The following is a 110509-nucleotide window of genomic DNA, read 5'->3' on the forward strand; positions in this document are numbered from 1 at the left end:
GCCGGCATTACGCAGTCGGCCGCTTGCGGCAGATCTCCCTCTTGCCTGGACCGCTCGAAGCGTTCGCGCAGCGCCGCCTCGCCGTCTGCACGGGCTTCAACCAGAGCGCGCCGGACCGGCTCGGCGTCGTCCGAGCCTGCCAGATCGCCAAGGACGCCAGGACATCCGGTGTGGTCCGGGCAGCGGCTTTGGGCGAAAAGCGAGGAATGGATTGTCGCCGCGTCGCGAGCCGGTGAAGCGAGCGTGATTGGCACGGAGGCGATTGACGCCTGAAAGGAGGCCGGACAGCCGCCCTTGCGGTTCGGCCTTTTTCGCCGGCTTGCTTGTGCCGTCTTTTCAGCCCCAGGCCTTGGCAAGCACGAACAGCGTGATGATGCACAGCTGCGCCAGCGGGTAGAGGCTGGCGCGGTCAAACAGGCGGGCGGCGGCGCGCGGCTCGTGGGTGCGGGCAAGATGCAGGCCGGGCAGGAGCAGCAGGTAGACCGCGGCGGCCAGTGTAGCGGCGAGGTAGGGCCAGCCCAGGGGCAGGGGCGACATCATGGGCAGGGCCAGGCTCAGGGCGGTAGTGGCCAGCAGGGCCAGGAGCACGGCGGCGCCGGCGGTGCGCGGGCCGAAGACAAGGGGGATGGTTTGGGCACCGACGCGGCGGTCTTCTTCGACGTCGTTCCAGTCGGCAGGGATGTTCTGGCCGCCGATTTCCCAGCACATGAGCCAGGCGAGCATGAGGGCGAGCAGGCCGGGGTCGGGCCGGGGCACCACGACCAGCACGGCGGCTATCGGCCCCAGCGCCTTGACGATGCCGCTCACGAACACGCGCCACCAGCCGACCTTGAGCAGTTTGCAGTAGATCGTCTCCAGCACCGGGGCGACAAGCACGATGGGCACGAGCCAGGGGTTGAGCCACCAGGCTCCGGCCAGCGCCACCAGATACCAGAGCACGAACCAGAGGGCGGCGGCGGCAAAGCCGAGCTTGCCCTGGGCGATGGGGTAGCGCAGGGCGGAGGCTTCGACCGAGTAGCCGGGATTGATGCCGCTGCCGGCGAATTTCTCGCGGTCGGTCTTGACGCCGACCAGGTCATTGAGCGCGTAGATGGCGGTGTAACCGGCCACGGCGGTGAGCAAGGCCACGCCCAGCACGGCCAGGGGCGGGAAGGCGCCCAGCCAGAGCAGGGCGGCAAAACCCGGCATGGCGATGTCCAGGATGCCGTGGGTGGAGCGCGAGAGGGCGAGGAATTTGCGCATGGGTTCAAGCTAGCTTGATGCAGCTCATCATGTAGTTGACGTCTTCCTTGCCCGGCGCGACGCGAAAGCGCCCGGACAGCGGGTGGTACATGAGGCTGGCGCTGCGCAGGTGCTTCAGACCGGCCTGGCCGGCCCAGTTGCGCAGCTCCTGAGGGCGGATGAGTTTGGCGTAGTCGTGCGTGCCGCGCGGCAGGATGCGCAGGATGTATTCGCCGCCGACGATGGCAAACAGCCAGGCCTTGAAGTTGCGGTTGATGGTCGAGAAGATGGCGTGCCCGCCGGGTTTGAGCAGCCGGGCGCAGGCCTGGACGATGGCGGCGGGGTCGGGCACGTGTTCGAGCATTTCCAGGCAGGTGACGACGTCGTAGCTGCAGGGTTCCTGCTGCGCCAGCGTTTCCACGGTCTGCAGGCGGTAGTCGATGGACAGGCCCGCCCGGGCGGCGTGCTGGCGCGCTACCTGCAGGGTGAGTTCGGACTGGTCCAGTCCGACGACGTCTGCACCGGCCTTGGCCAGGGTTTCGGTCAGGATGCCGCCGCCGCAGCCCACGTCCACCACGCGCTTGCCGCGCACGTCCACGTGCTCGAAGGTGAAGCGGCTGCGCAGCGGGTTGATGACGTGCAGCATGCCCATCTTGCCCTTGGGGTCCCACCAGAGCTGGGCGATGCGGTCGAATTTGTCGACCTCCTGGCGGTCAACGTTGGAGGGTTGGTTCGTCGTCATGCAGCAGTCTTTCCTGCAGGTCGGTGGCTGCGCGCTCGAGCTCGGCGCGCGCGATGTCGTGCACGAAGGTGCACTGGCCTATGGCGCTGGGCAGGGGCACGCGCTGCAGGCCGTTGCGGTGTTGCACGCGGTCTTGCAGGGCCTGCCACATCAGCTCGACTTCAAGCACAGCGGTATCGAGCGGGATGGCGAGCTGCTGCACCAGCGCGAAGATGCGCTGCAGCGCGGCTTCGGGCAGCAGGCCGCGGCGGGTGGCGATGAGGCTGGAGAGCAGGCAGTCGAGCAGCACCGCTTCGCCGTGCAGCAGGCGCTGGGGATGGCGTGCTTCCAGCCCGTAGCTGAAGGTGTGGCCGAAGTCGACCTTGCGCGAGAGTTCTTCTTCGTACAGGTTGGGGGCAAGCTCTGCCAGCATGCCGGTGATGGCGCGGTCCAGGAGGGCGTCGCCCTCGGGCGTGGCGAAGGCGTTTTGCAGGCTGCGCGCGCCGTGGGTTTCGAGCTGGGTGAACAGGGCGGCGTCGGTGACGATGGCGAGCTTGATGATTTCGCACAGGCCGTTGGTCAGGTGCCGCCGGGGCAGGGTGCGCAGAAAGGCAGGTTCCAGCAGCACCGCCAGCGGCGGCTCGAAGCTGCCCAGGCGGTTTTTGCTGGCGCCGAAGTTGATGCCGTTCTTGATGCCCAGGGCGGCGTCGATGTAGCCCATGAGGGTGGTGGGCAGCTTGATGTGCGGAATGCCGCGCCGGTAGCTGGCGGCAAGGTAGGCGGCGACGTCGGTGAGCACGCCGCCGCCGATGGCGATCAGGGGTTCGTCGCGGCGGTGGATGGGGAAGGCGTCGAGCGCGCGGGCGAGGTCTTGCAGCGCGTCGATGTTCTTGTGCTCTTCACCGCCGGGGAAGATGGCGTAGTGGGCTTCGATGCCGTGCGCGGCAAACCAGGCGCGGATCTGGCTGCCGTGCAGTTGCCAGACGCGGGCGTCCAGCACCACGAAGCGCCGCCCGCCGGGGCGGCCATAGCCGAGCAGCGTGGTGTTGCTGGGGGCGAACAGGCCGGGGGTCTTGACCACGTCGTAGGCGATGGGGCGCTGGCTGCGCACCTGCCAGACGGCGCTGTCGGGCACGGGGGCGGGGCTCATGCGGCGTCCAGCCAGGTGGCGCGTTGGGCGAGGATTTCCTGCGCGAGCTGCTGCGCGGCCTGCAGGTCGTGGTCTTGCCAGTGGCCGCATTGCGCGATGTTGGCGTAGGGCACGGCGGCTGCGCTTTGCATCTCCTGCAGGATGCGCTGCAGCGTGGTGCAGAGCACTTCGGGGCGGCCTTCGTTGACGAAGCCAAGGTAAAAGCCCGTGCGGCAGCCCATGATGCCGACCGAGAGGAAGTGGCGCGGCAGCAGCCGGCTGAAGCCTTCGAGCAGGAAGTGCTCCATGGAGTGCAGTTCGCTGCTGCCCAGGAAGGCGTTGCGGTTGGGCAGACGCACGCGCAAATCGACGGCGTAGATCATGTCGCCGCCGGGGGTGGGCAGGGCGCTGCGCAGCTTGACGGCGGGGGCTTTCAGGCGGCGGTGGTCCAGCTCGCCGGTGAGGTCGGCGGGCCACAGGCTGGTGTGCGGGTGCACGGCGGGGCTGGACATGGCTCAGGCCAGCAGCGGAGTCAGGTGGCGGTGGCTGGCGTGCAGCGCGGCCTGCCAGTCGTCCACATGGTGGTAGAGCTCGATGGCGCCCCAGCCGTCAAAACCGTGGTCGGTCAGGGCCTTGAAGCTGGCGGCAAAGTCCAGCGTGCCTTCGCCGGGAACTTCATGAAAGTGCACGATGCCGGTGCGTGTGTGGGCGACCATGCGCTCGATGAGCGGCTGGCCTTGGGCGCCGCGCAGCCAGGCGATGGCGGGGCGGGCGCGTTCGAGCACGTCGTAGCTCAGGCCGGGCACCGAGATCAGGTAGGTGAAGATTTCATCGTCCAGCGGGCCGCGTGCGGTGGGTAGGCTGGCGTAGTCCACGGTGTGCAGCGGGGCGCTGGTGCCGGCCTGGCGCAGCAGCTCGGCGATGCGCCGCTGGCGCGCGGGGGTGGGCTGGCCATCGGCAAAGTGGATGGCGTGGGCCGGGTCCAGCAGCAGGAAGTCGGCCGTGTCGGGGAAATGCACCAGGGTGCTGGCGTGGGCCAGATCGAAGCGCAGCAGCTCGCTGTCGTGGCGGATCTGCAGGTTCCAGCCCTGGCGCGCGTCGGAGATGTGCAGGTAGCGCGCGTGGGGAGCGGCGTCGGCCAGCGCCTCAATGTAATTGGCCTCGGAGCAGTAGGCGTGGCAGATGTCGATGTGCAGCTTGAATTTGGGCGAATCGACCGCCTGCATCAGCGCCAGGCCTTGGGCCAGGGTTTCGATGTGCATGCCCGGTTCGGGCTCGATCAAGAGGGTGATGTCCTCTTCGGCGTGGATGGCGCTCAGGCATTCACGAATCGATTCGACCAGCAGTTCGGTGGGGTTGATTTCGGGGTGGGCCGCGTGGTCGTCGCGCACGAAGCCGCTGCCGAAGGTGACGAGCTTGACGCCGAGCATGCGCGCGACGTGGATGCCACGCCGCACGAGGTCGATGCGGCGCTTGCGCGCGGCGTATTCCAGCGCCATGAGCGATGGCTCGTGCGGGCGCTGCGGATCGAAGAAGTGCGAGGCAGTGGCGATGCAGGCGGGCTGCACGCGCAGGCGCGCGAAATGCTGGCGCACGGCGAGCAGGTCGTGGTCGCCGAGCTCAAAGGGGTTGAACTGGCGGCGATGGAAAGAGACTTCCACGCCCTCGTAGCCCGCGGCATCGACGGCGTCGAGCGCGGCGAAAAAGTCCAGATTGGTCAGCCCGAAAGTGCTGTATGCGAGTTGTATCTTGCCCATGCGTGGCCGGCTGCGTCGGTGGCGGGATGGCAACCGGCGACTCTGCCATGCGGGTGCGGCGCGGTGCTTGCCAAAAGGCAAGAAAGCGGGCGCGGGCTCAGGCGCTCAGGTGGTAGTCGCGCAGCGCGGGCTCGTCCAGCACCAGGATTTCGCGGCCGTTGACGCGGATCAGGCCGCGCTCGCTCAGGTCGTGCAGGATGCGCGAAAAATGCGCGGGCGTGAGGTTCAGGCGCGAGGCGATGGTGCGCTTGCTCACGTCCAGCGTGAAGGGCAGGCCGGCGCTGGCAGTCGATTCGCGCAGCAGATAGCCGATGAGCCGCTGCGGCCCCGAATGCGTGGTGAAGGCGCCGAAGTCGGCAATCGCCATGTACAGCTGCTCGCTCAGGCGCGCGATCATGCGCTGGGCGACCTGGTTGTTGCCGGCGACCAGCCCGCGCAGCACGGCCTGCGGCACCTGCAGCACCAGGGTGTCGGCCAGGGCGGTGGCGGTGACGATGTGCTCGCGCCCGCTGAACAGCGCGGCTTCGCCGAAGCTGGCGCCGGCCGCCAGCAGGCGCACCGTGCGCTCGCTGCCGGATGCGGCGTTGTACACCAGCTGCACCGAGCCATAGATCACGAAGTACATGCCGCTGCAGCGCTCGCCCCGGCGCACGATGGTCTCGGCGGGCGCGAGGCTGTGGCGCTGCGTGGCAGCGGCCAGTTGTGCAAGCTCGGGTTCGCTCAGGCCGGCAAACAGCGGCAGTTGCGACAGCAGCGCGCGCATGCGCTGGGCGGGGTCGCCGGCGCCGGCGTCGCCGCTGCGCGGGGCGGCGGGCGCTGGGGCTGCGGGCGCGGGACGCGGGGCAGGTGGTGGGCTCATGGCGGGACTGCGGGGGCTGACGGCCCGGGGCGCGGGTGCCGGCGGGCAGGCGGTATTTTCACCCGCGGCGCAGCGGGCCGGGCGCAGGCGCGCGCCTCGCGCTCAGGCGCCGGCCGCGTACTTGCCCAGCTCCCACTTGGCGATGGCGTTGCGGTGCACCTCGTCGGGGCCGTCGGCAAAGCGCAGGGTGCGCGCGTTGGCGTAGGCGTAGGCCAGCGGGAAGTCGTCGCACACGCCGGCGCCGCCATGGGCCTGGATGGCCCAGTCGATCACCTGGCAGGCCATGTTGGGCGCGACGACCTTGATCATCGCGATCTCGGTGCGCGCGGCCTTGTTGCCCACGGTGTCCATCATCCAGGCGGCCTTGAGTGTGAGCAGGCGCGCCATGTCGATCTTGCAGCGTGCCTCGGCGATGCGCTCCTGCGTCACGGTCTGCGCGGCAATCGGTTTGCCGAAGGCCACGCGGGTGCTGGTGCGCTGGCACATGAGTTCCAGCGCGCGTTCGGCCTGGCCGATCAGGCGCATGCAGTGGTGGATGCGCCCCGGCCCCAGGCGGCCCTGCGCGATCTCGAAGCCGCGGCCTTCGCCCAGCAGCACGTTGGCGGCGGGCACGCGCACGTTGTCGAAGATGACCTCGGCGTGGCCGTGCGGCGCGTCGTCATAGCCGAAGACGTTGAGGTTGCGCAAGATGGTGATGCCCGGGGTGTCGGCGGGCACGACGATCATGCTCTGCTGGGCGTGGCGCGGCGCGTCGGGGTCGGTCTTGCCCATGGTGATGAAGACCTTGCAGCGCGGGTCGTTGGCGCCGCTGGTCCACCACTTGCGCCCGTTGATGACGTAGTCGTCGCCGTCGCGCTGCATGCGCGTGGTGATGTTGGTGGCGTCGCTGCTGGCGACTTCGGGCTCGGTCATCGCAAAGGCCGAGCGGATGCGCCCCTGCAGCAGCGGCTTGAGCCATTCGCTCTTGATCGCCTCGCTGCCGTAGCGCGCGATGGTTTCCATGTTGCCGGTGTCGGGCGCCGAGCAGTTGAACACCTCGCTGGCCCAGAGCACGCGGCCCATGGTTTCCGCGAGCGGCGCGTATTCCTGGTTGGTCAGGCCCGCGCCGTGGTAGCCCGAGGCTTCGGCGGTGTCGACCGGCAGGAACAGGTTCCACAGCCCCGCCGCCTGGGCCTTGGGTTTGAGGTCCTCGATGGTCTTGAGCGGCGTCCAGCGCTTGCCCGCGGTGGTGTTGCGCGCAAGCTCGGCCGCGTGCTGTTTTTCGGCCGGGTAGATGTGCTCGTCCATGAACCGCGCGAGGCGCGCCTGCAGGTCCAGGGTCTTGGCGGAGTAGTTGAAGTCCATGTCGGTCCTTGCACTTGAGGGGTGGCGGGTGGCCGGGCTCAACCGCGGCGCGCGAACGACCAGGCGAGCTCGGCCATGGGCCGCGCCTGCGCGCCCGCAGCCTGGGCCTGGCTGCTGGCCGCCGTGCCGGCCTGCACGCGCTTGGCGATGCCTTGCAGGATGGCGGCGATGCGAAACATGTTGTAGGCGAGGTAGAAGTTCCAGTCGGCGTGCAGGCCGTCGGTGTCCCGCACGCCAGTGCGCTCGCAGTAGCGCTGGATGTAGGCGCGCTCCTGCGGTATGCCGAGCGCAGCCAGGTCCAGGCCGGCGATGCCGCGACTGAGCGCCGCAGGGATGTGCCAGCTCATGCAGTGGTAGGCAAAGTCGGCCAGGGGATGGCCCAGGGTGGACAGCTCCCAGTCCAGCACGGCGATCACGCGCGGCTCTGTGGGATGGAACATCAGGTTGTCCAGCCGGTAGTCGCCATGCACGATGGCCACGCGGCTCTCGTCGCGCGCGCTCTCGGGCATGTGCGCGGGCAACCAGTCCATGAGGCGGTCCATCTCGGTGATCGGCTCGGTGACAGAGGCGCGGTACTGCTTGCTCCAGCGCCCTATCTGGCGCTCGAAGTAGTTGCCCGGGCGCCCGTAGTCGGCCAGGCCGAGCGTGGCAAAGTCCACGCGGTGCAGCGCGGCGATGACGCGGTTCATCTCGTCGTAGACGGCGCCGCGCTCGGCGGGCGCCATGCCGGGCAGGGATTGGTCCCAGAGCACGCGCCCCTGCATGTGCTCCATCAGGTAGAAGGCGCGGCCTATGACGGACTCGTCCTCGCACAGCGCGAGCATGCGCGGCACCGGCACGTCGGTGGCGGCAAGCGCCTGCATCACGCGGTATTCGCGCTCGATGGCGTGGGCCGAGGGCAGCAGCTGCGCCACGGGCGCGGGCTTGGAGCGCATCACGTAGCGCGCGCCCGGGGTGCTCAGCAGGTAGGTGGGGTTGGACTGGCCGCCCTTGAACAAGGCCGCCTGCACCGGGCCGGCAAATTCCGGTACGTGCGCCGCGGCCCAGTCGGCCAGGGCCTGCTCGTCGAAGGCGTGCTTGCCGGTGACCGGGCGCGTGCCGATGAACTGGTCGTAGTTGGACACGGGGACCTCTCAAAAAGCCTAGCTGTTTGCGCTTGTCGACAAAGGGTTTGCAAGTGTTTTTACATTGAAACCGTTGCAGTACGAGCGCAAGCAGCTATGTTTTTTGTTAGCGCCTAGCCTGTGCTTTCGGTGATGCGCATCAGCGCCTGGCGGTCGCGCAGCACCAGGCCGCCGGGCTCGATGCGGATCGCGCCCTCGCGCTCCATGGATTTGAGCTCCTGGTTCACCCGCTGGCGCGAGGCGCCCAGCAGCTGGGCGAGCTCCTCCTGCGCCAGGTGCAGGCCTATGCGCACCTCGTCCTCGCACGACAGGCTGGTGGTGCCATAGCTGCGCGCCAGATGCAGCAGCTGCTTGGCCAGGCGCGCGCGCAGCGGCAGGGTGTTGAGGTCTTCTACCAGGCCGAAGAGCTGGCGTATGCGCCGCGCCTGCAGGCGCAAGAGCGCCTCGTAGAGCTCGGAGTGCTGCGCCAGGATCTTGCGAAAATCCGCGCGCGCCACGCAGACGATGGTGGTTTCGCCATGCGCATAGGCGTCGTGCGTGCGCTGGTCGCCGTCGAGGATGGACACGTCGCCAAACCAGATGCCCGGCTCCACGTAAGTGAGCGTGATCTGCTTGCCCGACAGCGAGGTGGAGCTCACGCGCACCGCACCCTTGGCGCAGGCGATCCACTCCTCGGGGAACTCGCCGCGGGCGGTGATCAAGGCGCCATCCTTGTAGCGTTTGACGTAGGTGCATCGAAGAATGTCGTGCCGCAGCGAGGGCGACAAGGAGGAAAACCAGCGACCGGAATTGATCGCCGCCCGTTCTTCGATCGTAAGGATGGGCTCATCCATGGTCTGTCTTTTGAGCGACTGCGCCGCTGGCGCCGCCCGGTAATGCCAAACCCCCGATGATGCACCAGAGCCCCGCCGCCCGGGCGGGAGCGCCGTCAGCGGCGCGCGCCGGCGGCGCCGGGCCCGCCTTCGTGCATGGCGCTGGCGCCGGTATCGAGGCTGCGCACGTCGGCCACTGGCTCGCGGCCAAACGCCGGATGGCGCAGCCAGGCGAGCACGCGCGCCGCGCTGGCGCTGGCGCTGCTGAGCTCTTGCCGGGCGTTCAACTGCGCAAAGCGCGGCTGGTCGGGGAAGCGGTCCGGGTCGGCGCTGCGCAGCTGCAGCTGCATGTCGGTGTCGATCACGCCGGGCGCGAGCGAGCACACGCGCGCACCCCGGGGCCGCGCCGCCTCTTCCAGCGCCAGGCAGCGGCTGAAGTGGTCCATGCCGGCCTTGGCCGCGCAATAGGCGGCCTGCGCGGCCATGGGGCGGCGCCCCAGGCCCGAGGAGATGTTGAGCACCTTGCGCGCCCCGGGCCAGTCGGCGGTGGCGCCCAGGAAACTTGCGCTCAGCAGCATGGGCGCTTCCAGCCCCACGCGCAGCGCGTTGGCGATGCTGGCCTGGGCGGGGGCCTGCGCGCATTCGCGCAGCGGCGCAATCTGCGCCAGCGCCCCGGCGTTGTTGATCAGCGTGGCGCTGGCGTGGCGCTCGGGCGGCTGCTGCGCCAGCCACTGAGAGAGCTGCTGCGCGGCGGCGCGTGCGTCACTCAGGTCGTGCTGCCACTGCGTGAGCTGCGCCCCCGGCGGCGCGTGCAGGTCGGGCGCGGCGCTGCGCGCGATCAGCACCAGGCAATTCCCCGGTTGCAGCAGCTCGCGTGCCAGCGCCAGGCCCAGGCCGCGCGAGGCGCCGGTGAGGATGTAGAGGTGGGAAGCGGACATGGCGGCAAGTGGGCAGAAAGAAGGGGCCAAACGGCGCGCAGGGCGCCAGCGCTGTCAGAACGGCAGCGGGCAGGCAAGTTCCAGCCACTGCCCGGTGCGCGGATGAGCGAGCGCCAGACGCCAGGCGTGCAGCAGCAGGCGCGGGGCGTCGGCATCCTGCCCCGGCTGGCCGTAGAGCCGGTCGCCGACGATGGGGTGGCCAATGTGCGCCAGGTGCAGGCGCAGCTGGTGGGTGCGCCCGCTGAGCGGCTGCAGCAGCAAGCGGCTGCGCGCGCCGCCGGCTTCGCACGCCAGCATGCGCCACAGCGTCTGGCTGGGCTTGCCGCCGGCGTGATCGACCTTTTGCAGCGGGCGGCGCGGCCAGTCGGGCGCAAGCGGCAGGTCGATCACGCTCCAGCCTGGCTCTTGCGCGCGCGGGTGCGCGAGCGGCGCAGCGCGCGGGCACCCGTGCACCAGCGCCTGGTAGTACTTGTGCACCGCCTGCGCCGCGAAGGCCGCGCCCAGGCGGCGCTGGGCCTCGGGGTGGCGCGCCATCAGCACCAGGCCGGAGGTGGCCTGGTCCAGCCGGTGCACGACCAGCGCGCCGGGCCAGTGCCGCTGGGCGCGCGTGCTGAGCGCGTCCTGCTTGTGCGGCCCGCGCCCGGGCACGCACAGCAAGCCGGCGGGCTTGGCCAGCGCCAGCAAGTCCTCGTCGGCATACAGGCAAAGCGGCGCCGGGGCAGGCAGGGGCGGCGCGTTCGCCCCGGATGCGCAGGCAGGGGCGGCGGCGGGGTCGATGTCGGCGGCAGGGGCGGCGTTCATGGCGCGCCGCGCACCAGCCGGTCCACGGTGTCGCACAGCTCGTGCACGTCGTTGGGCTTGTGTATCAGCGCGCGCGCGCCCTCCAGCAGCGCGCTTTGCTCGATCTCGGCGGTGATGTAGCCCGAGGCCAGCGCTACCGGCAGGTCGGCGCGGATTTTGCGCACCTCGCGCAGCAATTGCACGCCGGAGAAACCGGGCATGTTGTAGTCGGTGACCAGGAGGTCAAAGCGGGCGGGCTCCTGCGCCAGTGCGCGCAGCGCGGTGCGCGGGTCGGTGAAGCCGGCCACTTCATAGGAGCGCCGCCCGAGCAGCCGGCGCACAAGGAAGACCAGCGCCTCGTCGTCGTCCACGTACATCACGCAGGGGCGTTTGCGCGTGCTCGCCGGCCTGTCGTCGGCCAGCACCATGAGCGGCATGGGGGCGCTTTCGGCCTCCACTTGCGCGGCGTCGGCCAGTGGAAAGAACAGCGTGAACAGGCAGCCGCGGCTGGGCGCGCTTTGCACGTCGATGGCGCCGCCGTGGGTGCGCATCACGCCGTGCACCACGGGCAGGCCCAGGCCCGTGCCCTGGCCCACGGGCTTGGTGGTGAAGAAGGGCTCGAAGATGCGCGCGCGCGTGGCCGCGTCCATGCCGGGGCCGTCGTCGCTCACCTGCAGCGCCACGTAGGTGGCGGGCGCAAGTTTCAAGCGCTCGCGCAGCGCCGCGTTGGGCCGCAGGCACTGCGCCTGCATCATCACGCGCCCGGGCCGCGTGCCCACGGCCTGGATGGCGTTGGTGCACAGGTTCAGCAAGGCCTGCTCGACCTGGGTGGCGTCGGCCAGAATCGGCGGCAATTGCGCTGCGCTTTGCACTTGCAGATGGATATGCGCGGGCAGGGTCACGCGCAGCAGGCGCTCGGTCTCGCGCATCAGCTCGGCCAGTTGCACCGCGCCGCGCGGCGGTGCCTCGTTGCGGCTGAAGGCGAGGATCTGGCGCACCAGATCGCGCGCGCGCCGCGCCGCCTTGTCGATCTCGTGCAGGCTTTCCAGCACGCGCGGGTCGGTGCCCGGGGCCTGCGCATCGGCCTTGGCCAGCTCCACGTTGCCCAGAATGGCGTGCAAGATGTTGTTGAAGTCGTGCGCAATGCCGCCGGCCATGGTGCCCACGGCCTGCATCTTCTGCGATTCGCGCAGCTGCACCTCGAGTTCCTGGCGGCGCTCTTCGGCGCGCTTGCGCGCCGTAAGGTCGCGCGCGAACACGGTGGTGGTGACGCTGCCCTCGTGGTGCTCGAAGGTGACGCTGACCTCTACCGCCAGCTCGCGCCCGGTGGCGCTGCGCGCCTGCATCTCGCCGAGCGCCGCCTGCGTGGTCAGCTGCGCATAGCCGGGGGCACGCGCCAGCTCGGGCAGAAAGCGCGACAGCGGACTGCCCAGCGCGTCGCGCGTGGGGCACTGGAACAGCGCGGCCGCGGTCGGGTTGAAGACGGTGATGCGCTGGTGCTGGTCCACGCAGATGATTGCGTCCAGCGCCGAGTTGATCACCGCTTCCAGGCGCCGCTCGCTCGCGTGCAACTGCTCGTTTCTCTGCTGCAGCGTGTGCCGCTCGGCCAGCAGCGGGCCCTGGTCTATGACCGCGCAGAGGAACTGGCGCAGCGGCTCGCCACTGCCCTGCAGGGTTTCGATGTAGGCGATGTGCAGGTCGCCGGTGATGCGCCGCTCGCCGCCGATCTGAAACACTACCTCGGAGGCGTCGCTGCGCCCCTGCGCGCGCGCCAATGCAAAGGCGCGGTGCACGCGGTCGGCGTCGGCGTCGCTCACGAAGGGCATGAGCGAGGTCAGCGGCCGGTCGAGCTCGGTGGGCTGGAAAGAGCGGTGCGCCATGGCGTTGGCCTGCACCACCATGTCGTGCTCGTCGAGCACCATGAGCGACAGCGGCACGCTGGAAAACAGCGCCTCGAAGCGCTCGGAGGCGCTCTCGGCCGCCGCCTGGCTGTAGCGCAGCTCCTTGTTTTGCGCCTCCAGTTCGGCCTGGTAGCCGCGCAGCTCGGCCACCAGGTCGGCAAAGGCCTGGCCCTGGGCGGACGCCCGGCCGGTGGCCGGTGCAGCGGGCACAGGCGCCGGCTGCGGCGCCGGCGCGGGCGTGCCCTTGCCTGGCGGCGCTGCCTCGCCGCGAAACAGAAAGGACAAATCCGGCTCGGTCATGGCGGTGGTGCGCGTGCTGCGCGGGCGCGCCTCAGCGGCGCACGCCCAGCAGTTCGATCTCGAAGGTCAGCGTGGCATTGGGCGGTATCACCCCGCCCGCACCGCGCGCGCCATAGGCAATCTCCGGCGGGCAGGTGAGCCTGGCCTTGCCGCCCACCTTCATGCGCTGCACCCCTTCGGTCCAGCAGGGGATGACGCGGTTCAGCGGGAACTCGGTCGGCTGGCCGCGCTGGTAGGAGCTGTCGAACTCCTTGCCATCGGCCAACTGCCCCTTGTAGTGCACCTTCACCGTGTCGCTGGCCTTGGGCGCCTCGCCCGTGCCTTCGTGCAGCGACTGGAAGATCAGGCCGCTTTGGGTGGTGACGGGGTCGACGGGCGCGCCGCTTTGTGCCTGGGCGGACAAGGCAAGGAGAGCGCAAGAAAGCAACAAAAACGGAGTGCGCATGGCGTGGTGCAGCCTGGAAAAGCCCAAAGCCGCAATGTTAGGGCAACGCCGCTTGGAGCTGCCCGGCCAAGACGCTGTGCGACGCACCGACCGCCACCATTGTTCCCCCACGCCCCTGACAACCTGGCCAGGGTGTCAGGGGCAGCGGCACTCAGGTCAGCTCTGCCACCGGCGGGCAACTGCAAAACAGATTGCGGTCTCCATAGACGTTGTCCACGCGGCCCACCGGCGCCCAGTATTTGAGCTTGCGCAGGCTGGCCACGGGGTAGGCAGCGAGTTCGCGCGGGTAGGGGTGCTTCCATTCCTGCGCCAGCAGGGCTTCGGCGGTGTGCGGGGCGTTCTTGAGCGGGTTGTCGTCCTGCGGCCAGGCGCCGTTTTCGATCTGGCGGATTTCACCCCGGATGGCGATCATCGCGGCGATGAAGCGCTCCAGTTCGGCCAGGTCTTCGCTTTCGGTCGGCTCGACCATCAACGTGTTGGCCACCGGGAAGGACAGCGTGGGCGCATGAAAGCCGTAGTCGATCAGGCGCTTGGCCACGTCCTCGGCCATCACGCCGCTGCTGTCCTTGAGCTGGCGCAGATCGAGAATGCATTCGTGCGCGACATGGCCGTTGGCGGAGGCGTAGAGCGTGGGGTAGTGGTCTGCCAGGCGCTTGCTGATGTAGTTGGCGCTGAGGATGGCCACCTCGGTCGCGGCGGTGAGCCCGTCGGCGCCCATCATGCGGATGTACATCCAGCTGATGGGCAGCACGGCGGCATTGCCCAGCGGCGCGGCCGACACCGCGCCGACGCGCAGGCCTTGCGCCATGCCCTCGCCCGCAGCGGCTGCAGGCATGGAGCCGCTGGCCTGGGCCGTGGCGTGGCCGGGCAGGAAGGGCACGAGGTCTTCGACCACGCAGACCGGGCCCACGCCGGGGCCGCCCCCGCCGTGGGGAATGCAGAAGGTCTTGTGCAGGTTCAGGTGGCTCACGTCGCCGCCGAATTCGCCGGGCGCCGCAACGCCGACCAGGGCGTTCATGTTGGCGCCATCGACATACACGCGGCCCCCATGGCGGTGCACGATCTCGCACAGCTCCTTGACCTGGGTTTCGAACACGCCGTGGGTGCTGGGGTAGGTGATCATCACGCAGGCGAGCTCGTCACTGTGCTTTTCGCACTGGGCCTTGAGGTCGGCCATGTCCACGTTGCCGTTGTCGTCGCACTGGGTCACCACTACCTGCATGCCGGCCATCTGCGCGCTGGCCGGGTTGGTGCCGTGGGCGCTGCTCGGAATCAGGCAGACCGTGCGCTGGGATTGGCCGCGCGACTCGTGCCAGGCCCTGATGGCCAGCAGCCCGGCGTATTCGCCCTGGCTGCCGGCATTGGGCTGCAGGCTCACGCCCGCGTAGCCGGTGGCCTGGCACAGCCAGTCGCGCAGCAACCGGTCGAGTTCGGCGTAGCCCGCAAGCTGGTCGGCCGGAGCGAAGGGGTGGATCTGCGCGAATTCCGGCCAGGTGATGGGGATCATCTCGCTGGTGGCGTTGAGCTTCATGGTGCAAGAGCCCAGCGGAATCATGCTGCGGTCCAGCGCCAGGTCCTTGTCCGAGAGCTGGCGGATGTAGCGCAGCATCGCGGTTTCGCTGTGGTGCGTGTTGAACACCGGGTGCGTGAGGAAGGGGCTCTCGCGGCGCAGCTCGGCCGGAATCAGCGCGGGCGCCTGCTGCTCCAGCGCGGCAAAGTCGGGCAGGGTCCGGCCTTCGCCCGCGAAGATGCGCCAGAGCAGCTCGACGTCGGCGCGCGTGCTGGTTTCGTCCAGCGAGATGCACAGGTAAACGTCCCAGGCTTTTCTGAGGTTTGCGCCCATCCGTATTGCGCGAGCAGCTATTGAATCGGTAGCGTCGTCGGTTTTCAGGCTGATGGTGTCGAAGGCGCTTGCGTGGTGCCCGTGGCTGAAGCCCAGTTGCGCAAGGCCCGCCTTGAGGATGGCGCTCAGGCGCGCGGTGCGCTCGGCGATGCGCTTGAGGCCCTCGGGGCCGTGGTAGACCGCGTACATGCTGGCGACGACCGCGGGCAGCACCTGGGCGGTGCAGATGTTGGAGGTGGCCTTTTCGCGGCGGATGTGCTGCTCGCGCGTTTGCAGCGCCAGGCGGTAGGCGGGCGCGCCGTGCACGTCGACGCTCACGCCCACAAGGCGCCCGGGCAGGCTGCGCTTGAAGCTGTCCTTGCAGGCCATGTAGCCTGCGTGCGGGCCGCCCGCGCCCATGGGCATGCCAAAGCGCTGGGTGCTGCCGATGACGATGTCCGCGTCCATCTCGCCGGGGGACTTGAGCAGGGTGAGCGCAAGCAGATCGGCCGCGACGATGGCGGCCGCGCCCTTGGCGTGGATCTTGGCGATCTCTTCGCTCCAGTCCATCAGCCAGCCGCTGCTGGCCGGGTACTGGATCAGCACCGCGAAGTAGTCGTCGGCCGCGATCGCCGCATCCCAGCTTGCGGCCGAATCGGCGAGCTTGAGCCGCAGGCCCAGGGGCGCGGCGCGTGTGCGCAGTACCTCTATGGTCTGCGGATGCGCGTCGCCCATCACCACGATGGCGTCGCCCTTGGCGCGCACCGAGCGGCGCGCAAGCGTCATCGCCTCGGCCGCGGCCGTGGCCTCGTCGAGCATGGAGGCGTTGGCGATGTCCATGCCGGTGAGGTCGGTCACCATGGTCTGGAAGTTGACCAGCGCCTCCATGCGGCCCTGGCTGATCTCGGCCTGATAGGGCGTGTAAGCGGTGTACCAGGCGGGGTTTTCCAGCACGTTGCGCAGGATCACGCCCGGTGTGTGCGTGCCGTAATAGCCCTGGCCGATGAAGCTCTTCATCACCCGGTTCTTGCCGGCGATGGTTTTGAGCTCGGCCAGCGCCTGCGCTTCGGTGCAGGCGGGCGGCAGCTGCATGCTGCTGGCGCGCGCGATGGAGCGCGGCACGATGGAGTCGACCAGCGCGCGGCGCGAGGCGACGCCCACGACCGAGAGCATGTGCGCCTCGTCGGCTGCGGTGATCCCGATGTGGCGGGCGTGGAACTCGCTGGCGTTCTCCAGCGCGGACAAGGGCAGGGCGGACATGGGAAGGTTCAGGTCAAATATGCTTGGAACCCACGCCAGTCAAGCGCGGGCAACTATCGTTTGAATAGCGCGGCGGCAGAGGGCTTGGCTCATGGGCGGCCCTCGCCTGCGCGCGCCTGCGCCCGGCGCAATGCCCGGCGCTGCGCCGCGCATCAGGACTTGGTGAATTCCTGGTAGGCGGCCTCGTCCAGCAGGGAGTCGAGTTCGTCGGCCTGGCTCAGCTTGACCTTGAAGAACCAGCCCGCGCCCGTGGGGTCGGTGTTGGCCAGCGAAGGGTTTTCGCGCAGCTGCTCGTTGACTTCCACGATCTCGCCGGACACCGGCATGTAGATGTCGGACGCGGCCTTGACCGATTCGACCACGCCCGCCACGTCACCGGCGGCGTAGCTCTTGCCCACTTCGGGCAGCTCCACGAAGACCACGTCGCCCAGCGCGTCCTGCGCATGCGCGGTGATGCCGACGATGGCGGCCGCGGCGTTGGAGTAATCGACCCATTCATGGTCCTTGGAATACTTGATGCTCATGGGGTGCTCCGTTGCTAGAGGATGAAAAAGCGCGATTGTGACTATCCGCGGTGGTAGCGCGGCGCAAGGAAAGGGGTGGCAGCCACTTGCATGGGCACGGGCTTGCCGCGCACCAGCGCGTCCACGCGCGTGCCCACGGCGGCAAACTGCGGCGGCACATAGCCCAGGGCGATGGGTTTGCCCAGCGACGGCGCCAGCAGCCCGCTGGTGATCGTGCCTATCGCGGCGCCGCCCACTTCGTGCAGGGGCGTGTGCTCGCGCACCGGCACGCGCTCCAGTGCGACCAGGCCTACGCGCTTGCGCGTGAGGGTGGAGGGGTCGGCAATCTGCGCCAGCACCTTGTCCGCGCCCGGAAAGCCGCCCGCGCGCTCGCCGCCGCTGCGGCGCACCTTCTGGATGGCCCAGTTCAGGCCCGCTTCGGGCGGGGTGGTGCTGGCGTCGATGTCGTTGCCATACAGGCACAGGCCGGCTTCCAGACGCAGGGAGTTGCGCGCGCCAAGGCCGACGGGCTTGACTTCGGGCTGCGCCAGCAGCGCGCGGGCCAGGGCCTCGGCCTTGTCGCCGGGCAGCGAGATTTCAAAACCGTCCTCGCCGGTGTAGCCGCTGCGCGTGATGAAGAGCGGCGTGCCTTGCCAGTCGGTGTGGATGCCGCTCATGAACACGAGCTGCTCTGCGGCCGGCACCAGGCGCGCGAGCGCCGCGCCGGCCTGCGGGCCTTGCAGGGCCAGCAGGCCGTGCTCGGGCAGGGTTTCGATGGTGCAGCGCGCGCCGATTTTTTCGCGCAGGTGGGCGATGTCACCGAGCTTGCAGGCGCCGTTGACGATCAGGAAGAAGACGTCTTCGGCTTCGCGAAAGAACATCAGGTCGTCGATGATGCCGCCGGCGTCGTTGAGCAGCAGGCCATAGCGCTGCTTGCCCACGGCAAGGCCGGCGACGTCCACGGGCATGAGGCTCTCGAGCGCGCTGGCGGCCTGCGGCCCCTTGATCCTGAGCTGGCCCATGTGCGAGACGTCGAACAGCCCGGCGTGTTCGCGCGTGTGCAAGTGCTCGGCCATCAGGCCGGCGGGGTATTGCACCGGCATGCTGTATCCGGCAAAGGGCACCATGCGTGCACCCAGTTCCTGGTGCAGGCCGGCCAGCGGTGTGGTGAGCAGGGGGGTATCGGACAAGCGCGGACTCCTTGATGGAAACGGCACGCCACACCACGGGGTGTGGGCATGCCCGGCTGTCCGCTTTACCTGAGAGATTCACGCGGATGATGCCGCGCTTGCTCCTTCGGTGGAGGCGCGCAGCAGGTCACCGCGTGCCCCTCTCTCCAGCAGGGATGCGCCCCGCAGGCGGGGCACTTGCCAGTCCTTTTGCCTGAGCGTTTGGGCACTGGGCCTCGCGCCTTCGGCGGCGCCGCACCGTGCGGGTGGCAGCGCTCTCTCCTGACGGGGGGCGATTCTACGTGGCTTTTGGCGCTGCCTGCGCCGGCGCGAACCAAGGCGACAGCGCCCGGCGCCGGGCGCGGCGCGTTTGCCGCAAAATGCCCTGTTTGGCCAGCGGTGCGCGCCCGGCACGGGCGCCGGGCCGCAAGAGAGAGCACGATGAACAAGCAAACCGCCGCGGCCGAGCCCCAGGGCTTGAGCTACCCCTGCGGCGACGCGCCCGGCCTGGGCGAAGTCAGCGAAGTGGCCGATGGCGTGTACTGGATACGCATGCCGCTGCCGTATTCGCTCAACCACATCAATCTGTGGGCGCTGCGCGACGGCGCGGGCTGGGCGCTGGTCGATACCGGCATCTGGTCCACGGTGACGCTGGACGCCTGGCGCGCGCTGTTTGCCGGCGCGCTCAGCGGCCCGATCACGCGCGTGTTCATCACGCACATGCACCCGGACCACATCGGCATGGCCGGCTGGCTCACGCGCAAGTTCGGCTGCCGCCTGTGGATCAGCCGCCTGGAATACCTGAGCTGCCGCGCGCTGGTGGCCGACACCGGGCGCGAGGCGCCCGAGGACGCGATCGACTTCTACCGCCGCGCCGGCTGGGACGACGAGGCGATAGAGACCTACAAGACGCGCTTTGGCGGCTTTGGCAAGACGATTTACACCATGCCCGACAGCTTTCGGCGCCTCGCCGATGGCGATGAGATCGACATCGGCGGCTACCGCTGGCGCGTGGTCGTGGGGCGCGGGCATTCGCCCGAGCACGCCTGCCTGTACTGCCCCGAGCGCAAGCTGCTGATCTCGGGCGACCAGGTGCTGGCGGGCATCTCGTCCAACGTCTCGGTCTATCCGACCGAGCCCGACGCCGACCCGCTGGGCGAGTGGCTGGCCTCGCTGGACAAGCTGCGGCGCGAGGTCGCCGACGACGTGCTGGTGCTGCCCGCGCACAATCGGCCTTTTCGCGGCCTGCACGAGCGCCTGGCGCAACTGGCGCGCAGCCATCAGGAGTCGCTCGCGCGGCTCAGGCAGGTGCTGGTCGAGCCGCGGCGCGTGGTCGACGTGTTCGGCGCGCTGTTTGCGCGGCCCGTGACCGCAGACCAGATACTCATGGGCCTGGCCACGGGTGAGGCGCTGGCCCACTTGAACTACCTGCTGGTGCGCGGCGAGGTGCAGGCGAGCCAGGGCGAGGACGGCTGCACCTGGTACCAGCGCCGCGCCGCCTGACAAACGCTATCTGGAGGATTGCACATGACCAAGAGCCGACGGCCTTTCGACTGGGGTGACCCCTTTGCGCTGCGCGAGCAGCTCACGCCCGAGGAGCGCGCGGTGCAGGACGCGGCCGCCGCCTATTGCCAGGGCCGCTTGCTTGCGCGGGTGCAGCAGGCCTTCCGCCACGAGCAAACCGACGCCGCCATCTTCCGCGAGATGGGCGAGCTGGGGCTGCTGGGCGCCACCATCCCCGAGCAATACGGCGGCGCGGGCCTGGGCTATGTCAGCTACGGCCTGATTGCGCGCGAGGTCGAGCGCGTGGATTCGGGCTACCGCTCGATGATGAGCGTGCAATCCTCGCTGGTGATGGTGCCGATCAACGCGTTCGGCAGCGAGGAGGCGAAGCAGAAGTATTTGCCCAGACTGGCCAGCGGCGAGCTGATAGGGTGCTTCGGCCTGACCGAGCCCAACCACGGCTCGGACCCCGGCAGCATGGCAACGCGCGCCAGAAAGGTCGATGGCGGCTATCGACTCACGGGCTCCAAGATGTGGATCACCAACAGCCCGATCGCCGACGTGTTCGTCGTCTGGGCCAAGGACGACGAGGGCGCGATACGCGGCTTCGTGCTGGAAAAGGGCGCCAAGGGCCTGAGCGCTCCGGCGATCCACGGCAAGGTGGGCCTCAGAGCGAGCATCACCGGCGAGATCGTGATGGACGAGGTCTTCTGCCCCGAAGAAAACGCCTTTCCCGAGGTGCGCGGCCTGAAAGGGCCCTTCACCTGCCTGAACAGCGCGCGCTTTGGCATTGCCTGGGGGGCGCTGGGCGCGGCCGAGGATTGCTACGCCCGCGCGCGCCAGTACGTGATCGAGCGCCAGCAGTTCGGCAAACCGCTCGCGGCCAACCAGCTCATCCAGAAGAAGCTCGCTGACATGCTGACCGAGATCACCCTGGGCCTGCAGGCCTGCCTGCGCCTGGGACGCCTGAAGGAAGAGGGCGAGCCGGCGGTGGAGCTGACCTCGATCGTCAAGCGCAACTCCTGCGGCAAGGCGCTCGATATCGCCCGCCTGGCGCGCGACATGATGGGCGGCAACGGCATCAGCGACGAGTTCGGCGTGGCGCGGCATCTGGTGAACCTGGAGGTGGTCAACACCTACGAGGGCACGCACGACATCCACGCGCTGATCCTCGGGCGCGCGATCACGGGGATTGCGGCCTTTTGATGGCGGCGCACACCGCCGCGCGCCAGCGCCTGGGCTTTTGGCTGGGCGTGTTCGGCATGGTGCTGTTTTCCGTCACCGTGCCGGCCACGCGCCTGGCCACGGGTTCGGACGCCGACCCGCAGCTCAGCCCCTGGTTCGTCACCGCCGGCAGGGCGGCGCTGGCGGGGCTGCTCTCGCTCGCCTTTCTGCTCTGGACGCGCTCGCCCTGGCCTGCGCGCCATCAGTGGCGCCCGCTGCTGCTGGCGCTGCTGGGCAACGTGCTGCTGTGGCCGCTGCTGGCGGCGCTGGCGCTGCGCAGCGTCACTGCGGTGCATGCGGCGGTGATCGTCGCGGTCATTCCGCTGGCCACGGCGGTGTTTGCCGCCATCGTGCTGCATGAGCGCGAGCGCCTGGGCTTCTGGCTCTGCGCGCTGCTGGGCGTGGCGCTGGTAGTGGTGTTTTCGCTGATTCGCGCGGGTAGCGAAGGCGGTTTCGGCTTTGCCGCGGCCGACATCCTGCTGGCCGGCGCGGTGCTGGCCTCGTCGTTTGGTTATGTCTATGGCGCCCAGGTCACGCCAGAACTCGGCGCCGAGCGGGTGATCTGCTGGATGTGCGCGCTGGCTCTGCCCGCCTCGCTGCCGCTGGCGCTCTGGCTCTGGCCCGAGGGGCCGGCGCTGACGGCAGTGGGCTGGCCGGCCTGGGCGGGCCTGGTCTACGTCGGGGCGGTGTCGATGTGGTCGGGCTTTTTTGCCTGGTTTCGCGGTCTGCAGTGGGGCGGCACCCTGCGCGTGAGCCAGGTGCTGCTGCTGCAGCCCTTCCTGGCCATGGTGTTTGCAGTGCCCTTGCTGGGCGAGAGCATCGATGCGCTGTCGCTGGGCTTTGCGCTGGCGGTGGTTGTCACCGTCTTTCTGGGGCGCAGGTTCTCGGGCGCGGCGCGGCCGGCCCGGATTGAAGCTCAATAAAAAAGGAGCTGCTTGCGCAGGCAGGGCATGGGTTTCAAGGCGTTTTCAACCTGAAGCCCTTGCCTGCAGCGCGCAAGCAGCTCCTGTTTTTGAGGATCAGCCCAGCAGCAGCGCGTCGTCCGCCAGCTCTTCGCCGCGCACCTTGGCAAACATCCTGAGCAGGTCGGGCACGTCCAGGCGCGAGCGCTCTTCGCCCGCGACGTCCAGCACCACCTGGCCCTGGTGCAGCATCACGGTGCGGTCGCCCACGTCCAGCGCCTGGCGCATGGAGTGCGTGACCATCATGGTGGTCAGCTTGTTCTCGCTGACGATGCGCTGCGTGAGTTTGAGCACGAAGTCGGCGGTGCGTGGATCGAGCGCCGCGGTGTGCTCGTCCAGCAGCAGAATGCGCGAGGGCTGCAGCGCCGCCATCAGCAGGCTCACCGCCTGGCGCTGGCCGCCCGAGAGCAGGCCGATGCGGTCGGTGAGGCGGTTTTCCAGCCCCAGGCCGAGAATGGCCAGGCGTTCGCGGAACATCTCGCGCTCGGACTTTTTCACCGCCGAATGCAGCCCGCGCTTGGTGCCGCGCTGCTGGGCCAGGGCCATGTTCTCCTCGATGGTCAGGTCTTCGCAGGTGCCGGCCATCGGGTCCTGGAAGACGCGGGCCACGCGCTGGGCGCGCGTCCACACCGGCTCGTTGGTCACGTCCAGGCCGTCGATCATGATGCTGCCCGAATCCACCGCCAGGCCGCCCGAGATGGCGTTCAAAAAGGTGGACTTGCCCGCGCCGTTGGAGCCGATCACGGCGACGAACTGGCCCGCCGGAATTTCCAACGACATCCCGCGCAGCGCCTTGGTCTCGATCGGCGTGCCGGGGTTGAAGGTGATGAAGAGTTCTTTTGCGCTCAGCATGTCGGCATCCGTCCTCTTCACAGGCTCTTGGGCGCTTCGGGCAGCCGCTTGTGCTGCAGCATGCGCTTGAGGTTGGGCACTACGAGCGCCAGCGTCACCAGCACCGCGGTGACCAGATTCAGGTCTTGCGCCTTCAGGCCGATGAAGTCGCTGTTGAGCGCCGCAGCGATGAAAAAGCGATAGACGATGGCCCCGATGATGGCCGCGAGCGTGGCATACACGAGGCGGCGCGATGGCAGGATGGCTTCGCCGACGATGACCGCGGCCAGGCCGATGACGATGGTGCCTATGCCCATGGAAATGTCGGCGCCGCCCTGCGTCTGCGCGAACAGCGCGCCCGACAGGCCCACGAGGGCGTTGGAAATCGCCATGCCCAGCAGCACCATCGCGCCGGTATTGATGCCCTGCGCGCGGGCCATGCGCGCGTTGGAGCCGGTGGCGCGGATCGCCAGGCCGCGCTCGGTGGAGAAGAACCAGTCGGCGGCAAACTTGGCGATGATGATGATCACCAGCAGGATCATCGGGCGCGACCAGTAGTCCTCCAGCCCCTCGGGCTGCAGCAGCGTGAACATGGTCGGGTCGTTGATCAGCGGAATGTTGGGCCCGCCCATGATGCGCAGATTGACCGAGAACAGCGCAATCATCATCAGGATGGAGGCGAGCAAGTCCATGATGCGCAGGCGCACGTTGAGCCAGCCGGTGATGTAGCCGGCCGCGGCGCCCGCCAGCGTGGCGCCCAGCGTGGCCACATAGGGGCTGTAGCCCGCCTGGATCATCACCGCGCAGACCGCGCCGCCCAGCGGAAAGCTGCCATCCACCGTCAGGTCGGGAAAGCGCAGCAGCCGAAACGAGATATAGACGCCAAGCGCGACCAGGGCAAAGATCAGCCCGATCTCGATGGCGCCGAGAAAGGAAAACAGGGACATGGGGGGCTCACAGACGAAAACGGGCAGAAGCCATGGGGTGCACGGTTTCTGCCCGGGAGGGGTGGCGCAGCAGCTGCGCCCTCACACTTACTTGACGATGGTCGTCGCCGACTTGACGAAGTCTTCGGAGAGCTTCACGCCCTGTTTTTCAGCGGCGCCGGGGTTCACGAACAACTCGAGCTTGGTGCTGACCTCGGGCTTGATGTCGCCGGGCTTCTCGCCCTTGAGGATGCGCGCCACCATGCGGCCGGTCTGCTCGCCCAGGTCGCGGTAGTTCACGCCCAGCGAGGCGATCGCGCCGCGCTTGACGCTGTCGGAGTCGGCGGCGATCAAGGGAATCTTGGCTTCCTGCGCCACCTTCACCAGCGACTCATAGGCCGACACCACGTTGTTGTCGGTGCTGTTGTAGATCGCGTCCACCTTGCCGACCAGGCTGCGCCCGGCGCTGCCCACGTCCACAGAGCGCGGGGCCGAGGCTTCGACCAGCGTCATGCCCATCTTGGGCAGCAGCTCCTTGAGTTCCTTGACGACCACGACGGAGTTGGCTTCACCCGGGTTGTAGACGATGCCCAGGCGCTTGGCGTCGGGCACTACCTTCTTGATCAGCTCGACCTGCTTGTCCATGGCCAGCAGGTCGGACACGCCGGTCACGTTGGTGCCCGAAGCGTCCCAGCTCTGGACCAGCTTGGCGGCCACCGGGTCGGTCACGGCGGAGAACACCACCGGCACGTTCTTGGTCGCGGCCACCACGGCCTGGGCCGAGGGCGTGGCGATGGCGATGATCACGTCGGGCTTGTCACCGATGAACTTGCGCGCGATCTGCGCGGCGGTGCCGGTGTTGCCCTGGGCGCTCTGGTACTGCCACTTCAGGTTCTTGCCTTCTTCGAAACCGGCGGCCTTGAGCGCATCCTTGGCGCCGTCGCGCACCGCATCCAGTGCGGGGTGCTCGACGATGGCGGTGACGGCCACCGACTTTTCCTGTGCGCTGGCTGGGGCAATGGCGGCAAACGCCAAAGTAAGTGCACCCAGGGTCATCCAGGGCAATTGCTTCATGAAGATCTCCTTGTTGGGGAATTTGCTGTGGTCACGCGGCCCGGCAGGGCTTGTCCGCCGGGTCACCGTGGGCGCGAGTGTACGTCAGCGACACCATGAAAAACGCCCCTGTCAGGGGCGCGTAAGGGAATACCCTTGTTTGATCCGTGTCAACTTTACATCGATGCGTAGTTGGGCCCGCCGCCGCCTTCGGGCGCGACCCAGACGATGTTCTGCGTCGGGTCCTTGATGTCGCAGGTTTTGCAGTGCACGCAGTTTTGCGCGTTGATCTGCAGGCGCTGCCCACCCTTGCCGTCGTCGACGAACTCATACACCCCGGCGGGGCAGTAGCGCGCCTCGGGCCCGGCGTATTTGGCCAGGTTGATGTCCACCGGCACCGAGGCGTCCTTGAGCGTCAGGTGCGAGGGCTGGTTTTCCTCGTGGTTGGTGCTGCTCATGAAGACGCTGGAAAGCCGGTCAAAAGTCAGCTTGCCGTCGGGCTTGGGGTAGTCGATGGGCGTGCACTCGCTGGCCGGCTTGAGGTAGGCGTAGTCGGGCTTCTTGCGGTGCAGCGTCCAGGGAAAGTGCCCGCGCAGCACGTACTGCTCGAAGCCGTTCATCAGCGTGCCCACCGACAGGCCCCAGCGGAACCAGTTCTTGAAGTTGCGGTCTTTTTGCAGCTCGGGGTAGAGCCAGCTGTTCTCGAAACCCAGGGTGTAGTTCTTCAGTTCGTCGTGCTGGCGCCCGGCGGTGATCGCGGCAAAGGCCGCGTCCGCCGCGAGCATGCCGGTCTTGATCGCCGAATGGCTGCCCTTGATGCGGCTGACGTTCAGAAAGCCCGCGTTGCAACCAATCAGCGCGCCGCCCGGGAAGACGAACTTGGGCAGCGCATTGATGCCGCTGGCGTTGATGGCGCGCGCGCCGTAGGACAGGCGCTTGCCCGTCACCTCGCCCTTGGCGTTTTCCAGATACCAGCGCACGTTGGGGTGGGTCTTCCAGCGCTGGAATTCCTCGAAGGGGCTGAGGTAGGGATTGCTGTAGTTGAGCCCGGTGACAAAGCCCAGCGCCACGCGGTTGCCGTCCAGGTGGTAGATGAAGCCGCCGCCGTAGGTGCTCGGGTCCATGGGCCAGCCGGCGGTGTGCACCACCAGGCCGGGCTGGTGGCGCTCGGGGTCGATCTCCCAGAGCTCCTTGACGCCCAGGCCCCAGGACTGCGGGTCGCGCCCTTCGTCGAGCTTGTAGCGCGCGATCAGTTGCTTGCCCAGGTGACCGCGCGCGCCCTCGGCAAACACGGTGTACTTGCCCAGCAATTCCATGCCAAGCTGGAAGTGGTCGGTCGGCTCGCCGTCCTTGCCCACGCCCATGTTGCCCGTGGCCACGCCCTTGACGGCGCCGCCCTCGTCGTAGAGCACCTCGGCGGCGGCAAAGCCCGGGAATATCTCCACGCCCAGCGCCTCGGCCTGCGCCGCAAGCCAGCGGGTGACGTCGCCCAGGCTGACGATGTAATTGCCGTGGTTGTTGGCAAAGGGCGGCAGGAACAGGTTGGGGATGCGAAACGAGCCGCCTTGCTCGCCCAGGAAGACGTAGGCGTCCTCGGTCACCGGCTGGTTCAGTGGCGCGCCCTTGGCCTTCCAGTCGGGAATCAGCTCGGTGAGTGCGCGCGGATCGACGATCGCGCCCGAGAGGATGTGCGCGCCCGGCTCGGAGCCCTTTTCCAGCACCACGACCGACACCTCCTTGCCGTGCGCCGCCGCCTGCTGCTTGAGACGGATGGCGGTGGCCAGTCCCCCGGGGCCGGCGCCGACGATGACCACGTCGTATTCCATCGATTCGCGCGGGCCGTAGGTGCTCAGCAGTTCTTCATTGGTCATGGTGGGGTGGTCCTCAAGGAGCAGTTCAGCACTGCCGTATGGTGTTCAGCTTTGCATTGTATGCGCTCAAGGCCTAAAAAAGCACGATCGTTCTATTTTTGATGATGCAGAGCATCCATGGTTTGCGAACCGATTCGCACTCTTCGTACCAAGCTGCAGGCTGGATTCCAAATACGTACAATTGTACAATTGGCTATCATGGATATCGTTGCCGACACCAATATCTTCCTCGCCGTGGTTCTCAATGAGCCAGAGAAAAGGCGATTGGTGAAAATGACTTCTGGCGCCTCGGTCATGGCGCCCGAGATCCTGCCGTATGAAATCGGCAATGCGTTGTCGGCCATGGTCAAGCGCCGTCAATTGACCGCCGCCGACGCCTTGCGCGCCCAAGAGGTGGTCAAACGCATTCCCGTTCGCTTGGTGGCGGTTGACATCCAGCCGGCGCTGCAACTAGCGCTCGATTGGAACATCTACGCCTACGACGCCTATTTTTTGCTGACCGCCCAGCGCCAGGCACTGCCACTGCTGACACTTGACCGTCGCATGAGTGAAGTGGGCAAGGCACTTGGCATCAGGTTATTGGAGTAGCGGCATGAAAGCATTCACATATTCCGAAGCGCGCCAGAACCTGGCCGAGTTGTTGAATCTGGCCAAGGAAGCAGAGGTCGAAATCCGTCGCAAGGACGGAAGCGTTTTTTTGCTGCGTGAAAAACGCCGCGATACGTCCTCTCCCTTTGACGTGCCAGGCGTCAAGACGCTGGTCGCCACGCGCGACATCGTCGAAGCCGTTCGCGAATCCAGAACCCTATAGCGCCGCGCTGCCAAATTTGCAGTGCGGCACGAGTTCGTTTTGGGTGGGTGGGATGGCTCCTCGACCTGGGCTCGAACCAGGGACCTGCGGATTAACAGTCCGTCGCTCTACCGACTGAGCTATCGAGGAATATGCGCTGCGCGGGCGGCTGCGGAAATTCGGTGGCTCCTCGACCTGGGCTCGAACCAGGGACCTGCGGATTAACAGTCCGTCGCTCTACCGACTGAGCTATCGAGGAACAAGAGCGAGATTCTAGCGTGAAAACCGCAGGTCTCCGGTGCCCGGCGTGGTGCCATTCACGCTTCGGGCTCGGGCCAATACCACACCCAGGCCAGGACGCAGACCATGACCAGCAGGCCGCTCAGACGTGCGCCTGCAGGGATGCGCACCGCCAGCACGATGACGGCCCCGGCCACCAGGACGATGCTGGCGCTGACCTTGTCGCGCCAGCGTATGCGCCGGCCCGACGCCCAGTGGCGCAGCATGGGGCCGAAGATGTGCGCACGCCAGAGCCAGCGGTACAGCCCCGGCCAACTGCGGGCCGCGGCCCAGCCGGCCATTACCGTGAACAGCACCGGCGGCAGCCCCGGCAGCACCACCCCGAGCATGGCCAGCAGAACGCAGACAAGCGCCAGCAGCCGCAGCAGCCAGGACAGCGGTGCGGGCGCGGGGGCGGGGAATTCGGGCATCTCTGTCATGGTTTGCCGGGCTCGGGCCGGTGCCAGAGCCAGACCAGCACGCAGGCCATGTTGATCCAGGCAAACCAGCGCGCCCAGGTGGGCGCGTTGACCACGGCCAGGATCAGCGCGGTGCTGCCCATGACCAGGGTGGCACTCCACTTGGCGCGCCGGCTCACGCGCCCGCCGTCGGCCCAGTTGCGCAGCATGGGGCCGAACAGGCGGTGGCGCCACAGCCAGGCATGCAGACGCGGCGAGCTGCGCGCCGCAGCCCAGGCGGCGATCAGGATGAAGACGGTGGTCGGCAGACCCGGCAGGAAGATGCCGACGATGCCGGTGGCCAGGCTCAGCAACGCCAGCGCCAGCAGCAGCCAGCGCAGCGGCGCGGGAAGAGGGGGCGGCAGGTCGGGCAGTGCAGGCGACTGCGACGGGTTTTCACTCACGCCCACGATTGTGCCCACGATGTATGCTGCGCCGCACTATGACCATACACACCATCCTGAAAATGGGCGACCCGCGCCTCTTGCGCGTGGCCCAGCCGGTGCGCGAGTTCGACACCGATGCGCTGCACACCCTGGTGCGCGACCTGATAGAGACCATGCAGGCGGCCAATGGCGCGGGGCTGGCGGCGCCGCAGATCGGAGTCGATCTGCAAGTCGTGGTCTTCGGCAGCGGCCAGCCCAATCCGCGCTACCCCGACCAGCCGCCCTTCCCGCGCACGGTGCTGGTGAACCCGGTGATCACGCCGCTGGGCGAGGAGGAGACGCTCGATTGGGAAGGCTGCCTTTCCGTGCCCGGCCTGCGCGGCAAGGTGCCGCGCTTCACGCGCATCCGCTACAGCGGCTTCGACCCTTTTGGCGAACCCATCGAGCGCGAGGCCGAGGGCTTTCACGCCCGCGTGGTGCAGCATGAATGCGACCATCTGATCGGCAAGCTCTACCCCATGCGCATGCGCGACCTGACGCAGCTGGGCTATATCGAGGTCTTGTTCCCGGGGCTTGCGCCCGAGGACGACTGAGGCGCGAGCGCGGCAAGCGCCTCGCTGATTGCGCCCTGGCTGTGCGGGCGCACCAGGCGCGCAACTTCCGCGCCGTCTTTCAGGAAGATCAGCGTCGGCCAGAGCTTGACGCCGTAGCTGCGCCCGAGCTTGCGCCCCGGGCCGTCTTCCACCTTCAGGTGCTGTACTTCGGGGTGCGCGCCCAGCGCGGCCTCTATCAAGGGCTGGGCACGCGCGCAGTGGCCGCACCAGGGCGTGCCGAATTCCAGCAGGGCCGCGCCCTGGAATTGATCGACCGTCTCGCGCGAGGGCGCGGTGGCCAGGTGGGTGGGGCTGTAGCTCATGGCTTGGTCTCCGGGTGTCAGCCGCCGATGTAGCTCATCTCGATGCGCCGCTCGCCGTCGTCGTCGCCCTCCTTGTGCGGCAGGCTCGCGCGCAGCTCGGAGTAGCGGTCGTTGCGCCCATGCCAGATGTCGGCAATGGCTTGCGAGAGCTGCGCATCCGTCGCGCCGCCGCGCACCAGGGTGCGCAAGTCCCAGCCCTGGGTGGCGAACAGGCAGGTGAAGAGCTGCCCTTCGGTGGACAGGCGAATGCGGTTGCAGGTGCCGCAAAACGCCTTGGTCACGCTGCTGATGAAGCCGACCTCGCCCAGCGCCGGGTCGAACTGGCCGTCCGCACCCGCATAGCCCCAGCGCTCGGCGGTTTCGCCCGGGGCGCTGGCTTGCAGCGGCACCAGCGGAAATTCGGCCTGCAGGCGCGCGAGCACCTCTCTGGAAGGGACGACCTGCTGCATGCGCCAGTGGTTGGTGCTGCCCACGTCCATGAATTCGATGAAGCGCAGCGTGATGCCGCTGCCGCGAAAATGCCGCGCCATCGGCACGATCTCCTGGTCGTTGGTGCCGCGCTTGACCACCATGTTGACCTTGATGCGCTCAAAGCCCGCCGCCTGCGCCGCATCGATGGCCGCGAGCACACCCGCGACTGGAAAGCCCACGTCGTTCATCGCCTGGAACACCGCCTCGTCCAGGCTGTCCAGGCTCACCGTCACGCGCGACAGGCCGGCGGCCTTCAGGCCGCGCGCCTTCCTGGCCAGCAGCGAGCCGTTGGTGGTCAGCGTGATCTCGGGTGGCGCGCCTTCAGTGGTGCGCAGCTCGGCCAGCATGGCCACCAGGTCTTCGATGCCCTTGCGCACCAGCGGCTCGCCGCCCGTGAGGCGGATCTTGTGCACGCCGTGCGCCAGAAACAGCCGCGCCAGGCGGGTGATTTCCGCGAAGCTCAGCAAACTGGCCTGGGGCAGAAAGGCATAGTCGCTGCCAAAGACTTCCTTGGGCATGCAGTAGGTGCAGCGGAAGTTGCAGCGGTCGGTGACGCTGATGCGCAGGTCGCGCAGCGGCCGCCCGCGCAGGTCGCGCAGTTCACCGCTGGCGGCTTCGAGTGCGCCTTCATGCGCCGGCGGCAGGCGGCCGATGCGGCGGGAATCGACGATGGATGCGCGCTTGCCTGTGCTCATGCGGCCATTGTGCCGCCTGCGCAGCGCCGCTGCAGTCGCACCATGCACGCCGCTGTCGCCCGCGCCGTGCGGGTCGGCCTGCACGCGCGGGGCGCCGCGCTGAACGGTGTTCTAATGGCGCCACCCGCCCAGTGCAGCGAATCCTGTTTTGATAGCTGCCATCGCTTGCCAGGTAAGCGCTAGAGCCCGTTTTTATTCAAACCAATGAGCCCATCCCGGCGTGCGCAACTGGCCGTCGCGCTGATCTTCGTCGTGCCCCTGCTGTGGGGCTTCAACTTCCTGATTGCCCGCAGTGCCCCCGGGGTGATAGCGCCCAACACCCTGGCTGCCGAGCGCTGGCTGCTGGCCGGCCTGGCCTTTGGCGCCGTGGCCTGGCGCGAGCTGTGGCAGCACCGGCGCGCGGTGCTGGCCGACTGGCGCCACATGCTGGTACTGGGCGCGCTGGGCATGTGGATTTGCGGCGCCTGGGTGTATCTGGCGGGGCAGAGCACCAACGCGACCAACATGGCGCTGATATACGCCATCTCGCCGGTCATGATTGCGCTCATCTCGCGCCTGTGGCTCAAGGAGGCCTTCGGCGCGCGCCAGGCCCTGGGCGTGGCGTTGGCGCTGGCAGGCGTGGTACACGTGGTGCTGCGCGGCCAGTGGGGTGCGCTGGCGCAACTGCAATGGGCGGCGGGCGACCTGTGGATGGTAGGCGCGATGCTGGCCTGGGCTTTCTTCACCATCTTGCTCAAGCGCTGGCGCTCGCCGCTGTCGGACATGGGGCGCCTGGCGGTGATGAGCGCCTGGGGCGTGCTGGTAATGCTGCCCCTGCTTGCCTGGGAGGCCGCAAGCGGCCCGCTGCCGCTGCTGTCCTGGCAGGGCGCCGGCCTGGTGCTTGCCGCCGCCGCGCTGCCCGGGTTTGGCGCCTACCTGTGCTACACCTTCATGGTGCGCGAGCTCGGCGCAGCGCGCGCCGGCGCGGTGCTCTACCTGAACCCGCCCTATGCGGCGCTGATGGCCTGGGCCATCCTCGGCGAGCCCATCCACGGCTACCACCTGGTGGGCCTGCTCCTGATCCTGCCGGGGATCTGGCTGGTCAATCGGCGCTAGCCTCGGGCGCCTCCAACGCCGTGGCGATGGCCTCGTCCACGCGCTCGAGCCAGACGAACTCGAGCTTGTCGCGCACTTCCTGCGGGATGTCTTCGTAGTCGCTGCGGTTCCTGGCGGGCAGCATCACGCGGGTGATGCCGGCGGCGGCGGCGGCGATGACTTTTTCCTTGATGCCGCCGACCGGCAGCACCAGGCCGCGCAGGCTGATCTCGCCGGTCATCGCGGTGTCGCTCTTGACGCTGCGCCGGGTCAGCAGCGACACCAGGGCGGTGAACATGGCAACGCCCGCGCTCGGCCCGTCCTTGCGCGTGGCGCCCGCGGGCACGTGCACATGGATGTCGACTTCAGCGAGCTGCTTGTCGTCTATGCCCAGCTCGTGCGCGCGGTGCTTGACCAGCGAGAACGCCGCCTGCACGCTCTCGCGCATCACGTCGCCCAGCTGCCCGGTCAGCGTCAAGTGGCCCTTGCCGGGGTAGCTCGTCGCTTCGATGAAGAGGATGTCGCCGCCCACGGGCGTCCAGGCAAGGCCCGTGGCAACGCCGGGCGTGCTGGTGCGCATCGCTACCTCGTTTTCAAAGCGCGGCTGGCCGAGGATGGCGGCAAGGTCTTGCGCGTCCACCCGCATCTGTGTCTCGGAGCCGTCGGCGATGCGCACCGCCACGTGGCGCAGCACCCGGCCGATTTCGCGGCGCAGGTTGCGCACGCCGGCTTCGCGCGTGTAGTCGCTGATGATGGCGTGCAGCGCGGCGTCGCTCAGGCTGGCCTGCTCGGGCGTGACGCCATTGCTCTGCAGCTCGCGCGCGACCAGGTAGCGGCGGGCGATCTCGAATTTTTCGTTTTCGGTGTAGCTCGCGAGTTCGATGATTTCCATGCGGTCGCGCAGCGGCCCGGGGATGCCATCGAGCATGTTGGCGGTGGTGATGAAGACCACGCGCGAGAGGTCGAAGGGCACGCCCAGGTAGTTGTCGCGAAAAGCGTTGTTCTGTTCGGGGTCGAGCACCTCGAGCATCGCCGCTGCCGGGTCGCCCTGCACGCCCGCGCCCATCTTGTCGATCTCGTCGAGCAGCATCACGCAGTCGCGTGCCTTGGCTTTGCGTATCGCCTGGATGATGTTGCCCGGCATCGCGCCGATGTAGGTGCGCCGGTGGCCGCGGATCTCGGCCTCGTCGTGCACGCCGCCCAGGCTCACGTGGGCGAAGGGCCGGTCCATGGCGCGCGCGATCGATCGGCCCAGCGATGTCTTGCCCACGCCCGGCGGCCCGACCAGGCACAGGATGGGCGACTTGCCGTGCGGCGCGAGCTTGCGCACCGCGAGGAATTCGATGATGCGCTGCTTGATCTTGGTCAGGCCGTAGTGGTCTTCGTCGAGCACTTTGCGCGCGGTTTCGATGTCGATGGGGCGCGGCTCGGGCTCGGCCCAGGGCAGGCTAACCAGCCAGTCCAGGTAGGTGCGCAGCATGCCGGCTTCGGTCGCTTCAGAGGGCATGCGCTGGTAGCGGCGCAGCTCCTTGCGCGCGATCTCGTCGGCCTCGGGCGGGAGCCTGGCCTCGTCAAGCGCGCGGGTGAGCTCGGCCACTTCCTGCGTCTTGCCGTCGTCGTCGCTCTCGCCGAGCTCCTTGCGGATGGCCGCCATCTGCTCGCGCAGGATGGCTTCTTTCTGGCGCTCGTCGAAGGTTGCCTTGGTGCGCTGGCCGATCTGCTGCGACAGGCGCATCACCTCGATGCGCTTGGCCAGCAGCGCCGAGACCTTGTCGATGCGCTCGGCCACGTCCAGGGTTTCGAGCAGCGCCTGCTTGTCCGCGCGCTCGAGCTCCATGTAGGCCGCGACCAGGTCGGCAAGCGCTCCGGCCCCGGCGGTGCTCTGCACCGCAGCGACCAGCGGCGGCGGCACGTTGGGCAGCAGTTGCAGCGCTTCAAGCGCCTGCTGGCGCAGGTGCAGCACGCGCGCCTCGATCTCGGTGCCATGGGTCTCGGGCTCTTCGATGGGCTCGGCGCGCACCGCGAGCACCGGCGACTCGCTGATGAAGTCCTTGACGCGAAAGCGCTGCTGGCCTTGCACGACCAGATGGTGGCCGCCGTCGGGCAGGGTGACGTAGCGCAGGATGTTGGCGATGGTGCCAATGCTGTGGAGGTCGGCCGCGCCGGGCTCGGCCTGGTCGGCGTTCTTTTGCATCAGGATGCCGATCGGGCGCTCGGCGCGCAACGCCTGCTCGGCGGCGGCGATCGAGGATTCGCGGCCGATCAAGAGCGGAAACACCGTGCCCGGGAACAGCGCGGTGTCGCGCATCGCGACGATGAGCAGCGCGTCTTCGGGCAACTCGGGCGCGCCTTGCACCGGCGTGCCGGCGGCTCGTTCGATGGGGGAGGGCGTGCTGTCGCTCATGGCGCTTTGTGCAGGCGTATCACCAGACACCCTCGTTCATTGCCCACGTCGACGGCGCCATAGCGCCCGGGCGGCAGGCCGATGTGGCGCTCGAAGCGGCCCTGGGGCAGTTCCAGCCGGTGGATGGCGGCGGTGCGCAGGGCCGGCGGCAGTGTGCGCCGACCGGTGACGACGAGCACCGCGCCTTCGATCACCGCCTGTACCTCGTGCGCATCCACGCCGGGCAGCGCCACGTAGATCAGCACCTCGTGATCGGTTTCGAGCATGTCCACTGGCGGCTCCCAGGTGCTGGCGTAGCGCGGCTGGAACAACTGGCGGTGCAGGCGCTCGGCGCGGTCCAGCGCGGCCAGCGCGTCGGACCACATCCAGTCGGGCAAGTCTTCTCGGCGTTTCATCGGCGTGTCTCGTGCATGTGTCTGCCTCGCGGTGATTTCAGGGCGCATGGCCCTTGCGGGCAAGCGGCAGGCCTGGCCGTGCGAGCGCCCTGGCTGCCGGCCCCGCTCCTGAGCTGGGGGCGCAAGGGCGTTTGCTCAAGCCGGCGCGGGCGCAGGCCCTCAACTCGATTGTGCGCCGCCAGGCGCTGGGCTGCAGCCGGTGCGGCTCACGCGCCCAGCATGGCCTGGTAGCCCGTGCGCGCCTGCAGATAGGTCTGGAAGGGGAATTTGATCGGCACGCCTTCGAGCGCCGCCGCAAGCATTTCCAGGTGGCCTTCAAAGCCGGCGCAGGCCTTGGCCGCGTCCTCGCCCGCGGGCACGCCGACGCTGAGCACGAGCTCGGTGCCCGCGCCCGCAGGCTTGAGCTCCCAGCGCAGCGGGCGCTCGGGCTCGCTGGCGCTGCTCCACGAATATTCCAGCAGCCGGCCGGCTTCGAAGGCGCTGACGCTGCTGTCGATCACGATGCCGCTGTCGACGAAGTCGATGCGCACCTTGCCGCCCGGGCGCTGCTCTATGCTGCCGGCGCTGAGCCACTGGGCCATCAGCGGCGATTCGGTCAGCATGCTCCAGACCTTGGCCGGCGGATGCTCGAAGGTGCGCGTGAGACGGCCCTGGTAGCCGTCGCCTTGTCTTGTGATGGTTCCGAGGGAGAGTGCGTCGTCGCTCATGGTTTGCGTCCTTTGCTGAGTGGGGGCAAGTCGCCCGCCATCCTAGCCCGTGGCCAATAGCCGCACCCCGTTCAGGCTTGAGCGCCGCGCCCGGGCAGCGCGCGCACGATCATGCTTGGTCGTCCAGCTCAGCCGGGCGCGACAGCAGATCGCGCAGCAAGGCCCAGAGCCCGCCCGCGACCAGGCCCAGGGGCCCGGTAAAGAAGCCGAGCATCGGCCCCTGGTTGGCGCCCGGCGCCAGCAGCATGGGGCCGAAGAAACCCAGCACAAAGAAGATCAGCGCGCCCTTGAGCGCGCCGCGGGCGATGCGGTAGACGCTGGTGGGCGCGCCGGGGCCGCTGCTCCACCACAGCGCGCCGCCGCAGGCGAAGGCGAGCGCCGCGACCAGCGCCGTTTCCGCCGACGCTGAGCGCAGCGGAAAGAAGGCAAACGCAATGCGCAGCAGCCACCAACTGGCGCTGGCAACGGCCGCGGCGAGCAGCAGACGAAGGGCGGGGTGCATGGGCGGCCTCGCTTTCAGTGGGTGAAGGCTGGCGCACATTGTCTTGCGCAAAGCCGCCCGGAGAAAGGCCCGCGCGCTGCAGGCAAGGCTGAAAACGCCGCTCGCGCGCCGTCGCGGCGGCTTGTTTGGCGTCGCCTTTACATTTCTTCAAAGGCGGCATACCGCCAGCTTGCCCGAGCTGGCTACGATGCCTTGCAAACCCCAAAGCGCAAGACCATGGCAGACACAGACCACCCCACGGCGCAGGCCGCGCCCGCTACCCCGCCGAGTGCGCGCGTGCGCCGCCGGGGCTTGTCGTTCTTTCTCACGCTGGTGGCGATTGCTTTGCTGGCCGCGGGCGCCTGGTGGCTGGTGCAGCGCGGCAAGGCGCCGGCGGGGCCGGCCGCCGGCATGGGGGGCGGGCGCGCGGGCGCTGGCGTCACGGTGGGTTCGGCGCTGGCGCAGCAGGGTGCGCTGCCGGTGCTCGTCGATGCGCTGGGTACGGTCACGCCGCCGATTACGGCGACCCTGGTGCCCCAGGTGTCGGGCCTGCTCACCGAGGTTTTGTTCACCGAGGGGCAGATGGTCAAGAAGGGCCAGGTGCTCGCGCGCATCGATGTGCGTCCCTATGAGCAGCAACTGGCCCAGGCGCGCGGGCAGCAGGCGCGCGACGCCGCCCAACTGGCGCAGGCGCGGCTCACGCTGTCGCGCTACCAGACGCTGCTGGCGCAGGATTCGATAGCGCGCCAGGATGTGGACGCGCAGGCGGCGCTGGTCAAGCAGCTCGAGGGCGCGGTGCAGGCCGATCAGGCGAGCGTGCGCGCGGCCGAGCTGAACGTGGGCTTTGCCACGCTGCGCGCACCGATCAGCGGGCGCATCGGCCTGCGCGCGGTGGACCCGGGCAATCTGGTCACGAGCGGCAGCGCCAGCGGCATTGCGGTGATCACCCAGGTGACGCCGATCGACGTGGTGTTCTCGGTGCCGCAGGAGCGCGTGGGCGCGGTGCAGGCGGCGCACCAGGCGGGCGAGCTGCCGGTGGCGGCGCTGGACCGCGGGCGCAGCCGGACATTGGCGCAGGGGCTGTTTCTCACGCTGGACAACCAGGTCAACACCGCCACGGGCACGGTGCGCGCCAAGGCGCGGTTTGCCAATGCCGACGGCGCGCTTTTCCCGGGCCAGTTCGTCAACGCCCGGCTGCAGCTGGGGCAGGACGAGGGCGTGCTGGTGCCGGTGACGGCGCTGCGCACCGGGCCGCAGGGCGACTATGTCTACGTGATCGACGATGCGCAGGTGGCCCACACCCGGGCGGTGACGCGCGGCCTGGCCAATGCCGAGCAGGTGCTGATCACCGAGGGCCTCAAGGCCGGCGAGCGCGTGGTCTCCGAAGGTGGCGACCGCGTCAAGGACGGCGGCAAGCTGCGCTTGAGTGATGATGAAAATACGCCTGCCGCGCAAACGGGGCAAGCGCAAGCAGCTAGCAAAAACGCAGCAAACGGCATCGACAAGCTGCCGCCCGAGCTGCGCGAGAAAGTGCAGAAGATGACGCCCGAAGAGCGGCGTGCATTCTTTGCGCAGCAGCGCGGGCAGCAAGGGGCGGCGCGGTGATGGCGGGTGGACTCCCTCGCTCCTTTGGGGAAAGCTTGGGGGAGAGGGGCTGGCGGCGCGCGTGTGCACACTGGCCCCCGCCCCGGCCCTCCCTCAAAGGGGGAGCGAGGCATACCGGCGGAGCGGGCGCATGAACGTCTCGCGCCTGTTCATCCGGCGTCCGGTCGCCACGGCGCTGTTCATGCTCGCGATCGTGCTCGCGGGGCTGGTGGGGCTGCGCTTTCTGCCGCTGGCGGCGCTGCCGCAGGTGGACTACCCGACCATCCAGGTGCAGACGCTCTACCCCGGCGCCAGCCCCGACGTGATGAGCCGCACGGTGACCGCGCCGCTGGAGCGCCAGTTCGGGCAGATGCCCGGGCTCTCGCGCATGGGCAGCGTGAGCAGCGCGGGCGTGTCCATGGTGACGCTGCAGTTCGACCTGCAATTGCCCATGGACGCGGCCGAGCAGCAGGTGCAGGCGGCGATGAACGCGGCGGGCTCGCTCCTGCCGGCAGACCTGCCCGCGCCGCCGATCTACGCCAAGGTCAACCCGGCGGATGCGCCCATCCTGCAGCTTGCGGTCACCAGCACCAGCCTGCCGCTGACCGAGGTGCAGAACATGGTGAACACGCGCCTGGCGCTGAAGATCAGCCAGATCAACGGCGTGGGGCTGGTGACGCTGGCGGGCGGGCAGCGCCCCGCGGTGCGCGTGCAGGGCAATGTGGAGCAACTGGCCAGCATGGGCCTGGGGCTCGACGCGATCAGCAGCGCGATTGCCGCGGGCAACGCCAGCGGCGCCAAGGGCAGCTTCGACGGGCCCAAGCGCCAGTACAGCATCAACGCCAACGACCAGTTGCTGAGCGCCGAGGACTACCGCGAGCTGATCATCGCCTACGTGAACGGCCAGCCGGTGCGCCTCAAGGACGTGGCGCGGGTGATCGATGGCTCGGAGAACGACAGGCTGGGGGCCTGGACGGGTATCAAAAATGAGAGTGGCCAGCGCGCACCAGGCAAGCGTCCGGAGCTGATTTCTTCTGAAAATGTTGCCGGGGTGCAGGCCCCTCACCCCTCCCTCTCCCCAGAGGGGCGAGGGCGATCGGCCGCGCCTGATTCACGCCCTCTCCTCATGCAGCAGGAGGAAGGGCGATCGAGCGCACCCGATTCGCTCCCTCTCCCGCTGGGAGAGGGCAGGGGTGAGGGCCGCGGCGCATCCTCGCACCCTGCGGACTATGCGCCCCCCGCGCTCACCCCCGCCATCATCATCAACGTGCAGCGCCAGCCCGGCGCCAACGTGATTGCCACGGTGGATGCGATCAAGCGCCAGTTGCCGCTGCTGGAGCAGGGCCTGCCCGAGAGCGTGCACCTGGCGGTGCTGTCGGACCGCACGCTGGGCATACGCGCTTCGGTCGAGCATGTGCAGCTCGAGCTGCTGCTCGCGGTGGTCATGGTGGTGCTGGTGATCTTTGCCTTTTTGCACAGCCTGCGCGCCACGCTGGTGGCCAGCATCGCGGTGCCGATCTCGCTGCTGGGCACCGTCGGGGCGATGTATTTGCTGGGCTATTCGCTCAACAACCTGTCGCTGATGGCGCTCACCATTGCCACCGGCTTCGTCGTGGACGACGCCATCGTGATGATCGAGAACATCGCGCGCCACCGCGAGATGGGCAAACCGCCGCTGCAGGCGGCGCTCGAGGGCGCGGGCGAGATCGGCTTCACCATCATCTCGCTCACGGTATCGCTGATCGCGGTGCTGATACCGCTGCTGTTCATGCAGGAGGTGATAGGGCGGCTGTTTCGCGAGTTCGCGGTCACGCTGGCGATCACCATCTTGTTTTCCGCGCTGGTCTCGCTCACGCTGGTGCCGATGATGTCGGCGCGCATGCTGCAGCCGCTGGATGCGGCGCAAGGGCGCGTCGCGCGCTGGCTGCAGGCGGGCAGCGACGCCCTGATCGCGCGCTACGACCGCGCGCTCGTCTGGGTGCTGCGCCATCAGGTGTTCACGCTCTGGCTGGCGCTGGCCACCTTTGCGGTGACGGCGCTGCTCTATGTGCTCATCCCCAAGGACTTGTTCCCGACGCAGAGCACCGGCCAGCTGCAGGGCCGGGTGCAGGCCGCAAGCGACGTGTCGTTTGCGCGCATGTCGGCGCTGCAGGGGGAGGTGGCGCGCCTGCTGCTGGCCGACCCGGCGGTGGCCTCGCTCAGCTCGGTGGTCGGGGTGGACGCGAGCAACAACGCGGCGCTGTCTTCGGGGCGGCTGGTGGTGAACCTGCGCCCGCGCGCCTTGTTTGGCGAGAGCCAGGCGCAGACCATGCAGCGCCTGCGCCAGCAGGTGGCGCAAGAGGTGGCCGGCGTGCAGCTGTATCTGCAGCCCACGCAAGACCTGAGCATCGACGCCGACACCGGCCCCACGCAATACCGCTTCGACCTGGAAGGGGTGGACGCCGCGCTGGTGGACGCCTGGGCGCAAAAACTGAGCGCGCTGATCGCCGAGCTGCCCGAGCTGCGCCATGCCACGACCGATGCCGGGCGCCGCGGCCCCGCCGCCATGGTGCGCGTGGACCGCGACAGCGCCGCGCGCCTGGGCGTGAGCGCTAGCGCGCTGGACAACACGCTGTACAACGCCTTTGGCCAGCGCATCGTCTCCACCATCTTCAGCGAGACCAACCAGTACCGCGTGATTCTGGAAGCCGCGCGCACCGAGGCGGCCAGCCTGCAGACCCTGCGCGAGCTGCCGGTCAAGACCAGTTCCGGCGCCAGCACGCCGCTGTCCTCGTTTGCCGACGTGGTGCAGGAGCAGGCGCCGCTCACGGTGCAGCGCGTAGGCCAGTACCCGGCGGCTACCGTGGGCTTTGACACCGCGCCCGGCGTGAGTCTGGGCGCTGCGGTGCAGGCGGTGCGCATGGCGGCCGAGCAGGCGGGGCTGCCGGCGGCGATCACGCTGCGCTTCACCGGCGCGGCCGGCGCCTACCAGAAATCGCTGGCCAACCAGCTCTGGCTGATTCTGGCGGCGGTGGTCTGCGTGTACATCGTGCTCGGCGTGCTCTACGAGAGCTATGTGCATCCGCTGACCATCTTGTCCACGCTGCCCTCGGCCGGTGTGGGCGCGCTGCTGGCGCTGCAGGCCAGCGGCCATGCGCTGGACGTGGTGAGCATCATCGGTCTGGTGCTGCTCATCGGCATCGTCAAGAAGAACGCGATCATGATGATCGACTTCGCGATCGATGCCGAACGCGGCCAGGGTCTGGACGCGAGCGCGGCCATACACCAGGCGGCGCTCTTGCGCTTTCGCCCCATCCTCATGACCACGCTGGCGGCGCTTGCCGCGGCCGTGCCGCTGATGCTCAGTTGGGGCGACGGCGCCGAGCTGCGCCGCCCGCTGGGCATCGCCATCTTCGGCGGGCTGGTGTTGTCGCAGCTCTTGACGCTGTTCACCACGCCGGTGATCTACATCTGGTTCGACCGCCTGGGCGCGCGCCTTGCAGGAGCCGGGGGGCTGGCGGGAGCTGGCGTGCAGGCGGCGCAGGAGCGCGGCCGGCCTGCGCGCGCCGGCGGTGAAGCGCCGCGTCCACTGCCGTCCACTGCGGGCGACGGCGGGGGCGCAGGCCCACGGCCATGAAAGCGCCTGCATGAACCTCTCGCGCCCCTTCATCCAGCGCCCGATTGGCACGCTGCTGCTCACCATAGGGCTGGCGCTGGCCGGCATCGGCGCCTATTTCATCCTGCCGGTGGCGCGCCTGCCGGCGGTGGACTTTCCGGTGATCTTCGTCTCTGCGAGCATGCCCGGCGCCAGCCCCGCGGACATGGCGCGCACCGTGGCCACGCCGCTGGAGCGCCAGCTTGGCACCATCGCCGGCGTCAACGAGATGACCAGCAGCTCCAGCACCGGCTCCAGCCGCGTGGTGCTGCAGTTCGACCAGGGGCGCAACATCGACAGCGCCGCGCGCGACGTGCAGGCGGCGATCAATGCCGCGCGCATAGACCTGCCCGCCAGCCTGCGCAGCAACCCGACCTACCGCAAGGCCAACCCTGCCGCCCAGCCCTTCATGATCCTGGCGCTGACCTCGCCCACGCGCGCGCCGGGGCAGATCTTCGATGCGGTGAACAACATCGTCAGCCAGCGCCTGCTGCAGGTGCCGGGCGTGGGCGACGTGACGCTGGGCGGCGGCTCGCAGCCCGCGGTGCGCGTCGAGCTCAACCCCTTTGCCCTGCACCAGCTCGGGGTGAGCAGCGAGGACGTGCGCGCGGCGCTGCAGGCAAGCAATGCCAACCGGCCCAAGGGCGTGATCGAGCTGGGCGGCGCGCAGGACGGGCGCCAGCTTGCGGTGCTCACGCCCGCGCCGGGCCTGCGCGCGGCCGACTACCGCGACACCGTGATCGCCATGCGCGCCGGTGCCGAGGTGCGCCTGTCGCAGGTGGCCAGGGTCAGCGACGGCGTGCAGGACACGCGCACCCGCGGCATGTTCAACGGCCGCCCGGCCATCGTCGTCAACATCACCCAGCAGCCCGACGCCAACCTGATAGAGACGGCCGACGCGATCGAGCAATTGCTGCCCCAGTTGCGCGCCCAGCTGCCGGCGGACGTGGAGCTGACGGTGGCGATCGATCGCACCGGTTCGGTGCGCGCCTCGGTGCGCGAGGTGGAAATCACGCTGGCCATCGCGGTGCTGCTGGTGGTGCTGGTGGTCGGGCTGTTCCTGCGCAATCTGCGCTCGGCGCTGATTCCGGCGGTGGCCACGGTCGTGTCGCTGCTGGGCACCTTCGCGGTGATGGCGGCGCTGGGCTATTCGCTCAACAACCTCACGCTGATGGCGCTCACGGTGGCCACAGGCTTCGTGGTGGACGACGCCATCGTCGTGATCGAGAACATCACGCGCCATCTGGAAGCAGGCATGGAGCGCACGCGCGCGGTGCTCGACGGCGCGCGCGAGGTCGGCTTCACGGTGCTGACCATGAGCGTCTCGCTGGTGGCGGTCTTCATTCCGCTGCTCTTCATGGGCGGGCACCCGGGGCTGCTGTTTCGCGAGTTCGCGGTGACGCTGTCGGCAGCGGTGATGATTTCTCTGCTCATCTCGCTGACTACCACGCCCATGCTGTGCGCGCTGCTGCTGCGCAGCCAGAGCGCGGCCCCGGTGCGGCGCAGCGCCGCCGGCTGGCTGCGCGCACGCCTGGGCGCGGGCGCCGCCGGGCTGGGCCAGCGCCTGCTGCGCGGCTATGGCGCGGCGCTGGACTGGACGCTCGCCTTCCCCTGGCTGGTGGTGCTGGTGCTTGCGGCGGTGCTCGGCGTGAGCGGCTACCTCTTCGTGCAGGTGGACAAGGGGTTCTTTCCCGACCAGGACAACGGCCAGTTCTTTGCCGGCCTGCGCGCCGACCAGAGCATTTCCAGCCAAGCCTTTGGCGACAAGCTGCAGCAGGCGGCCGACATCATCGGCGCCGACCCGGCCGTGGGTACCGTCGTGGCCTACGCCGGCGGGCGCAGCGGCGGCGGCTTCCTGTTTGGCGCGCTCAAGCCGGCCGAGCAAAGGCCGGGGCGCGAGAAGACGCGCACCGTCATCAACCGCCTGCGCCCGCAACTGGCGAAAATCACCGGCCTGAGCGTCTTTCTCAACCCGGCGCAAGAGCTGCGCGCCGGCGGGCGCAGCAGCAATTCGACCTACCAGTACACGCTCAAGGCCGACAGCCAGGCAGACCTGCGCACCTGGACGCGAGCGCTGTCGGCCCAGCTCAGGCGCGACGCGCGTCTCATCGACGTGGACGACGACGAGAGCGACAACGGCGTGGAAGCCTTCATCGAGGTGGACCGTGCGCGCGCCGCGCGCTTGGGGGTGACGCCCGCGGCCATCAACGCGGCGCTGTACAACGCCTTCGGCCAGCGCCAGGTGGCCACGATGTACAGCGAGCTCAATCAGTACAGCGTGGTGATGCAGTGGGCGCCCGAACATGCGCAGTCGCCGCAGGTGCTGCGCGACGTGCAGGTGAGCGCCGGCGCGGGGGCGCAGGGCAGCCCGGCCAACCCGGGCCAGCGCGGCGCATCCACAGGCCAGCCGCTGTCCACCTCCGGGCGCACCATGGTGGCGCTGTCGGAGTTCGCCCGCTTCAGCGAGCGGCCGGTGCCGGCCAGCGTCTGGCACGACGGCGGCGAGCTCTCCAGCACCCTGTCCTTCAATCTGGCCGACGGCGTGTCGCTGGAGCAGGGCCGCCAGGCGGTGCTCGACGCGGTGGACGCGATCAAGCTGCCCAACCAGGTGCGCGGCCAGTTCTCCGGTGCCGCCGCCGAGGCGCAAAAGAGCCAGGCGCAGCAAGGCTGGCTGATCGTGGCGGCGCTGGTCGTCATCTACCTGGTGCTGGGCATGCTCTACGAGAGTCTGATCCATCCGCTCACCGTGCTCACCACGCTGCCCAGCGCCGGCTTTGGCGCGGTGCTCGCGCTGATGCTGTTCAAGATGGAGTTTTCACTGATGGCGCTGATCGGGGTGTTCCTGCTGATTGGCATCGTCAAGAAGAACGCCATTCTGATCATCGACTTCGCGCTGGACGCCGAGCGCCGGCGCGGCCTCGGCGCGGTGCAGGCGGTGCGCGAGGCCTGCCTGCTGCGCCTGCGCCCCATCCTCATGACCACGCTGGCCGCGGGCCTGGGCGCGTTGCCGCTGGCCATAGGCTTTGGCGAAGGCGCCGAACTGCGCCAGCCCCTGGGCGTGACCATCGTCGGCGGGCTGATCGCAAGCCAGCTGCTCACGCTGCTGACCACGCCCGCGGTCTACGTGCTGCTCGACCGGCTGCGCCGCGCCCGCCCCCGGGCCGCACCCACACACCGCCCTGCCTTGGAGGGAGCATGAGCCTGCCCGATCTGTCTTCTGCCTCCTTCCCCCGCTCGGGCAATGCCGGGATGGGGGCCGCCAGCACCGTCCACAGCAATGGGGAAAGCCCAGGCCGTTGGCGCCCACGCCGACCATCTGCCGGAGGCGAAGGGAGAAAAGAATTCATGTTTTTGATAGCTGCCAACGCATATGCGACAAGGGTCAGAGCCATTTTTTGCTTGAAATTTTCACCATCCATCAAGGCCCGCAAGCTGAGCACCTTGCTGCTTGCCAGCGCGCTGCTCGCCGCCTGCGCGGGCAGCGCGCCGCCGCCGGCGCTGCCCGACGCGCCGCTGCCCACGCAGTGGAAGAGCGCCGCGCCCGCGGGCTGGGTCAGCACCGCCGACTACCGCCATTGGCAGGACGGCCAGTGGTGGCGGCTGTGGGACGACGGCGCGCTCGACGCGCTGGTGGCCGAGCTCGACGGCGGCAACCCGAACATCGCGCTGGCTGCGGCCAACGTCGCCCAGGCGCAGGCGCTGCTGCGGCAAAGCCAGGCCCAGCGTCTGCCCACGCTCGGCCTGCAGGCGGGTGTGCAGCGCAGCGGCGAGCCGGCACGCGGCAGCGCCAGCCTGGGCCTGGCGGCTAGCTGGGCGCCCGACCTCTGGGGACGTCTTGCCGCAGGCATCGAGGCGCAGCAGGCGCAGCTGCAGGCCAGCGAGGCCGACCTCGCCGGCGCGCGCCTGGCCGCAAGGGCCAGCCTGGTGCAAGCCTATCTGCAGGTGCGCGAGCTCGACGCCGAAATGCGCCTGATGGACGAGATCATCAGCGGCTACGAGCGCGCCGAGCAGATCACCGGCAACCGCTACCGCGCGGGCGTGGCGGCGCACACCGATCTGCTGCAGGCGCAGACCACGCTGGAGAACGCCCGCGCCACGCGCGTGAGTCTGGCGCGCAGCCGCGCCACGGCCGAGCACGCGATCGCGCTGCTGCTTGGCCTGGCGCCGGCGCAGTTCACGCTGGCGCCGGCCGAATGGCGGGCCGCAGCGCCCCAGGTGCCGCCGCTGCTGCCCTCTGAACTGCTGCTGCGCCGCCCGGACGTGGCGTCGAGCGAGCGCGCGCTGGCCGCGGCCAATGCGCGCATCGGTGCGGCGCGGGCCGCATGGTTTCCGAGCCTGAGCCTCTCGGCCGGCCTGGGCGCCGCGGGCGCCAGCATTGCCGACCTGTTCTCGGTGCCGGCGCTCACCTGGTCGCTGGGCACGGCGATTGCCCAAACCCTGCTAGACGGCGGCAGCCGCGACGCGGCGCTGCAGCAGGCCATCGCCCAGCAACAGGCAGCAGGCGCGCGCTACCGCCAGAGCGTGCTCGGCGCGCTGGGCGAGGTCGAAGACCAGCTCACCGCACTCGATGCGCTGGCGCGCCAGGCAGCGCACCAGCGGGCGGCCGCCGATGCGGCTGCGGCCGCCGAGCAGCGCACGCTCAACAGCTATGAAGCGGGGCTTGCCGCCTACACCAGCGTGGTGAGCGCGCAGGCCGCCACGCTGGGCGCGCGCCGGGCGCTGATGCAGCTGCAGCTGCAGCGCCAACAGGCCGTGCTGGCGCTGGTGCAGGCGCTGGGCGGCGGCTGGCAAGCGCCGTGGAGCGTGGATGGCGCAGTAGGCGCGCAACCGGCAGGGGCGCCCGCCGCGCAGGGGCTGCCAAGGGCAGGACCGCCAGGGCGCTGACTGGGCCAGGCGGAACTCCCGGGCAGCGACAGGGGTCTGACGGTGCACAACGCCGGTTTGCTGCACGAGGAGGTTCGCCATGAAACCAGTCTCGACAAGCCGGAGCATGGTCTTGGTGCTCGGGCTGCTCACGTGCCAGATGGCGGGGGCCCAGATGACCTCGTCCGGGCTGGCCCTCACTGCCAAGAGCATGGCTGCGCCGCACTGGCAGTGGCGCGCCGACACGATTCCCCCCGGAAGCACTGTGCAGGAGCGCGCTCAGGCGCTCGACCTGGTGCACTGGAGCGCCGCCACCGGCGCGGCCACCGGCTTTTCTCTGGGCGCGCAGGCCACGCCTTGGGGCCGCTGGAGCGGTGACGAGGCGCTGGGTCCGGCCGCGCGCTGGCAGCCGCGCGTGGGGGTGCATTGGCGCCAGCCCATGGGCGGGCGCTGGCGCCTGGGCTTCTCGGGCTGGATGCAGTGGTCGGGCAACTACCGCAATGCCGCACAGGCCATAGAGGCAAAGCACAGCGCCGCGCTGCCGGCCTACGCCGCGCGCCTGGAGGTGCAGTGGAAATCCGCGCGCGGCAGCGGCCTGATCTCCGAGTTCGGCGCGATCGGCGTGCAATTGCAGGGCGGGGGCGACGCGCGCCTGCTGCTGCGCGCGCGCCACGGCGGGCCGATGATTTATTACCGCGCCAAGTTCTGATGCCGGCGCGGCCTGCGCTTCAGTCCTGCTGCTCCAGAAAGCGCTGCGCGTCCAGCGCCGCCATGCAGCCGGTGCCGGCGCTGGTGATGGCCTGGCGATAGACGTGGTCTTGCACGTCGCCGGCGGCAAACACGCCGGGCACGCTGGTTTGCGTGGCAAAGCCCTGGTGGCCGCCCTGGGTGATGATGTAGCCGCCTTCCATTTCGAGCTGGCCGGTGAAGATGCCGGTGTTGGGCGCATGGCCGATGGCGATGAAGCAGCCCTGCACCGCGACCTCTTCGGTAGCGCCGCTGTCCACATGCTTGACGCGAACGCCCGAGACGCCCTTGGCGTCGGAGAGCACTTCCTCGACGGTGTAGGGGGTCTTGAGCTCGATCTTGCCGCTGGCCACGCGCTCCATGAGCTTGTCCACCATGATCGGCTCGGCGCGGAACTTGTCGCGCCGATGGATCAGCGTGACCTTGCGCGCGATGTTGGCCAGGTACAGCGCTTCTTCCACCGCGGTGTTGCCGCCGCCGACCACGCACACGTCCTGGTCGCGGTAGAAGAAACCGTCGCAGGTGGCGCAGGCCGACACGCCCTGGCCCATCAGCGCCTGCTCCGAGGGCAGGCCAAGGTACTTGGCCGAGGCGCCGGTGGCGATGATGAGCGCGTCGCAGGTGTAGCTCTCGCTGCCCTGCAGGCGAAACGGGCGCTGGCTCAGGTCCGCCGATTCGATGTGGTCGAAGATGACCTCGGTATCAAAGCGCGTGGCGTGGGCCAGAAAGCGCTCCATCAACGCCGGGCCTTGCACGCCTTCGACGTCGGCCGGCCAGTTGTCCACCTCGGTCGTGGTGGTGAGCTGACCGCCCTGGGCCATGCCGGTGATCAGCACCGGCTTGAGATTGGCGCGCGCCGCGTAGAGGGCGGCGGTGTAGCCCGCGGGGCCGGAGCCCAGGATCAGAACTTTGGCGTGTCGTGTGTTTGGCATGGAAGAGGGCGCAGCGGTAACGGACTGAAAAAAGCGTCAGGCCGGTGATTGTATGAACCGCGCACCGGCCACGCCGGGCCGGGCGCATGCAGTAAGCTCGGGCAAGGCCGGACAAGCCCCTCGCGCGCCGCAGCCCATCCCCAGGCGGGGCGCGCGCCACACCGGGGACTTGTTCAGCATTGCCCCAAGCTTCCTTCGAGATGTCCTACTCCTCCAATAGTCTGAATGTGCCGGGCAGGGCCGGCGCGCGTGGTGCGGTGGCCCGTTTCGGGCAGGAAATCCTGCTGCTGCTGGGTTTGCTGCTCTGGCTGTTCTGGCTGCTGGCCCTGTGGAGCTATTCACCGCAGGACGAAGCCTGGTCAACCGCGGGCGCGGCGGCTGGCCAGGCCGCGGCCAACTGGGTCGGGCGCCTGGGCGCCTGGGTGGCCGACGGCAGTTATTTCATGCTCGGTTTTTCCGTCTGGTGGCTGATGGCCGCGGGCGTGGTCGCGTGGTTTGCGGCGCTGGCGCGCTGGGTGCGCGGCGAGGGCGACGCCGGCGCCGCGCGCCAGCGCCGACGCCTGTTCTGGGGCGGCCTGCTGATGCTGATGCTGGCCAGTTGCGCGCTGGAGTGGTCGCGCCTGTACCGCTTCGAGCCGCTGCTGCCCGGGCATGCGGGCGGCATGCTGGGCTACGCCGTCGGGCCGCTGGCGGTGCGCTGGCTCGGCTTTACCGGATCGGGCATCGCCGGCGTGGTGCTGACGGTGCTGGGCGCGGCCTGGGTTTTCGGGTTTTCCTGGGGCGTGCTGGCGCAGCGCCTGGGCATGCTGGCCGACCGCGGCCTGCAGTGGGCTCGGGTGCAGCGCGAACGCGCGCGCGACCAGGCCGCGGGGCGGCGCGCAGCGCGCGAGCGCCAAGAGGTGCTGCTGGGCGAGCGCCCCGACGAGGGCGATGCGGCCGAGCCGCACCCGGGCGCGGTGCACATCGTCGAGCCGCCGGCGGCGGCCCAGGCCGCGCCGAGCACGCGCGTGGTGCAGGAGCGGCAAAAGCCCTTGTTCACTGAACTGCCCGACAGCCCGCTGCCGCAGATCGACTTGCTGGATGCGGCGCCGGCGCGCCAGGAGTCGGTCTCGGCCGAGACGCTGGAGATGACCAGCCGCCTGATCGAGAAGAAGCTGCGCGACTTCGGCGTGGAGGTGGCGGTGGTCGCGGCCATGCCCGGCCCCGTGGTCACGCGCTACGAGATCGAGCCCGCCACGGGCGTGAAGGGCTCGCAGATCGTGAACCTGGCCAAGGACCTGGCGCGCAGCCTCAGCCTGGTGTCGATCCGCGTGATCGAGACGATTCCGGGCAAGAACTGCATGGCGCTGGAGCTGCCCAATGCGCGCCGGCAGATGATCCATTTGTCGGAGGTGCTGGGCTCGCAGGTCTACCACGACGCCAGAAGCCTCTTGACCATGGGCCTGGGCAAGGACATCGTGGGAGCACCGGTGGTGGCGGACCTTGCCCGCATGCCGCACTGCCTGGTGGCGGGCACCACGGGTTCGGGCAAGTCGGTGGGCATCAACGCGATGATTCTCTCGCTGCTCTACAAGGCCGAGCCGCGCGACGTGCGTCTGATGATGATCGACCCCAAGATGCTGGAGATGTCGGTCTACGAGGGCATTCCGCACCTGCTGTGCCCGGTGGTCACCGACATGAAGCAGGCCGCGCACGGCCTGAACTGGTGCGTGGGCGAGATGGAGCGGCGCTACAAGCTGATGAGCAAGCTCGGTGTGCGCAACCTCGCGGGCTACAACGCGCGCATCGCCGAAGCGCATGCGCGCGGCGAGTCGATAGGCAACCCCTTCAGCCTCACGCCCGAGGAGCCCGAGCCGCTCGATCGGCTGCCGCACATCGTGGTCGTCATCGACGAGCTGGCCGACCTGATGATGGTCGTGGGCAAGAAGATCGAGGAGCTGATCGCCCGCCTGGCGCAGAAGGCGCGCGCGGCCGGCATCCATTTGATTCTGGCGACCCAGCGCCCGAGCGTGGACGTGATCACCGGCCTGATCAAGGCCAACATCCCCACGCGCATCGCGTTTCAGGTGAGTAGCAAGATCGACAGCCGCACCATCCTCGACCAGATGGGCGCCGAGGCCCTGCTGGGCATGGGCGACATGCTCTACCTGCCTTCGGGCACGGGGCTGCCGATCCGCGTGCACGGCGCCTTCGTGAGCGACGACGAGGTGCACCGCGTGGTCAGCTACCTCAAGGAACAGGGCGAGCCCGACTACATCGACGGCGTGCTCGAAGGCGGCAGCGCCGAAGGCGAGGACAGCGGCTTTGGCGCCGAAGGCGAGGGCGGCGGCGAGAAGGACCCGATGTACGACCAGGCGGTGGAGATCGTGCTCAAGGACCGCAAGGCCAGCATCTCCTACGTGCAGCGCAAGCTGCGCATAGGCTACAACCGCTCGGCGCGCCTGCTCGAAGACATGGAAAAGGCGGGCCTGGTCAGCGCCCTGACCAGCAGCGGCCAGCGCGAGGTGCTGGTGGCCGCGCGCGCCGAATGAAGGCAGACACGATGCAACGTTATTTCTTCACTATTTTGATAGCTGCTTGCGCAAGCGGGGCATGGGCTCAAGGCCTGAAAAGCCTGGAAAGCTTCATGCAGCAGGCGCGCAGCGGCGAGGCCGAATTCACCCAGACCGTCACCGCCCCGGCGCGCGACGGCCAGACGGCGCCGCCCAAGGTGTCCAGCGGCCACTTCGCCTTCGAGCGCCCGGGGCGCTTTCGCTTCGACTACGCCAAGCCCTTCGTGCAGACCATCGTGGCCGACGGCAAGACCCTGTGGCTCTACGACGCCGACCTGAACCAGGTGACCGAGCGCGCCCAGGACCAGGCGCTGGGCAGCACGCCCGCAGCCTTGCTGACCGCGCGGCCCGACCTGGCCGCGCTGGCCAAGGATTTTTCGCTGAGCGAGCAGCCCGACGCCGACGGCCTGCATTGGGTGCTGGCAAGCCCGAAGGCGCAGGACGGGCAGATCGCCAGCGTGCGCGTGGGCTTCAGGGACGAGGTGCTGGCGCGCCTGGTCATCGTCGACCACTTCGGCCAGCGCTCGGAATTGCGCTTCAGCGACTTCAAGCTCAACGCGCCGCTGCCGGCGGGCAGCTTTCGCTTCACGCCGCCCAAGGGGGCGGACGTGCTGCGCGAGTGAGCCCGGCGCCGCGCGGCTTCAGACCTGCAGGGTCTTGAGCCAGTCGCGAAAGTGCGCACCCACTTGCGGGTGCTGCAAGGCCAGCTCCACGGTGGCCTGCAAAAAGCCTTCCTTGCTACCACAGTCGTAGCGCTTGCCGCTGTAGGCGTATGCGTAGACAGCCTCGTGGCGCATGAGGCGCGCGATCGCGTCGGTGAGCTGGATCTCTCCGCCCACGCCGCGCGGCTGCTGGCGGATTTCCTCGAAGATGCGCGGCGTGAGCACATAACGCCCGGCCACGCCCATGCGCGACGGCGCTACTTCGGGCGCGGGCTTTTCGATGATCTCTTCAATGCGCAGCAGCGGCCCGCCGGCGTCCTCGCCCTTGACGATGCCGTAGCGCCGGGTTTCTTCCTGCGGCACTTCCTGCACCGCCAGCAGCGAGCGGCCCTGCTTTTCAAAGGCCGCCGCCATCTGCGCCATCACGCCGGGCCCGCCCGGCTCGCCCACCATCAAGTCGTCGGCCAGCAGCACCGCAAACGGTTCATTACCCACCAGCGGCTCGGCGCAGAGCACCGCATGCCCCAGGCCGAGCGAGCGCGGTTGGCGCACGAAGAGGCAGTTCATGTCTTCGGGGATGACGCTGCGTACCAGGTGCAGCAGCGCCTGCTTGCCGGCGGCTTCCAGCTCGCTTTCGAGCTCGTAGGCGGTATCGAAGTGGTCCTCGATCGCGCGCTTGCTGCGACCGGTGACAAAGACCATGTCGCGGATGCCGGCCTCGTAGGCTTCTTCCACCGCGTACTGGATCAGGGGCTTGTCCACTACCGGCAGCATTTCCTTGGGCGCTGCCTTGGTGGCCGGCAGAAAGCGCGTACCCAGCCCCGCGACGGGGAAGACGGCCTTGCGAATGAGGGTGGTCATGGTGGTTCCTGATGGTTCGGTTTTTCTCCCTCCCCTGTGGGGGAGGGTTGGGGTGGAGGCCAGCGGCGGCGCAGTCGCCGCCAGCCCCCATCCCCGCCTTCCCCCAGAGGGGGAAGGAGTCGTCAGGCCAGCCGGGCGAGTTGCTCCTCGATGCGCGCCAGCGTGCTGCCGAAGTCGGCCATGCGCTGCTTTTCCTGCTCGATCACCGCGGCCGGGGCCTTGGCCACGAAGGCCTCGTTGGCCAGCTTGCCCCGGGCCTTGGCGATCTCGCCCGACAGGCGCGCCGCCTCCTTGGCCAGGCGCGCCTTCTCGGCCGCGACGTCGATCTGCACATGCAGCGCCAGACGCGCCTTGCCCGCGACCAGCACCGGAGCCTGTCCGGCCGCCGCCTGCCAGGCGGACTCGTCCTCGAAGAGCTTGAGCTCGCTCAGGCGCGCCAGATTCTGCAGTACGGCCGCGTGCTCGCGCAGAAAGCCTGCCTCCTCGCCGTCGTCGGCCACCGCCAGCAGGGGCAAACGCTGTGCCGGCGACACGCCCATCTCGCCGCGCAACTGACGGCAGGCATCCACCATCTGCTGCAGGTGCTGCACCTGGGCGCACGCGGCCTCGTCGATGCGCTCGGGCTGGGCCTCGGGGTAGGGCGCAAGCATCACCGAAGGCCCGGCGCGGCCGGCCACGGGCGCGACCACCTGCCACAAGGCCTCGGTGACGAAGGGGATGATGGGGTGCGCCAGGCGCAGGATGGTCTCCAGCGTGCGGATCAGCGTGCGCCGGGTGCCGCGCTGCGCGGCCTCGTCCCCGGTTTGCAACTGCACCTTGGCAATCTCCAGGTACCAGTCGCAGAAGGCGTTCCAGACGAACTCGTAGATCGCGGTAGCGACGTTGTCCAGACGGTATTCGGCAAAACCCTGGGCCACCGCGGCCTCGGCCTTTTGCAGCTCGGAGACGATCCAGCGGTCGGCTGCGGAAAACGACATCCGGCCATTGGCGCAATTGCTCAGCCCGTCGAGCCCGCAGTCGTAGCCCTCGCAGTGCATAAGCACGAAGCGGCTGGCGTTCCAGAGCTTGTTGCAGAAATTGCGGTAGCCCTCGCAGCGCTTGCTGTCGAAGTTGATGCTGCGGCCCAGGGACGCCAGCGCCGCGAAGGTGAAGCGCAGCGCGTCCGCCCCGTAGGCGGGGATGCCCTCGGGGAATTCCTTTTGCGTGTTCTTCTTCACCTGCGGGGCCGTTTCGGGGCGGCGCAGGCCGGTAGTGCGCTTTTCCAGCAGGGGCGCGAGCGCAATCCCATCGATCAGGTCCACCGGGTCCAGCACATTGCCCTCGGACTTGCTCATCTTCTTGCCCTGCGCGTCGCGCACCAGGCCGTGGATGTACACGTGCCTGAACGGCACGCGGCCGGTGAAGTGCGTGGTCATCATGATCATCCGGGCCACCCAGAAGAAGATGATGTCGTAGCCGGTGACGAGGACCGAGCTGGGCAGGTAGAGGTTGTAGTCGTCGGGGGGCGCGTCACTCTGGTCGGGCCAGCCCATGGTCGAAAACGGCACCAGGGCGCTGGAATACCAGGTGTCCAGCACGTCCTCGTCGCGGCGAAGCTGCTTGCCCGGTGCCTGGGCCTGCGCCTCGGCCTCGCTGCGGGCCACGTACACCTTGCCGTCCTCGTCGTACCAGGCGGGAATCTGGTGTCCCCACCAGAGCTGGCGCGAGATGCACCAGTCCTGGATGTTGTTCATCCACTGGTTGTAGGTGTTGACCCAGTTCTCGGGCACGAACTGCACATGGCCAGAGGCCACCGCGTCGATGGCCTTCTGCGCGATGCTCTTGCCGGTGGCGTCGCCTTCGCCGATCTTGGACATCGCCACGAACCACTGGTCGGTCAGCATGGGCTCGATGATCTGCCCCGTGCGGGTGCACACCGGCACCATCAGCTTGTGCTTCTTCGTCTCGACCAGCAGGCCCTGCTCCTCCAGGTCGGCCACGATGGCCTTGCGGGCGGCGAAGCGGTCCAGGCCGCGGTACTGCTCGGGCGCGTTGTCGCTGATGGTGGCGGCCAGCGTCAGCACCACCTCCATGGGCAGGCCATGGCGCTGGCCCACGGCGTAGTCGTTATTGTCGTGCGCGGGCGTGACCTTGACCACGCCGGTGCCGAACTCGCGGTCCACGTACTCGTCGGCAATGATGGGGATCTGGCGGCCCACCAGCGGCAGCGTCACGCTTTTGCCGATCAGGTGCGCGTAGCGCTCGTCCTCGGGGTGCACCATGACGGCCACGTCGCCCAGCATGGTCTCGGGCCGCGTGGTGGCCACGACCAGCTGGCCGGAGCCGTCGGTGAGCGGATAGGCGATGTGCCAGAGCGAGCCGTCGCGCTCCTCGTTTTCCACCTCCAGGTCGGAGACGGCGGACTGCAGCACCGGGTCCCAGTTGACCAGGCGCTTGCCACGGTAGATCAGGCCCTGCTCATACAGGCGCACGAAGGTCTCGGTCACCACCTTGGAGAGTTTCTCGTCCATGGTGAAGTACTCGCGGCTCCAGTCCACGCTGTCGCCCATGCGGCGCATCTGCGTGGTGATGGTGTTGCCGCTTTTCTCCTTCCATTGCCAGACCTTGGCGGTGAAGGCTTCGCGCCCCAGGTCGCGCCGGCCCACGCCTTGCTCCTGCAGCTGGCGCTCCACCACGATCTGCGTGGCAATGCCGGCGTGGTCCGTGCCCGGCACCCAGACCGTGTTGAACCCCTTCATGCGGTGGTAGCGCGTGAGGCTGTCCATGATGGTCTGGTTGAAGGCGTGGCCCATGTGCAACGTGCCGGTCACGTTGGGCGGCGGCAGCTGGATGGCAAAACCCGGCTGGCCGGCGTCGGGCTGGCCGCTGCCGCGCACCCCGGCGCGGGCGTAGCCGCGCTCTTCCCACAGCGGCCCCCAATGGGCCTCCAGCGGTGCGGGGTCGAAGGATTTGGACAGGCTGGACAGGCCCGGTTGTGCAGGGGTTGCGCTCATGGCATGAAAAACGGCATCCCGCGGGACGCCGTGCTAGGCAAAAGGAAAAGGGCGGCCTGATTTTATGCGGTCGGCCAGCAGCTATCACGATGATAGCTGTTCGCGCAGGCAGGACAAGCGCAGACGGCCGATTTTGTTCAGATACTGCGTGGGCGATTCACGGTTTGGCCAGCAGGCCTTGCACCAGCGCCCCGAGCGCGATGCCCCCGAGCGCATAAAGCAGCATCCAGTTGCCCGCGCCCAGGCCGGCAATTGCCGGGCCGGGGCAGACGCCGCTCAGGCCCCAGCCCACGCCAAAGAGCGCGGCGCCCGCCAGCGTGCGCGCGCCCGGGTGCATGGGATGGCGCTGGAACTGCCCGCCCAGCACCGGGCGGCGCAGCAGGCGCGGCAGCAGCGCATAGGCCAGGCCGGTGACCAGCACCGCGCCGCCCAGCACCAGCACCAGGCCAAAGTCCTGAAAGCGCAGAAAGCTCAGCACCACCTCGGGGCGGATCATGGTGGAAGCGGCCAGGCCGAAGCCAAAGAGCATGCCGGCGGCGAGCGTCGCCAGGGCGCGTGCGGATGTCATGCCTGCAGCCTCCAGACCAGGTTGGCGGTGATCATCGCGGTGGCCATGAAGCACAGCACCGCCAGCGCCGAGGGCCATTGCAGCGAACCCAGGCCGCAAATGCCGTGCCCCGAGGTGCAGCCATGGCCCATGCGCGCGCCAAAGCCGGCGATGAAGCCGCCGACCAGCAGTTGCCAGGCCGGCACGGCGGTGGTCTCAGGCCCCGGGCCGCCGAGCCATAGCCACCACAGCAGCGCGCCGAGGATGAGCCCGGCCGCGTACTGCAGGCGCCAGGTGCGCGAGCCGCGCAGCGCCGGCTGCTGGAAGAAGGGCCGCTGCACGATGAAGGACCAGGTCGAGGAGAACACGCTGCTCATGCCGCCGACCAGGCCGGTCATGGCAAACAGCAGCGCCACGCCCAGGCCAATGCACAGGCCGCCCAGCAGGTAATGCTCCCAGCCGAGCGGAAACAGGGTGGATGCGAGGTTCATGCCGGCCATTATCTGCCTGCCGGCGCGCGCAGGCGGCGCCCGCCCTCAGGGCGATTGCGGGCTTGGTGCGCTGCTGCCCGTGCGCGCGGCGGCGTCCTGCGGTGCCTGGGGGCCGGCCATGCGGCCGGTGTCGGCGTCGCGGCGCGCCACCCACCAGAACACCTGGGCGAGCCAGAGCAGCGCCACCATCGTGGAAATGGCGGTAAGCCACTGGCCCAGGCGCTCCTGGTCCCCGAGCAGATAAGCGTTGCACAGGCGCAGCGGCGACTGCGCATAGAGCTGCCCGACGACCGCGCCCATGAGCAGCATGTTGCCCAGAAAGAAGCCCTGGGCCACCAGCCCCGCCTGCCGCCAGGACAGGCGCAGGGCCGCGCCGGCGGTCAGCAGAGCGCTGCACTTGGCGAGTTCGACCGCGGGCGCGACCAGCGCCAGGTCGAGCACGCGCGGAATCATCAGCACGGCGAGGACCGTGCCCGCCAGCAGCAGCCCGCTGATGCCCGAGGCGTTCCAGCGCGCCAGCCGCTCGCGCGCGTGCGCGGACAAGCCGCCGGCCAGCAGCGCCCCCGCAAGCATCCACAGCGGGTACTGCAGCACCATGTGGCGCCACATGCTTGCCTCCAGCAGCGCGCGCGCCGCCGGCAGCGCCAGCACCGCGGCCAGCAGCAGGCCCAGCCAGGCCAGCCGCCGATCGCCAAGCAATGCGATGAGTTTGCGTCCCCGGTGCCCGTTCATGAGCGCTTGGAGGCGAGCTGGCGCGCGTAGTTCAGCGCCAGTTCCTGCTCGGCCAGGTCGAACACCCGCACCATGCGCCCCTGGGTGTCGAACACCAGCAGCGCGGCGTTGTGCTCGAATTCGCCCAACTCGTCGGGAATCACGACCACGCCCAGGCGCTCGAGCAGCGCGCGCTGCTGCACGGCGTCGGGAACGCTGGCAAAACGCCAGAGGTCGGCATCGGCGCCGAGCTTGTCGGCATAGGCCTGCAGCACCGGGGCGCTGTCGTGCGCGCCATCGAAGGACAGCGACAGCAGCCGCAGCGGCGCCGCACCGGCACGTGCTGGCTCGGCCTGCAACTGCGCCTGCAGTTGCTGGAATGTGCTGCCCAGCGACAGGCAGACCGTCTGGCAGCGGGTGTAGAAGAAGTCGGCAATCGTCACGCTGCCCCGGGCCGCGGCGGCCAGCGTGGGCGCGGGTAGCAGCGTGCCCTGCAGCGCCACATCGGGCAGGGGCACGGGAGCGAGCGCCACCTCCAGGCGGCGCGCGCCTTCTTCGGTCCAGACGCGAAAGTCGTGCGTGAGCCAGCTGGCCGCCAGGTAGCCGCCGATCGCCACGAGCAGGCTGATCAGCGCGGTACGCAGCACCATGGGCGGCTCAGGGCTCCAGCGCCTTGAGCGCCTCGCCGCTCTCAAACGGCGTGTCGCGCCCGCTCTTGCGCTCCTGGGCCAGCAGCTCGGCGCTCACCGGCTCGTTCTTGTTCGACCAGCTGCTGCGGATATGCGTGAGCACGCCGGCGAGCTCGGCGTCGCTCAGCTGCGCAAAGCTCGGCATCAGGCCCTTGTAGGTATTGCCCTTGACGGTGATCTCGCCGTCTATGCCGTGCAGCACGATGTTGGCCAGGATCTTGGGGCTGCCATGCACCCATTCCGAGCCGTCCAGCGGCGGGAACACCCCGGGCAGGCCGGCGCCGCTGGCCTGGTGGCAGGAGGCGCAGTTGGCCGCGTAGATCGCGCCGCCGTCGACCGCCGCGTCCGCGCCGCCGCCACCGGCGGGCTTGGCCTGCAGGTCGGCCAGGGTGCGCTCGTCGCCCATCCAGGGGCGGCTGTAGGGGCCGGAGATGGCGATGTAGATGATGCCAAAGAGCACCATGCCGACGGCGATCAGCGCCGGCAGCAGCGGCATGGGCCGGATGCGCTCTTCCGGGTCGGTGCTCTCGCGTCGCTGGGCCTCGGGACGTTCGTTGGAATTGGGCATGCGTTACCTCACAGGTTCAGTCCGGTCGGCGCGCTCATTGCGGATCGGCCGGCACGATCGGGTAGTTGCGCTTGAGCGACTGCAGGTACTTGACCAGGTCCAGCGCCTCGGGCTTGGCTACCACCACCTTGCCTTCCGGGGCAGTGCCCGGCGGCAGATTCACCACGGTCTCGTCCTTGTCCGCCTTGTCCTTGACCTCGAACATGTAGGGGTAGGACGGCATGATCGATTCCTTGACATAGGCGCGCGGCTGGTACAGGTGCCCCAGGTTCCAGTCCAGGCTGGGCTGGCGCACGCCGATGTTGAACAGGTCCGGCCCGGTGCGCATGCTGCCCAGCAGGTGCGGGCGGTCGTAGGTGTAGTCCGCCGGCACCGACACCCGGCCCCAGCCGCGCTTGGCGTCGGGGGCGAAGCTCGCGTCGCGCGGCTGCTGGGTGTGGCAGTACATGCAGCCGTTGGCGATGTAGACCTCGCGTCCGCGCAGCTCGGCGCTGGTGTAGGGCTTGAGCCCCTCGGGCGCGGGGATGTCGCGCACCTGGAAGTAGGGGATGAGCACCAGCGCCGCCACCGCGATGGTGAAGGTCACCATGGTGCCGGTGATCAGCTTGACTTCATTTTCCATGGGCCACCTCCAGCTTGCGCGGCTCGTGGTTGAACAGGGCGGCGCCGGTGCGGTTGGGGCCGAAGCGCAGCACCATCACCAGCACGTGGAAGGCGAAGATCAGATGGCTTGCGACCATCATCGAGCCGCCTATGCTGCGCCAGTAGAGGTAGGGAATGGTGAGCGTGACCGAATCCATGAAGGGCTTGCTCTCGTCGAGCATGGCCAGGCCTTGCAGCCAGCCGCCGTAGGTCAGCGGGCCAAAATAGATCAGGATGCCGATCGCGGCCAGCCAGAAGTGCCAGGAGATCAGCTTCGGGAAGGGCCATTCCCAGCGCAGGATGCGCGGCAGCATGAAGTAGACCGCGCCAAACAGCACCATGGTGACGAAGCCGTAGGCGCCCAGGTGGGCGTGGGCCACGGTGAAGTGCGTGAAGTGGGCGACGCGGTTGACCGAGCGCAGCGCCTCGAACGAGCCCTGCACCGAGGACAGCATGTACATGAAGCCGCCGAACATCATGAAGCGCAGCGTGGGCGAATACAGCGCCAGCTTCATGCGCCCCCACATGGTGCCGGCCATGTTCACCGAGAACGCGGCCACCGGCACGATCATCATCATGCTCTGCACGATGGAGAGCGTGATCAGCCACTCGGGCACCGGCCCGCCCACCAGATGGTGGCCGCCGACCTGGGCGTAGAAGAAGGCCAGCGTCCAGAAGCCCAGGATGGACAGGTTGTAGGAGCTCACGCGCCGCCCTATCACCTTGGGCAGGAAGTAGTAGATCGCGCCGAGCGCCGCCGGCGTGAACCACAGGCCGAGCACGTTGTGGCCGTACCACCAGTTCATCGTCGCCTGCTCCACGCCGTAGTGCGCGCCGGGGAACTTGGCCACGGTGAACAGCAGCGCGATCCACAGCAGCGAGCCCACGTGGTACCAGGCGCTTACGTAGATTTCATGCGCCTTGCGGTGCACCACGGTGGAGATCACCGGAATGATGATGCAGATGAAGCCGGCCACCAGGAAGATGCCGATCTGCCAGGGGATCTCGAGGTATTCCATGCCGGCCGTCCAGCCCGCGCCAAAGCCGCCGATGGCGCTGGCGATGCCGACGTTGATCAGCGCGCCGCCCATCATCACGAACAGCGGCCCGCGCAGCGGCGTGCGCATCAGGCGCGGCAGCAGCCAGACGATGATGCCCAGCTCGCAGTTGGTGATCCAGCCGTAGAGCACCGCGGTGAGGTGGTAGGTGCGCATGCGCCCGAAGGTCTCCCAGGCCTCGCCCACCAGCCAGTCGGGCCAGTGCAGCTTGAGCGAGGCGGTCAGGCCCGCGAGCGAGCCCACCACCAGCCACATCACCGCAAAGCCGATGAACATGAAGGCCGGAAACGAGGTGGAGCGGTCGGCCGCGATGCGGTCTTCGAGCTCTTGCGGGTCTTCGGCCTGCATCAGCTCGCGGCCCTTGTCCTGGGTCTCGTCTATGGCCTGTTGCAAGCGCGCTTCACCGCCGGGGGTGAGCGATGGGTCGTCGGCCTTGCCCACCTCGCCCGGGGCAAAGATGGTGCCCGCCGCCTTGGGGTTTTCAACGAACAGCCCCTTGCGCATGGACCACATGAAGACGAAAAGTCCTATGAGGGACAGCACAAAGGCCGACAACAGGCTGACTACTGCGCTGTCCATGACGGCTTCCTTTTCTCAAGCATATTTTCGGAATGTGGGAATTGACGAAAATCAAGTATCGGGTAAACCCGCAGATTATAGGAAGCGCCACCCTCGCAAACTCCCAGATACCCTTACGCAGACCCGGGTTCTCCGCCCGCGCGCCGCAGCCCTCGGCCCGGCCGCGCCGCGCCTACACTTGCCGCCATGGTCCGCCTGATTCTTGGCATTGAATCTTCCTGCGACGAAACCGGTGTGGCGCTGGTGCGCCTGCCTGGCCCAAAGGCCCGGCCGCAGTTGCTGGCGCATGCACTGCACAGCCAGATCGCGATGCACCAAGCCTACGGCGGCGTGGTGCCTGAACTCGCCAGCCGCGACCACATCCGCCGCGTGCTGCCGCTCACCCAGGCAGTGCTGCAGCAGGCCGGGCTGGCGCTGTCCGCCGTGGATCTGGTGGCCTTCACGCGCGGGCCGGGGCTGGCCGGCGCCTTGCTGGTGGGGGCGGGCGTGGCCTGCGCCCTGGGCGCGGCGCTGGACCTGCCGGTGCTGGGCGTGCACCACCTCGAAGGCCATCTGCTGTCGCCCTTCCTCGGCGCCGATCCGCCCGAATTCCCCTTCGTCGCGCTGCTGGTCTCGGGCGGGCACACCCAGCTCATGCGCGTGGATGCGGTAGGCCGCTACGCGCTGCTCGGTGAAACCGTGGACGACGCTGCCGGCGAGGCCTTCGACAAGTCGGCCAAGCTGCTCGGGTTGCCGTACCCGGGCGGGCCGGCGCTGGCCCGCCTGGCCGAGGGCGGCAGGGCCCAAGCCTTCAGGCTGCCGCGGCCGCTGCTGCACAGCGGCACGCTGGATTTTTCCTTTGCCGGTCTCAAGACGGCGGTGCTCACCCAGGCGCGCAAGCTCGGTGACGAGCTGCCGGCGCACACTGCCGACCTGGCCGCCAGCACCCAGGCGGCGATCGTCGAGGTGCTGGTGAAGAAGTCGCTTGCGGCGCTGCAGCAGACCGGGCTGCAGCGCCTGGTGGTGGCCGGCGGTGTGGGGGCCAATGCGCTGCTGCGCGCACAGCTCGACGCGGCCTGCAGCGCGCGCGGCGTGCGCGTGCATTACCCCGAACTGCAGCTGTGCACCGACAACGGCGCGATGATCGCGATGGCCGCGGCGATGCGCGTGCAGGCCGGGCTGGTTCGCCCCGAGCGCGACTACGCCTTCGACGTGCTGCCGCGCTGGTCCTTGCAGGATATTGCCGCTTGAAACAGGCTGTGGAGCGGCGCTTGCAGCACCCGCGCTGCTGCACAATCGCTCTTCCATGCCGATTGCCAGACACCCTTTATCGCTTTCCTTCGGCCTCGCGGCGCTGCTGCTTGCGGGCGCGCTGACGGGCTGCGCGCGTCTGCCCGAAGCGCTGCCCGGGCCGGAGCGCAACATCGCCTTCACGCCCAACGATTTCGACCGCTCCGACCTGCACACGCGCCACCTGCGCGCCAGCCAGCAGCAAAGCTGCGAGGCGGCGCGCCGCGCGCTGCTCAGCCAGGGCTACATCGTGGAAACCGCCACCGCCGAGGACGTCAAGGGGCGCAAGTACTACCAGCCCACGCCCGACGTGCACTACGAGGTGCAGATGCGCGTGGTCTGCGCGCCCGACGCCCAGGGCGTGGGCGGCACCGCGGTCTTTGCCAGCGCCATCCAGGACCGCTACGTGATCAAGAAGGTGAACAACTCGGCGTCGCTGGGTGTCGGCGGCCTGGGTTCGCTGTCGCTGCCGCTCAACGCCACCGACGACACCCTGGTCAAGGTAGGCAGCGAAACCATCACCGACGCGCACTTTTATGCCAGCTTTTTCGAGCTGTTTGCGCGCTACCTGCCTGCGCCCGGGCCACGCGTGCAGCAACCGGTGACGGTGCAGCCCGTGCCCCAGCCGCACGCCGAGGACGCGGCGGTAGCGCCGCTGGACAGGGCCGCGACGCAGTAGCGCGCGCCGGACTGCATCAGGCGGCGCTCTCGGGGCGTGCGGCGCTGCGCGGGGGCGCTGGCTGGCGCAGCGCCGCCCAGGGCAGCCGGCGCAGCCGGCGGCGCAGCTCGGCAAGCGTCGCTTCGGGCGCCGGGCCGTAGCGCGCCCGCTCCAGTTGCAGCAGCCAGTCGGCCAGCGGCTCGGCCGCCGGGCCCGCGCTCTCGCGCAGGCGGCGGGCCATGGTGCGCGCGGGCAGATGCTCGGGGAGGTTCAGGCGGGCGCGGCGCAGGCGCCGGTGCAAATCCTGCATCAGCCGCTGCCAGGGGTCGAGCCGGTAGCGCTCGCGCAGCGCCCAGGCGGCGCCGGCGAGCGCAGCAGCGGCGGCGAGCAGGCCGAGCACGCGCACCAGGTCGCGCCAGTCCGGGTCGTGCAGGCCCAGGCGCTTGAGCAGGTCGAGCTGGCGCTCTTGCGTGTAGTTCAGCACCCACTGCGTCCAGCGGTTGTCCAGCGCCTCCCAGACCGAGCGCAGGCGTTGCAGCATGGACGGGCTGATGACCGCGCCCAGGGCGGTGCCGAAGGCGCCGCGCGGCGCCTGCAGGCGCTGCAGCGTGCCTATGCGCCCGGGCGCCACCGCGCCCGTCGGGTCTACCCGCACCCAGCCGCGCTCTTGCATCCAGACCTCGGCCCAGGCGTGGGCATCGCTCTGACGCACCGTCCAGTAGCCGTCCAGCGGGTTCATCTCGCCGCCCTGGTAGCCGGTGACGATGCGCGCGGGGATGTCGAGCGCGCGCATCAGCACCACGAAGGCCGAGGCGATGTGCTCGCAAAAACCCTCCTTGCGGTCGAACCAGAAGGTGTCGGCGGTGTTCTGGCCGTAGGCGCCGGGCTCCAGCGTGTAGCGGTAGCCGCCGCTGCGCAGGCGCTGCAGCGCGGCGTCCACCAGGGCCTGGGGGCCGGCGGCGCCGAGCTCGGCGCGCATGGACTGCGCCAGCGCCCGGGTGCGCGGGTCGGAGTCGGGCGGCAGCTGCAGATAGGGGCGCAGCATGGGCGTGCGCTCGCGCGGGCCGTGGCGAAAGCGCAGATAGCTCGCGGCCTCGTAGCGCAGCACACTGGTGACGGGGCGCAGCGTCACCCACTGCAGCTCGGGCGCCATCTGGGCGCGCATGCCCTGGGGCAGCTCGGGCGGCTCGACCGGGACGTCCAGCGCCAGCAGCCAGGGCCGGCGACTTGCTTCCATGGTCATCTCGTAGCGCACCGGCTCGCCCTGCACCTGCAGCTCGGCCGGCGCCGGAATCGCCCAGCTGAAGGCGCGCGCCTCGGGCTGCATCAGCGCATACCAGTCACGGCCGTTGAAGGCGCTGAGCACCGGGCCGCGAAAGTACAGCGCGGACTGCGGCGGCGGCTGGCCGCCCGGGGTGTGAAAGCGCACGCGCAGCGCCACGCTGTCGTCCAGCGCAAGCTGGGCGATCGCGCCCACGCTCATCTGGCCGGACAGGCCGCTGCGCCCCGTGGTGTCGTCGCCCGGCACGCCCCACAAGGGCGCAAAGCGCGGGAAGAAAACGAACAGCGCGAGCATGATGGGCGCGCCCAGCAGCGCCATGCGCGCCGCAGCGGCGAGCGAGGAAGCCAGGCTGGGGCGCCCGGCCGGGCGGTGCGCGTTGATCAGCGCGGTCAGCAGGCCCAGCAGCGCCAGCAGCATCATCAGCGCCACGCCCAGCGCCTGCGAAAACAGGAAGTTGGACAGCAGCGTGAAGAAGCCCAGGAAGAAGACCACCATGGCGTCGCGGCGCGCGCGCAGCTCCAGGGTCTTGAGCGCCAGCAGCATGACAACGAGCGTCACCCCGGCATCGGGCCCGGCGATGGTGCGAAAGCTCGCCAGCGTGAAGCCGGTGACGGCCAGCAGCAGCACCCAGATGACCGGGCGCGAGGGCAGCGGGCGCAGCCGCCAGGCGAGCGCGCCGCGCCACAGCAGCAGCAGCGCCCCGAGCACCGAGGCCCAGAGCGGAATGTGCGCCACCAGCGGCGCGATGCAGCAGGCCACCACCAGCAGCAGAAACAGCGTGTCGCGCGTGTCCCGGGGAAGGCTGTGCAGGCGCTGCATCATGCGCGGCCCCAAGCCAGCGAGGGGTAGCAGCTATTGAAAATATAGCTGCTAGCGCCCACCATACAAGCGTTTGAGGCGTATTTCATGCTGAATCAATGCACGGCCAGCGCATGCAGGCAGCGCTCGCGCTGGGCGGGCCCGCTGCCTTGCGCCACGGTGAGCGTGCCCAGGCGCAGGCCGTAGCTCAGCCCCAGTCTGTCGGCCTGCAGCACCCAGGCCGTCAGGCGCGAGAGCGCGGCCTCGGTGTCGCGCAGGGACGTGGATTGCAGGCTCAGCCAGAGCTGGCTGCGCTGGTCGGCCTGGGCGTCGCGGCTGACCAGCGCGTCGCTGCCGCTGGCCAGGGCCTGCGCCGCCTTCTTCCAGACGATGAGGCGCTGCGCGTCGCCGCGCCGGTAGGCGCGCACGCCGCCGTGCTCGCTGCTGGCGCTGCTGCTGGCCGCGCCGCCCTGGCCGGGCAGGGGTTCGCCCGCGGGCAGCGGCGGGCAGGCGGGCTCGGGCTCAGGGTAGACCAGCACCTGCGCCTTGGGCCGCCACCAGGCCCAGACGCGAAACAGCCCCATGGGGTAGAGCGTCTGTACCGCCAGCGGCGGCACCTGCTGCAGGCCGCGCCGCGCGGGCGCGAAGCTCAGCTCCAGCGCCGCGCTGCCCTGGGGCGGCACGTCGGTCCAGGACCACAGCCGCGGCTGGCGCAGGGACAGCGCAACGCCATGGCGCCCGCGGGCGCGCGTGTTGATCAGCTGCACCTGCAGCCGCACGCTGGTGCCGGCAAATTGCGGCGCCGGCGCCAGCAGCACGAGCTGCAGACCGCGCAGCGTGGCATGGCTCACCCAGGTGCTGACGGCCGCGCAGCCGGCCAGCAGGAAGGTCAGCAGATAGCCCAGGTTGAGCTGGAAGTTGATCGAAGCCACCAGCAGGATGAGCAGCGTGAGCGCCAGCATCCAGCCCGCGCCCGTGGGCAGGATGTAGATGTTGCGCTGCGTCAGGCGCAGCTGGTCGCCCGGCGGCACGCGCGCCATCCACCAGCGCTGCCAGCGTGTGGCCAGCCAGCCGTGGGCCGCGGCGGCGCCGCTCATGGCAAGGCCACGGCCTGCACCATGGCCTGCACCTGCTCGACGCTGCCGCGGCCCGCGCCGCTCACCGGCTGCATGCGGTGGGCAATGGTCTGCGCGAGGATGGCTTGCACGTCGTCCGGCGCCACGTAGTCGCGCCCCTCGATCAGCGCCTGCGCCCGCGCCGCGCGCACCAGCGCAATCGCCGCGCGCGGCGACAACCCCTGCACGAACCATTTGCCCGAGCGCGTCGCCGCGATCAGCGCCTGCACGTAGTCCAGCAGCGCGGGCGCCACGTGCACCGCCTGCACCTGGGCTTGCAGCAGGGCCAGCTCGCGCGCGTCGAGCAGCGCCGGCAGGTGTTCGAGCTGCTCGCGCCGGTCTTCGCCCGCGAGCAGCGCGCGCTCGGCCGCGCGGTCGGGGTAGCCCAGCGAGATGCGCATGAGAAAGCGGTCGAGCTGGCTTTCGGGCAGCTGAAAGGTGCCGATCTGCTCCTGCGGGTTCTGCGTGGCGATCACGAAAAAGGGCTGGGGCAGGGGGCGGGTCTCGCCTTCCACGGAGACCTGCTTTTCTTCCATCGCTTCCAGCAGCGCGCTCTGGGTGCGCGGGCTGGCGCGGTTGATCTCGTCGGCCAGCAGCACCTGGGTGAACACCGGGCCCGGGTGAAAGACGAAGGCCTCCTTGCCGCGCTCGTACACCGCCACGCCGGTGAGGTCGCTGGGCATCAGGTCGGAGGTGAACTGCACGCGCGCAAACGCCAGCCCGAAGCTGCGCGCCAGCGCATGCGCCAGCGTCGTCTTGCCCACGCCGGGCACGTCCTCGATCAACAGGTGTCCGCCCGCGAGCAGGCAGGCCACGCTGTCCTGGATCTGCGTCGGTTTGCCCACGATCACCGTGTTAAGCTGGCCCAAAAGCGCCTGGATTTTTGCCGGTATGTCCATGTGCGTGACGTTATCCCAAAAGCAGCGTGGAGACAGAGCGTGAGCAGAACGGGCTTTTATACCCACCCTGATTGCCGCAAGCACGAAATGGGAGCCGGCCACCCGGAGTGCCCCGAGCGTCTGGACGCCATCCACAACCGCATGCTGATCACCGGCCTGGCCGACGTGCTGGACCAGCGCGAGGCGCCGGCGGCGGCGCTGGCGGACATCGAGCTGGCGCACGACCGCTGGTATGTGGCGTCGCTGCGCGGCATGTCCGAGCGCATCGCCGAAGAGAAGGCCGCGGGCGGCCCCGCCCACGCGCAAGTGGATCCGGACACCGCGATGAACGTCTGGACCTGGACGGCCGCGCTGCACGCGGCGGGCGCGGCGCTCTCGGCCACCGATGCGGTGATTGCCGGCGAGCTGGAAAACGCCTTTTGTGCGGTGCGCCCGCCCGGGCACCACGCCACGCACGCCAAATCCATGGGTTTTTGCTTCTTCAACAACGTGGCGGTGGCGGCCAAGTACGCGCTCAAGCGCCACAACCTCAAGCGCGTGGCGGTGATCGACTTCGACGTGCACCACGGCAACGGCACCGAAGACATCCTCGCGGGTGACGAGCGCGCGCTGATGTGCAGCTTCTTCCAGAGCCCGTTTTATCCCTACAGCGGCGAGCGCGACCCGGCGGCCAACATGTGCAACGTGCCGGTGGCCGCCTACACCCGGGGCATGGACATCCGCGAGATCGTCGACCTGGTCTGGATGCCCCGCCTGGAGGCTTTCAAGCCGGAAATGATCTTCATCAGCGCGGGCTTTGACAGCCACCGCGACGACGAAATGGGGCAGCTTGGCCTGGTGGAGGCGGACTTTGCCTGGATCACCGCACGAATCAAGGACGTTGCACGGCGTTTTTCCAAAGGGCGTATCGTCTCCTGTCTGGAAGGCGGCTATGCGATGACGCCGCTGGCGTTGAGCGTGGAAGCGCACCTGCGCGCGCTCGCCGATTTGTGATGCACGAGGCAAAGAGACATGACCGATACCGCCGAGCTGCTGCGCACCGAGCGTGACGCACGCGGCGTACACACCCTGACGATGAACGACCCCAAGCGCTTCAACGCGCTGGGCTCGGAGATGCTCGCGCGCCTGCAGCAGGCGCTCGAGCAGGTGCAGGCCGACCCCGACGCCCGCATGGTGGTGCTCGCTGGCAGCGGCCGTGCGTTTTGCGCCGGCCACAACCTCAAGGACATGTCGGCGCACCCCGACCTCGCCTGGTACCGCGAGCTGTTCAGCCAGTGCAGCCGCGTGATGCTCACCATCAACCAGCTCAGCGTGCCGGTGCTCGCGCGCGTGCACGGCATAGCGGCGGCCGCCGGCTGCCAGCTCGTGGCCCAGTGCGACCTGGCGGTAGCCAGCACCGAGGCGCGCTTTGCCACCAGCGGCATCCATTACGGCCTGTTCTGCTCCACGCCCAGCGTGCCCTTGGTGCGCAACGTGCCGGCCAAGCGCGCGATGGAGATGCTGCTCACCGGCGACTTCATCGACGCCCAGACGGCGCTCAGGGAAGGCCTGGTCAACCGCGTCGCAGCGCCCGAGCAGCTTGACGCCGAAGTGGCCGCGCTGGTGGACGCCGTCGTGGAAAAGCCTCGTACGGCCGTCGCCATGGGCAAGAAGCTGGTCTATCAGCAGCGCGAGCTCGGCCTGCAGGCCGCCTACCAGCTTGCCGGCCAGACCATGGCCGCGAACATGATGGACGCCGACGCCCAGGAGGGCGCACTGGCCTTTGCCGAAAAGCGCACGCCGAGCTGGAAAACCCATTGAGCGCGCCCGCGCTGTCGCCGACACGACTCAGGCATTTGCGTCGCGCCGGGCATAATCAAAAAAGCACGACCGTTCGTTTTATTTGAAACGGCGGGCAAGGCGCCAGCACTATAGAATCTTCAGGTTTACGTACACGTCAACGCTATCAACTCCAGGAGCCGCAGCATGAAGGTTTTGGTCCCCGTCAAACGCGTGGTGGACTTCAATGTCAAGGTCCGCGTGAAGTCGGACAACACGGGTGTGGACATCGCCAACGTCAAGATGAGCATGAACCCCTTTGACGAGATTGCCGTCGAGGAAGCGGTGCGCCTCAAGGAAAAAGGCGTGGTCAGCGAGGTGGTAGCGGTCTCCTGCGGCGTCGCCCAGTGCCAGGAAACCCTGCGCACCGCCATGGCCATAGGGGCGGATCGGGCCATCCTGGTGCAGACCGACGAAGAACTGCAGCCGCTGGCCGTGGCCAAGCTGCTCAAGGCGCTGGTGGACAAGGAGCAGCCGGGCCTGGTGATCCTGGGCAAGCAGGCGATCGACGACGACGCCAACCAGACCGGCCAGATGCTCGCGGCCTTGGCCGACCTGCCGCAAGCGACTTTTGCCAGCAAGGTCGAAGTGGCCGACGGCAAGGCCACGGTCACGCGCGAGGTGGACGGGGGCCTGGAGACCGTCAGCATCAGCACGCCCGCGGTCATCACCACCGACCTGCGTCTGAACGAGCCGCGCTACGTGACGCTGCCCAACATCATGAAGGCCAAGAAGAAGCCGCTCGAGACGGTGACGCCGGCCGACCTCGGCGTGGACGTGGCGCCGCGCCTCAAGACCCTGAAAGTGAGCGAGCCGCCCAAGCGCGGCGCCGGTGTGAAGGTGCCCGACGTGGCCACGCTGGTCGAGAAGCTGCGCAACGAAGCCAAGGTGATCTGAGGTAAAGGAATACGGAACATGACCGCACTCGTCATTGCCGAACACGACAACGCCAGCCTCAAGGCTGCCACCCTCAACGCCGTCACCGCCGCCGCTGCCTGCGGGGGCGATGTGCATGTGCTGGTCGCCGGGGAGAACGCCGGCGCCGCCGCGCAGGCCGCCGCGCAGATCGCCGGCGTGGCCAAGGTATTGCACGCCGACGGCGCTAGTCTCAAGGACGGCCTGGCGGAAAACCTCGCCGCCCAGGTGCTGGCCGTCGCCGGCGACTACAGCCACATCCTGTTTCCCGCCACTGCCAGTGGCAAGAACGTGGCGCCGCGCGTGGCCGCCAAGCTCGATGTGGCGCAGATCTCCGACATCACCAAGGTCGACGCCCCCGACACCTTCGAGCGCCCGATCTACGCCGGCAACGCCGTCGCCACGGTGCAGTCGGGCGACGCGGTCAAGGTGATCACGGTGCGCAGCACCGGCTTTGACGCTGCTGCGGCCACGGGCGGCTCGGCCTCGGTGCAAACCGTCGCTGCCGTCGCCGACAGCGGCAAGAGCAGCTTTGTCGGGCGCGAGCTCAGCAAGAGCGATCGCCCCGAACTGACGGCGGCCAAGGTCATCGTCTCCGGCGGCCGCGCGCTGGGCAGCAGCGAGAAGTTCAATGAAGTGCTCACCCCGCTGGCCGACAAGCTCGGCGCTGCCATCGGCGCGAGCCGTGCGGCGGTGGACGCGGGCTACGCGGCCAACGACCTGCAGGTCGGCCAGACCGGCAAGATCGTCGCGCCCGAGCTCTACATCGCCTGCGGCATTTCGGGCGCCATCCAGCACCTCGCCGGCATGAAGGACTCCAAGGTGATCGTCGCGATCAACAAGGACGAGGAAGCGCCCATCTTCAGCGTGGCCGATTACGGTCTGGTGGCAGACCTGTTCGAGGCCGTGCCGGAACTGGTCAAGGCTCTCTGAAGCACCAGCCGGCTGTCGGGGCATCGCGCGCGATGCCCTTTTTTTCACCTGCAGGACCCCGCCATGAGCTATATCGCCCCCGTCAAGGACATGCTGTTTGACATCGAGCACCTGGCGCGCATCGACCAGATTGCGCGCATGCCGGGCTTTGAGGACGCGGGCCTCGATACCGCGGCCGCGGTGCTGGAGGAATGCGCGCGCTTCAACGAAGGCGTGCTCGCGCCGCTGAACGTCGAGGGCGACGTGCAGCCCAGCAGCTGGAAGGACGGCAGCGTCACCACCACGCCGGGCTTCAAGGAGGCCTACCGCCAGTTCATCGAAGGCGGCTGGCAGGGTGTGCAGCACCCGGCCGAGTTCGGTGGCCAGGATCTGCCCAAGACCATAGGCGCGGCCTGCGTGGAGATTCTCAACGCCGCCAATCTCAGCTTTGCGCTCGCCCCGCTGCTGACCGACGGCGCGATCGAGGCGCTGCTGACTGCGGGCAGCAGCGAGCTCAAGTCCATCTATCTGGAAAAGCTGGTCTCGGGTGAGTGGACCGGCACCATGAATCTGACCGAGCCGCAGGCCGGCTCGGACCTGGCGCTGGTGCGCAGCCGCGCCGAGCCCCAGGGCGACGGCAGCTACAAGGTCTTTGGCACCAAGATCTTCATCACCTATGGCGAGCACGACATGGCCGAGAACATCGTCCATCTGGTGCTCGCGCGCGTGCCCGGCGCGCCCGAGGGCGTCAAGGGCATCAGCCTATTCGTCGTGCCCAAGTTCCTGGTGAATGCCGATGCCAGCCTGGGCGCGCGCAACGACGTGTACTGCGTCTCCATCGAGCACAAGCTGGGCATCAAGGCCAGCCCCACGGCGGTGCTGCAGTATGGCGACCAGGGCGGGGCGGTGGGCTACCTGGTCGGCGAGGAAAACCGCGGCCTTGAGTACATGTTCATCATGATGAACGCCGCGCGCTATGCGGTGGGCATGCAAGGCATCGCGGTGGCCGAGCGCGCCTACCAGCGCGCCGTCGCCTACGCCCGCGAGCGCGTGCAAAGCCGCCCGGTCGATGGCAGCGTGGCGGGCAGCGTGCCCATCATCCAGCACCCGGACGTGCGCCGCATGCTCATGACCATGCGCGCGCTGACCGAAGGATGCCGGGCGATGGCGACGGTGGCCGCGGCCGCCTACGACACCGCCCATCGCCATCCGGACGAGCAGACGCGGCGCGACAACCAGACCTTTTATGAATTCCTCGTGCCGCTGGTCAAGGGCTATTGCACCGAGATGAGCCAGGAAGTCACCTCGCTGGGCGTGCAAGTGCACGGCGGCATGGGCTTCATCGAGGAAACCGGCGCGGCCCAACACCTGCGCGACGCGCGCATCCTCACGATCTACGAAGGCACGACTGCGATCCAGGCCAACGACCTGGTCGGGCGCAAGACCATGCGCGACGGCGGCACCGTGGCGCGCGCGCTGGCCGGACGCATCGAGCAGACCGAGGCCGAGCTGCGCGCCAGCGGCAGCGAAGCGGCGCTGTCCATGGCCGCGCGCCTGGCGGGCGCCCGCGCTGCCTACCTCGAAGTGGTGGGCTACATCACCGCACTGGACGCCAGGCAGCACATCAACGCCATCTTTGCCGGCAGCGTGCCCTACCTGCTGCTGGCGGGCAATCTGGTGGCCGGCTGGCAAATGGCGCGTGCGCTGCTGGCGGCGCAGGGCGAGCTTGCCAAGGGTGAGGATACGGCCTTCATGCAGGCCAAGATCACCACGGCGCAGTTCTATGCCGAGCACATCCTCACGCGCGCCCCGGGGCTGCGCGACGCCATCGTGCATGGCGGTGAAACTGCCTGTGCGCTGGCGCTGGACGCTTTCTGATGGTGCTCTCTTGTTGATAGCTGCTAGCGCTTGACCAGCAAGCGTTAGAGCCTGATTTCATTGGTATTTTTTTGGAGCGACCCATGGCCTTGCCCCCGCTGTTCAAGAAGCTGCGCCTGCCGGTGATCGGCGCGCCGCTGTTCATCATCAGCAACCCGCAACTGGTGATCGCCCAGTGCCAGGCCGGCATCGTCGGCGCCATGCCGGCGCTCAATGCGCGCCCGGCCGCGCAGCTTGACGACTGGCTGGCCGAGATCACCGAAACCCTGGCCGCCTGGGACCGCGCGCACCCAGACCAGCCGGCGGCGCCGTTTGCCATCAACCAGATCGTGCACAAGAGCAACGACCGCCTGGAGCACGACATGCAGGTCTGCGCCAAGTACCGGGTGCCCATCGTCATCTCCTCGCTGGGCGCGCGCGAGGATGTGAACCATGCCGTGCACGATTGGGGCGGCGTGGTGCTGCACGACGTGATCAACGACCGCTTTGCCCGCAAGGCGATAGAAAAGGGCGCCGACGGTCTGATTGCGGTGGCCGCGGGGGCGGGCGGGCATGCGGGCGTGAAGAGCCCGTTTGCGCTGGTGCAGGAGATCCGCCGCTGGTTTGACGGGCCGCTCGCGCTCTCGGGCGCGATCGCCACGGGAGACGCGGTGCTCGCGGCCCAGGCCATGGGCGCCGACCTGGCCTATATCGGCTCGGCCTTCATCGCGACGCAGGAGGCGCGCGCGCAAGACGCCTACAAGCAGGCCATCGTCGACGGCACGTCCGACGACATCGTCTACACCAATTTGTTCACCGGCGTGCACGGCAACTACCTCGCGCCCTCGATACGCGCGGCCGGCATGGACCCCGAGCACCTGCCCGAGTCCGACCCGAGCAAGATGAACTTTGGCGCCAGCGCCGCCGCCAAGGCCTGGAAGGACATCTGGGGCTGTGGCCAGGGCATCGCCGCGGTCACCGAAGTGCGTCCAGCGGCCGAGCTGATCGCCCGCCTGCAGCGCGAGTACCGCAGCGCCCGCGAGCGGCTGCAATTGCATTGAGGGCAGCCCGGCCCGCGCGCTTGCCGCGGCGGCTTGGGCGGGTTCGGAGAGGGGCCTTGTTTCTTGCGGCCTGAGCGGCGGGCCCTTGAAGATCGTCGCGGCGCGCGGCGCGCGGCGCGCCGGATGCGTTCAGCGGTGCAGTTCGCCCGCGCTCTCGGGCTGCCAGGTGATCGCGTCCACGCGCACCGTCACGTGGCCGGTGGGGCTGGGCATGGGCAGCTCCTGGCCGACGCTCAGGCCCAGCAGCGCAATGCCCACGGGCGCGAGCACCGACACCTTCTCGGCCGAACCGTCGACGTCCTTGGGGTAGACCAGTTGCAGCGTGCTGGTCTTGCCGGTTTCCACGATGGTGAAGCGCACCGTGGAATTCATCGTGACCACGTTGGCGGGCATGTCCTTGGGCTCGAGCACGTCGGCGCGGTCGAGCTCGGCTTCCAGCGCATCGCGCCCGGCAAAGCTCGGTCCGTCCTTCTCAAGCAGCCTCTGCAGGCGCTCGTAGTCCAGCGACGACAGAGTGATCTGGGGTTTGCCTACCATGGTCGGATTCCTATCAAAATTTCTTGTCTGGCATTGGGCGCGCTCAGACGGACAAAAGCCCGGGCAACCGCCGTTGTCCGGGCCAGAGCGTCATGCAGGGGCTTGCGCCGACATGCGTTGACCCGGATTGTGCCGTGGATTGGCGCAAACGCCAAGCAAGCCCCTGCAGCGGGCCGCCCCGGCCGCGCCAGAAAAAAGCCCGCCGGCGGCGTGCGGGCGGGCTGTTCTTGCAAGGCCTGCGTGGCCGATCAGCGCTCGCCTATGGGCGTGACATTGCGTTCCGGCGCCCCGACATAGAGCTGGCGCGGGCGGCCGATCTTGTACTCGGGGTCGCTGATCATCTCGTTGAGCTGGGCGATCCAGCCCACGGTGCGTGCCAGCGTGAAGATGCCGGTGAAGAGCTTGACCGGAATGCCGATCGCGCGCTGCACGATGCCCGAATAGAAGTCCACGTTCGGGTAGAGCTTGCGCTGCACGAAATAGTCGTCTTCCAGCGCGATCTTCTCGACCTGCTTGGCCAGGGCGAACAGCGGGTCTTTCTCCAGGCCGAGCTCTGCCAGCACCTCGTTGCAGGTTTCCTGCATGAGCTTGGCGCGCGGGTCGTAGTTCTTGTAGACGCGGTGGCCAAAGCCCATGAGCTTGACGCCGCTGTTCTTGTCCTTGACCTGCTCCATGAACTCGCCGACCTTGGCGATGCCGCCATTGGCCTGGATGTTCTCCAGCATGTTCAGGCAGGCTTCGTTGGCGCCGCCGTGGGCCGGACCCCAGAGGCAGGCCACGCCCGCGGCGATCGCCGCAAACGGGTTGGTGCCCGAGGAGCCGCACAGGCGCACGGTGGAGGTGGAGGCGTTCTGCTCGTGGTCGGCATGCAGGATGAAGATGCGATCCATCGCGCGCTCGATCACCGGGTTGACCTGGTAGTCGGCCGAGGGCACGCCAAACATCATGCGCAGGAAGTTGCCGGCGTAGGAGAGTTCGTTGCGCGGGTACATGTAGGGCTGGCCCACGCCGTACTTGTAGGCCATGGCCACGAGCGTGGGCAGCTTGGAGATCAGGCGGATCGCGGCGATCTCGCGGTGCTCGGCGTTGTGGATGTCGGTGCTGTCGTGGTAGAAGGCCGAGAGCGCGCCGATCAAGCCGGTGAGCACCGCCATCGGGTGGGCGTCACGGCGAAAACCGCGCATGAAGAATTGCATCTGCTCGTGCACCATGGTGTGGCTGATCACGAGCTTGTGGAATTCGTCGCGCTGGCCGACGTTGGGCAATTCGCCCTTGAGCAGCAGATAGCACACGTCCAGAAAGTCGCACTGCGTCGCCAGCTGCTCGATCGGGTAGCCGCGGTAGAGCAGGCGGCCTTTTTCACCGTCGATGAAGGTGATGCTCGACTGGCAGGAGGCGGTGGACAGGAAACCGGGGTCGTAGGTGAACATGCCGGTCTGGCTGTAGAGCTTGCGGATGTCGACCACGTCCGGGCCTATGGTGCCGTGGTAGACGGGCAGATCCACGCTGGGGCTGCCGTTGTTGAACGACAGCGTCGCCTTGTGTTGCGCCAATTGCATAGTCATCTCGGAGTTCCTTGTTAGTGTGGCAATGGGGTGGCCGTCACGACGGCAAGCCGCCCGGCGGACGCTGACGAATCAGTTCCAGCACGGCATGCACCTGCGGCACGTCCAGCTCGTCGGTGGGCTCCGTGCGGCGCAGGAAAAGCGCGAGCAGGTCGTTGTCCGGCAGGTTCATCAGCAGCGTAAGGCCATAAGCTTGTTCCTGGCTTACGCGCTGGCCGTGGACCTGGAAGAAACGCTCGATGAAGATGTCGTTTTCCAGCAGCCCACGGCGGCAGCGCCAGCGCAGGATCGATGTCTCGCGCTCGTCCAGCAGGTCGGGCGGGGGCATGGGGGCTTACAGCGCGCGGTGCGTCATCAATTCCTTGATCTTGCCGATGGCGCGATTGGGGTTGAGGTGCTTGGGGCAGACGTCCACGCAGTTCATGATGCTGTGGCAGCGGAACAGCCGGTAGGGGTCTTCCAGGTTGTCCAGGCGCTCGCCCGTGGCCTGGTCGCGGCTGTCGGCCAGGAAGCGGTAGGCCTGCAGCAAGCCCGCCGGGCCGACGAACTTGTCCGGGTTCCACCAGAACGAGGGGCAGGCGGTCGAGCAGCTCGCGCACAGAATGCATTCGTACAGGCCGTCGAGCTCTTCGCGCTCTTCGGGCGACTGCAGGCGCTCTTTCTCGGGCGGCGGCTCGTCGTTGATCAGATAGGGCTTGATCGAGTGGTACTGCTTGAAGAACTGCGTCATGTCCACGATCAGGTCGCGGATCACGGGCAGGCCGGGCAGGGGCTTGAGCACGATGGTCTCGGGCAGCGTGTGCATGTTGGTCAGGCAGGCCAGACCGTTCTTGCCGTTGATGTTCATCGCGTCCGAGCCGCAGACGCCCTCGCGGCAGGAGCGGCGAAAGGCGATGGTCGGGTCTTCCCGCTTGAGCTTGAGCAGGGCGTCCAGCAGCATGCGCTCATGGCCGTCGAGCTCGACCTCGTGGGTTTGCATGTAGGGGCGTTCGTCCTTGTCCGGGTCGTAGCGATAGACTTTGATGGTGCGCTTCATGATTCGATTACCTCGTGTGAACGAACCGCTCAGAACGTGCGGACTTTGGGGGGAATGCTGTCCACGCTCAAGGGCTTGAGGTTGACCGGCTTGTAGTCAAGGCGGTCGCCGTCGCGGTACCAGAGCGTGTGCTTGAGCCATTCCTCGTCGTTGCGCCCGAGCGGGAATTGCGGATGGTCGGCCGGGTGCTCGTAGTCGTAGACCATGTGCGCGCCGCGGCATTCCTTGCGCGCTGCGGCCGAGGCGATGGTGGCGCGCGCCACTTCGATCAGGTTCTCGACCTCCAGCGCCTCCATGCGCGCGGTATTCCACACCAGGGACTTGTCCTTGAGCGCGATGTGCTCAACCTCTTCGGCAATGCCCTTGACCATCTGAACGCCCTCGTCGAGCATCTTCTGCGTGCGAAACACCCCGGCGTGCGTCTGCATCGTGGTGCGCAGCTTGTTTGCCACATCCTGCGAATACAGGCCGTCGCTGGAGTCCTGCAGCTTGTTCAGGCGCGAGAGTGAATAGTCGGAGGCATCGGCCGGCGCATCGTGGTGCTCGCCGTAGCCGCGCACGTATTGGGTGATGTGCTCGCCCGCCGACTTGCCGAAGACCAGCAGGTCGAGCAGCGAATTCGTGCCCAGGCGGTTGGCGCCATGCACCGAAACCGCCGAGCATTCGCCCACCGCGTACAGGCCGTGAACGACCTGGTTCTGCTGCCCGTCCCAGACCACCACCTGACCGTGGATGTTGGTCGGGATGCCGCCCATCATGTAGTGGATGGTGGGCACCACGCCGATCGGCTCCTTGGTGATGTCCACGTTGGCGAAGTTGTGCCCGATCTCTTCGACCGAAGGCAGGCGCTTGTGGATGGTCTCGGCGCCCAGGTGGTCGAGCTTGAGCAGGATGTGGTCCTTGTTCGGCCCGCAGCCGCGGCCTTCCTTGATCTCCTGGTCCATGGAGCGCGAGACGAAGTCGCGCGGCGCCAGATCCTTCAAGGTGGGCGCGTAGCGCTCCATGAAGCGCTCGCCTTCGCTATTCAAAAGGATAGCGCCCTCGCCGCGGCAGCCTTCGGTCAGCAGCACGCCGGCGCCGAACACGCCGGTGGGGTGGAATTGCCAGAATTCCATGTCCTGCAGCGGAATGCCGGCGCGCGAAGCCATGCCCAGGCCGTCGCCGGTGTTGATGTAGGCGTTGGTCGTGGCGGCAAAGATGCGTCCCGCGCCGCCGGTAGCCAGCAGCACCGCCTTGGCGTGCAGCTCGTAGAAGTCGCCGGTTTCCAGCTCGAGCGCGGTCACGCCGATCACCTCGCCGCGGGTGTTGCGGATCAGGTCCAGCGCCATCCACTCGACGAAGAAGTTGGTCTTGGTGCGCACGTTCTGCTGGTACAGCGTGTGCAGCATGGCGTGACCGGTGCGGTCGGCTGCGGCGCAGGCGCGCTGCACCGGCTTTTCGCCGTAGTTGGAGGTGTGGCCGCCAAACGGGCGCTGGTAGATGGTGCCGTCCGGGTTGCGGTCAAACGGCATGCCGAAGTGCTCGAGCTCGATCACCACCTTGGGCGCTTCGCGGCACATGAATTCGATGGCGTCCTGGTCGCCCAGCCAGTCGCCGCCCTTGACGGTGTCGTAGAAGTGGTAGTGCCAGTTGTCCTCGCTCATGTTGCCGAGCGATGCCGACACGCCGCCTTGCGCCGCCACGGTGTGCGAGCGCGTGGGAAAGACCTTGGTGAGGCAGGCCACGTTCAGGCCCGAGCGCGACAGCTCCAGCGCAGCACGCAGGCCGGCCCCGCCGGCGCCGACGATCACGACGTCGAACTTGCGCTTGGTGATATTGGCTTTGGTGTAGCTCATGCTTGACTTTCGCTCGGAAGAATTTACAGACGCCACAGCACCTGGATGGCCCAGCCGCCGCAGGCGACCAGCCAGAAGGCGGTGACGAGATAGAACACGAGGCGCAGGCCATCGGGCTTGACGTAGTCCATCCAGATGCTTTGCATGCCGACCCAGGCATGCCAGATCAGCGCCACGATGGTGGCAAAGGTGATGGTCTTCATCCACTGGCTGGCGAAGATGCCGGCCCAGGTTTCATAGCCTATGGGGCCGCTGCTGGCGATCAGCTGCGCGAGCAGCGCAATGGTGAACAGCGCCATGATGATGCCCGACAGGCGTTGCACGAGCCAGTCGCGCCAGCCGTAGTGGGCGCCGACGACGAGCCGCTTGGGACCGTAGGTGGTAGCCATGGAAATCTCCTTGATTCAGAAAATGCGCCGGGGCGCCATCAGTACAGGCCAAACAGCTTGGCGCCGAGGATGGCGGTCAGACCAAAGGCCAGGATCAGCGTGGCAGCGGCAGTGCGCCGTCCGCGGCTCTTGGTCGTCATGTGGGTGATGTCGAAATAGATGTGGCGCACGCCCGCAATGAAGTGCTGCAGATAGGCCCAGATCAGCGCCAGCACGACGAGCTTGATGAACCAGCCGGGCACGAAACCTGCCCCTTCGCTGAACACGGAGGTGAAGCGGTTGAAGGAAATCTCGGAAGACACCGAGGTGTCGAACATCCAGATGATGAAGGGCAGCAGCAGGAAGATCAGCAGACCGCTGATGCGGTGCATGCCCGAAACCAGCGCCGCCAGCGGCCAGCGGTAGGTGGGCAGGTCTGAAAAGACGTTGAGATTGCGGAACTCCGGGCGTTTCTTGGCGGTCTCTGGCATGGTGTGCTTTCGGAAAATGGGGATGCGTTCAGTCGTGGCGCGCAGCGTCGGCAACCGGAAATTCTAGGACACCACAGCCATGACCGGACGCATGACCGTGAAATTGGGCGCAGGCGTGGCCCTCGGGCGCGTACGGCATGGCGCAGGCCTCAGGCCAGGGTGTTGCGGTAGTGGTGCGTGTCCGTGCGGTACAGACCGCGGCGCAGCTCCATCGCAAGGTCGTTGTAGGTATAGGCGACGCGCTCCACGCTGAGCACCGGCGTGTTCACGTCTACCTCTAGCAGGGCAGCCTGCTCGGCGCTCGGGTGCACGGCGCGCAGCTTTTCGTCGGCGCGCACCATGCGCACGCCAAAGTCTTCCTCGAACATCGCATAGGTCGGGCCCGGGTAGCTCGCCAGGCGCTCGGCGTTCAAGCCCTTGAAGGCCTGGGCCGGCAGCCAGATGTCTTCAAGGATGGCGGGGGTCTGCGCAAACAGCAGCACGCGCCTGGCGTGCATCAGCGCGTCGCCCGTGCGCAGCGCCAGCAGCCGGGCCATTTCGGCGCTGGCGCGCATGCGCTTGCATTCGAGGATCAGGCGCCGGGCCGGGCCTTCGCTGTGCTCGTCGCCCTGGTCGGGGCGCAGGCGCAGGAAGCGGTACTGCACCTGCTGCTCGGCGTGGGTGGAGACGAAGGTGCCCTTGCCCTGGCGGCGCATCAGCAGGTTGTCGGCCGCGAGCTCGTCGATCGCCTTGCGCACCGTGCCCTGGCTTACGCGAAAGCGCGCTGCCAGATCCATCTCGCTGGGGATGACTTCGCCCGGCTTCCATTCGCCCGATTGCAGCCCCTGCAGTATCAAGCCCTTGATCTGCAGATACAGCGGGCTGAAGGCGGGCGTGTCCAGTGTGGAGGAGGAAGCGTTGGTCATGAAAGGCTCCGGCGGGGCCGGCGCGGCACAGGTGCCGGGCCCCCTGCGGGCGGCGCCAATTATATCTTATATAAGACATAAGACAAATTGACGCGGGAGCGATGGAGGCAGTAAAATCTTGCGGTTTCGCCGGGGTTTGCAGCGCGCCAGCAGATCGGGACGCCACAGCCACGGTTTTACTGCGTCTTACCGTTTCCACTGGAGTATCACCATGAGCAAGAAACCCGTCCGCGTGGCCGTCACCGGTGCTGCGGGCCAGATCGGCTACGCCCTGCTGTTTCGCATCGCCTCGGGCGAAATGCTCGGCAAGGACCAGCCGGTCATTTTGCAGTTGCTGGAAATCCCGGCAGAGAAGGCCCAGAACGCGCTCAAGGGCGTGATCATGGAGCTTGAAGACTGCGCCTTCCCGCTGCTCGCGGGCATCGAGGCCCACTCTGACCCGATGCAGGCCTTCAAGGACACCGACTACGCCTTGCTGGTGGGTGCGCGCCCGCGCGGCCCCGGCATGGAGCGCGCCGACCTGCTGGCCGCGAATGCGCAGATCTTCACCGCCCAGGGCAAGGCGCTGAACCAAGTCGCTTCGCGCAACGTGAAGGTGCTGGTCGTGGGTAATCCGGCCAACACCAATGCCTACATCGCCATGAAGAGCGCACCCGACCTGCCGCGCGAGAACTTCACCGCCATGCTGCGCCTGGACCACAACCGCGCCGCGAGCCAGATCGCGCACAAGATGGGCGTGGCCGTGGGCGACATCGAGAAGCTGGCTGTCTGGGGCAACCACTCGCCCACCATGTACGCCGACTACCGCTTCGCCCAGGTCAACGGCAAGTCGGTCAAGGACGCGATCAACGACCAGGACTGGAACGCCAATGTCTTCCTGCCCACGGTGGGCAAGCGCGGCGCGGCCATCATCGAGGCGCGCGGCCTGTCCTCGGCCGCTTCGGCCGCCAATGCCGCCATCGACCACATGCACGACTGGGCCCTGGGCACAAATGGGAAGTGGGTCACGATGGGCATCCCGTCCAACGGCGACTACGGCATTCCCAAGGACGTGATGTTCGGCTTCCCGGTCACCACCGAAGGCGGCAAGTACAGCGTGGTGCAGGGGCTGGAGATCGACGCCTTCTCGCAGGAGCGCATCGACAAGACCCTGGCCGAGCTGCAGGGCGAAGCCGACGCGGTCAAGCACCTGCTCTGAGCCGCTTGCCGCACGCGCGCGCCATGCCCGACTGGAACCCGGCGCTCTACCTGCACTTTGCGCCGCAGCGCACGCGCCCCGCGGCCGAGCTGCTGGCGCGCGTGCCCCTGGTTTCGGTGCGCGAGGTGGTCGACCTGGGCTGCGGCCCGGGCACTTCCACCGCCTTGCTGGCGCAGCGCTACGCCGGTGCGCGCGTGCTCGGGCTCGACAGCTCTGCCGCCATGATCGAGCGCGCCCGCGCCCTGGTGCCGCAGGCCGTCTTTCGGCACCAGGACCTGCGCGCCTGGCTGGAGGCGATGGAGCAGGGCGCAGGCAGCGAGCCCGCGCCCGAGCTGATCTTTGCCAACGCGACGCTGCAATGGGTGCCGGAGCACGAAGGCCTGCTGCCCCGGCTGTTCGCCCGTCTCGCCCCGGGCGGCGTGCTGGCCGTGCAGATGCCCGACAACCTGCATGAACCGGCGCACCGGTTGATGCAAGAACTCGCACAGCAGCCCCGTTTTGCGCCGCACCTGGCGGCTGCGGGGGCGCTGCGCACACCGCTGCTCGCGCCCGATGCCTACTACGACCTGCTGGCCGCGCCGTCTGCGCAGGCGGTGGAGGTGGACATCTGGCGCAGCACCTACCTGCATGCGATGGAGTCGCCCGACGCCATCGTGCACTGGTTTCTGGCCACGGGGCTCAAGCCTTATGTCGAGGCCTTGCCGGCGGCGCTGCAGGGCGACTTTGTCGACGCCTACCGGGCGCGCATTGCCGACGCCTACCCCGCGCGCGTCGACGGCTGCCGTCTGCTGGCATTTCCGCGTTTGTTCATTCTTGCCAGGCGCAGACCATGACCCGGCAGCCCGCCGCCACCCATCCCGCCCGGGTTCTGCTCGGCCCGCAGGGCGGCGCCGCGGTCTTGCCGGTGTGCGACCACTACAGCGGCGTCGAAGCGCGCATGCGCAAGAGCCTGCAACTGCAGGCCGAGATGACGCGCGAATTCGGCACCTGCGTGTTCGACGTCACCCTGGATTGCGAGGATGGCGCGCCCGTGGGCGGCGAGGCCGAGCATGCGCGCCTGGTAGCGGCGCTCGCGCGCGAGAGCGAAGCGGGCGCGCGCGTGGCGGTGCGCGTGCACCCGGTCGATCACCCCGCGTTTGCGCAGGACATGGACACCATTCTGGGCGAGGCGGCCGACCGCCTGTGCCACGTCATGCTGCCCAAGGTGGAAAGCGTGGACGATATTCTTGTGGCCGAAAAAGCCCTGCAACGCAATGCAGGCGGGCGTTTGCAGCTACATGTTTTGATAGAGTCGCCAGCGGCGGTGCAGCGCGCATTCGACATCGCCGCGCACCCGCGGGTGCAGAGCCTGTCTTTCGGGCTGATGGATTTCGTCTCGGCGCATGGCGGTGCGATACCGGCCTCTGCCATGGGTTCGGCGGGCCAGTTCAGCCACCCGCTGGTGCTGCGCGCCAAGCTCGAAATCGCCAGCGCCTGCCACGCCCATGGCAAGGTGCCGTCGCACTGCGTCGTGACCGAGTTCAAGGACACGGCCGCCATGCAGGCCGCGGCCCGGCGCGCCAGCCAGGAGCTGGGCTATACGCGCATGTGGAGCATCCACCCGGCGCAGATCCGTCCCATTCTCGCGGCGATGGCGCCGGCCGACGCCGAAGTTGCAGATGCCGCGCGCATCCTGCTCGCGGCCCAGGCTGCCGAGTGGGCGCCGATCAGCGACGCCGGCACCCTGCACGACCGCGCGAGTTACCGCTACTTCTGGCAGTTGCTTGAACGTGCCCATGCCACCGGCATGGCCTTGCCGCCCACGGTGGCGCACTGGTTTTCCTGATATACAGCATGCTTGTACCGTCTTCGTCCTTACAGGTGATCGCATGAAACCCCTGATCCTGGCTTCCCTGCTGGTGCTGGCGCCCGCACTGTGCTGGGCCGCCGATGCCCCCGCGCCCACAGCCACATCGACCAAGGCCGCGGCCAAGCCGGCCGCCAAGGCGCCGGCTGCGGCGCACAAGGCCAAGCCTGCCAAAAAGACGGCCAAGGCCGCACCCAAAAAAACCCAGGTCGCGCCCGTGGCCGAAACGGTGCCCGAGGTGATCGTGCTCACCGACCAAGAGCGCGCACTGGGCGAGCGGGTCTATACCGGGCGCATCGTCTGTGAGCTTGGCGCGACCGTGCAGATCGACGCCGATCCGGCCTCGCCCGGCGCCTTCTTTGTCTCGGGCCGCGGTTTCAAGTACCACATGCGCCCGGTGGTGGCAGCCACTTCGGCGGTGCGCCTGGAGGACCAGAAGGCCGGCGCGGTGTGGATACAGATCGCCAACAAATCCATGCTCATGAACCAGAAGCTCGGCCAGCGCATGGCCGACGAATGCATGAGCGAGCAGCAGGCCCAGGTCACGCAGGCGATGAAAACGGCGCCGGCGCAAAGCCTGTTCGATTCCGCGCCTATCGGCAGTCGCTGAGTTTGCAAGCCAGGGTTTTGCCGCGGCGCTGCGCCGGGCGCGGCGCAGCCATGCCGGTTTTTATGTTTTGACGATGCACTTTGGAGAAGAAGGAAATGTTGCAAGCCTACCGTGAACACGCCGCCCAGCGCGCGGCGCTCGGCATACCGCCGCTGGCGCTGTCCGCCCAGCAGGTGGCCGAACTCATCGAGCTCATCAAGAACCCGCCGGCGGGCGAGGCCGGATTTCTGCTGGACCTGCTGGTGCACCGCGTGCCGCCCGGCGTGGACGACGCAAGCCGGGTCAAGGCATCCTTTCTCGCGGCGATTGCGCTCGGCGAGATCGAGGTCGGGCTGATCTCGCGCGAGCGCGCCACCGAGCTGCTGGGCACCATGGTGGGCGGCTACAACGTGCAGCCCCTGGTCCAACTGCTGGACGACCCTGCGGTCGGCAAGATTGCCGCCCAGGGCCTGAAGCACACGCTCCTGATGTTCGACTACTTCAACGACGTAGCGGCCAAGGCCAAGGAGGGCAATGCCTTGGCTGCCGAGGTGATCCAGAGCTGGGCCGAGGCCGAATGGTTCACCAGCCGCCCCAAGGTGGCCGACAAGCTCACCGTCACCGTCTTCAAGGTACCGGGCGAGACCAACACCGATGATCTTTCCCCAGCGCCCGACGCCACCACGCGCCCGGACATCCCGCTGCACTACCTGGCCATGCTCAAGAACGCGCGCCCCGACGCCGCCTTCCAGCCCGAGCAGGACGGCGTGCGCGGCCCCATCCAGTTCATCGAGGAGCTGAAGAAGAAGGGCCACGTCGTCGCCTACGTGGGCGACGTGGTGGGCACGGGGTCGAGTCGCAAATCGGCCACCAATTCGGTCATCTGGGCCACGGGCGAGGACATTCCCTACGTGCCCAACAAGCGCTTTGGCGGCGTGTGCCTGGGCGGCAAGATCGCCCCCATCTTCTTCAACACCCAGGAAGACTCGGGCGCGCTGCCGATCGAGGTCGATGTCTCGAAGATGGAGATGGGCGACGTGATCGACATCTACCCCTACGCGGGCCGGATCGAGAAGGCGGGCGCAAAGATCGCCGACTTCGCGCTCAAGAACGAAGTGCTGCTCGACGAGGTGCAGGCCGGCGGGCGCATCAACCTGATCATCGGCCGCTCGCTCACCGCCCGCGCGCGCGACTTTCTGGGCCTGGCGCCGTCCACCGCGTTTCGCCTGCCCCAGGAGCCGGCGCCGTCGACGGCCGGCTTCACGCTGGCGCAGAAGATGGTCGGTCGCGCCTGCGGCCTGCCCGAAGGTCAGGGCGTGCGCCCCGGCACCTATTGCGAGCCCAAGATGACCACCGTCGGCAGCCAGGACACCACCGGCCCGATGACGCGCGACGAACTCAAGGACCTGGCTTGCCTGGGCTTTTCCGCCGACATGGTGATGCAGAGCTTCTGCCACACCGCCGCCTACCCCAAGCCGGTGGACGTCAAGACGCACCACGAGCTGCCCGAGTTCATCAGCACGCGCGGCGGTGTCTCGCTGCGCCCGGGCGACGGCATCATCCACTCCTGGCTCAACCGCCTGCTGCTGCCCGATACCGTGGGCACGGGCGGTGATTCGCACACGCGCTTTCCGATCGGCATCAGCTTCCCGGCGGGCTCTGGGCTGGTGGCCTTTGCCGCCGCCACGGGTGTGATGCCGCTGGACATGCCCGAGTCGGTGCTGGTGCGCTTCTCCGGTGAGATGCAGCCCGGCGTGACCCTGCGCGACCTGGTGCACGCGATTCCGCTGTTCGCCATCAAGCAGGGCCTGCTCACCGTTGCCAAGGCGGGCAAGAAGAACATCTTCTCGGGGCGCATTCTGGAGATCGAAGGGCTGCCCCACCTCAAGTGCGAGCAGGCCTTCGAGCTGTCTGACGCCTCGGCCGAGCGCAGCGCGGCCGGTTGCACCATCAAGCTGGACAAGGAGCCGATCATCGAGTACCTCAAGTCCAACGTGGTCTTGATGAAGAACATGATCGCCGACGGCTACCAGGACGCCAAGGCGCTGCACCGGCGCATCGAGAAGGTGCAGGCCTGGCTCGCCAATCCGCAACTGCTCGAAGCCGACAAGGACGCCGAATACGCAGCGGTGATCGACATCGACCTGAACCAGATCAAGGAGCCCATCGTCTGCTGCCCGAACGATCCGGACGACGCCAAATTCCTCTCCGAGGTGGCCGGCACCAAGATCGACGAGGCCTTCATCGGCTCGTGCATGACCAACATCGGGCACTTCCGCGCGGCGGCCAGGCTCTTGGGCGGCGAGCGTGACATTCCGTCCAAGCTCTGGGTCGCGCCGCCGACCAAGATGGACGAGAAGGAACTGGTCGGCGAGGGCCATTACGCGGCCTTTGGCACCGCCGGCGCGCGCACCGAGATGCCGGGCTGCAGCCTGTGCATGGGCAACCAGGCACAGGTGCGCAAGGGCGCTACGGTGATATCGACCTCGACGCGCAACTTCCCCAACCGCCTGGGGCGCGACACCAACGTCTTCCTGGGCTCGGCCGAGCTGACCGCAATCGCCTCGCGCATGGGCAAGCTGCCCACGCCCGAGGAATACCTGGAGGCGATCAAGGTGGTGGACGCCGACAAGGCCAACATCTACCGCTACATGAACTTCAACGAGATCGAGGAATACAACAAGGTGGCCGAAACCGTGCAGAGCTGAGCGCTGCGCGCGACGCCAACCCCGCCAGGGCGCAAACCCCGGCGGGGTTTTTTCATTGGGCACAATCCCTGGCGACAGCCCCGCGAATGGGGGCGCAGACAGCAGAAAAGGACAGCCCATGGCGCACTACCAAATCAAGCCGACCCGGCCATCACGCCGATGCGCGCGGCCTGGCGCCGACCGCGCCTGGAGGGCGTGCGCATGACTGCGCCGCGCACTTCGCCGGCCAGCTGGCTGGACTGCAAGCTGCCGCCTGTGCTGGTGGCGGCGCTGGCGGGCGGTCTGTCCTGGGGCGTGGTGCAGCTCACGCCGATGTGGACGCGCCTGGCGCGCTCGCCCTGGCCGCTGGTGCTGGTTTTGCTGGCTCTTGCAGGGTTCTTCGGGCTGGGCGCGGTGGCGGGGTTCCGGCGCGCGCGCACCAGCGTGAATCCTCATGCGCCCGCGCGGGCCAGCCAGCTCGTCGTCGCCGGGCCGTACCGCTTCACGCGCAACCCCATGTATCTGGCACTGGCCCTGGCCTTGCTTGCCTGGTGCGCCTGGCTCGCCAACCCCGCTTCGCTGCTCGGGCCGCTGTTCTTCGTGGCCTACATCACGCGCTGGCAGATCATCCCCGAAGAGCGCGTGATGGCGGACAAGTTCGGCGATGGCTACCGCGCCTATTGCACCCGGGTGCGGCGCTGGTTCTGATGGTCTTTTATGGCCCCAGCCCTTGCTGGACAAGCGCTGGCAGCTATTGAATCAGGACTTGATCCTGCCTGACCGGGAGCTGCGGCGCAGTGTCCATCGCCGCCCGCGCCCCGCACCGGCCGAAGTTCAGTCCTTGGGACGAAAGCCGATGATCAGCGCCGACGGCACGCGCCCGTCCACGTCGCGTGGCAGGGTCTCGGTCTTGGAGAGCGCGCGCAGCACCGCGTCGTCCCAGGCGGGGTTGCCACTCGACTTGGTGATGCGCGTGCCGACGATGGTGCCGTCGGGTGCGGCACGCACTTCGACTTCGGCGCGCGGGTTGCCGGAAATGGAGTCGGGGTAGACGATATTGGGCCTGACCTTGGCGGCGACCTTGCCGGCGTAGGAGCCCGAGGGCCCGCTGCTCTGCAAGGCGCTGCCGGTGGCCGCCGGGCTGCCGCTGGCGCCTGCCAGGCCCGCGATGCGCTTGAGCTGCTCCTGGCGCAGCGCCTCGGCGCGCTTGGCCTCGGCTTCGGCCTTGCGTTTTTCTTCCGCCAGCTTGCGCTGCTTTTCCTTCTCGGCTTTTTCTTTCTCGGCCTTCTCTCTTTCGGCTTTTTCGCGGGCCAGCTTTTCCTTCTCGGCCTTTTCCTTTTCCGCCTTCTCTTTTTCCGCCTTGGCCTTCTGCGCGGCCAGCTTTTCCTGGCGCTGGCGCTCCTGGGCTTCCTGATGGGCCTTTTCTTCCTGGGCGCGCTTTTCCTGCTCCAGCCGGGCCTGGCGCTGCTTTTCTTCTTCCTGGCGTTTCTTTTCGCGTTCCAGCGCGATGTCGGCCTCGCTCGGCTGCGGCGCTTCTTGCACCTTGGGCGGCGGCGGAGCTGGGGCCGGAGCGGGTTCGGGCGCGGGCTCAGGCTTGGGTTCGGGCGCGGGGGGCGGCGCTGGCGGCGGTGCAGTCGGTCGGGGCGCAGCCTGCTGGGGCACGGCGGACCAGAGCTCGGCCTCCACCGCGGGCTGATCGGCGCTGCTCTTCCAGTTCACGCCCCAGGTCAGCGCCGCGATCAGCGCGATGTGCGCGAGCACCGCCAACGCAATCGCGCGCTTGCGTCCGCCCGGCACCGTAGGGGCGAAGAGGTCGTGCTCGCTCGGGCCTGTCACCGTCGTCACTTGCCGGTCTTGACCGCCAGGGCCACGCGCTTGACGCCGGCGCGCTGCAGCGCGGCCATGGCCTGCACCACTTCGTCGTAGGCAACGCTCTTGTCGGCACTGATCAGCACCGGGGTGTCCTCGGCTTGGTCCTTGAGCCAGTTGCTGGCCACCGTGCCCAGGTTTTGCAGCGCCACGCTGCGCTCGTTGCCGTCGGCCTTGAACAGCAGGCTGCCGTCCTTTTGCACGATCACGTCGGCGCGCTGCTTGGGCGGCGTGCTGCCCTTGCCCACCGAGGGCACGTTGATCGCGCCGGGCGTGAGCATGGGCGCGGTCACCATGAAGATGATGAGCAGCACCAGCATCACGTCGATGAAGGGCACCATGTTGATCTCGTTCATCGAGCGGCGGCGGCCGTGGCCGCGACTGGCCATGACGGGCATGCTGGCGTCCTCCTCAGTGCGGCGCAGCCGCCGGCGGCTGGCCGCCGAGGTTGCGCTGCAAGATGTTGGAGAACTCCTCGATGAAGGTCTCCTGCTGGATGGCCACGCGGTCGATGTCGCGCGCAAAGCGGTTGTAGGCGATCACCGCCGGGATGGCGGCGAACAGGCCCAGCGCCGTGGCCACCAGCGCCTCGGCAATGCCGGGGGCCACCGTCGCGAGCGTCACCTGCTCCATGCCGGCAAAACCGGTGAAGGCATGCATGATGCCCCAGACGGTGCCAAACAGCCCCACATAGGGGCTGACCGAGGCGACCGAGCCGAGAAAGGACAGGTTGGATTCGATCACGTCCATCTCGCGCTGCAGGCTGGCGCGCATGGCGCGGCGCGCGCCGTCCAGCAGCGTGCCCGCGTCCTGGATGTGGCGCTCGCGCAGCTTGTGGAATTCGCGCATGCCGCTGGCGAAGATGCGCTCCATGGGGCCGCAGCCGGCGGCGTTCTTCACCGCCGCCGCGTACAAGTCGTTCAGCCGCGCGCCCGACCAGAAGTCGCGCTCGAAGTCGTCATTGAGCGCGTTGATTTTCTTGAGTCCGTAAATCTTGCGAAAGATCGCGGCCCAGCTCGCGACCGAGACAACGAGCAGCAGCAGCATGACGAGCTGCACCACCCAGCTGGCGTTGAGCACCAGGGCCAGAATGTTCAAATCCTGTGGCGAATTCATGGATGAAGTTGTTGGAGTAGTGTCGGGGGAATGCGTTGCGGGCGCAGCGTCTGCGCGTCGACCCAGCCTATGCGTATGCTGGCTTCGACCAGCACCGTGGGCGGCGCGCCGGCGCTGCCTGGCGCGAGCAGCGCCTGCTGTTGCACCGTGATGCTGGCGCGGCTGTGTTCAGCCAGTGCGGCGGTGATCAGGAGTTCATTGTCCAGGCGCGCGGGGCGCAGGTAGCGCAGCCGCGCATCGGTGACCACGAACATCGCGCCCAGCGTGGTCTTGAGTTGCTGCTGGCCGTGACCGAGCGCGCGCAGCCATTCGGTGCGCGCACGCTCGAAGAATTTCAGATAGTTGGCGTAGAACACGATGCCGCCGGCATCGGTGTCCTCCCAGTACACCCGCACGGGCCAGCTGAAGGTCATCAGGCCAGCTCCCGGCGCAGGCGCGCCACCGCTTCGTGCAGTTGCGCCATGCTGTTGGCGGTGGAAAAGCGGATGAAGTGCGCGGTCTCGGCATGGCCGAAATCACGCCCCGGCGTGGCCGCCAGATGTGTGCGGCGCATCAGCTCCAGGGCGAAGTCCCAGCTGCCCTGGACACCGAGCTTTTGCGCGGCGCTGCTGCAGTCGGCCCAGGCGTAGAAGGCGCCGTCGGGCATCACCGGAACCTTCAGGCCGAGCTGGTTCAGCGCCGGGATGAAGTAGTCGCGCCTGGCCTTGAATTCGGCGCGGCGCTGCTCGTACAGCGCGATGCTCTCGGGCTCGAAGCAGGCGAGCGCCGCATGCTGGGCGATGCTGGACGCGCAGATGAAGAGGTTTTGCGCCAGGCGCTCGACCACCGCCACCATCGTGTCCGGCACCACCATCCAGCCCAGGCGCCAGCCGGTCATGTTGAAGTACTTGCTGAAGCTGTTGATGCTGATGATGTCCTCGCCCAGCGCCAGCGCGCTCTGGCCAAAGGCCTCGTCGTGCGACAGGCCGAGGTAGATCTCGTCGATCAGCGTGATGCCGCCGCGCGCGCGCACCACGTCGTGGATGGCGCGCAGCTCGCCGGGCGCGATCGAGGTGCCCGTGGGGTTGGAGGGCGAGGCGAGCAAAACGCCGCGCGTCTTCGCGCCCCAGGCCGCCTGCACCTTGGCGCTGCTGAGCTGGTAGCGCTCTTGGGCGTTGGTCGGGATCAGCACCGGCACGCCCTCGGCCGCGCTCACGAAGTGCCGGTTGCAGGGGTAGCCGGGGTCGGACATGAGGATTTCGTCGCCCGCGTTGATCAGCGCCAGGCACGCCAGGTGCAATGCGGCGGAGGCGCCCGCGGTGACCACGATGCGCCGCGCCGGCACCTGGACGCCAAAGCGCTGCGCATACCAGCCGCTGAGCGCTTCGCGCAGGCTGTCCAGGCCGAGCGAGTTGGTGTACTGCGTGCGGCCGTCCCGGATGGCGCGCGCGGCCGCCTCTGCGACCGCGGGCGCCGCGGTGAAATCGGGCTCGCCCACGTTCAGGAAGATCATGGGCTCGCGCCCCTGGGCGGCCGCGCGCGCCATGGTCTGGGCGGTCTTGGCCATCTCCATCACGTAAAACGGGTCAATCCGCTCGGTGCGGGCGGCAAATTGCATGGGGCTCGGCCTTCTTTGGGGATTCAATTGCGCGGTTTGCCGCCCGGGTCGGCAGCGACTTCGGCGCTGCGCAGCTCGGGCGCGAGATGGTTGAGCACGCCGTTGACGTATTTGTAGCCGTCGGTGCCGCCGAAGGACTTGGACAGCTCGATGCACTCGTTGAGCACCACGCGCCAGGGGATGTCGGGGCAGTGCTTGAACTCGTAGGCGCCCATCCAGAGCACGGCGTGCTCGATCGGCGAGATCTCGGCCCAGCTGCGGTCCAGATGGGGCTCCAGGCAGGCGTCGAGCTCGGCCGCGCTGGCGATGCAGCCGTGCAGCAGCGCGTCGTAGTGGGCGCTGTCGGCCTTGTGAAAGCCCGAGAGGTCGCGCGTGTACAAGTCGATGTCGCCGGGCGGGTTGCCGCCTACCAGATGCTGGTACAGGCCTTGCAGCGCGAATTCGCGCGCGCGCGAGCGGCCCGAGAGCTGGCTACTTCGGCGCGCGGTATAGGCGGAGCGGGGCGTTGCACTCACGAAAGCGCCTCCAGCAGATTGGCCATCTCCACGGCCACGTAAGCCGCGTCGCGTCCCTTTTCGCTCTGGCGCGTGATCGCCTGTTCGAGGTTTTCGGTAGTCAGGATGGCATTGGCGATCGGCAACTGGTAGTCGAGCGCGACGCGGCCCACGCCGGCGCTCGAATCGTTGGAGACCAGCTCGAAATGGTAGGTCTCGCCGCGGATCACGCAGCCGATGGCGATCAGCGCGTCGTGCTCGCCCTGTTCGGCCATGGCTTGCAGGGCCACGGGAATTTCCAGCGCACCCGGCACCTGCACGTGGGTGATGTCTTCCGGGCGCACACCCAGGTCTTGCAGCGCCTGCAGGCAGGCGCTGGCCATGGCGTTGGTGATGTTGGCGTTGAAGCGCGCCTGCACGATGCCGACGTGCAAGTCCTTGCCGTCGAGCTGCGCCGCGCTGCCCTTGTCTGCGTTGTGCATGTTCAGTCCTTGGGGATGTAGCCGGTGATCTCCAGACCATAGCCGACCATGCTGGGCAGGCGCCTGGCCTGGCCCATGAGCTGCATGCGCGCCACGCCCAGCTCGCGCAGAATCTGCGCGCCTATGCCGTAGGTGCGCAAATCCATGCGCCCGCGCTCGGGTGCGTGCGTAGCGCGCGCCGTGCCCTCGAAGCGCGCCAGCAGGCGCTCAGCGCCTTCGTCGCAATTGAGCAGCACCGCCACGCCGCGGCCCTGGGCCTCGATGTAGCGCAGGCTCTCGTGCAGGCTCCAGGAGTGCATGCTCGCGCCGACCTCGAGCAGGTCCAGCGTGGACAGCGGCTCGTGCACGCGCACCGGCACGCAGTCCTGAGGCTGCCACTGGCCCTTGACCAGTGCCAGGTGCACGTTGTGGCTGGGCGCGTCGCGAAACAGGTGGGCGGTGAATTCGCCCCAGGGGGTCTGCAGGCTGCGCTGGCTGAGCTGGCGCACCAGCGATTCGGTGAGGCTGCGGTGGCCGATCAGGTCGGCAATCGTGCCCACCTTCAGACCGTGTTCGGCGGCAAACAGCTGCAGGTCGGGCAGGCGCGCCATGGTGCCGTCGTCCTTCATCACCTCGCAGATCACCGCGGCGGGGCTGCAGCCGGCCATGGCCGCCAGGTCGCAGCCGGCTTCGGTGTGGCCGGCGCGCATCAGCACGCCGCCATCGACCGCCTGCAGCGGAAAGATGTGGCCGGGCTGCACCAGGTCGCTGGCCTTGGCGCCCGGGGCCACGGCGGTGGCCACGGTGTGGGCGCGGTCGGCGGCAGAGATGCCGGTGGACACGCCTTCGGCCGCCTCGATCGAGACGGTGAAGGCGGTGCCGAGCTTGGCGCCGTTGTGCGCCACCATGGGCGGCAGCTGCAGGCGCTCGCAGGCTTCGCGGCGCAGCGTCAGGCAGATCAGGCCGCGCCCGAAGCGGGCCATGAAGTTGATCGCCTCGGCGCTGACGTGATCGGCCGCCAGCACCAGGTCGCCTTCGTTCTCGCGGTCTTCCTCATCGACCAGGATGACCATGCGGCCGGCCGCAAGCTCGGCCACGATGTCCTGGACCGGAGAGATGGGTACGGGGGTGAGAGGGGTGTGCATGCAAAGGGCTTTCGCAAGGGCCGCGACCAGCGCCAGCGCCGCTCCCGGCCGAGGAAAGCCCCAAAGAACATGCGCTGTGCCTCTGGACGGAGGACGCCGGGGATGGTTCCCCGCAAGCCGGCGATTTTAGGACAAGGCGGTGCAAGATCGTGGTGCGCGCCGCATTCCCGCATGCCGCGCGCCGCGGCCTTGTCCATCTCTGGCACGGCGGTGGTCGCGCGCGCCGTGCTCTGTACTCCGGTACCGGCTCTGCCGCCCCGCAAAGAGCGTTTCAACGCCCGCCGCCACTTGCGTCAGAAGGAGGAGCCCTCCAGCCCGACGTCGCTCTCGGGATAGGCGACGCAGGGCAGCACGTAGCCGTCGGCCACGTCCTGGTCGGACAGAACGATGAACTCGTGCTCGTAGCGCACCCGCCCGCGGGTGAGCCGGCCCATGCAGGTGCCGCAACTGCCGTCGCGGCAGGACGAGGGCCAGTCCACGCCGGCCAGCTCCAGCGCGTCGAGCAGGGTCAGCGAGCGCGGTGCGGGAATGTCCCGGGCTTCGCCTTCGATGTGCGCGGTGTAAGACTTGGGGAGATCCATGGCAAAAATCGGAATTTGAATGAAATACGGCTCCAGCCCTTGCTGGACAATCGCCAACAGCTATCACAACAAGAGTGTTTGGGGCGTAGCACGGTGCGCCGGATTCTTTCACGTCCTGGCGGCCGCTTCGGGGCGGGCGCACATGGGCACAGTAGGATCGTGGTCGCTGTCCAAAGGAGTTTCACATGAACGATGCCGACCGCGCCGCCGATTTCTCCGCCGGCGCCGCCTGGGTGCAGGGCCGCTACCTGCCGATCGCCCAGGCCACGCTGCCGCTGACCGACTGGGGTTTTTTGCGCTCCGACGCCGCCTACGACGTGGTGACCGTCTGGGACGGCGCCTTTTTCCGGCTCGACGCCCATCTGCGGCGCTTTCGCGCCAGTTGCGACACCTTTCGCCTGCAGCCCGGGCGCAGCGACGAGGAGATCGCGCAGATCCTCATGGAGTGTGTGCGCCTGTCCGGCCTGCGCAATGCCTATGTGGAGATGATCGTCACGCGCGGCCAGCCGCCCTGGGGTTCGCGCGACCCGCGCCAGGCGCTCAACCAGTTTTATGCGTTTGCCGTGCCCTATGTCTGGATCGCCAACGCCGAGCAGCGCGAGAGGGGCCTGCGCATGCAGGTGAGCAGCGTGCCGCGCATACCTTCGGCCAGCGTGGACGCGCGGGCCAAGAACTACCACTGGCACGACCTCACGCGCGGCCTGCTGCAGGCGCTGGACGCGGGCTTTGACACCACGGTGCTGGGCGACGGCGCCGGCCACGTGGTGGAGGGGCCGGGCTTCAACATCTTCGCGGTCGATGCAAGCGGCCAGATCGCCACGCCGGCGCAGGGCGTGCTCGAAGGCATCACGCGCCAGACGGTGATCGACATCGCGGCCGCCCTGGGTATCGCGCTGCAGCAGCGCGCCTTGCCGGTGCAGGAGTTGCGCGCGGCGCGCGAGGTGTTCATCACCAGTTCGGCCGGCGGCGTGCTGCCGGTGACGCAGCTCGACGGCCGGCCCGTGGGCAGCGGCGCGCCGGGGCCGCTGACCCGGAGCATCACCGACACCTACTGGGCCTGGCACAAGGATCCGCGCTACAGCCGCGCGGTGGACTACGCCGGCACGCGCTGATCAGGCGAGCAAGGCGTCAAAGCCCTCGGCCGGCAGGAACAGGCGGCCCTGACGGTACAGCCGCGTGGGGCCGGGCAGGGCGCGCTCCTTGACGGAATGGTGCGTGTCGCCCGGATAGCACAGCACCTGGGTGTCGCCCTCCTGGTAGATCTCCGGTGCGATCGCCGGCGCCAGGCGCTCGCGCGCGGCGGCCAGCGCCTGGTCCGCGCTGGCGTAGCGGCACAGATGGGCCAGGCTCATGATCTGCGGCGGCGCCAGTTCGATCTGCCCGTCGCGGTAGTACTGCAGCGCGCTGTGCGGCGTGCACCAGAGGCTGGCCGTGGTTTCCCGGGCGTCGTGCAAGGCCTCCTGCCCGGCCGGTGCCTGGGCGAGAAAGAAGCGCGCATCAAAGCGGCGGGTGCGCAGCAGCGGCGTGGCCGGGGTGATCCAGCGCGACCACGGCACCAGCGCGCGCGTGGCCATGCGCAATTGCAGTTGCGCCAGAACCTGGGCAAAGCCCAGGCCCTCGGCCAGCAGACGGCGCGCGCGCAGGTTGTCAAGCCGCGCGCCGCTGCCGCCTGGCTCGGCCAGCAGCAGACCGCATTCCTCCAGCGCTTCGCGCAGCGCCGCCACGTGCAGGCCCGCGGCCATGGCGGCGTCGGTATCGGCTTCGCCCAGGCGGGCCTGCAGCGCTGGCAGGGTTTCGTCGAGCAGGCCGAAGCTGTGCGCGTCAGAGTCGCTGTATTCGAGCTTGCCGCCCGGGAAGACGAACATGCCCGCCATGTTGGCCAGCGCCGCATTGCGCTGCAGCAGCAGGGTTTGCAGGCCCTCGGCGCTGTCGCGCAGCAGCACGATGGTGGCGGCCGGGCGCGGTATCGCCAGCTTGTCGGGCGTCGTCATGATGCCCGTCCTGCGGGCGACGGCCGACGCGCCGGCGCTGGCTTACATTGCGCCGATCGCAATGCGTACAACTGGATGAAGGGAGCGTGCATCATGGGTCTGGATTTCACGGGGCGGGTGGCCATCGTAACGGGCGCGGGCGGCGGCCTGGGGCGCGAGCATGCGCTGGCGCTGGCAGCGCGCGGCGCGAAGGTGCTGGTCAACGACCTGGGCGCGGCGGTCGACGGCAGCGGCCATTCGGTGTCGGCGGCGCAGCAGGTGGTCGACGAGATCCGCGCGGCGGGGGGCGAGGCCATGGTCAACGGCGCCTCGGTCACCGACTTTGCGGCGGTGCAGGCCATGGTGCAGCAAGCCGTTGATGCCTGGGGCAGGGTGGACATATTGGTGAACAACGCCGGCATCCTGCGCGACAAGTCGTTTGCCAAGATGTCGATGCAAGACTTTCGCCTGGTCGTGGACGTGCACCTCATGGGCGTGGCCTACTGCTGCAAGGCGGTCTGGCCGCTGATGCAGGCGCAGCAGTACGGGCGCATTCTCATGACCACTTCGTCCACCGGGCTGTACGGCAACTTTGGCCAGGCCAACTACGGCGCGGCCAAGCTCGCGCAGGTCGGCATGATGCAGACCCTGGGCATCGAAGGCGCCAAGTACGGCATCCATGTGAACGCGCTGGCACCGACTGCCGCCACGCGCATGACCGAAGGCCTGATGCCCGAAGGTGCGCTCGAGCAGCTGGCGCCCGCGGCGGTCGTGCCGGCGATGCTGGTGCTGGTGCACGAAAGCGCGCCCACGCGTACCATCTTGTGTGCCGGCGCCGGCAGCTTCGAGGCAGCGCACATCACCCTGACCCAGGGTATACATCTGGGCACGGGCGCCCAGGTGCCCGAGGCGCTCGCCCAGCGGCTGCAGGCGGTGCTGGCGCCCGAAGGGCAGCAGGTGCCCGACAGCGGCCAGGCCCAGGCGATGCACGAATTGGCCAAGGCCGGCAGCCCCATGCACTGAAGACCCGCGCATGCACGCAGGTGATCGCTCCCTGCGGCCTCGTGCCCGGGCCTGCCGTGCTAAGTTTCGCACCTTCCTGAAAATGGCATGCACCACACCATGAGCACATTGCAAGCGCGCATAGCGGCGCTGGACGCCGAGCGCCTGCGCGGCATGCGCCGAGGCATAGAAAAGGAAGGCCTGCGCGTGCTGCCCAGCGGCCAGCTGGCGCTCACGCCGCACCCGAGCGCGCTGGGTGCGGCGCTCACCCACCCGAGCATCACCACGGACTACAGCGAATCGCTGCTGGAGCTCATCACCCGCCCGCATGCCAGCGTGCAGGACTGCGCCGCCGAACTGGCCGAGCTGCACCAAGCGGTAGAGCAGGTGCTGGCGCGCCAGAGCGAGCCCGAGATCCTCTGGAACGCCAGCATGCCGTGCCGCCTGCCGCCCGACGAGACCATCCCGCTGGGGCGCTACGGCTCGTCCAACATCGGTCGCGCCAAGAGCATCTACCGCATGGGCCTGGGCCACCGCTACGGGCGGCGCATGCAGACCATTGCGGGCATCCACTACAACTGGTCGCTGCCGGGCGTGGGCACGGACGAATACTTTGGCCTGATCCGCAACTTCCGTCGCCACTCCTTCGTGCTCTTGTACCTGTTTGGCGCCTCGCCCGCGCTCGCGCCCTGCTTCGTGCAGGGGCGCGCGCACGGCCTGCAGCCGCTGGGCGACGGCAAGCGCGGCATGGGCCTGCCGCACGCGACTTCGCTGCGCATGGGGCGCCTGGGCTATCAGAGCGATGCCCAGGCAAGTCTTGCGGTGAGCTACAACGGCTTGCAGGGCTTTGCCGCGTCGCTCTACGACGCGCTCACCCGGCCTTATCCGGCCTACGAGGCCATAGGCGTGCGCAGCCTCGGGGGCGACTACAACCAGCTGGGCACCAGTCTGCTGCAGATCGAGAACGAGTTCTACGGCACGATACGCGCCAAGCGCACGGTGCGCAGCGGCGAGCGTCCGCTGCACGCGCTGCGCGAGCGCGGCGTGGAATACGTCGAGGTGCGCCTGATGGACATCAACCCGTTGGTGCCCACCGGCATCAGCACGCAGGCCATGCGCGTGCTCGACATGTTCCTGCTGCACTGCCTGCTCTCGGACAGCCCGCCCGACACCCCCGAGGAGATCAGCGCCCTCAAGCACAACCAGCACCTGAGCGCCGAACGCGGGCGCGAGCCCGGCCTGCGCCTGAGCCGCGGCCAGGAGCAGATCGCGCTGGTGGACTGGGCCGCGCAGGTGCTCGACGAGTGCCTGCCCATCGCCGAGCGCATGGACGCGCTGCACGCTGGCGCGGAATACGGCCAGGCGCTCAGCGAGGCGCGCGCGCTGCTGCAGCGCCCTGAAGCCACGCCCTCGGCGCGCGTGCTGGCCGAAATCTCCGGCCTGCACGACAACGACTACATCGCCTTTGCCACCACGCGCTCGCTGACCGCGCGCCAGATGCTGCTCTCCAGCCCCTGGACCCGGGCGCAGGAGCAGCATTACTGCCAGTTGGCGAGCGACTCCTTCGTGCGCCAGCGCGCAATGGAAGAGGCGGACACGCTGAGCTTTGAAGACTGGCTGGTGCGCTACATGGCCGAGGATCAGCTCGTGGTTTGAGTGCGTCGCATCGATGGCGCGGGGGTTTTGGGCCGGTAGTCGCACCAGGGCGCAACGCTGCATTCCCAGCAGCGCGGCAGGCGGGCCTGGCAGACATAACGGCCGTGCAGGATCAGCCAGTGGTGCGCATCGGGCAGGTACTCGGGCGGCACACGGCGCAGCAGCTTGAGCTCGACCGCCAGCGGCGTTTTTCCCGGTGCAAGACCGGTGCGGTTGCCGACACGAAAGACGTGCGTGTCCACCGCCATCGTGGCTTGGCCGAAGGCCACGTTGAGCACCACGTTGGCCGTCTTGCGCCCCACGCCGGGCAAGGCCTGCAGCGCCTCGCGCGTGCGCGGCACCTGGCCGTCGTGGTGCTGGAGCAGCAGCTCGCAGGTGCGCATCAGGTTTTTCGCCTTGCTGCGGTACAGACCTATGGTGCGCAGGTAGTCTTCGAGCCGCGGCAGGCCCAGCGCCACGATGGCCGCCGGCGTGTTGGCAACCGCAAAGAGCCGCCGCGTGGCCTTGTTCACGCCCACGTCGGTGGCCTGCGCCGACAGCAGCACGGCGGCCAGCAGCTCAAACACGCTGGTGTATTCCAGCTCGGTCACGGGCTGCGGGTTGGCCGCCTTGAGCGTGGCAAAGAATGCCTGTATCGATGCCTGGTTCATGGCCGCGATTGTCGCCGTGCGCGGCGCGCCGCGCGATTGGCGACAATCGCCGTTTTCCCCTCCAACGATCACGAGAGACATCGATGCCGATCCCCTTCGCCCGCCGCCTCGACCAGGTGGAAACCTCCGCCATCCGCGAACTCTTCAAGCTGCTGGGCAAGCCCGGCATCATCAGCTTTGCCGGCGGCTTTCCGGACAGCGCGATGTTCGACGTCGAAGGCATACGCGAAGCGTCTGAGCGCGCGCTGGCCGAGGAGCCGGGCAGCGCGCTGCAGTACGGCGCCACCGAAGGCTATCCGGCGCTGCGCGAGCAACTGGCCGACTACATGGCACAGCGGGGCGCGCAAGGCATAGGGCCGCAAGACCTGATCGTCACCACCGGCAGCCAGCAGGCGTTGGACCTGGTGGGCAAGACGCTGATCGATCCAGGCGCCAAGGTCATCGTCGAAGGACCGACCTTTCTCGCGACCATCCAGTGCTTTCGCCTCTACGGCGCCGAACTCGTCAGCGCGCCGATCGACGCCGACGGCGTGCAGGTCGATCGCCTGGAGCAGTTGATTGCCGAGCACCGCCCGCGCCTGGTCTATCTGATTCCGACCTTCGGCAACCCCAGCGGCGCGACGCTGAGCCTGCAGCGGCGCAAGCGCATCCTGGAGCTTGCGGTCAAGCACCAGACGCTGATCGTCGAGGACGACCCCTACGGCGCGCTGTACTTCGACGCCCCGCCGCCCGCCAGCCTGCTGGCGCTGTCGGCCCAGGTGCCGGGCAGCCGCGAGCTGCTGGTGCATTGCGGCTCCCTGAGCAAGGTGCTCTCGCCCGGCCTGCGCGTGGGCTGGATGATTGCGCCGCCGGCGCTGCTGGCCAAGGCCACGATGTGCAAGCAGTTCAGCGATGCCCACACCAGCACCTTTGCGCAGGCAACGGCCGCGCAATACCTCAAGGCCGGGCGCATGCCGGCGACGCTGGAGCGCGTGCGCACGGTCTATGCGCAGCGCGCGCGCACCATGGGCGAGGCCTTGCGCGCCGAACTGGGCGAGGCCGTGGATTTCGTGCAGCCGCACGGCGGCCTGTTCATCTGGGCGCGCCTGAGCGGCGCCGGCGGCAAGCTGTCCGACGGCAGCGCCTTTGCCCGCAAGGCCATCGAAGAGGGCGTTGCCTTCGTGCCCGGCGCGCCTTTTTACTGCGCCGACCCGGACCCGGCAACGCTGCGGCTGTCGTTCGCGACGGCCGACGAAGCCCGGATACGCGAGGGCGTGGCGCGCCTGGGCCGGGCGCTGGCCGCCTGAGCGCACGATGTCCACGCAGCAAGAACGGCTGCAGGCGCTGGAGCTCAAGGCCGTCTGGGCCGAAGACCTGCTCGAGCAGCTGAACCTGAGCGTCTTTCGCCAGGCGCAGGAGATCGAGCAGCTGCGCCGCCAGCTCGCGCACCTGCGCCAGCAACTGCGCGACGGCGCCGCCCCGGCTGCCGAGCGCGACCCGCGCGACGAGATTCCGCCGCACTATTGAGGCCATGCCCGGGCGAGCGGGCGCAGTCGATAAAATGCATCTCAAATGACACTTTATGTGTGGACGAGTGCATGCATCTGACCCAGTGGACCGACTATGCGCTGCGCGTGCTGATGTATTGCGCGGCCTTCGAAGACCGTGAAAAGCCGGTCACCATCAGCGAGATCGCCCAGGCGCACGACATCTCGCGCAGCCACCTGACCAAGATCGTGCGCCAGCTCGCCGCCCTGGGCGTACTGGACACCACGCGCGGGCGCGGCGGCGGCATGCGCTTGATGCGCGCTCCGGCAGACATCTCGGTCGGCTTCGTCGTGCGCGCCACCGAAACCGGCTTCGACATGGTCGAATGCTTCAGCCGCGACCACAGCAGCTGCCGCATCAGCAACAACTGCAATCTGCGGGGCGTGCTCGAGCGCGCCACGCGCAGCTACCTCGCGGTGCTCGACGAGGTGACGCTTGCCGACCTCGCGCCGGTGCGCGCCAGCAGCGTGACGCGCGCGCGCCGCACGCCGATTCCAGGCCTGCCCATGTTGTCGTGACGCTTGCCCGGGGGCGCGCCCTGCGCCCTCAGCCGCGCGCGCCGTCGTGCCCGGAGGCTTGCCCACCCGGCGGCGCCGACGGCGGGCGCGCCTGGCCGCTGAGGTTGGGCGGCACATCGGCCCCGGCGCGCCGTGCGCGAAACAGCGCCGCACGCATCAGGAAGACGCTGGTGATCGGCACCGTGATGGCGACGAAGAATGCAATCAGATACAGGCGCAGCGGCGCGCTGCCCGTGGCCCACCAGAAGTAGGCGAAGGCCGCGTGCAGGATGCACCAGCAGGCGAGCGTGGCGATCATGGCCGGCGGGTGCGTGCGGGCAAAAAAGCTGGGCAGCGTGAGCAAACCCATGGACGCAACCAGGGCGATCGCCGCGCCGGCCAGCGCCAGCAGCGACACCAGAATGTCCAGCCACAGCGGCATCGCGTTCATTCGATGACCTCGCCACGCAGCAGGAATTTGGCCAGCGCCGTGCTGGCGGCAAAACCCAGCACCGCGATGAGCAGAGCCGCCTCGAAGTACACCATGCTGCCCCAGTAGATGCACAGCACCAGCACCAGCAGCATGGCGTTGAGGTACATCGCGTCCAGCGCCAGGATGCGGTCTTGCGCCGTCGGTTTGCGCAGGATGCGCACCAGGCACAGCACCATGGCCAGCGCCAGCATGCCCATGGCCAGGGGCAGGGCCCAAGGCAGAACGCTTGCATTCATGACTCGAAAATCTCCATCAGCGGGGCTTCGTAGCAGCGCTGCACATGGGCGGCGACGGCCTGCGCGTCGGCCACCTCCAGCACGTGCAGCATCAGCAGCGAGCGGTCCAGCGACAACTCCGCCCATACCGTACCCGGGGTGATGCAGACGATCATCGCCAGCACCGCCAGTGCATTCGGGTCGCGCACCTGCAGCGGGATGTGCACGAAGCCCGACGGATGCGGGCGCCGCGCCGGTTGCAGCAGGTAGCGCAATACCGCGATGTTCGAGCGCGTGGTGTCCAGCATCACCCGCAGGCACAGCCGCAGCACCGTCAAAGGATGGCGCACGCGCACCCGCTGCGGCCGCAGCCCCTGCAACAGCAGCGGCAGCCCGATCGCCAGCAGCAGCGCCAGCAGGAGCTGGCCGCGGCCGCCGTCGGGGTTCAGCAACAGCCAGGCGAGCGCCAGGCCGACGCTCACCAGCGGGGCAGGCAGCAAGCGCTTCATCGCGCAGGCGCCTCCCGCGGCGGCGTTGCAAGAATTTCCTCGATGTAGTGCACCGGCGCATGCAGCGCGCGCGCCGCCTGGCTGGTGTAGTGCATCACCGCAGCGGCCTGCACCACCAGCGCGACGCAGGCCGCGAGCAGCCCGGCGATCGGCAGCCCTTCGAGCACGCGCAGCTGCGGCGCCCGCCGGTCGTGCGCGGCCCAGAAATGCCGTATGCCCACGCGCGTCATCGCCAGCAAGGCCATGAAGCCGGTGACCAGCATCAACGCCAGCAGCCACCAGGCCTTGGGCGTTGCGCCAGCGCCCCCGAGTGCGGCCGTCAGCATCGCGAACTTGCCGATGAAGCCCGACAGCGGCGGCAGGCCGGTAATCACCAGCGTCACCAGCAGGAAGGCGAGGCCCAGGAAGGCAGTGGCCGCCTGGATCACGCGGCCCACCAGGATTTGCTGGTCATCGTCCAGATTGAAGTTCTCGCTGGGCAGCAGCTCGGGCGTGAGAAAGGGCGTGTCGTCGCGCTCGTAGGGCGCGACGCTGGCGCCGTCGTTGCGCCAGCGCTTGATCAGGTCCGACAGCAGGAACAGGCTGGCCGCCGCCAGGGTCGAGCCGGGCAGGTAATAGATCAAGCCGGCCGTCACGCCGGCCTGGCCCAGACCCATGGCGGCGAGCAGCGTGCCCGAAGACAGTATGGCCGCATGCCCGGCGAGATAGCTCAGGCGCTGCGAGGCCATCATGCCCAGCGCCCCGAAGAGCATGGTCGCCATGCCGGCGCCATACAAATACGCGCTGCCCCACTGGCCCGACAGTCCTGCGGCCTCGCCAAACCACAGCGGCCAGAGCCTGAGCAGGGCGTACACGCCCACCTTGGTGAGCACCGCAAAGAGCGCGCCCACCGGCGCGGCGGCGGCGGCATAGGCCGGCACCAGCCAGAAGTTCAGCGGCCACACCCCCGCCTTGATCAGAAAGGCCATGGCCAGCGTCGCCGCGCCGGCATTGAGCAGGCCGCGGTGCGCCTGCGGCACGTCGCTCATGGCGCGGGCGATGTCGGCCATGTTGAGCGTGCCGGTGATGCCATAGACCAGCGCGGCGCCAATGAGAAACAGCGTGGATGCGGCCAGATTGATGGCGATGTAATGCAGCCCCGACTGCACCCGCGCCTGCCCCGAGCCGTGCAGCAGCAGCCCGTAGGAGGCGGCCAGCAGGATCTCGAAGAACACGAACAGGTTGAACAGGTCCGCCGTCAGGAAGGCGCCGGCCAGGCCCATGAGCTGGAACTGAAACAGCGTGTGGTAGAGCACCCCTGCGCGGTGCCAGCGCGCGCTGGCAAACAGGATGGACGCGAGCGCCACCGTGTTGCCGGTGAGCAGCATCAAGGCCGCCAGCCGGTCCAGCGCCAGCGTGATGCCGAACGGCGCGGGCCAGTTGCCGGGCAGGTATACGCCGATGTTCTGCGTCTGTCCGCTCGCCGTCCAGACCAGCAAGGCCAGGGAAACCAGGAAGCCCAACACGGTCGAGCCCAGGTTGATGGCGAGCTTGAGCCGCTCGCGCTCTTCGCGCAGCACCAGCAACAGCGCCGCAGTGAAGAGGGGCAGGGCGATGGGCACCAGCATCAGGTGCGGCATCAGCGCCGCAATGGCTTGCACGGAAGGGTTCATCGCTTGCTGGCACCCCTGCGCCGCTCGGGCTCGGCGCCATCGACGTGGTCGGTGCCCGTCATGCCGCGCAGCGCCAGCAGCACCACCAGAAACAGCGCCGTCATGGCAAAGCCGATGACGATGGCCGTGAGCACCAGAGCCTGGGGCAGCGGATCGGTGTAGTGCAGCAGGTCCAGCGGCTTGGCGGGGTCGAGCACCGGTGCCTTGTTCGCCGCCAGCCCCAGACGCGCCGAGGCGAAGATGAACAGGTTGACCGCGTAGGACAGCAGTGTCAGCCCCATGATGACCTGGAAGGTGCGCGGGCGCAGCGTCAGCCAGACGCCGCAGCCGGCAAGCACCCCTATGGCCAGCGCCAGCACCACTTCCATCAGCCCTGTCCTCCGTGCGCGCCGGCGGGCTCACGCTCAGCCAGCAGATGGGCGTGGAAGCGGTGACTGCGCACCGACTGGTGGGCGATGGCCGTGAGTATCAGCAGCGTTGCACCCACCACCAGCAAGGCCACGCCGATGTCAAAGAACAGCGCGCTTGCCAGATGCAGCTCGCCCAGCCAGGGCAGTTGCAATTGCAGCATGTGGCTGGTGAGAAACGGGTAGCCGAAGTACAGCGCGCCCAGCCCGGTGCACAGCGCGCACAGCAGGCCCGCTGCCATCCAGCGCTCGGGCAGGATGCGCACATGGGCCTCGACCCACACCGCGCCGGACACCAGGTATTGCACGATCAGACCCAGCGAGAGCACCAGGCCGGCGACAAAGCCGCCGCCCGGCTGGTCGTGGCCACGCAGAAAAAGATGAACCGCGACCAGCGCCGAAAACGGCAGCAGCAGCCGTGCGAGCACCGCAGGCACCATCAGATAGCCGACGGCGGTGTCGCTCGCATGGCGCGGATTGAGCAGATCGGTCTGCAGGTCGGCGGGCAGCAGGCGCTGTTGGGGCGGCAAGTCCATGGTTTCGCGCGCAGGACGAAAGCGGCGCAGCAGCGCATACACGGTGCAGGCCACGATGCCGAGCACGACGATCTCGCCGAAGGTGTCGAAGCCGCGAAAGTCCACCAGCATCACGTTGACCACGTTGCTGCCGCCGCCCTGGGGCAGGGCCTGCTCCAGAAAATAAGTCGCCGTGCCGTGGCTGAAGTCGCGGCTCATCAGCGCGTAGGCAAGCCAGGCCATGCCCAGGCCGCAGATGCTGGCGATGAAGCCGTCGCTCACGCGCCGCGCGCGCGTGCGCAGCTGCTCGGCGCGCGCCGCGCGCAGAGTTTCGTCGCGCCGCGGCAGCCAGCGCAGGCCCAGCAGTATCAGCACGGTGGTGACGAACTCCACCGCGAACTGCGTGAGCGCCAGGTCCGGCGCGGAAAACCACAGGAAGGTCAGGCTGACGCACAAGCCGGTGCCGCCCGCCAGGATCAGCGCCGCCAGGCGGTGAAACTTGGCCTGCCAGGCCGCGGCGATGGCGCAGGCGCCGCCGACCAGCCACAGCATGGTGAGTGTGAGCGAGGGCGGCAGCAGCGCCCGCTCGCCCCAGTGGGTACGCGCGGACCACAGCGGCAGGGCCGCTGCCAGGAAAGATGTCACCACCAGCCAGCGCATCTGCCATTGCAGGCGCCGCGTGCTCAGCAGCCGCCGGCCACTGCGCGCCCCGTGGGTAGCCAAGGTCAGCGCGGCGTGGAAGACGCGGCTCGCGTCGACGCGGCCCTGCCAGATGCGGGTGTGGCGCTGCGTGCGGCTGCGCAGCAGCCCCCAGTAGAGAAAGATGCCGCCGACCATGGCGATCGCGCTCATGGTCAAAGCCGCGTTCGGACCGTGCCAGAGCGAAAGACTGTAGGCAGGCAAATGCCCGCCGACGACGGGCTGGGCAGCGGTGGCAAGTATCGGCCCTATGGCCCATTGCGGAAACATGCCGACCAGCAGGCAGATGGCCACCAGCAGCTCCACCGGCACGCGCATCCAGCGCCGGGGTTCGTGGGGCTGCCGCGGCAGATCGCTGGCCAGCGGGCCGAAGAACACCGAAACCGTCAGGCGCAGCGAATAGGCGACGCTGAACATGCCCGCGATGGTGGCCGCCACCGGCAGCGAAATCGCCACCAGCGGCGAGGCGTCGAGAAACACGGTCTCCGAAAAAAACATCTCCTTGGACAGGAAGCCATTGAGCAGGGGCACTCCGGCCATGGCGGCGCTGGCCACCGTCGCCAGCGTGGCGGTGATCGGCATGGCGTGGCGCAGCCCGGACAGCCGTTGCATGTCGCGCGTGCCGCTTTCGTGGTCAACAATGCCGGCCGCCATGAACAGCGAGGCCTTGAAGGTCGCATGGTTCATGATGTGAAACACCGCCGCCACCGTCGCCAGTTCGCTGTTCAGGCCGAGCAGGAGCGTAATCAAGCCCAGGTGCGAGATCGTGGAATAGGCAAGCACGCCTTTGAGGTCGCGCTGGAACATGGCAATGAAGCCGCCCAGCAGCAGCGTGGCAACGCCTACGCCGCCGACCCACCAGAACCAGGCCTGGGTGCCCCCGAGCACCGGCCACAGGCGCGCCAGCAGGAAGACGCCGGCCTTGACCATGGTGGCCGAATGCAGGTAGCTGGACACCGGCGTGGGCGCGGCCATCGCGTTGGGCAGCCAGAAGTGGAAGGGAAATTGCGCGCTCTTGGTAAAGGCCGCGAGCAGCACCAGGGCAAGCACCGCCGGATACAGCGCATGCGCGCGGATCTGCTCGCCAGCCGCGAGCGTGGCGTCCAGCGTGTAGCTGCCGACGATGTGGCCCAGCATCAACACCGCGCCCAGCAGTGCCAGCCCCCCCGCCGCGGTCACGGTGAGCGCCATGCGCGCGCCGCGCCGCGCGTCGCGCCGGTGGTGCCAGTAGCCGATCAGCAGAAACGAAAACAGGCTGGTCAGCTCCCAGAAAAAGACCAGCTGTACGGTGTTGCCCGACACCACCACGCCCGCCATCGCCCCCATGAAGGCGAGCAGAAAGGAAAAGAAGCGCGGCACGGGGTCCGAGGGCGACATGTAGTAGCGCGCATAGAGCACTACCAGCGTGCCTATGCCGAAGACCAACATGCAGAACATCCAGGCGAAGCCGTCCAGCCGCACGCTGGGGTTCAGGCCCAGTTGCGGCATCCAGGTGAGCTCGGCCTGCAGCACCTGGCCGGCGGCAATTTCCGGGAACAGCAGGGCGCTTTGCAGCGTGCACCAAAGTGCCACGACCGCGGCCAGGGTGGACTCCAGGTTGCGCGCGTTCGCCGGCAGCAGCGCCGCCAGGACGCTGGCGGCAAACGGCAGAACGAGCAGGAGCCACAAAGACATTGATGCCGGATTCTAGGAGGGGCAGTGCGGGCAGGCGGCGCTAGAGCTCTTCGACGCGCCGCGGCGGATAGCTGTCCCAGCTCTGGCAGCCCGGGCACTGCCAGAAATGCTGCAGGGCTTCAAAGCCGCAGGCGGCGCAGCGGTAGCGCAGCAGGGGCTTGGCCGCCAGGTCCAGCGCGCGCTGGATCGCCGGATGGCGCTCCTCGTGGCTCAGCGTCTCGTGCGCCAGCCACTTGCCCGCGACCACGAGCGAAGGCTCGCGCTCCAGGTAGTCGGCGTACCAGTCCTGCGCCTGAGCAGGCCCGCTGGCACCGGCGTCTGCCGGCGACAGCGCGATGATGGCGTCCAGTACGTCGAGCGAGGCCTGCGTCTCGTAGTGCGTCTGCAGCATCGCCCGCGCGCTCTGCTGCTCGTCGCAGGCCTGGGCTGCTTCCACCATCAAGGCGGCGGCAAGAGGCAGGGCGGCGGGGGCGGCGGCAGCAAGCTCGCGCAGCGTTGCCAGCGCCGAGCCGGGCGCGCCTTGCTGCAACTGCAGGCGTGCCAGCTCCAGCCGCGCCCGGGGTGCGTTGGGCGCGAGCGCCACGGCCTGGGTCAGCAGCGCGCGCGCGGCCTCATGGTCGGCGCGCGCGATGCGGCCTGCGGCCTGTTCGCACAGATAGTGCGCCTGGCGCACGCTGAAGTCCCCCTGGTGGGCGTCCTGCATGCGCTGGGCAATCGCGCTGGCCTGCTGCCAATCGTGCGAGCGCTCGTAAATGATGAGCAGCGCGAGCCTGGCCTGGGTTTCAAACGGCGTGCCTTCCAGGCGCCGCAGCGCGTCCTCGGCGCGGTCGAGCAAGCCGGCCTTGAGGTAGTCGAGCGCCAGACCGTGCTGCGCGCGCTCGCGGTCGCCGCGGCCGATGTCGTCGCGCGAGAGCAGGTGCTCATGCACGCGCACGGCGCGGTTGTATTCGCCACGGCGGCGAAACAGGTTGCCCAGGGCAAAGTGCAGCTCGGTGGTGTCGGGGTCGTTCTGCACCGCCTCGATGAAGGCGTCTATGGCCTGGTCCTGCTGTTCGTTGAGCAGGTAGTTCAGACCCTTGAAATAGGCCTTGGGTGCGCGCCGGCTGTCGGCGCGCGACTGACGCAGATCCAGGCGCGAGGCGAGCCAGCCGAAGACGAAGGCCAGGGGCAGGCCCAGCAGCAACCAGCTCGGGTCAAATTCCATCGGCGCGCGACTCGGTGGATGCCGCAAGCGCCGGACCGCGCTGCTGGCGCGCGGCGCTGCGGTGGCGCCACCAGTGCGGCACCATGCCGAGCACGCCCACGGCCACGCCGAGCGTGAACGCCGCAAGCACTACCAGCACCAGCGAGGTGGTCCACCGCGTGCCGAAGAAGAAATGCACGGTGACGTCCTGCTGGTTGTTCAGCGCGAAGGCGAACAGGGTAAAAAAAATGGCTGCCTTGAGCAGCCATGCGAAATATTTCATGAAGCTTCCCAACGATGCTGGCCGATTCTACGGTGTCGCATGGCTGGGCGAAGGCCTCGCCTGCCAAGGGGCAGGCAGGGCGCGCGCGCTCACTGGCCGTCGGGACTTGCGGTGCCAGAGCCGGTGCCAGCGTCGGTGCCTGCCAGGCTGGCCGCCACGCTGGTGCGCAGCGCCTTGCCCGGCTTGAAATGCGCGACGCGCTTGCTCGGCACCTGCACGGCTTCGCCGGTACGCGGGTTGCGCCCGGTGCGCGGCCGGCGGTGGTTGACCGAAAAGCTGCCAAAACCGCGTATCTCTATGCGATGACCGCGCACCAGCGCGTCGGCGATCGCGTCAAGGATGTTCTTGACGGCCGATTCCGTATCGCGCTGGGTGAACTGGCCGAAGCGGGCGGCCAGTTCCTCGACGAGGTCTGAACGGGTCATGGGCGGGTCTGCAAGAGCGGCATTGGCGGCGCCCGGGGATGGTCTCGTGTAGTGACCGTGCCGAGCGCCTGGCGATGCCTTGGGGCTTACTTCTCTTCCGAATGGTCCAGCTTGGCGCGCAGCAGCGCACCCAGGCTGGTGGTGCCGGCGTTGCCCGAGGTCTGGCTCAGGCTGGCCATGGCTTCCTGCTGGTCGGCCTGGTCCTTGGCGCGGATCGACAGGTGGATGGTGCGGCTCTTGCGGTCCACGTTGACCACCACGGCCGTGACTTCATCGCCTTCCTTGAGCACGTTGCGCGCGTCTTCCACGCGGTCGCGGGAGATCTCGGAGGCACGCAGATGGCCGACGATGTCCTGGCCCAGGTCGATCTCGGCGCCGCGCGCGTCCACGCTCTTGACCTTGCCGGTCACGGTGGAGCCCTTGTCGTTGACCGACGCAAAGGTGGTGAAGGAGTCGGCATCGAGCTGCTTGATGCCCAGCGAGATGCGCTCGCGCTCGACGTCCACCGCCAGCACCACGGCCTCCACTTCCTGGCCCTTCTTGTAGTTGCGCACCGCGGCTTCACCCGGCTCGTTCCAGGACAGGTCCGACAGGTGCACCAGGCCGTCGATGCCCGAAGGCAGGCCGACGAAGACGCCGAAGTCGGTGATCGACTTGATCGGGCCGCTCACGCGGTCACCGCGGTTGACGTTCTGCGCGAACTCCTGCCAGGGGTTGGCCTTGCACTGCTTCATGCCCAGGCTGATGCGGCGCTTGTCCTCGTCGATGTCGAGCACCATGACCTCGACCTCGTCGCCCAGCGAGACCACCTTGGACGGGGCCACGTTCTTGTTCGTCCAGTCCATCTCGGAGACGTGCACCAGGCCTTCGATGCCGGGCTCGAGCTCGACGAAGGCGCCGTAGTCGGCGATGTTGGTGACCTTGCCAAAGAGGCGCGTGCCCGAGGGGTAACGGCGCGAGACGCCCATCCAGGGGTCGTCGCCCAGTTGCTTCAGGCCCAGCGAGACGCGCTGCTTTTCCGGGTCGAACTTGAGCACCTTGGCGGTGATTTCCTGGCCGGCCTGCACCACCTCGGAGGGGTGGCGCACGCGGCGCCAGGCCATGTCGGTGATGTGCAGCAGGCCGTCGATGCCGCCCAGGTCGACGAAGGCGCCGTATTCGGTGATGTTCTTGACCACGCCCTGCACGATCGCGCCTTCCTTGAGCGTGGCAAGAAGCTTCTCGCGCTCTTCGCCCATGCTGGCTTCGACCACGGCGCGGCGCGAGAGCACCACGTTGTTGCGCTTGCGGTCGAGCTTGATGACCTTGAATTCCAGGGTCTTGTTCTCGAACGGGGTAAGGTCCTTGACCGGGCGGGTGTCGACCAGCGAGCCGGGCAGGAAGGCGCGGATGCCGTTGACCATGACGGTGAGGCCGCCCTTGACGCGTCCGCTGGTGGTGCCGGTGACGAATTCGCCGGATTCGAGCGCCTTTTCAAGCGACAGCCAGGAAGCCAGGCGCTTGGCGGTGTCGCGCGAGAGGATGGTGTCGCCGTAGCCGTTTTCGATAGAGCCGATGGCGACCGAGACGAAGTCGCCGACCTGGACTTCGATCTCGCCCTGGTCGTTCTTGAACTCATCGATCGGTACGTAGGCTTCGGACTTGAGGCCGGCATTCACGACGACGAAGTTGTGCTCGACGGCGACGACTTCGGCGGTGATGACTTCGCCCGGGCGCATTTCGGTGCGTTTCTGGGACTCTTCAAACAGCTCGGCAAAAGATTCAGACATGGGTTTCCTTGATCGCAGCACAGGGTTTCCGTGGACCGCCCGATTGCGGTGCCTATGCGGTTTGTGTGCGAGGGCTAATGCGGTAGTGGGTATTTCCGCGGGTTTGAGGGTTGAACCACCGGCGGGCCGTTGCGCTATGCGCGCGAGGAGGGAGCCCGCCGGGCGTTTGCCAGCCGCCTTGCGCTGCGGTTCAGCGCGCAAAGGGCTGGCGTGCCTGCCACCAGCCAAGCACCTGCTCCACGGTTTCTTCGATCGTGAGCTCGGAGCTGTCCAGCAGCAAGGCGTCTTCGGCCGGTTTGAGGGGCGCGCTCTGGCGCTGCATGTCGCGCGCGTCGCGTGCCTCAAGGTCTGCCCGAAGGTCGGCGATTGTAGTTGCAAATCCCTTGGAAATCAATTGCTTGTAGCGCCGCTCGGCACGGCACTGGGCGCTTGCGGTGAGGTAGATCTTGAGCGGCGCCTGCGGGAAGATTACGGTGCCCATGTCGCGCCCGTCGGCCACCAGGCCGGGCAGACGGCGAAAGCCGTGTTGCAGCGCCACCAGGGCGGCGCGCACGCGCGGCAGCTGCGACACCTGGGAGGCCTGCATGCCGATCTGCTCGCTGCGTATCGCCTCGCTCACGTCCTGGCCAGCAAGCCAGATACGGCCGGCGTCAAAGCGCACCGGCAGGCACGCAGCCAGCTCGGCGAGCGCCGCCTCGTTTGCCGGCTGGGGGCCAACGCCATGCTGCGCCGCAGACAGCGCGGTGAGCCGGTACAGCGCGCCGGAATCGAGCAGGTGGTAGCCCAGGCGCGCGGCGACCGCGGCGGCGAGCGTGCCCTTGCCCGAGGCGGTGGGGCCGTCGATGCAGATCACCG

At 68.4% G+C, this 110509-nt stretch carries 106 protein-coding genes, 2 tRNA genes and 2 riboswitches (1 of these 110 running past the window's edge); of the genes, 35 read left to right on the forward strand and 73 right to left on the reverse strand.

The features are described from left to right. The first annotated feature begins 23 nt into the window (after nt 1-23). Nucleotides 24-236 carry a hypothetical protein gene (locus KUD94_RS03005; RefSeq protein WP_218238407.1) on the forward strand — a complete coding sequence of 71 codons (213 nt, stop codon included), beginning with the start codon at nt 24-26 and terminating at the stop codon, nt 234-236. A 100-nt stretch (nt 237-336) separates the two neighbouring features. Here the strand turns inward: KUD94_RS03005 and KUD94_RS03010 are convergent, their stop codons facing one another. From KUD94_RS03010 to gcvT, 16 genes are all read right to left on the reverse strand, one after another. Next, on the reverse strand, nt 337-1242 hold the full coding sequence (locus KUD94_RS03010) for a UbiA family prenyltransferase (protein ID WP_218238408.1): 906 nt from the start codon (nt 1240-1242) through the stop codon (nt 337-339). A 4-nt stretch (nt 1243-1246) separates the two neighbouring features. Then, nucleotides 1247-1963 (reverse strand): bifunctional 2-polyprenyl-6-hydroxyphenol methylase/3-demethylubiquinol 3-O-methyltransferase UbiG, encoded by a 717-nt coding sequence (gene ubiG, locus KUD94_RS03015; RefSeq protein ID WP_218238409.1) that lies wholly within the window; start codon nt 1961-1963, stop codon nt 1247-1249. Then, nucleotides 1935-3092, reverse strand: coding sequence for a sedoheptulose 7-phosphate cyclase (locus tag KUD94_RS03020; RefSeq protein ID WP_218238410.1), 1158 nt, complete (start codon nt 3090-3092; stop codon nt 1935-1937). The genes ubiG and KUD94_RS03020 overlap by 29 nt, the downstream gene beginning before the upstream one ends. Further along, nucleotides 3089-3583, reverse strand: coding sequence for an S-ribosylhomocysteine lyase (locus KUD94_RS03025; protein ID WP_218238411.1), 495 nt, complete (start codon nt 3581-3583; stop codon nt 3089-3091). The genes KUD94_RS03020 and KUD94_RS03025 overlap by 4 nt, the downstream gene beginning before the upstream one ends. 3 nt (nt 3584-3586) lie before the next feature. Then, entirely contained in the window at nt 3587-4828 is a 1242-nt protein-coding gene (locus KUD94_RS03030; protein WP_218238412.1) for a sugar phosphate isomerase/epimerase, read from the reverse strand. A gap of 97 nt (nt 4829-4925) precedes the next feature. Then, nucleotides 4926-5687 carry a Crp/Fnr family transcriptional regulator gene (locus KUD94_RS03035; protein WP_218238413.1) on the reverse strand — a complete coding sequence of 254 codons (762 nt, stop codon included), beginning with the start codon at nt 5685-5687 and terminating at the stop codon, nt 4926-4928. A gap of 102 nt (nt 5688-5789) precedes the next feature. After that, complete coding sequence (locus KUD94_RS03040; RefSeq protein WP_218238414.1) at nt 5790-7031, reverse strand: acyl-CoA dehydrogenase family protein; 1242 nt, start codon at nt 7029-7031, stop codon at nt 5790-5792. Nucleotides 7032-7069: 38 nt separating this feature from the next. Further along, entirely contained in the window at nt 7070-8155 is a 1086-nt protein-coding gene (locus KUD94_RS03045; protein ID WP_218238415.1) for a phosphotransferase, read from the reverse strand. A gap of 113 nt (nt 8156-8268) precedes the next feature. Beyond that, on the reverse strand, nt 8269-8988 hold the full coding sequence (locus KUD94_RS03050) for a Crp/Fnr family transcriptional regulator (protein WP_218238416.1): 720 nt from the start codon (nt 8986-8988) through the stop codon (nt 8269-8271). A 95-nt stretch (nt 8989-9083) separates the two neighbouring features. Beyond that, nucleotides 9084-9905 carry an SDR family NAD(P)-dependent oxidoreductase gene (locus tag KUD94_RS03055; protein WP_218238417.1) on the reverse strand — a complete coding sequence of 274 codons (822 nt, stop codon included), beginning with the start codon at nt 9903-9905 and terminating at the stop codon, nt 9084-9086. Nucleotides 9906-9959: 54 nt separating this feature from the next. After that, nucleotides 9960-10706, reverse strand: coding sequence for an RluA family pseudouridine synthase (locus tag KUD94_RS03060; RefSeq protein WP_218238418.1), 747 nt, complete (start codon nt 10704-10706; stop codon nt 9960-9962). Then, on the reverse strand, nt 10703-12886 hold the full coding sequence (locus KUD94_RS03065; protein WP_218238419.1) for a PAS domain-containing sensor histidine kinase: 2184 nt from the start codon (nt 12884-12886) through the stop codon (nt 10703-10705). The genes KUD94_RS03060 and KUD94_RS03065 overlap by 4 nt, the downstream gene beginning before the upstream one ends. Nucleotides 12887-12917: 31 nt before the next feature. After that, entirely contained in the window at nt 12918-13331 is a 414-nt protein-coding gene (locus tag KUD94_RS03070) for an FKBP-type peptidyl-prolyl cis-trans isomerase (RefSeq protein WP_218238420.1), read from the reverse strand. Nucleotides 13332-13482: 151 nt separating this feature from the next. Next, complete coding sequence (gene gcvP / locus KUD94_RS03075; protein ID WP_218238421.1) at nt 13483-16413, reverse strand: aminomethyl-transferring glycine dehydrogenase; 2931 nt, start codon at nt 16411-16413, stop codon at nt 13483-13485. Nucleotides 16414-16565: 152 nt separating this feature from the next. Further along, the gene (gene gcvH, locus KUD94_RS03080; protein ID WP_218238422.1) at nt 16566-16937 is read right to left on the reverse strand and encodes a glycine cleavage system protein GcvH; all 372 of its coding nucleotides are present in this window, start codon (nt 16935-16937) and stop codon (nt 16566-16568) included. Between the two features lie 41 nt (nt 16938-16978). Beyond that, nucleotides 16979-18106, reverse strand: coding sequence for a glycine cleavage system aminomethyltransferase GcvT (gcvT, locus tag KUD94_RS03085; RefSeq protein WP_218238423.1), 1128 nt, complete (start codon nt 18104-18106; stop codon nt 16979-16981). Nucleotides 18107-18152: 46 nt separating this feature from the next. Further along, a riboswitch (glycine riboswitch) is annotated at nt 18153-18266 on the reverse strand. Nucleotides 18267-18281: 15 nt separating this feature from the next. Continuing rightward, a riboswitch (glycine riboswitch) is annotated at nt 18282-18380 on the reverse strand. A 146-nt stretch (nt 18381-18526) separates the two neighbouring features. Between gcvT and KUD94_RS03090 the strand changes: the two genes are divergently transcribed. The 3 genes from KUD94_RS03090 to KUD94_RS03100 are packed head-to-tail and all read left to right on the forward strand — an operon-like array spanning nt 18527 to nt 21735. After that, nucleotides 18527-19588, forward strand: coding sequence for an MBL fold metallo-hydrolase (locus KUD94_RS03090; protein WP_218238424.1), 1062 nt, complete (start codon nt 18527-18529; stop codon nt 19586-19588). A gap of 24 nt (nt 19589-19612) precedes the next feature. Continuing rightward, nucleotides 19613-20794, forward strand: coding sequence for an acyl-CoA dehydrogenase (locus KUD94_RS03095; RefSeq protein ID WP_218238425.1), 1182 nt, complete (start codon nt 19613-19615; stop codon nt 20792-20794). Then, entirely contained in the window at nt 20794-21735 is a 942-nt protein-coding gene (locus KUD94_RS03100) for a DMT family transporter (protein WP_218238426.1), read from the forward strand. Before KUD94_RS03095 ends, KUD94_RS03100 begins: the two co-directional genes overlap by 1 nt. A 96-nt stretch (nt 21736-21831) precedes the next feature. Here KUD94_RS03100 and KUD94_RS03105 read toward each other — a convergent pair whose 3' ends face one another. The 4 genes from KUD94_RS03105 to KUD94_RS03120 all read right to left on the reverse strand — a co-directional run bounded on the left by KUD94_RS03105 (nt 21832) and on the right by KUD94_RS03120 (nt 26455). After that, nucleotides 21832-22626: an ABC transporter ATP-binding protein gene (locus tag KUD94_RS03105; protein WP_218238427.1), complete on the reverse strand. Its 795-nt coding sequence runs from the start codon at nt 22624-22626 to the stop codon at nt 21832-21834. 17 nt (nt 22627-22643) lie between these two features. Further along, a complete protein-coding gene (locus KUD94_RS03110; RefSeq protein ID WP_218238428.1) occupies nt 22644-23552 on the reverse strand; it encodes an ABC transporter permease in 909 nt (302 codons plus the stop codon). Nucleotides 23553-23639: 87 nt separating this feature from the next. After that, nucleotides 23640-24605 (reverse strand): ABC transporter substrate-binding protein, encoded by a 966-nt coding sequence (locus tag KUD94_RS03115; RefSeq protein ID WP_218238429.1) that lies wholly within the window; start codon nt 24603-24605, stop codon nt 23640-23642. Between the two features lie 155 nt (nt 24606-24760). Further along, nucleotides 24761-26455 carry an electron transfer flavoprotein-ubiquinone oxidoreductase gene (locus tag KUD94_RS03120; protein WP_218238430.1) on the reverse strand — a complete coding sequence of 565 codons (1695 nt, stop codon included), beginning with the start codon at nt 26453-26455 and terminating at the stop codon, nt 24761-24763. Between the two features lie 198 nt (nt 26456-26653). Between KUD94_RS03120 and KUD94_RS03125 the strand changes: the two genes are divergently transcribed. Further along, complete coding sequence (locus KUD94_RS03125) at nt 26654-27043, forward strand: type II toxin-antitoxin system VapC family toxin (protein ID WP_218238431.1); 390 nt, start codon at nt 26654-26656, stop codon at nt 27041-27043. A 4-nt stretch (nt 27044-27047) separates the two neighbouring features. Beyond that, nucleotides 27048-27266, forward strand: a complete 219-nt coding sequence (locus KUD94_RS03130) for a hypothetical protein (protein WP_218238432.1) — start codon at nt 27048-27050, stop codon at nt 27264-27266. Nucleotides 27267-27319: 53 nt separating this feature from the next. Here KUD94_RS03130 and KUD94_RS03135 read toward each other — a convergent pair. The 4 genes from KUD94_RS03135 to KUD94_RS03150 form a co-directional block, all read right to left on the reverse strand. Beyond that, nucleotides 27320-27395 (reverse strand) — tRNA-Asn (locus KUD94_RS03135). 33 nt (nt 27396-27428) lie between these two features. After that, nucleotides 27429-27504 (reverse strand) — tRNA-Asn (locus KUD94_RS03140). Nucleotides 27505-27562: 58 nt separating this feature from the next. Continuing rightward, nucleotides 27563-27964 carry a YbaN family protein gene (locus tag KUD94_RS03145; protein WP_218238433.1) on the reverse strand — a complete coding sequence of 134 codons (402 nt, stop codon included), beginning with the start codon at nt 27962-27964 and terminating at the stop codon, nt 27563-27565. After that, a complete protein-coding gene (locus tag KUD94_RS03150; RefSeq protein WP_255568987.1) occupies nt 27961-28404 on the reverse strand; it encodes a YbaN family protein in 444 nt (147 codons plus the stop codon). The genes KUD94_RS03145 and KUD94_RS03150 overlap by 4 nt, the downstream gene beginning before the upstream one ends. Nucleotides 28405-28424: 20 nt before the next feature. On the opposite strand from KUD94_RS03150, the gene def reads away from it, so the two are divergent. Continuing rightward, nucleotides 28425-28961 (forward strand): peptide deformylase, encoded by a 537-nt coding sequence (def, locus tag KUD94_RS03155; RefSeq protein ID WP_218238434.1) that lies wholly within the window; start codon nt 28425-28427, stop codon nt 28959-28961. Here def and KUD94_RS03160 read toward each other — a convergent pair. Together KUD94_RS03160 and moaA are read right to left on the reverse strand one after the other, a co-directional pair. Beyond that, nucleotides 28916-29284 (reverse strand): thioredoxin family protein, encoded by a 369-nt coding sequence (locus tag KUD94_RS03160; RefSeq protein ID WP_218238435.1) that lies wholly within the window; start codon nt 29282-29284, stop codon nt 28916-28918. The two genes, def and KUD94_RS03160, sit on opposite strands and share 46 nt — an antisense overlap. 17 nt (nt 29285-29301) lie before the next feature. Then, complete coding sequence (gene moaA / locus KUD94_RS03165; protein WP_218238436.1) at nt 29302-30450, reverse strand: GTP 3',8-cyclase MoaA; 1149 nt, start codon at nt 30448-30450, stop codon at nt 29302-29304. Between the two features lie 204 nt (nt 30451-30654). Here moaA and KUD94_RS03170 point away from each other — a divergent pair, with 204 nt between their 5' ends. Continuing rightward, nucleotides 30655-31545, forward strand: a complete 891-nt coding sequence (locus KUD94_RS03170) for a DMT family transporter (RefSeq protein ID WP_218238437.1) — start codon at nt 30655-30657, stop codon at nt 31543-31545. Here KUD94_RS03170 and lon read toward each other — a convergent pair. From lon to KUD94_RS03190, 4 genes are all read right to left on the reverse strand, one after another. Next, complete coding sequence (gene lon / locus KUD94_RS03175; RefSeq protein WP_218238438.1) at nt 31532-33928, reverse strand: endopeptidase La; 2397 nt, start codon at nt 33926-33928, stop codon at nt 31532-31534. The two genes, KUD94_RS03170 and lon, sit on opposite strands and share 14 nt — an antisense overlap. Then, nucleotides 33925-34323, reverse strand: coding sequence for an Hsp20/alpha crystallin family protein (locus KUD94_RS03180; RefSeq protein ID WP_218238439.1), 399 nt, complete (start codon nt 34321-34323; stop codon nt 33925-33927). Before KUD94_RS03180 ends, lon begins: the two co-directional genes overlap by 4 nt. Before the next feature lie 206 nt (nt 34324-34529). Then, nucleotides 34530-35030 carry an SRPBCC family protein gene (locus KUD94_RS03185; RefSeq protein ID WP_218238440.1) on the reverse strand — a complete coding sequence of 167 codons (501 nt, stop codon included), beginning with the start codon at nt 35028-35030 and terminating at the stop codon, nt 34530-34532. A 109-nt stretch (nt 35031-35139) separates the two neighbouring features. Then, nucleotides 35140-35532 (reverse strand): hypothetical protein, encoded by a 393-nt coding sequence (locus tag KUD94_RS03190; RefSeq protein ID WP_218238441.1) that lies wholly within the window; start codon nt 35530-35532, stop codon nt 35140-35142. Nucleotides 35533-35748: 216 nt separating this feature from the next. Here KUD94_RS03190 and KUD94_RS03195 point away from each other — a divergent pair, with 216 nt between their 5' ends. The 5 genes from KUD94_RS03195 to KUD94_RS03215 all read left to right on the forward strand — a co-directional run bounded on the left by KUD94_RS03195 (nt 35749) and on the right by KUD94_RS03215 (nt 46301). Then, complete coding sequence (locus KUD94_RS03195; protein WP_218238442.1) at nt 35749-37116, forward strand: efflux RND transporter periplasmic adaptor subunit; 1368 nt, start codon at nt 35749-35751, stop codon at nt 37114-37116. A gap of 130 nt (nt 37117-37246) precedes the next feature. Next, nucleotides 37247-40711, forward strand: coding sequence for an efflux RND transporter permease subunit (locus tag KUD94_RS03200; RefSeq protein WP_218238443.1), 3465 nt, complete (start codon nt 37247-37249; stop codon nt 40709-40711). 10 nt (nt 40712-40721) lie between these two features. Then, nucleotides 40722-43928, forward strand: coding sequence for an efflux RND transporter permease subunit (locus KUD94_RS03205; RefSeq protein ID WP_218238444.1), 3207 nt, complete (start codon nt 40722-40724; stop codon nt 43926-43928). Between the two features lie 200 nt (nt 43929-44128). After that, on the forward strand, nt 44129-45613 hold the full coding sequence (locus tag KUD94_RS03210; RefSeq protein ID WP_255568989.1) for an efflux transporter outer membrane subunit: 1485 nt from the start codon (nt 44129-44131) through the stop codon (nt 45611-45613). 79 nt (nt 45614-45692) lie between these two features. Next, complete coding sequence (locus KUD94_RS03215) at nt 45693-46301, forward strand: hypothetical protein (protein WP_218239325.1); 609 nt, start codon at nt 45693-45695, stop codon at nt 46299-46301. A 19-nt stretch (nt 46302-46320) separates the two neighbouring features. Here the strand turns inward: KUD94_RS03215 and trxB are convergent, their stop codons facing one another. Beyond that, nucleotides 46321-47271 (reverse strand): thioredoxin-disulfide reductase, encoded by a 951-nt coding sequence (trxB, locus tag KUD94_RS03220; protein WP_218238446.1) that lies wholly within the window; start codon nt 47269-47271, stop codon nt 46321-46323. A gap of 200 nt (nt 47272-47471) precedes the next feature. Here trxB and KUD94_RS03225 point away from each other — a divergent pair, with 200 nt between their 5' ends. Both KUD94_RS03225 and lolA read left to right on the forward strand, forming a co-directional pair. Further along, complete coding sequence (locus KUD94_RS03225; protein ID WP_218238447.1) at nt 47472-49802, forward strand: DNA translocase FtsK; 2331 nt, start codon at nt 47472-47474, stop codon at nt 49800-49802. Nucleotides 49803-49813: 11 nt separating this feature from the next. Beyond that, complete coding sequence (gene lolA / locus KUD94_RS03230; RefSeq protein ID WP_218238448.1) at nt 49814-50446, forward strand: outer membrane lipoprotein chaperone LolA; 633 nt, start codon at nt 49814-49816, stop codon at nt 50444-50446. An 18-nt stretch (nt 50447-50464) separates the two neighbouring features. On the opposite strand, the gene galU is transcribed toward lolA, so the two are convergent. The 9 genes from galU to KUD94_RS03275 all read right to left on the reverse strand — a co-directional run bounded on the left by galU (nt 50465) and on the right by KUD94_RS03275 (nt 59624). After that, the gene (galU, locus tag KUD94_RS03235; RefSeq protein ID WP_218238449.1) at nt 50465-51346 is read right to left on the reverse strand and encodes a UTP--glucose-1-phosphate uridylyltransferase GalU; all 882 of its coding nucleotides are present in this window, start codon (nt 51344-51346) and stop codon (nt 50465-50467) included. A gap of 122 nt (nt 51347-51468) precedes the next feature. Further along, entirely contained in the window at nt 51469-54339 is a 2871-nt protein-coding gene (locus tag KUD94_RS03240) for a valine--tRNA ligase (RefSeq protein ID WP_218238450.1), read from the reverse strand. Nucleotides 54340-54496: 157 nt separating this feature from the next. Further along, nucleotides 54497-54907, reverse strand: coding sequence for a YeeE/YedE family protein (locus KUD94_RS03245; RefSeq protein WP_218238451.1), 411 nt, complete (start codon nt 54905-54907; stop codon nt 54497-54499). Then, nucleotides 54904-55377 carry a YeeE/YedE family protein gene (locus tag KUD94_RS03250; protein WP_218238452.1) on the reverse strand — a complete coding sequence of 158 codons (474 nt, stop codon included), beginning with the start codon at nt 55375-55377 and terminating at the stop codon, nt 54904-54906. The genes KUD94_RS03245 and KUD94_RS03250 overlap by 4 nt, the downstream gene beginning before the upstream one ends. A 45-nt stretch (nt 55378-55422) precedes the next feature. Then, a complete protein-coding gene (locus KUD94_RS03255) occupies nt 55423-56109 on the reverse strand; it encodes a hypothetical protein (protein ID WP_255568993.1) in 687 nt (228 codons plus the stop codon). Continuing rightward, on the reverse strand, nt 56106-56738 hold the full coding sequence (locus KUD94_RS03260) for an SCO family protein (protein WP_255568995.1): 633 nt from the start codon (nt 56736-56738) through the stop codon (nt 56106-56108). Before KUD94_RS03260 ends, KUD94_RS03255 begins: the two co-directional genes overlap by 4 nt. A gap of 7 nt (nt 56739-56745) precedes the next feature. Further along, entirely contained in the window at nt 56746-57345 is a 600-nt protein-coding gene (locus tag KUD94_RS03265) for a cytochrome c (RefSeq protein ID WP_218238453.1), read from the reverse strand. Nucleotides 57346-57379: 34 nt separating this feature from the next. Then, nucleotides 57380-57967: a cbb3-type cytochrome c oxidase subunit II gene (locus KUD94_RS03270; RefSeq protein WP_218238454.1), complete on the reverse strand. Its 588-nt coding sequence runs from the start codon at nt 57965-57967 to the stop codon at nt 57380-57382. Beyond that, entirely contained in the window at nt 57957-59624 is a 1668-nt protein-coding gene (locus KUD94_RS03275; protein WP_218238455.1) for a cbb3-type cytochrome c oxidase subunit I, read from the reverse strand. The genes KUD94_RS03270 and KUD94_RS03275 overlap by 11 nt, the downstream gene beginning before the upstream one ends. Before the next feature lie 186 nt (nt 59625-59810). Between KUD94_RS03275 and tsaD the strand changes: the two genes are divergently transcribed. Together tsaD and KUD94_RS03285 are read left to right on the forward strand one after the other, a co-directional pair. Then, entirely contained in the window at nt 59811-60854 is a 1044-nt protein-coding gene (gene tsaD / locus KUD94_RS03280) for a tRNA (adenosine(37)-N6)-threonylcarbamoyltransferase complex transferase subunit TsaD (RefSeq protein ID WP_218238456.1), read from the forward strand. Between the two features lie 55 nt (nt 60855-60909). Continuing rightward, nucleotides 60910-61572 (forward strand): DUF2242 domain-containing protein, encoded by a 663-nt coding sequence (locus tag KUD94_RS03285; protein ID WP_218238457.1) that lies wholly within the window; start codon nt 60910-60912, stop codon nt 61570-61572. Nucleotides 61573-61588: 16 nt separating this feature from the next. Here KUD94_RS03285 and KUD94_RS03290 read toward each other — a convergent pair whose 3' ends face one another. From KUD94_RS03290 to KUD94_RS03300, 3 genes are all read right to left on the reverse strand, one after another. Further along, a complete protein-coding gene (locus KUD94_RS03290; RefSeq protein ID WP_218238458.1) occupies nt 61589-63655 on the reverse strand; it encodes a DUF3488 and transglutaminase-like domain-containing protein in 2067 nt (688 codons plus the stop codon). 92 nt (nt 63656-63747) lie between these two features. After that, nucleotides 63748-64728, reverse strand: a complete 981-nt coding sequence (locus tag KUD94_RS03295; protein ID WP_218238459.1) for a DUF58 domain-containing protein — start codon at nt 64726-64728, stop codon at nt 63748-63750. Continuing rightward, a complete protein-coding gene (locus KUD94_RS03300; protein WP_218238460.1) occupies nt 64725-65645 on the reverse strand; it encodes a MoxR family ATPase in 921 nt (306 codons plus the stop codon). Before KUD94_RS03300 ends, KUD94_RS03295 begins: the two co-directional genes overlap by 4 nt. Nucleotides 65646-65732: 87 nt before the next feature. Here KUD94_RS03300 and KUD94_RS03305 point away from each other — a divergent pair, with 87 nt between their 5' ends. From KUD94_RS03305 to KUD94_RS03330, 6 genes are all read left to right on the forward strand, one after another. After that, nucleotides 65733-66638 (forward strand): histone deacetylase family protein, encoded by a 906-nt coding sequence (locus KUD94_RS03305; protein WP_370625884.1) that lies wholly within the window; start codon nt 65733-65735, stop codon nt 66636-66638. A gap of 18 nt (nt 66639-66656) precedes the next feature. Then, entirely contained in the window at nt 66657-67445 is a 789-nt protein-coding gene (locus KUD94_RS03310) for an enoyl-CoA hydratase (protein WP_218238462.1), read from the forward strand. A gap of 165 nt (nt 67446-67610) precedes the next feature. After that, complete coding sequence (locus KUD94_RS03315) at nt 67611-68360, forward strand: electron transfer flavoprotein subunit beta/FixA family protein (RefSeq protein ID WP_218238463.1); 750 nt, start codon at nt 67611-67613, stop codon at nt 68358-68360. Nucleotides 68361-68378: 18 nt separating this feature from the next. Next, on the forward strand, nt 68379-69311 hold the full coding sequence (locus KUD94_RS03320; RefSeq protein ID WP_218238464.1) for an electron transfer flavoprotein subunit alpha/FixB family protein: 933 nt from the start codon (nt 68379-68381) through the stop codon (nt 69309-69311). Between the two features lie 63 nt (nt 69312-69374). After that, nucleotides 69375-71168, forward strand: coding sequence for an acyl-CoA dehydrogenase (locus KUD94_RS03325; protein ID WP_218238465.1), 1794 nt, complete (start codon nt 69375-69377; stop codon nt 71166-71168). Nucleotides 71169-71251: 83 nt separating this feature from the next. Then, on the forward strand, nt 71252-72208 hold the full coding sequence (locus KUD94_RS03330; protein WP_218238466.1) for a nitronate monooxygenase family protein: 957 nt from the start codon (nt 71252-71254) through the stop codon (nt 72206-72208). Between the two features lie 129 nt (nt 72209-72337). Here KUD94_RS03330 and rnk read toward each other — a convergent pair whose 3' ends face one another. The 8 genes from rnk to KUD94_RS03370 all read right to left on the reverse strand — a co-directional run bounded on the left by rnk (nt 72338) and on the right by KUD94_RS03370 (nt 78945). Beyond that, entirely contained in the window at nt 72338-72745 is a 408-nt protein-coding gene (gene rnk / locus KUD94_RS03335; protein ID WP_218238467.1) for a nucleoside diphosphate kinase regulator, read from the reverse strand. Nucleotides 72746-72993: 248 nt separating this feature from the next. After that, nucleotides 72994-74304 carry a citrate synthase gene (locus KUD94_RS03340; RefSeq protein ID WP_218239171.1) on the reverse strand — a complete coding sequence of 437 codons (1311 nt, stop codon included), beginning with the start codon at nt 74302-74304 and terminating at the stop codon, nt 72994-72996. A 43-nt stretch (nt 74305-74347) separates the two neighbouring features. Beyond that, the gene (locus KUD94_RS03345) at nt 74348-74638 is read right to left on the reverse strand and encodes a succinate dehydrogenase assembly factor 2 (protein WP_218238468.1); all 291 of its coding nucleotides are present in this window, start codon (nt 74636-74638) and stop codon (nt 74348-74350) included. A 6-nt stretch (nt 74639-74644) separates the two neighbouring features. Next, nucleotides 74645-75346, reverse strand: a complete 702-nt coding sequence (locus KUD94_RS03350) for a succinate dehydrogenase iron-sulfur subunit (protein WP_218238469.1) — start codon at nt 75344-75346, stop codon at nt 74645-74647. Between the two features lie 29 nt (nt 75347-75375). Next, nucleotides 75376-77181 carry a succinate dehydrogenase flavoprotein subunit gene (sdhA, locus tag KUD94_RS03355; RefSeq protein ID WP_218238470.1) on the reverse strand — a complete coding sequence of 602 codons (1806 nt, stop codon included), beginning with the start codon at nt 77179-77181 and terminating at the stop codon, nt 75376-75378. Nucleotides 77182-77204: 23 nt separating this feature from the next. Further along, on the reverse strand, nt 77205-77570 hold the full coding sequence (gene sdhD / locus KUD94_RS03360; RefSeq protein WP_218238471.1) for a succinate dehydrogenase, hydrophobic membrane anchor protein: 366 nt from the start codon (nt 77568-77570) through the stop codon (nt 77205-77207). Between the two features lie 38 nt (nt 77571-77608). Continuing rightward, on the reverse strand, nt 77609-78040 hold the full coding sequence (gene sdhC, locus KUD94_RS03365) for a succinate dehydrogenase, cytochrome b556 subunit (RefSeq protein WP_218238472.1): 432 nt from the start codon (nt 78038-78040) through the stop codon (nt 77609-77611). A gap of 149 nt (nt 78041-78189) precedes the next feature. Next, nucleotides 78190-78945, reverse strand: a complete 756-nt coding sequence (locus tag KUD94_RS03370; RefSeq protein ID WP_218238473.1) for a GntR family transcriptional regulator — start codon at nt 78943-78945, stop codon at nt 78190-78192. A gap of 211 nt (nt 78946-79156) precedes the next feature. Here KUD94_RS03370 and KUD94_RS03375 point away from each other — a divergent pair, with 211 nt between their 5' ends. The 6 genes from KUD94_RS03375 (at nt 79157) to KUD94_RS03400 (ending at nt 85973) form a co-directional block, all read left to right on the forward strand. Then, nucleotides 79157-80143: a malate dehydrogenase gene (locus KUD94_RS03375; RefSeq protein WP_218238474.1), complete on the forward strand. Its 987-nt coding sequence runs from the start codon at nt 79157-79159 to the stop codon at nt 80141-80143. Nucleotides 80144-80166: 23 nt separating this feature from the next. After that, on the forward strand, nt 80167-80976 hold the full coding sequence (tam, locus tag KUD94_RS03380; RefSeq protein WP_218238475.1) for a trans-aconitate 2-methyltransferase: 810 nt from the start codon (nt 80167-80169) through the stop codon (nt 80974-80976). Beyond that, complete coding sequence (locus tag KUD94_RS03385; protein ID WP_218238476.1) at nt 80973-81968, forward strand: CoA ester lyase; 996 nt, start codon at nt 80973-80975, stop codon at nt 81966-81968. Before tam ends, KUD94_RS03385 begins: the two co-directional genes overlap by 4 nt. 43 nt (nt 81969-82011) lie before the next feature. Then, complete coding sequence (locus KUD94_RS03390) at nt 82012-82599, forward strand: hypothetical protein (RefSeq protein WP_218238477.1); 588 nt, start codon at nt 82012-82014, stop codon at nt 82597-82599. A 95-nt stretch (nt 82600-82694) separates the two neighbouring features. Next, nucleotides 82695-85286, forward strand: a complete 2592-nt coding sequence (gene acnB, locus KUD94_RS03395; RefSeq protein WP_218238478.1) for a bifunctional aconitate hydratase 2/2-methylisocitrate dehydratase — start codon at nt 82695-82697, stop codon at nt 85284-85286. 201 nt (nt 85287-85487) lie between these two features. Continuing rightward, the gene (locus tag KUD94_RS03400; protein ID WP_218238479.1) at nt 85488-85973 is read left to right on the forward strand and encodes an isoprenylcysteine carboxylmethyltransferase family protein; all 486 of its coding nucleotides are present in this window, start codon (nt 85488-85490) and stop codon (nt 85971-85973) included. 126 nt (nt 85974-86099) lie between these two features. Here the strand turns inward: KUD94_RS03400 and tolA are convergent, their stop codons facing one another. The 9 genes from tolA to KUD94_RS03445 all read right to left on the reverse strand — a co-directional run bounded on the left by tolA (nt 86100) and on the right by KUD94_RS03445 (nt 92528). Beyond that, a complete protein-coding gene (gene tolA, locus KUD94_RS03405) occupies nt 86100-87101 on the reverse strand; it encodes a cell envelope integrity protein TolA (RefSeq protein ID WP_218239172.1) in 1002 nt (333 codons plus the stop codon). A gap of 5 nt (nt 87102-87106) precedes the next feature. Then, nucleotides 87107-87532 (reverse strand): ExbD/TolR family protein, encoded by a 426-nt coding sequence (locus KUD94_RS03410; RefSeq protein WP_218238480.1) that lies wholly within the window; start codon nt 87530-87532, stop codon nt 87107-87109. 13 nt (nt 87533-87545) lie between these two features. Further along, entirely contained in the window at nt 87546-88250 is a 705-nt protein-coding gene (gene tolQ, locus KUD94_RS03415; RefSeq protein ID WP_218238481.1) for a protein TolQ, read from the reverse strand. Then, nucleotides 88247-88663 (reverse strand): tol-pal system-associated acyl-CoA thioesterase, encoded by a 417-nt coding sequence (ybgC, locus tag KUD94_RS03420; protein WP_218238482.1) that lies wholly within the window; start codon nt 88661-88663, stop codon nt 88247-88249. The genes tolQ and ybgC overlap by 4 nt, the downstream gene beginning before the upstream one ends. Then, complete coding sequence (locus tag KUD94_RS03425; RefSeq protein WP_218238483.1) at nt 88663-89847, reverse strand: pyridoxal phosphate-dependent aminotransferase; 1185 nt, start codon at nt 89845-89847, stop codon at nt 88663-88665. The genes ybgC and KUD94_RS03425 overlap by 1 nt, the downstream gene beginning before the upstream one ends. Before the next feature lie 23 nt (nt 89848-89870). Then, nucleotides 89871-90362, reverse strand: a complete 492-nt coding sequence (gene nusB, locus KUD94_RS03430; RefSeq protein ID WP_218238484.1) for a transcription antitermination factor NusB — start codon at nt 90360-90362, stop codon at nt 89871-89873. Then, nucleotides 90359-90823, reverse strand: a complete 465-nt coding sequence (gene ribH, locus KUD94_RS03435) for a 6,7-dimethyl-8-ribityllumazine synthase (RefSeq protein WP_218238485.1) — start codon at nt 90821-90823, stop codon at nt 90359-90361. The genes nusB and ribH overlap by 4 nt, the downstream gene beginning before the upstream one ends. A 2-nt stretch (nt 90824-90825) precedes the next feature. Continuing rightward, nucleotides 90826-91947: a bifunctional 3,4-dihydroxy-2-butanone-4-phosphate synthase/GTP cyclohydrolase II gene (gene ribBA, locus KUD94_RS03440; protein ID WP_218238486.1), complete on the reverse strand. Its 1122-nt coding sequence runs from the start codon at nt 91945-91947 to the stop codon at nt 90826-90828. Between the two features lie 293 nt (nt 91948-92240). Beyond that, nucleotides 92241-92528: a 2Fe-2S iron-sulfur cluster-binding protein gene (locus KUD94_RS03445; RefSeq protein WP_218238487.1), complete on the reverse strand. Its 288-nt coding sequence runs from the start codon at nt 92526-92528 to the stop codon at nt 92241-92243. Nucleotides 92529-92713: 185 nt separating this feature from the next. Between KUD94_RS03445 and KUD94_RS03450 the strand changes: the two genes are divergently transcribed. Beyond that, nucleotides 92714-93640 carry an aminotransferase class IV gene (locus KUD94_RS03450; protein ID WP_218238488.1) on the forward strand — a complete coding sequence of 309 codons (927 nt, stop codon included), beginning with the start codon at nt 92714-92716 and terminating at the stop codon, nt 93638-93640. On the opposite strand, the gene KUD94_RS03455 is transcribed toward KUD94_RS03450, so the two are convergent. Continuing rightward, nucleotides 93641-94519, reverse strand: a complete 879-nt coding sequence (locus KUD94_RS03455; RefSeq protein WP_218238489.1) for an NUDIX hydrolase — start codon at nt 94517-94519, stop codon at nt 93641-93643. It abuts the gene before it with no gap. Nucleotides 94520-94612: 93 nt separating this feature from the next. Between KUD94_RS03455 and KUD94_RS03460 the strand changes: the two genes are divergently transcribed. After that, nucleotides 94613-95521, forward strand: a complete 909-nt coding sequence (locus KUD94_RS03460; protein ID WP_218238490.1) for an SDR family NAD(P)-dependent oxidoreductase — start codon at nt 94613-94615, stop codon at nt 95519-95521. A 99-nt stretch (nt 95522-95620) separates the two neighbouring features. Then, on the forward strand, nt 95621-97156 hold the full coding sequence (gshA, locus tag KUD94_RS03465) for a glutamate--cysteine ligase (RefSeq protein WP_218238491.1): 1536 nt from the start codon (nt 95621-95623) through the stop codon (nt 97154-97156). On the opposite strand, the gene nth is transcribed toward gshA, so the two are convergent. After that, nucleotides 97141-97806 (reverse strand): endonuclease III, encoded by a 666-nt coding sequence (nth, locus tag KUD94_RS03470; protein WP_218238492.1) that lies wholly within the window; start codon nt 97804-97806, stop codon nt 97141-97143. The two genes, gshA and nth, sit on opposite strands and share 16 nt — an antisense overlap. Nucleotides 97807-97895: 89 nt before the next feature. Here nth and KUD94_RS03475 point away from each other — a divergent pair, with 89 nt between their 5' ends. The 3 genes from KUD94_RS03475 (at nt 97896) to KUD94_RS03485 (ending at nt 99851) form a co-directional block, all read left to right on the forward strand. After that, nucleotides 97896-99092, forward strand: coding sequence for a PLP-dependent aminotransferase family protein (locus KUD94_RS03475; protein WP_218239173.1), 1197 nt, complete (start codon nt 97896-97898; stop codon nt 99090-99092). Between the two features lie 7 nt (nt 99093-99099). Further along, nucleotides 99100-99312 carry a SlyX family protein gene (locus KUD94_RS03480; RefSeq protein ID WP_218238493.1) on the forward strand — a complete coding sequence of 71 codons (213 nt, stop codon included), beginning with the start codon at nt 99100-99102 and terminating at the stop codon, nt 99310-99312. A 71-nt stretch (nt 99313-99383) separates the two neighbouring features. Next, nucleotides 99384-99851 (forward strand): Rrf2 family transcriptional regulator, encoded by a 468-nt coding sequence (locus tag KUD94_RS03485; RefSeq protein WP_218238494.1) that lies wholly within the window; start codon nt 99384-99386, stop codon nt 99849-99851. Nucleotides 99852-99879: 28 nt separating this feature from the next. Here KUD94_RS03485 and KUD94_RS03490 read toward each other — a convergent pair whose 3' ends face one another. The 11 genes from KUD94_RS03490 to KUD94_RS03540 form a co-directional block, all read right to left on the reverse strand. Further along, nucleotides 99880-100281 (reverse strand): monovalent cation/H(+) antiporter subunit G, encoded by a 402-nt coding sequence (locus KUD94_RS03490; RefSeq protein WP_218238495.1) that lies wholly within the window; start codon nt 100279-100281, stop codon nt 99880-99882. Further along, entirely contained in the window at nt 100278-100559 is a 282-nt protein-coding gene (locus KUD94_RS03495) for a K+/H+ antiporter subunit F (protein WP_218238496.1), read from the reverse strand. The genes KUD94_RS03490 and KUD94_RS03495 overlap by 4 nt, the downstream gene beginning before the upstream one ends. Further along, nucleotides 100556-101047, reverse strand: coding sequence for a Na+/H+ antiporter subunit E (locus KUD94_RS03500; RefSeq protein WP_218238497.1), 492 nt, complete (start codon nt 101045-101047; stop codon nt 100556-100558). The genes KUD94_RS03495 and KUD94_RS03500 overlap by 4 nt, the downstream gene beginning before the upstream one ends. After that, on the reverse strand, nt 101044-102699 hold the full coding sequence (locus KUD94_RS03505; RefSeq protein ID WP_218238498.1) for a monovalent cation/H+ antiporter subunit D: 1656 nt from the start codon (nt 102697-102699) through the stop codon (nt 101044-101046). The genes KUD94_RS03500 and KUD94_RS03505 overlap by 4 nt, the downstream gene beginning before the upstream one ends. After that, nucleotides 102696-103067 carry a Na+/H+ antiporter subunit C gene (locus KUD94_RS03510; protein ID WP_218238499.1) on the reverse strand — a complete coding sequence of 124 codons (372 nt, stop codon included), beginning with the start codon at nt 103065-103067 and terminating at the stop codon, nt 102696-102698. Before KUD94_RS03510 ends, KUD94_RS03505 begins: the two co-directional genes overlap by 4 nt. Next, on the reverse strand, nt 103067-105994 hold the full coding sequence (locus KUD94_RS03515) for a monovalent cation/H+ antiporter subunit A (protein WP_218238500.1): 2928 nt from the start codon (nt 105992-105994) through the stop codon (nt 103067-103069). Before KUD94_RS03515 ends, KUD94_RS03510 begins: the two co-directional genes overlap by 1 nt. 40 nt (nt 105995-106034) lie before the next feature. After that, nucleotides 106035-107198, reverse strand: coding sequence for a lipopolysaccharide assembly protein LapB (gene lapB / locus KUD94_RS03520; RefSeq protein WP_218238501.1), 1164 nt, complete (start codon nt 107196-107198; stop codon nt 106035-106037). Next, nucleotides 107188-107460 carry a lipopolysaccharide assembly LapA domain-containing protein gene (locus tag KUD94_RS03525; RefSeq protein ID WP_218238502.1) on the reverse strand — a complete coding sequence of 91 codons (273 nt, stop codon included), beginning with the start codon at nt 107458-107460 and terminating at the stop codon, nt 107188-107190. The genes lapB and KUD94_RS03525 overlap by 11 nt, the downstream gene beginning before the upstream one ends. 89 nt (nt 107461-107549) lie before the next feature. Beyond that, on the reverse strand, nt 107550-107885 hold the full coding sequence (locus tag KUD94_RS03530; protein ID WP_218238503.1) for an integration host factor subunit beta: 336 nt from the start codon (nt 107883-107885) through the stop codon (nt 107550-107552). 86 nt (nt 107886-107971) lie between these two features. After that, complete coding sequence (gene rpsA / locus KUD94_RS03535) at nt 107972-109654, reverse strand: 30S ribosomal protein S1 (RefSeq protein ID WP_218238504.1); 1683 nt, start codon at nt 109652-109654, stop codon at nt 107972-107974. A 190-nt stretch (nt 109655-109844) separates the two neighbouring features. Further along, nucleotides 109845-110509 carry the end of a bifunctional 3-phosphoshikimate 1-carboxyvinyltransferase/cytidylate kinase gene (locus tag KUD94_RS03540; protein ID WP_218238505.1) on the reverse strand. 1366 nt of this gene lie beyond the right edge of the window, so the window shows 665 of its 2031 coding nt (coding positions 1367-2031); its start codon lies off the right edge, out of view; its stop codon occupies nt 109845-109847.

The sequence above is a fragment of the Comamonas sp. NLF-1-9 genome (assembly GCF_019195435.1).
Lineage (GTDB): Bacteria > Pseudomonadota > Gammaproteobacteria > Burkholderiales > Burkholderiaceae_C > Comamonas_C.

Excerpts from the sequence above, each read along its gene's own strand:
- KUD94_RS03010 (WP_218238408.1), bottom strand. The coding sequence starts at position 1,242 with ATGCGCAAATTCCTCGCCCTCTCGCGCTCCACCCACGGCATCCTGGAC.
- ubiG (WP_218238409.1), bottom strand. The coding sequence starts at position 1,963 with ATGACGACGAACCAACCCTCCAACGTTGACCGCCAGGAGGTCGACAAA.
- KUD94_RS03020 (WP_218238410.1), bottom strand. The coding sequence starts at position 3,092 with ATGAGCCCCGCCCCCGTGCCCGACAGCGCCGTCTGGCAGGTGCGCAGC.
- KUD94_RS03025 (WP_218238411.1), bottom strand. The coding sequence starts at position 3,583 with ATGTCCAGCCCCGCCGTGCACCCGCACACCAGCCTGTGGCCCGCCGAC.
- KUD94_RS03030 (WP_218238412.1), bottom strand. The coding sequence starts at position 4,828 with ATGGGCAAGATACAACTCGCATACAGCACTTTCGGGCTGACCAATCTG.
- KUD94_RS03035 (WP_218238413.1), bottom strand. The coding sequence starts at position 5,687 with ATGAGCCCACCACCTGCCCCGCGTCCCGCGCCCGCAGCCCCAGCGCCC.
- KUD94_RS03040 (WP_218238414.1), bottom strand. The coding sequence starts at position 7,031 with ATGGACTTCAACTACTCCGCCAAGACCCTGGACCTGCAGGCGCGCCTC.
- KUD94_RS03050 (WP_218238416.1), bottom strand. The coding sequence starts at position 8,988 with ATGGATGAGCCCATCCTTACGATCGAAGAACGGGCGGCGATCAATTCC.
- KUD94_RS03055 (WP_218238417.1), bottom strand. The coding sequence starts at position 9,905 with ATGTCCGCTTCCCACCTCTACATCCTCACCGGCGCCTCGCGCGGCCTG.
- KUD94_RS03060 (WP_218238418.1), bottom strand. The coding sequence starts at position 10,706 with ATGAACGCCGCCCCTGCCGCCGACATCGACCCCGCCGCCGCCCCTGCC.
- KUD94_RS03065 (WP_218238419.1), bottom strand. The coding sequence starts at position 12,886 with ATGACCGAGCCGGATTTGTCCTTTCTGTTTCGCGGCGAGGCAGCGCCG.
- KUD94_RS03070 (WP_218238420.1), bottom strand. The coding sequence starts at position 13,331 with ATGCGCACTCCGTTTTTGTTGCTTTCTTGCGCTCTCCTTGCCTTGTCC.
- gcvP (WP_218238421.1), bottom strand. The coding sequence starts at position 16,413 with ATGTCCGCCCTGCCCTTGTCCGCGCTGGAGAACGCCAGCGAGTTCCAC.
- gcvH (WP_218238422.1), bottom strand. The coding sequence starts at position 16,937 with ATGAGCATCAAGTATTCCAAGGACCATGAATGGGTCGATTACTCCAAC.
- KUD94_RS03090 (WP_218238424.1), top strand. The coding sequence starts at position 18,527 with ATGAACAAGCAAACCGCCGCGGCCGAGCCCCAGGGCTTGAGCTACCCC.
- KUD94_RS03095 (WP_218238425.1), top strand. The coding sequence starts at position 19,613 with ATGACCAAGAGCCGACGGCCTTTCGACTGGGGTGACCCCTTTGCGCTG.
- KUD94_RS03100 (WP_218238426.1), top strand. The coding sequence starts at position 20,794 with ATGGCGGCGCACACCGCCGCGCGCCAGCGCCTGGGCTTTTGGCTGGGC.
- KUD94_RS03105 (WP_218238427.1), bottom strand. The coding sequence starts at position 22,626 with ATGCTGAGCGCAAAAGAACTCTTCATCACCTTCAACCCCGGCACGCCG.
- KUD94_RS03110 (WP_218238428.1), bottom strand. The coding sequence starts at position 23,552 with ATGTCCCTGTTTTCCTTTCTCGGCGCCATCGAGATCGGGCTGATCTTT.
- KUD94_RS03115 (WP_218238429.1), bottom strand. The coding sequence starts at position 24,605 with ATGAAGCAATTGCCCTGGATGACCCTGGGTGCACTTACTTTGGCGTTT.
- KUD94_RS03120 (WP_218238430.1), bottom strand. The coding sequence starts at position 26,455 with ATGACCAATGAAGAACTGCTGAGCACCTACGGCCCGCGCGAATCGATG.
- KUD94_RS03125 (WP_218238431.1), top strand. The coding sequence starts at position 26,654 with ATGGATATCGTTGCCGACACCAATATCTTCCTCGCCGTGGTTCTCAAT.
- KUD94_RS03130 (WP_218238432.1), top strand. The coding sequence starts at position 27,048 with ATGAAAGCATTCACATATTCCGAAGCGCGCCAGAACCTGGCCGAGTTG.
- KUD94_RS03145 (WP_218238433.1), bottom strand. The coding sequence starts at position 27,964 with ATGACAGAGATGCCCGAATTCCCCGCCCCCGCGCCCGCACCGCTGTCC.
- def (WP_218238434.1), top strand. The coding sequence starts at position 28,425 with ATGACCATACACACCATCCTGAAAATGGGCGACCCGCGCCTCTTGCGC.
- KUD94_RS03160 (WP_218238435.1), bottom strand. The coding sequence starts at position 29,284 with ATGAGCTACAGCCCCACCCACCTGGCCACCGCGCCCTCGCGCGAGACG.
- moaA (WP_218238436.1), bottom strand. The coding sequence starts at position 30,450 with ATGAGCACAGGCAAGCGCGCATCCATCGTCGATTCCCGCCGCATCGGC.
- KUD94_RS03170 (WP_218238437.1), top strand. The coding sequence starts at position 30,655 with ATGAGCCCATCCCGGCGTGCGCAACTGGCCGTCGCGCTGATCTTCGTC.
- lon (WP_218238438.1), bottom strand. The coding sequence starts at position 33,928 with ATGAGCGACAGCACGCCCTCCCCCATCGAACGAGCCGCCGGCACGCCG.
- KUD94_RS03180 (WP_218238439.1), bottom strand. The coding sequence starts at position 34,323 with ATGAAACGCCGAGAAGACTTGCCCGACTGGATGTGGTCCGACGCGCTG.
- KUD94_RS03185 (WP_218238440.1), bottom strand. The coding sequence starts at position 35,030 with ATGAGCGACGACGCACTCTCCCTCGGAACCATCACAAGACAAGGCGAC.
- KUD94_RS03190 (WP_218238441.1), bottom strand. The coding sequence starts at position 35,532 with ATGCACCCCGCCCTTCGTCTGCTGCTCGCCGCGGCCGTTGCCAGCGCC.
- KUD94_RS03195 (WP_218238442.1), top strand. The coding sequence starts at position 35,749 with ATGGCAGACACAGACCACCCCACGGCGCAGGCCGCGCCCGCTACCCCG.
- KUD94_RS03200 (WP_218238443.1), top strand. The coding sequence starts at position 37,247 with ATGAACGTCTCGCGCCTGTTCATCCGGCGTCCGGTCGCCACGGCGCTG.
- KUD94_RS03205 (WP_218238444.1), top strand. The coding sequence starts at position 40,722 with ATGAACCTCTCGCGCCCCTTCATCCAGCGCCCGATTGGCACGCTGCTG.
- KUD94_RS03215 (WP_218239325.1), top strand. The coding sequence starts at position 45,693 with ATGAAACCAGTCTCGACAAGCCGGAGCATGGTCTTGGTGCTCGGGCTG.
- trxB (WP_218238446.1), bottom strand. The coding sequence starts at position 47,271 with ATGCCAAACACACGACACGCCAAAGTTCTGATCCTGGGCTCCGGCCCC.
- KUD94_RS03225 (WP_218238447.1), top strand. The coding sequence starts at position 47,472 with ATGTCCTACTCCTCCAATAGTCTGAATGTGCCGGGCAGGGCCGGCGCG.
- lolA (WP_218238448.1), top strand. The coding sequence starts at position 49,814 with ATGCAACGTTATTTCTTCACTATTTTGATAGCTGCTTGCGCAAGCGGG.
- galU (WP_218238449.1), bottom strand. The coding sequence starts at position 51,346 with ATGACCACCCTCATTCGCAAGGCCGTCTTCCCCGTCGCGGGGCTGGGT.
- KUD94_RS03240 (WP_218238450.1), bottom strand. The coding sequence starts at position 54,339 with ATGAGCGCAACCCCTGCACAACCGGGCCTGTCCAGCCTGTCCAAATCC.
- KUD94_RS03245 (WP_218238451.1), bottom strand. The coding sequence starts at position 54,907 with ATGACATCCGCACGCGCCCTGGCGACGCTCGCCGCCGGCATGCTCTTT.
- KUD94_RS03250 (WP_218238452.1), bottom strand. The coding sequence starts at position 55,377 with ATGAACCTCGCATCCACCCTGTTTCCGCTCGGCTGGGAGCATTACCTG.
- KUD94_RS03255 (WP_255568993.1), bottom strand. The coding sequence starts at position 56,109 with ATGAACGGGCACCGGGGACGCAAACTCATCGCATTGCTTGGCGATCGG.
- KUD94_RS03260 (WP_255568995.1), bottom strand. The coding sequence starts at position 56,738 with ATGGTGCTGCGTACCGCGCTGATCAGCCTGCTCGTGGCGATCGGCGGC.
- KUD94_RS03265 (WP_218238453.1), bottom strand. The coding sequence starts at position 57,345 with ATGCCCAATTCCAACGAACGTCCCGAGGCCCAGCGACGCGAGAGCACC.
- KUD94_RS03270 (WP_218238454.1), bottom strand. The coding sequence starts at position 57,967 with ATGGAAAATGAAGTCAAGCTGATCACCGGCACCATGGTGACCTTCACC.
- KUD94_RS03275 (WP_218238455.1), bottom strand. The coding sequence starts at position 59,624 with ATGGACAGCGCAGTAGTCAGCCTGTTGTCGGCCTTTGTGCTGTCCCTC.
- tsaD (WP_218238456.1), top strand. The coding sequence starts at position 59,811 with ATGGTCCGCCTGATTCTTGGCATTGAATCTTCCTGCGACGAAACCGGT.
- KUD94_RS03285 (WP_218238457.1), top strand. The coding sequence starts at position 60,910 with ATGCCGATTGCCAGACACCCTTTATCGCTTTCCTTCGGCCTCGCGGCG.
- KUD94_RS03290 (WP_218238458.1), bottom strand. The coding sequence starts at position 63,655 with ATGATGCAGCGCCTGCACAGCCTTCCCCGGGACACGCGCGACACGCTG.
- KUD94_RS03295 (WP_218238459.1), bottom strand. The coding sequence starts at position 64,728 with ATGAGCGGCGCCGCCGCGGCCCACGGCTGGCTGGCCACACGCTGGCAG.
- KUD94_RS03300 (WP_218238460.1), bottom strand. The coding sequence starts at position 65,645 with ATGGACATACCGGCAAAAATCCAGGCGCTTTTGGGCCAGCTTAACACG.
- KUD94_RS03305 (WP_370625884.1), top strand. The coding sequence starts at position 65,733 with ATGGGAGCCGGCCACCCGGAGTGCCCCGAGCGTCTGGACGCCATCCAC.
- KUD94_RS03310 (WP_218238462.1), top strand. The coding sequence starts at position 66,657 with ATGACCGATACCGCCGAGCTGCTGCGCACCGAGCGTGACGCACGCGGC.
- KUD94_RS03315 (WP_218238463.1), top strand. The coding sequence starts at position 67,611 with ATGAAGGTTTTGGTCCCCGTCAAACGCGTGGTGGACTTCAATGTCAAG.
- KUD94_RS03320 (WP_218238464.1), top strand. The coding sequence starts at position 68,379 with ATGACCGCACTCGTCATTGCCGAACACGACAACGCCAGCCTCAAGGCT.
- KUD94_RS03325 (WP_218238465.1), top strand. The coding sequence starts at position 69,375 with ATGAGCTATATCGCCCCCGTCAAGGACATGCTGTTTGACATCGAGCAC.
- KUD94_RS03330 (WP_218238466.1), top strand. The coding sequence starts at position 71,252 with ATGGCCTTGCCCCCGCTGTTCAAGAAGCTGCGCCTGCCGGTGATCGGC.
- rnk (WP_218238467.1), bottom strand. The coding sequence starts at position 72,745 with ATGGTAGGCAAACCCCAGATCACTCTGTCGTCGCTGGACTACGAGCGC.
- KUD94_RS03340 (WP_218239171.1), bottom strand. The coding sequence starts at position 74,304 with ATGCAATTGGCGCAACACAAGGCGACGCTGTCGTTCAACAACGGCAGC.
- KUD94_RS03345 (WP_218238468.1), bottom strand. The coding sequence starts at position 74,638 with ATGCCCCCGCCCGACCTGCTGGACGAGCGCGAGACATCGATCCTGCGC.
- KUD94_RS03350 (WP_218238469.1), bottom strand. The coding sequence starts at position 75,346 with ATGAAGCGCACCATCAAAGTCTATCGCTACGACCCGGACAAGGACGAA.
- sdhA (WP_218238470.1), bottom strand. The coding sequence starts at position 77,181 with ATGAGCTACACCAAAGCCAATATCACCAAGCGCAAGTTCGACGTCGTG.
- sdhD (WP_218238471.1), bottom strand. The coding sequence starts at position 77,570 with ATGGCTACCACCTACGGTCCCAAGCGGCTCGTCGTCGGCGCCCACTAC.
- sdhC (WP_218238472.1), bottom strand. The coding sequence starts at position 78,040 with ATGCCAGAGACCGCCAAGAAACGCCCGGAGTTCCGCAATCTCAACGTC.
- KUD94_RS03370 (WP_218238473.1), bottom strand. The coding sequence starts at position 78,945 with ATGACCAACGCTTCCTCCTCCACACTGGACACGCCCGCCTTCAGCCCG.
- KUD94_RS03375 (WP_218238474.1), top strand. The coding sequence starts at position 79,157 with ATGAGCAAGAAACCCGTCCGCGTGGCCGTCACCGGTGCTGCGGGCCAG.
- tam (WP_218238475.1), top strand. The coding sequence starts at position 80,167 with ATGCCCGACTGGAACCCGGCGCTCTACCTGCACTTTGCGCCGCAGCGC.
- KUD94_RS03385 (WP_218238476.1), top strand. The coding sequence starts at position 80,973 with ATGACCCGGCAGCCCGCCGCCACCCATCCCGCCCGGGTTCTGCTCGGC.
- KUD94_RS03390 (WP_218238477.1), top strand. The coding sequence starts at position 82,012 with ATGAAACCCCTGATCCTGGCTTCCCTGCTGGTGCTGGCGCCCGCACTG.
- acnB (WP_218238478.1), top strand. The coding sequence starts at position 82,695 with ATGTTGCAAGCCTACCGTGAACACGCCGCCCAGCGCGCGGCGCTCGGC.
- KUD94_RS03400 (WP_218238479.1), top strand. The coding sequence starts at position 85,488 with ATGACTGCGCCGCGCACTTCGCCGGCCAGCTGGCTGGACTGCAAGCTG.
- KUD94_RS03410 (WP_218238480.1), bottom strand. The coding sequence starts at position 87,532 with ATGCCCGTCATGGCCAGTCGCGGCCACGGCCGCCGCCGCTCGATGAAC.
- tolQ (WP_218238481.1), bottom strand. The coding sequence starts at position 88,250 with ATGAATTCGCCACAGGATTTGAACATTCTGGCCCTGGTGCTCAACGCC.
- ybgC (WP_218238482.1), bottom strand. The coding sequence starts at position 88,663 with ATGACCTTCAGCTGGCCCGTGCGGGTGTACTGGGAGGACACCGATGCC.
- KUD94_RS03425 (WP_218238483.1), bottom strand. The coding sequence starts at position 89,847 with ATGCAATTTGCCGCCCGCACCGAGCGGATTGACCCGTTTTACGTGATG.
- ribH (WP_218238485.1), bottom strand. The coding sequence starts at position 90,823 with ATGCACAACGCAGACAAGGGCAGCGCGGCGCAGCTCGACGGCAAGGAC.
- ribBA (WP_218238486.1), bottom strand. The coding sequence starts at position 91,947 with ATGCACACCCCTCTCACCCCCGTACCCATCTCTCCGGTCCAGGACATC.
- KUD94_RS03445 (WP_218238487.1), bottom strand. The coding sequence starts at position 92,528 with ATGGATCTCCCCAAGTCTTACACCGCGCACATCGAAGGCGAAGCCCGG.
- KUD94_RS03450 (WP_218238488.1), top strand. The coding sequence starts at position 92,714 with ATGAACGATGCCGACCGCGCCGCCGATTTCTCCGCCGGCGCCGCCTGG.
- KUD94_RS03455 (WP_218238489.1), bottom strand. The coding sequence starts at position 94,519 with ATGACGACGCCCGACAAGCTGGCGATACCGCGCCCGGCCGCCACCATC.
- KUD94_RS03460 (WP_218238490.1), top strand. The coding sequence starts at position 94,613 with ATGGGTCTGGATTTCACGGGGCGGGTGGCCATCGTAACGGGCGCGGGC.
- gshA (WP_218238491.1), top strand. The coding sequence starts at position 95,621 with ATGAGCACATTGCAAGCGCGCATAGCGGCGCTGGACGCCGAGCGCCTG.
- nth (WP_218238492.1), bottom strand. The coding sequence starts at position 97,806 with ATGAACCAGGCATCGATACAGGCATTCTTTGCCACGCTCAAGGCGGCC.
- KUD94_RS03480 (WP_218238493.1), top strand. The coding sequence starts at position 99,100 with ATGTCCACGCAGCAAGAACGGCTGCAGGCGCTGGAGCTCAAGGCCGTC.
- KUD94_RS03485 (WP_218238494.1), top strand. The coding sequence starts at position 99,384 with ATGCATCTGACCCAGTGGACCGACTATGCGCTGCGCGTGCTGATGTAT.
- KUD94_RS03490 (WP_218238495.1), bottom strand. The coding sequence starts at position 100,281 with ATGAACGCGATGCCGCTGTGGCTGGACATTCTGGTGTCGCTGCTGGCG.
- KUD94_RS03495 (WP_218238496.1), bottom strand. The coding sequence starts at position 100,559 with ATGAATGCAAGCGTTCTGCCTTGGGCCCTGCCCCTGGCCATGGGCATG.
- KUD94_RS03500 (WP_218238497.1), bottom strand. The coding sequence starts at position 101,047 with ATGAAGCGCTTGCTGCCTGCCCCGCTGGTGAGCGTCGGCCTGGCGCTC.
- KUD94_RS03505 (WP_218238498.1), bottom strand. The coding sequence starts at position 102,699 with ATGAACCCTTCCGTGCAAGCCATTGCGGCGCTGATGCCGCACCTGATG.
- KUD94_RS03510 (WP_218238499.1), bottom strand. The coding sequence starts at position 103,067 with ATGGAAGTGGTGCTGGCGCTGGCCATAGGGGTGCTTGCCGGCTGCGGC.
- KUD94_RS03515 (WP_218238500.1), bottom strand. The coding sequence starts at position 105,994 with ATGTCTTTGTGGCTCCTGCTCGTTCTGCCGTTTGCCGCCAGCGTCCTG.
- lapB (WP_218238501.1), bottom strand. The coding sequence starts at position 107,198 with ATGGAATTTGACCCGAGCTGGTTGCTGCTGGGCCTGCCCCTGGCCTTC.
- KUD94_RS03525 (WP_218238502.1), bottom strand. The coding sequence starts at position 107,460 with ATGAAATATTTCGCATGGCTGCTCAAGGCAGCCATTTTTTTTACCCTG.
- KUD94_RS03530 (WP_218238503.1), bottom strand. The coding sequence starts at position 107,885 with ATGACCCGTTCAGACCTCGTCGAGGAACTGGCCGCCCGCTTCGGCCAG.
- rpsA (WP_218238504.1), bottom strand. The coding sequence starts at position 109,654 with ATGTCTGAATCTTTTGCCGAGCTGTTTGAAGAGTCCCAGAAACGCACC.